At 43.1% G+C, this 113,347-nt stretch carries 132 protein-coding genes and 2 riboswitches (2 of these 134 running past the window's edge); of the genes, 120 read left to right on the top strand and 12 right to left on the bottom strand.

The window, feature by feature from the left end:
* From mleN to lysA, 21 genes are all read left to right on the top strand, one after another.
* Positions 1-418, top strand: the 3' end of a protein-coding gene (gene mleN / locus ACFVP7_RS13310) for a malate-H+/Na+-lactate antiporter MleN (RefSeq protein WP_003230432.1). The gene continues 989 nt to the left of window position 1, outside the view; the window shows 418 of its 1,407 coding nt (coding positions 990-1,407); its start codon lies beyond the left edge, outside the window; it ends in the stop codon at positions 416-418.
* A gap of 17 nt (positions 419-435) precedes the next feature.
* Positions 436-1,755, top strand: a complete 1,320-nt coding sequence (locus ACFVP7_RS13305) for a malic enzyme-like NAD(P)-binding protein (RefSeq protein WP_396582266.1) — start codon at positions 436-438, stop codon at positions 1,753-1,755.
* 99 nt (positions 1,756-1,854) lie between these two features.
* Positions 1,855-2,070, top strand: coding sequence for a hypothetical protein (locus ACFVP7_RS13300; protein ID WP_046381161.1), 216 nt, complete (start codon positions 1,855-1,857; stop codon positions 2,068-2,070).
* Positions 2,071-2,170: 100 nt separating this feature from the next.
* Positions 2,171-2,815 (top strand): stage II sporulation protein M, encoded by a 645-nt coding sequence (spoIIM, locus tag ACFVP7_RS13295; protein WP_087961609.1) that lies wholly within the window; start codon positions 2,171-2,173, stop codon positions 2,813-2,815.
* 112 nt (positions 2,816-2,927) lie between these two features.
* Positions 2,928-3,377 (top strand): ferric iron uptake transcriptional regulator, encoded by a 450-nt coding sequence (gene fur, locus ACFVP7_RS13290; RefSeq protein ID WP_003223972.1) that lies wholly within the window; start codon positions 2,928-2,930, stop codon positions 3,375-3,377.
* A gap of 123 nt (positions 3,378-3,500) precedes the next feature.
* On the top strand, positions 3,501-3,728 hold the full coding sequence (locus tag ACFVP7_RS13285; protein WP_338730545.1) for a YqzK family protein: 228 nt from the start codon (positions 3,501-3,503) through the stop codon (positions 3,726-3,728).
* A gap of 7 nt (positions 3,729-3,735) precedes the next feature.
* Entirely contained in the window at positions 3,736-4,626 is an 891-nt protein-coding gene (gene xerD, locus ACFVP7_RS13280; RefSeq protein ID WP_338730544.1) for a site-specific tyrosine recombinase XerD, read from the top strand.
* A 160-nt stretch (positions 4,627-4,786) separates the two neighbouring features.
* Positions 4,787-5,971 (top strand): phosphopentomutase, encoded by a 1,185-nt coding sequence (gene deoB, locus ACFVP7_RS13275; RefSeq protein ID WP_338730543.1) that lies wholly within the window; start codon positions 4,787-4,789, stop codon positions 5,969-5,971.
* Positions 5,972-5,983: 12 nt separating this feature from the next.
* The gene (locus ACFVP7_RS13270; RefSeq protein WP_003230447.1) at positions 5,984-6,799 is read left to right on the top strand and encodes a purine nucleoside phosphorylase I, inosine and guanosine-specific; all 816 of its coding nucleotides are present in this window, start codon (positions 5,984-5,986) and stop codon (positions 6,797-6,799) included.
* A gap of 154 nt (positions 6,800-6,953) precedes the next feature.
* Positions 6,954-8,123, top strand: a complete 1,170-nt coding sequence (gene dacF, locus ACFVP7_RS13265; RefSeq protein ID WP_038829775.1) for a D-alanyl-D-alanine carboxypeptidase DacF — start codon at positions 6,954-6,956, stop codon at positions 8,121-8,123.
* A 95-nt stretch (positions 8,124-8,218) separates the two neighbouring features.
* On the top strand, positions 8,219-8,572 hold the full coding sequence (gene spoIIAA, locus ACFVP7_RS13260; protein WP_004398633.1) for an anti-sigma F factor antagonist: 354 nt from the start codon (positions 8,219-8,221) through the stop codon (positions 8,570-8,572).
* Positions 8,569-9,009: an anti-sigma F factor gene (gene spoIIAB, locus ACFVP7_RS13255; RefSeq protein WP_014477237.1), complete on the top strand. Its 441-nt coding sequence runs from the start codon at positions 8,569-8,571 to the stop codon at positions 9,007-9,009. The genes spoIIAA and spoIIAB overlap by 4 nt, the downstream gene beginning before the upstream one ends.
* Before the next feature lie 11 nt (positions 9,010-9,020).
* A complete protein-coding gene (gene sigF / locus ACFVP7_RS13250) occupies positions 9,021-9,788 on the top strand; it encodes an RNA polymerase sporulation sigma factor SigF (protein WP_003230458.1) in 768 nt (255 codons plus the stop codon).
* A 126-nt stretch (positions 9,789-9,914) separates the two neighbouring features.
* Positions 9,915-10,535 carry a stage V sporulation protein SpoVAA gene (spoVAA, locus tag ACFVP7_RS13245; protein ID WP_015714205.1) on the top strand — a complete coding sequence of 207 codons (621 nt, stop codon included), beginning with the start codon at positions 9,915-9,917 and terminating at the stop codon, positions 10,533-10,535.
* The gene (gene spoVAB, locus ACFVP7_RS13240; RefSeq protein ID WP_003230463.1) at positions 10,525-10,950 is read left to right on the top strand and encodes a stage V sporulation protein SpoVAB; all 426 of its coding nucleotides are present in this window, start codon (positions 10,525-10,527) and stop codon (positions 10,948-10,950) included. The genes spoVAA and spoVAB overlap by 11 nt, the downstream gene beginning before the upstream one ends.
* Before the next feature lie 12 nt (positions 10,951-10,962).
* Positions 10,963-11,415, top strand: a complete 453-nt coding sequence (gene spoVAC, locus ACFVP7_RS13235) for a stage V sporulation protein AC (protein WP_396582260.1) — start codon at positions 10,963-10,965, stop codon at positions 11,413-11,415.
* Between the two features lie 12 nt (positions 11,416-11,427).
* Positions 11,428-12,444 (top strand): stage V sporulation protein AD, encoded by a 1,017-nt coding sequence (gene spoVAD, locus ACFVP7_RS13230; RefSeq protein WP_124072981.1) that lies wholly within the window; start codon positions 11,428-11,430, stop codon positions 12,442-12,444.
* A 1-nt stretch (position 12,445) separates the two neighbouring features.
* Positions 12,446-12,796 carry a stage V sporulation protein AE gene (gene spoVAE, locus ACFVP7_RS13225; RefSeq protein ID WP_003230467.1) on the top strand — a complete coding sequence of 117 codons (351 nt, stop codon included), beginning with the start codon at positions 12,446-12,448 and terminating at the stop codon, positions 12,794-12,796.
* Positions 12,797-12,803: 7 nt separating this feature from the next.
* Positions 12,804-13,415: a stage V sporulation protein SpoVABEA gene (spoVAEA, locus tag ACFVP7_RS13220; RefSeq protein ID WP_003230469.1), complete on the top strand. Its 612-nt coding sequence runs from the start codon at positions 12,804-12,806 to the stop codon at positions 13,413-13,415.
* Positions 13,366-14,847: a spore germination protein SpoVAF gene (gene spoVAF / locus ACFVP7_RS13215; RefSeq protein ID WP_003230471.1), complete on the top strand. Its 1,482-nt coding sequence runs from the start codon at positions 13,366-13,368 to the stop codon at positions 14,845-14,847. The genes spoVAEA and spoVAF overlap by 50 nt, the downstream gene beginning before the upstream one ends.
* Before the next feature lie 105 nt (positions 14,848-14,952).
* Positions 14,953-16,272, top strand: coding sequence for a diaminopimelate decarboxylase (lysA, locus tag ACFVP7_RS13210; protein ID WP_004398851.1), 1,320 nt, complete (start codon positions 14,953-14,955; stop codon positions 16,270-16,272).
* 29 nt (positions 16,273-16,301) lie between these two features.
* On the opposite strand, the gene ACFVP7_RS13205 is transcribed toward lysA, so the two are convergent.
* Positions 16,302-17,174 (bottom strand): DUF1002 domain-containing protein, encoded by an 873-nt coding sequence (locus ACFVP7_RS13205; protein WP_396582257.1) that lies wholly within the window; start codon positions 17,172-17,174, stop codon positions 16,302-16,304.
* A gap of 256 nt (positions 17,175-17,430) precedes the next feature.
* Between ACFVP7_RS13205 and ACFVP7_RS13200 the strand changes: the two genes are divergently transcribed.
* Positions 17,431-17,862, top strand: coding sequence for a peptidylprolyl isomerase (locus ACFVP7_RS13200; protein ID WP_003223931.1), 432 nt, complete (start codon positions 17,431-17,433; stop codon positions 17,860-17,862).
* A gap of 134 nt (positions 17,863-17,996) precedes the next feature.
* Here ACFVP7_RS13200 and ACFVP7_RS13195 read toward each other — a convergent pair whose 3' ends face one another.
* Positions 17,997-18,209: a spore germination protein gene (locus tag ACFVP7_RS13195; protein WP_003230479.1), complete on the bottom strand. Its 213-nt coding sequence runs from the start codon at positions 18,207-18,209 to the stop codon at positions 17,997-17,999.
* A 169-nt stretch (positions 18,210-18,378) separates the two neighbouring features.
* Between ACFVP7_RS13195 and ACFVP7_RS13190 the strand changes: the two genes are divergently transcribed.
* Positions 18,379-18,585, top strand: coding sequence for a zinc ribbon domain-containing protein (locus ACFVP7_RS13190; RefSeq protein WP_003230483.1), 207 nt, complete (start codon positions 18,379-18,381; stop codon positions 18,583-18,585).
* Here the strand turns inward: ACFVP7_RS13190 and ACFVP7_RS13185 are convergent.
* Positions 18,528-18,767 (bottom strand): hypothetical protein, encoded by a 240-nt coding sequence (locus ACFVP7_RS13185; protein ID WP_015251784.1) that lies wholly within the window; start codon positions 18,765-18,767, stop codon positions 18,528-18,530. The two genes, ACFVP7_RS13190 and ACFVP7_RS13185, sit on opposite strands and share 58 nt — an antisense overlap.
* Positions 18,768-19,006: 239 nt before the next feature.
* On the opposite strand from ACFVP7_RS13185, the gene sipS reads away from it, so the two are divergent.
* The 7 genes from sipS (at position 19,007) to ribT (ending at position 24,470) form a co-directional block, all read left to right on the top strand.
* Entirely contained in the window at positions 19,007-19,558 is a 552-nt protein-coding gene (gene sipS, locus ACFVP7_RS13180) for a signal peptidase I sipS (RefSeq protein WP_396582255.1), read from the top strand.
* Positions 19,559-19,792: 234 nt separating this feature from the next.
* Positions 19,793-20,137 (top strand): hypothetical protein, encoded by a 345-nt coding sequence (locus ACFVP7_RS13175; protein ID WP_003230488.1) that lies wholly within the window; start codon positions 19,793-19,795, stop codon positions 20,135-20,137.
* Positions 20,138-20,257: 120 nt separating this feature from the next.
* Positions 20,258-20,402: riboswitch (FMN riboswitch) on the top strand.
* 129 nt (positions 20,403-20,531) lie between these two features.
* The gene (gene ribD, locus ACFVP7_RS13170; RefSeq protein WP_004398763.1) at positions 20,532-21,617 is read left to right on the top strand and encodes a bifunctional diaminohydroxyphosphoribosylaminopyrimidine deaminase/5-amino-6-(5-phosphoribosylamino)uracil reductase RibD; all 1,086 of its coding nucleotides are present in this window, start codon (positions 20,532-20,534) and stop codon (positions 21,615-21,617) included.
* Positions 21,618-21,627: 10 nt separating this feature from the next.
* On the top strand, positions 21,628-22,275 hold the full coding sequence (ribE, locus tag ACFVP7_RS13165) for a riboflavin synthase subunit alpha (RefSeq protein ID WP_029317961.1): 648 nt from the start codon (positions 21,628-21,630) through the stop codon (positions 22,273-22,275).
* Positions 22,276-22,289: 14 nt separating this feature from the next.
* The gene (locus ACFVP7_RS13160) at positions 22,290-23,486 is read left to right on the top strand and encodes a bifunctional 3,4-dihydroxy-2-butanone-4-phosphate synthase/GTP cyclohydrolase II (protein WP_032726065.1); all 1,197 of its coding nucleotides are present in this window, start codon (positions 22,290-22,292) and stop codon (positions 23,484-23,486) included.
* Positions 23,487-23,518: 32 nt separating this feature from the next.
* The gene (gene ribH, locus ACFVP7_RS13155) at positions 23,519-23,983 is read left to right on the top strand and encodes a 6,7-dimethyl-8-ribityllumazine synthase (RefSeq protein WP_003223915.1); all 465 of its coding nucleotides are present in this window, start codon (positions 23,519-23,521) and stop codon (positions 23,981-23,983) included.
* Positions 23,984-24,095: 112 nt separating this feature from the next.
* A complete protein-coding gene (ribT, locus tag ACFVP7_RS13150; protein WP_003223910.1) occupies positions 24,096-24,470 on the top strand; it encodes a GNAT family N-acetyltransferase RibT in 375 nt (124 codons plus the stop codon).
* A gap of 215 nt (positions 24,471-24,685) precedes the next feature.
* Here the strand turns inward: ribT and ACFVP7_RS13145 are convergent, their stop codons facing one another.
* Positions 24,686-25,210: a DUF309 domain-containing protein gene (locus ACFVP7_RS13145; protein WP_187001796.1), complete on the bottom strand. Its 525-nt coding sequence runs from the start codon at positions 25,208-25,210 to the stop codon at positions 24,686-24,688.
* Between the two features lie 280 nt (positions 25,211-25,490).
* Here ACFVP7_RS13145 and scpA point away from each other — a divergent pair, with 280 nt between their 5' ends.
* The 15 genes from scpA to aroD all read left to right on the top strand — a co-directional run bounded on the left by scpA (position 25,491) and on the right by aroD (position 39,368).
* A complete protein-coding gene (scpA, locus tag ACFVP7_RS13140; RefSeq protein WP_015714192.1) occupies positions 25,491-26,246 on the top strand; it encodes a segregation/condensation protein A in 756 nt (251 codons plus the stop codon).
* Positions 26,236-26,829, top strand: a complete 594-nt coding sequence (scpB, locus tag ACFVP7_RS13135; RefSeq protein ID WP_396582251.1) for an SMC-Scp complex subunit ScpB — start codon at positions 26,236-26,238, stop codon at positions 26,827-26,829. The genes scpA and scpB overlap by 11 nt, the downstream gene beginning before the upstream one ends.
* Before the next feature lie 54 nt (positions 26,830-26,883).
* A complete protein-coding gene (locus ACFVP7_RS13130) occupies positions 26,884-27,423 on the top strand; it encodes a YpuI family protein (RefSeq protein WP_014477219.1) in 540 nt (179 codons plus the stop codon).
* A gap of 122 nt (positions 27,424-27,545) precedes the next feature.
* On the top strand, positions 27,546-28,694 hold the full coding sequence (gene dacB, locus ACFVP7_RS13125; protein ID WP_128993082.1) for a D-alanyl-D-alanine carboxypeptidase DacB: 1,149 nt from the start codon (positions 27,546-27,548) through the stop codon (positions 28,692-28,694).
* A complete protein-coding gene (spmA, locus tag ACFVP7_RS13120) occupies positions 28,682-29,272 on the top strand; it encodes a spore maturation protein SpmA (protein WP_004398980.1) in 591 nt (196 codons plus the stop codon). Before dacB ends, spmA begins: the two co-directional genes overlap by 13 nt.
* Positions 29,273-29,276: 4 nt before the next feature.
* On the top strand, positions 29,277-29,813 hold the full coding sequence (spmB, locus tag ACFVP7_RS13115) for a spore maturation protein SpmB (protein ID WP_003230509.1): 537 nt from the start codon (positions 29,277-29,279) through the stop codon (positions 29,811-29,813).
* Positions 29,814-29,904: 91 nt separating this feature from the next.
* Positions 29,905-30,639 (top strand): 23S rRNA pseudouridine(2605) synthase RluB, encoded by a 735-nt coding sequence (gene rluB / locus ACFVP7_RS13110; protein ID WP_004398815.1) that lies wholly within the window; start codon positions 29,905-29,907, stop codon positions 30,637-30,639.
* 94 nt (positions 30,640-30,733) lie between these two features.
* On the top strand, positions 30,734-31,273 hold the full coding sequence (gene resA, locus ACFVP7_RS13105) for a thiol-disulfide oxidoreductase ResA (protein ID WP_003230513.1): 540 nt from the start codon (positions 30,734-30,736) through the stop codon (positions 31,271-31,273).
* Positions 31,270-32,898: a cytochrome c biogenesis protein ResB gene (gene resB, locus ACFVP7_RS13100; RefSeq protein ID WP_326147640.1), complete on the top strand. Its 1,629-nt coding sequence runs from the start codon at positions 31,270-31,272 to the stop codon at positions 32,896-32,898. The genes resA and resB overlap by 4 nt, the downstream gene beginning before the upstream one ends.
* Positions 32,899-32,917: 19 nt before the next feature.
* Complete coding sequence (gene resC, locus ACFVP7_RS13095) at positions 32,918-34,093, top strand: cytochrome c biogenesis protein ResC (protein ID WP_004398799.1); 1,176 nt, start codon at positions 32,918-32,920, stop codon at positions 34,091-34,093.
* Positions 34,094-34,173: 80 nt separating this feature from the next.
* Positions 34,174-34,896, top strand: a complete 723-nt coding sequence (gene resD / locus ACFVP7_RS13090; RefSeq protein ID WP_032726061.1) for a DNA-binding response regulator ResD — start codon at positions 34,174-34,176, stop codon at positions 34,894-34,896.
* Positions 34,893-36,662, top strand: a complete 1,770-nt coding sequence (gene resE, locus ACFVP7_RS13085) for a sensor histidine kinase ResE (RefSeq protein ID WP_014477214.1) — start codon at positions 34,893-34,895, stop codon at positions 36,660-36,662. Before resD ends, resE begins: the two co-directional genes overlap by 4 nt.
* Before the next feature lie 203 nt (positions 36,663-36,865).
* Positions 36,866-37,450, top strand: coding sequence for an RNA polymerase sigma factor SigX (sigX, locus tag ACFVP7_RS13080; protein WP_003230521.1), 585 nt, complete (start codon positions 36,866-36,868; stop codon positions 37,448-37,450).
* Positions 37,386-38,489, top strand: a complete 1,104-nt coding sequence (locus ACFVP7_RS13075; protein WP_256682857.1) for a GerMN domain-containing protein — start codon at positions 37,386-37,388, stop codon at positions 38,487-38,489. Before sigX ends, ACFVP7_RS13075 begins: the two co-directional genes overlap by 65 nt.
* A 111-nt stretch (positions 38,490-38,600) precedes the next feature.
* Positions 38,601-39,368, top strand: coding sequence for a type I 3-dehydroquinate dehydratase (aroD, locus tag ACFVP7_RS13070; protein ID WP_396582247.1), 768 nt, complete (start codon positions 38,601-38,603; stop codon positions 39,366-39,368).
* Between the two features lie 42 nt (positions 39,369-39,410).
* Here the strand turns inward: aroD and serA are convergent, their stop codons facing one another.
* A complete protein-coding gene (serA, locus tag ACFVP7_RS13065; protein WP_004398713.1) occupies positions 39,411-40,988 on the bottom strand; it encodes a phosphoglycerate dehydrogenase in 1,578 nt (525 codons plus the stop codon).
* Between the two features lie 208 nt (positions 40,989-41,196).
* Positions 41,197-41,331: riboswitch (FMN riboswitch) on the top strand.
* A 154-nt stretch (positions 41,332-41,485) separates the two neighbouring features.
* On the opposite strand from serA, the gene fmnP reads away from it, so the two are divergent.
* On the top strand, positions 41,486-42,058 hold the full coding sequence (gene fmnP, locus ACFVP7_RS13060; protein ID WP_004399159.1) for a riboflavin transporter FmnP: 573 nt from the start codon (positions 41,486-41,488) through the stop codon (positions 42,056-42,058).
* A gap of 39 nt (positions 42,059-42,097) precedes the next feature.
* On the opposite strand, the gene ACFVP7_RS13055 is transcribed toward fmnP, so the two are convergent.
* The gene (locus ACFVP7_RS13055) at positions 42,098-42,346 is read right to left on the bottom strand and encodes a ferredoxin (protein ID WP_003225461.1); all 249 of its coding nucleotides are present in this window, start codon (positions 42,344-42,346) and stop codon (positions 42,098-42,100) included.
* Between the two features lie 265 nt (positions 42,347-42,611).
* On the opposite strand from ACFVP7_RS13055, the gene ACFVP7_RS13050 reads away from it, so the two are divergent.
* From ACFVP7_RS13050 to fni, 17 genes are all read left to right on the top strand, one after another.
* Positions 42,612-43,670: a helix-turn-helix domain-containing protein gene (locus ACFVP7_RS13050; RefSeq protein WP_396583265.1), complete on the top strand. Its 1,059-nt coding sequence runs from the start codon at positions 42,612-42,614 to the stop codon at positions 43,668-43,670.
* Entirely contained in the window at positions 43,663-45,153 is a 1,491-nt protein-coding gene (locus tag ACFVP7_RS13045) for an ATP-dependent DNA helicase RecQ (RefSeq protein ID WP_015251799.1), read from the top strand. Before ACFVP7_RS13050 ends, ACFVP7_RS13045 begins: the two co-directional genes overlap by 8 nt.
* A 26-nt stretch (positions 45,154-45,179) precedes the next feature.
* Complete coding sequence (locus ACFVP7_RS13040) at positions 45,180-45,782, top strand: CPBP family intramembrane glutamic endopeptidase (RefSeq protein ID WP_230488238.1); 603 nt, start codon at positions 45,180-45,182, stop codon at positions 45,780-45,782.
* Positions 45,733-46,464: a LysM peptidoglycan-binding domain-containing protein gene (locus ACFVP7_RS13035; protein ID WP_038429216.1), complete on the top strand. Its 732-nt coding sequence runs from the start codon at positions 45,733-45,735 to the stop codon at positions 46,462-46,464. The genes ACFVP7_RS13040 and ACFVP7_RS13035 overlap by 50 nt, the downstream gene beginning before the upstream one ends.
* Positions 46,465-46,526: 62 nt before the next feature.
* Positions 46,527-46,970, top strand: a complete 444-nt coding sequence (locus ACFVP7_RS13030) for a YpbF family protein (protein ID WP_003230531.1) — start codon at positions 46,527-46,529, stop codon at positions 46,968-46,970.
* An 86-nt stretch (positions 46,971-47,056) separates the two neighbouring features.
* Positions 47,057-47,836 carry a metallophosphoesterase gene (locus tag ACFVP7_RS13025; protein WP_086344023.1) on the top strand — a complete coding sequence of 260 codons (780 nt, stop codon included), beginning with the start codon at positions 47,057-47,059 and terminating at the stop codon, positions 47,834-47,836.
* Between the two features lie 158 nt (positions 47,837-47,994).
* The gene (locus tag ACFVP7_RS13020) at positions 47,995-48,579 is read left to right on the top strand and encodes a genetic competence negative regulator (protein ID WP_003230533.1); all 585 of its coding nucleotides are present in this window, start codon (positions 47,995-47,997) and stop codon (positions 48,577-48,579) included.
* Positions 48,580-48,734: 155 nt separating this feature from the next.
* Complete coding sequence (gudB, locus tag ACFVP7_RS13015; RefSeq protein ID WP_003230536.1) at positions 48,735-50,009, top strand: NAD-specific glutamate dehydrogenase; 1,275 nt, start codon at positions 48,735-48,737, stop codon at positions 50,007-50,009.
* Positions 50,010-50,117: 108 nt separating this feature from the next.
* Positions 50,118-51,092 (top strand): YpdA family putative bacillithiol disulfide reductase, encoded by a 975-nt coding sequence (locus ACFVP7_RS13010; RefSeq protein WP_015714182.1) that lies wholly within the window; start codon positions 50,118-50,120, stop codon positions 51,090-51,092.
* Between the two features lie 119 nt (positions 51,093-51,211).
* Positions 51,212-51,868: a glutamic-type intramembrane protease PrsW gene (gene prsW / locus ACFVP7_RS13005; RefSeq protein ID WP_032722047.1), complete on the top strand. Its 657-nt coding sequence runs from the start codon at positions 51,212-51,214 to the stop codon at positions 51,866-51,868.
* A 138-nt stretch (positions 51,869-52,006) separates the two neighbouring features.
* On the top strand, positions 52,007-52,924 hold the full coding sequence (gene sleB / locus ACFVP7_RS13000) for a spore cortex-lytic enzyme (RefSeq protein WP_004398523.1): 918 nt from the start codon (positions 52,007-52,009) through the stop codon (positions 52,922-52,924).
* A 34-nt stretch (positions 52,925-52,958) separates the two neighbouring features.
* Positions 52,959-54,311 carry a germination protein YpeB gene (ypeB, locus tag ACFVP7_RS12995; protein WP_003230547.1) on the top strand — a complete coding sequence of 451 codons (1,353 nt, stop codon included), beginning with the start codon at positions 52,959-52,961 and terminating at the stop codon, positions 54,309-54,311.
* Positions 54,312-54,404: 93 nt separating this feature from the next.
* Positions 54,405-55,058, top strand: a complete 654-nt coding sequence (gene dgrA / locus ACFVP7_RS12990) for a cyclic di-GMP receptor DgrA (protein ID WP_251233032.1) — start codon at positions 54,405-54,407, stop codon at positions 55,056-55,058.
* Positions 55,059-55,102: 44 nt separating this feature from the next.
* A complete protein-coding gene (locus ACFVP7_RS12985; RefSeq protein ID WP_003230553.1) occupies positions 55,103-55,279 on the top strand; it encodes a YpfB family protein in 177 nt (58 codons plus the stop codon).
* A gap of 78 nt (positions 55,280-55,357) precedes the next feature.
* Positions 55,358-56,032 (top strand): (d)CMP kinase, encoded by a 675-nt coding sequence (cmk, locus tag ACFVP7_RS12980; protein ID WP_024572170.1) that lies wholly within the window; start codon positions 55,358-55,360, stop codon positions 56,030-56,032.
* Positions 56,033-56,264: 232 nt separating this feature from the next.
* Positions 56,265-57,413 (top strand): 30S ribosomal protein S1, encoded by a 1,149-nt coding sequence (rpsA, locus tag ACFVP7_RS12975; protein WP_014477197.1) that lies wholly within the window; start codon positions 56,265-56,267, stop codon positions 57,411-57,413.
* 12 nt (positions 57,414-57,425) lie between these two features.
* Entirely contained in the window at positions 57,426-58,475 is a 1,050-nt protein-coding gene (gene fni / locus ACFVP7_RS12970; RefSeq protein ID WP_338730536.1) for a type 2 isopentenyl-diphosphate Delta-isomerase, read from the top strand.
* A gap of 42 nt (positions 58,476-58,517) precedes the next feature.
* Here the strand turns inward: fni and ACFVP7_RS12965 are convergent, their stop codons facing one another.
* Positions 58,518-58,649 carry a YpzI family protein gene (locus ACFVP7_RS12965; protein ID WP_003225499.1) on the bottom strand — a complete coding sequence of 44 codons (132 nt, stop codon included), beginning with the start codon at positions 58,647-58,649 and terminating at the stop codon, positions 58,518-58,520.
* A gap of 77 nt (positions 58,650-58,726) precedes the next feature.
* Here ACFVP7_RS12965 and ACFVP7_RS12960 point away from each other — a divergent pair, with 77 nt between their 5' ends.
* The 36 genes from ACFVP7_RS12960 to ypjB all read left to right on the top strand — a co-directional run bounded on the left by ACFVP7_RS12960 (position 58,727) and on the right by ypjB (position 90,536).
* Entirely contained in the window at positions 58,727-59,326 is a 600-nt protein-coding gene (locus ACFVP7_RS12960; RefSeq protein ID WP_032726048.1) for a hypothetical protein, read from the top strand.
* Positions 59,323-60,216 (top strand): YIEGIA family protein, encoded by an 894-nt coding sequence (locus ACFVP7_RS12955; RefSeq protein ID WP_338730535.1) that lies wholly within the window; start codon positions 59,323-59,325, stop codon positions 60,214-60,216. Before ACFVP7_RS12960 ends, ACFVP7_RS12955 begins: the two co-directional genes overlap by 4 nt.
* The gene (locus ACFVP7_RS12950; RefSeq protein ID WP_038828580.1) at positions 60,213-60,407 is read left to right on the top strand and encodes a capping complex subunit for YIEGIA; all 195 of its coding nucleotides are present in this window, start codon (positions 60,213-60,215) and stop codon (positions 60,405-60,407) included. Before ACFVP7_RS12955 ends, ACFVP7_RS12950 begins: the two co-directional genes overlap by 4 nt.
* Before the next feature lie 153 nt (positions 60,408-60,560).
* On the top strand, positions 60,561-61,871 hold the full coding sequence (gene engA, locus ACFVP7_RS12945) for a ribosome-associated GTPase EngA (protein ID WP_003230565.1): 1,311 nt from the start codon (positions 60,561-60,563) through the stop codon (positions 61,869-61,871).
* Positions 61,872-61,888: 17 nt separating this feature from the next.
* On the top strand, positions 61,889-62,926 hold the full coding sequence (locus ACFVP7_RS12940) for an NAD(P)H-dependent glycerol-3-phosphate dehydrogenase (RefSeq protein WP_003230566.1): 1,038 nt from the start codon (positions 61,889-61,891) through the stop codon (positions 62,924-62,926).
* Positions 62,927-63,263: 337 nt separating this feature from the next.
* Entirely contained in the window at positions 63,264-63,467 is a 204-nt protein-coding gene (locus tag ACFVP7_RS12935; protein WP_024572571.1) for a DUF2768 domain-containing protein, read from the top strand.
* Between the two features lie 21 nt (positions 63,468-63,488).
* Positions 63,489-64,223 (top strand): hypothetical protein, encoded by a 735-nt coding sequence (locus ACFVP7_RS12930; RefSeq protein WP_262119395.1) that lies wholly within the window; start codon positions 63,489-63,491, stop codon positions 64,221-64,223.
* Positions 64,224-64,403: 180 nt separating this feature from the next.
* Positions 64,404-65,882, top strand: coding sequence for a stage IV sporulation protein A (gene spoIVA / locus ACFVP7_RS12925; protein WP_003230572.1), 1,479 nt, complete (start codon positions 64,404-64,406; stop codon positions 65,880-65,882).
* A 373-nt stretch (positions 65,883-66,255) separates the two neighbouring features.
* Positions 66,256-66,534, top strand: a complete 279-nt coding sequence (hbs, locus tag ACFVP7_RS12920) for a non-specific DNA-binding protein Hbs (protein WP_003153447.1) — start codon at positions 66,256-66,258, stop codon at positions 66,532-66,534.
* A gap of 187 nt (positions 66,535-66,721) precedes the next feature.
* On the top strand, positions 66,722-67,294 hold the full coding sequence (folE, locus tag ACFVP7_RS12915) for a GTP cyclohydrolase I FolE (RefSeq protein WP_003225516.1): 573 nt from the start codon (positions 66,722-66,724) through the stop codon (positions 67,292-67,294).
* Positions 67,295-67,315: 21 nt separating this feature from the next.
* Positions 67,316-67,543, top strand: coding sequence for a trp RNA-binding attenuation protein MtrB (gene mtrB / locus ACFVP7_RS12910; protein WP_003230576.1), 228 nt, complete (start codon positions 67,316-67,318; stop codon positions 67,541-67,543).
* Positions 67,544-67,706: 163 nt separating this feature from the next.
* Complete coding sequence (hepS, locus tag ACFVP7_RS12905) at positions 67,707-68,462, top strand: heptaprenyl diphosphate synthase component 1 (RefSeq protein WP_014664416.1); 756 nt, start codon at positions 67,707-67,709, stop codon at positions 68,460-68,462.
* 6 nt (positions 68,463-68,468) lie between these two features.
* A complete protein-coding gene (gene menG / locus ACFVP7_RS12900) occupies positions 68,469-69,170 on the top strand; it encodes a demethylmenaquinone methyltransferase (RefSeq protein ID WP_071580461.1) in 702 nt (233 codons plus the stop codon).
* A 25-nt stretch (positions 69,171-69,195) separates the two neighbouring features.
* Positions 69,196-70,158 carry a heptaprenyl diphosphate synthase component II gene (gene hepT, locus ACFVP7_RS12895; RefSeq protein WP_003246013.1) on the top strand — a complete coding sequence of 321 codons (963 nt, stop codon included), beginning with the start codon at positions 69,196-69,198 and terminating at the stop codon, positions 70,156-70,158.
* Between the two features lie 115 nt (positions 70,159-70,273).
* A complete protein-coding gene (gene ndk / locus ACFVP7_RS12890; protein ID WP_010886554.1) occupies positions 70,274-70,723 on the top strand; it encodes a nucleoside-diphosphate kinase in 450 nt (149 codons plus the stop codon).
* Positions 70,724-70,959: 236 nt separating this feature from the next.
* On the top strand, positions 70,960-71,730 hold the full coding sequence (cheR, locus tag ACFVP7_RS12885; protein WP_014477188.1) for a protein-glutamate O-methyltransferase CheR: 771 nt from the start codon (positions 70,960-70,962) through the stop codon (positions 71,728-71,730).
* 74 nt (positions 71,731-71,804) lie between these two features.
* Positions 71,805-72,977 (top strand): chorismate synthase, encoded by a 1,173-nt coding sequence (gene aroC / locus ACFVP7_RS12880; RefSeq protein WP_004398727.1) that lies wholly within the window; start codon positions 71,805-71,807, stop codon positions 72,975-72,977.
* On the top strand, positions 72,977-74,065 hold the full coding sequence (gene aroB, locus ACFVP7_RS12875) for a 3-dehydroquinate synthase (RefSeq protein ID WP_021481545.1): 1,089 nt from the start codon (positions 72,977-72,979) through the stop codon (positions 74,063-74,065). Before aroC ends, aroB begins: the two co-directional genes overlap by 1 nt.
* Positions 74,062-74,445, top strand: coding sequence for a chorismate mutase (gene aroH / locus ACFVP7_RS12870; RefSeq protein WP_004398675.1), 384 nt, complete (start codon positions 74,062-74,064; stop codon positions 74,443-74,445). The genes aroB and aroH overlap by 4 nt, the downstream gene beginning before the upstream one ends.
* A 216-nt stretch (positions 74,446-74,661) precedes the next feature.
* Positions 74,662-76,209 (top strand): anthranilate synthase component I, encoded by a 1,548-nt coding sequence (gene trpE / locus ACFVP7_RS12865; RefSeq protein ID WP_338730532.1) that lies wholly within the window; start codon positions 74,662-74,664, stop codon positions 76,207-76,209.
* On the top strand, positions 76,181-77,197 hold the full coding sequence (gene trpD / locus ACFVP7_RS12860) for an anthranilate phosphoribosyltransferase (protein ID WP_338730531.1): 1,017 nt from the start codon (positions 76,181-76,183) through the stop codon (positions 77,195-77,197). Before trpE ends, trpD begins: the two co-directional genes overlap by 29 nt.
* Entirely contained in the window at positions 77,190-77,942 is a 753-nt protein-coding gene (trpC, locus tag ACFVP7_RS12855; protein WP_043857721.1) for an indole-3-glycerol phosphate synthase TrpC, read from the top strand. Before trpD ends, trpC begins: the two co-directional genes overlap by 8 nt.
* Before the next feature lie 4 nt (positions 77,943-77,946).
* On the top strand, positions 77,947-78,594 hold the full coding sequence (locus ACFVP7_RS12850; RefSeq protein WP_338730530.1) for a phosphoribosylanthranilate isomerase: 648 nt from the start codon (positions 77,947-77,949) through the stop codon (positions 78,592-78,594).
* Positions 78,575-79,777: a tryptophan synthase subunit beta gene (gene trpB / locus ACFVP7_RS12845; RefSeq protein WP_014480121.1), complete on the top strand. Its 1,203-nt coding sequence runs from the start codon at positions 78,575-78,577 to the stop codon at positions 79,775-79,777. The genes ACFVP7_RS12850 and trpB overlap by 20 nt, the downstream gene beginning before the upstream one ends.
* Entirely contained in the window at positions 79,770-80,573 is an 804-nt protein-coding gene (trpA, locus tag ACFVP7_RS12840; protein ID WP_003230608.1) for a tryptophan synthase subunit alpha, read from the top strand. The genes trpB and trpA overlap by 8 nt, the downstream gene beginning before the upstream one ends.
* A 10-nt stretch (positions 80,574-80,583) precedes the next feature.
* Positions 80,584-81,666 (top strand): histidinol-phosphate transaminase, encoded by a 1,083-nt coding sequence (gene hisC / locus ACFVP7_RS12835; RefSeq protein WP_338730529.1) that lies wholly within the window; start codon positions 80,584-80,586, stop codon positions 81,664-81,666.
* Positions 81,667-81,714: 48 nt separating this feature from the next.
* Positions 81,715-82,830 (top strand): prephenate dehydrogenase, encoded by a 1,116-nt coding sequence (locus ACFVP7_RS12830; protein ID WP_285298696.1) that lies wholly within the window; start codon positions 81,715-81,717, stop codon positions 82,828-82,830.
* 10 nt (positions 82,831-82,840) lie between these two features.
* Positions 82,841-84,127, top strand: a complete 1,287-nt coding sequence (gene aroA, locus ACFVP7_RS12825; RefSeq protein WP_015251819.1) for a 3-phosphoshikimate 1-carboxyvinyltransferase — start codon at positions 82,841-82,843, stop codon at positions 84,125-84,127.
* Between the two features lie 334 nt (positions 84,128-84,461).
* Complete coding sequence (locus ACFVP7_RS12820) at positions 84,462-85,733, top strand: tetratricopeptide repeat protein (protein WP_338730528.1); 1,272 nt, start codon at positions 84,462-84,464, stop codon at positions 85,731-85,733.
* Between the two features lie 71 nt (positions 85,734-85,804).
* Entirely contained in the window at positions 85,805-86,344 is a 540-nt protein-coding gene (locus ACFVP7_RS12815) for a ReoY family proteolytic degradation factor (RefSeq protein ID WP_004399171.1), read from the top strand.
* 54 nt (positions 86,345-86,398) lie between these two features.
* On the top strand, positions 86,399-86,845 hold the full coding sequence (locus ACFVP7_RS12810; RefSeq protein WP_338730527.1) for a YpiF family protein: 447 nt from the start codon (positions 86,399-86,401) through the stop codon (positions 86,843-86,845).
* Between the two features lie 142 nt (positions 86,846-86,987).
* Positions 86,988-87,491 carry a ubiquinol-cytochrome c reductase iron-sulfur subunit gene (locus ACFVP7_RS12805; RefSeq protein WP_003230627.1) on the top strand — a complete coding sequence of 168 codons (504 nt, stop codon included), beginning with the start codon at positions 86,988-86,990 and terminating at the stop codon, positions 87,489-87,491.
* A gap of 1 nt (position 87,492) precedes the next feature.
* Positions 87,493-88,167 (top strand): menaquinol-cytochrome c reductase cytochrome b subunit, encoded by a 675-nt coding sequence (gene qcrB / locus ACFVP7_RS12800; protein ID WP_003225560.1) that lies wholly within the window; start codon positions 87,493-87,495, stop codon positions 88,165-88,167.
* A 34-nt stretch (positions 88,168-88,201) separates the two neighbouring features.
* Complete coding sequence (locus ACFVP7_RS12795; protein WP_004398051.1) at positions 88,202-88,969, top strand: menaquinol-cytochrome c reductase cytochrome b/c subunit; 768 nt, start codon at positions 88,202-88,204, stop codon at positions 88,967-88,969.
* Positions 88,970-89,079: 110 nt separating this feature from the next.
* Entirely contained in the window at positions 89,080-89,673 is a 594-nt protein-coding gene (locus tag ACFVP7_RS12790; protein ID WP_017696530.1) for a DUF1405 domain-containing protein, read from the top strand.
* Between the two features lie 68 nt (positions 89,674-89,741).
* The gene (gene ypjB, locus ACFVP7_RS12785; protein WP_015251822.1) at positions 89,742-90,536 is read left to right on the top strand and encodes a sporulation protein YpjB; all 795 of its coding nucleotides are present in this window, start codon (positions 89,742-89,744) and stop codon (positions 90,534-90,536) included.
* Positions 90,537-90,577: 41 nt separating this feature from the next.
* Here ypjB and ACFVP7_RS12780 read toward each other — a convergent pair whose 3' ends face one another.
* Entirely contained in the window at positions 90,578-91,450 is an 873-nt protein-coding gene (locus ACFVP7_RS12780) for a YitT family protein (protein WP_003230635.1), read from the bottom strand.
* A gap of 139 nt (positions 91,451-91,589) precedes the next feature.
* Here ACFVP7_RS12780 and ACFVP7_RS12775 point away from each other — a divergent pair, with 139 nt between their 5' ends.
* The 18 genes from ACFVP7_RS12775 (at position 91,590) to ACFVP7_RS12690 (ending at position 107,816) form a co-directional block, all read left to right on the top strand.
* Complete coding sequence (locus ACFVP7_RS12775) at positions 91,590-91,925, top strand: nucleotide pyrophosphohydrolase (protein WP_004398044.1); 336 nt, start codon at positions 91,590-91,592, stop codon at positions 91,923-91,925.
* A gap of 11 nt (positions 91,926-91,936) precedes the next feature.
* The gene (gene dapB, locus ACFVP7_RS12770) at positions 91,937-92,740 is read left to right on the top strand and encodes a 4-hydroxy-tetrahydrodipicolinate reductase (protein WP_003230638.1); all 804 of its coding nucleotides are present in this window, start codon (positions 91,937-91,939) and stop codon (positions 92,738-92,740) included.
* A 15-nt stretch (positions 92,741-92,755) separates the two neighbouring features.
* Complete coding sequence (gene mgsA, locus ACFVP7_RS12765; RefSeq protein ID WP_014477171.1) at positions 92,756-93,169, top strand: methylglyoxal synthase; 414 nt, start codon at positions 92,756-92,758, stop codon at positions 93,167-93,169.
* Positions 93,162-93,872 carry a bacillithiol biosynthesis deacetylase BshB1 gene (gene bshB1 / locus ACFVP7_RS12760; protein WP_217019534.1) on the top strand — a complete coding sequence of 237 codons (711 nt, stop codon included), beginning with the start codon at positions 93,162-93,164 and terminating at the stop codon, positions 93,870-93,872. The genes mgsA and bshB1 overlap by 8 nt, the downstream gene beginning before the upstream one ends.
* Positions 93,869-95,002 carry an N-acetyl-alpha-D-glucosaminyl L-malate synthase BshA gene (bshA, locus tag ACFVP7_RS12755; RefSeq protein ID WP_338730526.1) on the top strand — a complete coding sequence of 378 codons (1,134 nt, stop codon included), beginning with the start codon at positions 93,869-93,871 and terminating at the stop codon, positions 95,000-95,002. The genes bshB1 and bshA overlap by 4 nt, the downstream gene beginning before the upstream one ends.
* Positions 95,003-95,006: 4 nt before the next feature.
* Positions 95,007-96,200, top strand: a complete 1,194-nt coding sequence (locus ACFVP7_RS12750) for a CCA tRNA nucleotidyltransferase (protein WP_338730525.1) — start codon at positions 95,007-95,009, stop codon at positions 96,198-96,200.
* Positions 96,185-97,162, top strand: coding sequence for a biotin--[acetyl-CoA-carboxylase] ligase (locus ACFVP7_RS12745; RefSeq protein ID WP_338730524.1), 978 nt, complete (start codon positions 96,185-96,187; stop codon positions 97,160-97,162). The genes ACFVP7_RS12750 and ACFVP7_RS12745 overlap by 16 nt, the downstream gene beginning before the upstream one ends.
* Before the next feature lie 245 nt (positions 97,163-97,407).
* Complete coding sequence (gene panB, locus ACFVP7_RS12740) at positions 97,408-98,241, top strand: 3-methyl-2-oxobutanoate hydroxymethyltransferase (RefSeq protein WP_095431525.1); 834 nt, start codon at positions 97,408-97,410, stop codon at positions 98,239-98,241.
* A gap of 1 nt (position 98,242) precedes the next feature.
* A complete protein-coding gene (gene panC / locus ACFVP7_RS12735; RefSeq protein WP_024571841.1) occupies positions 98,243-99,103 on the top strand; it encodes a pantoate--beta-alanine ligase in 861 nt (286 codons plus the stop codon).
* Between the two features lies 1 nt (position 99,104).
* Entirely contained in the window at positions 99,105-99,488 is a 384-nt protein-coding gene (panD, locus tag ACFVP7_RS12730; protein WP_003225586.1) for an aspartate 1-decarboxylase, read from the top strand.
* Between the two features lie 125 nt (positions 99,489-99,613).
* Positions 99,614-102,409: an ATP-dependent DNA helicase DinG gene (dinG, locus tag ACFVP7_RS12725; protein ID WP_338730523.1), complete on the top strand. Its 2,796-nt coding sequence runs from the start codon at positions 99,614-99,616 to the stop codon at positions 102,407-102,409.
* A 142-nt stretch (positions 102,410-102,551) separates the two neighbouring features.
* Complete coding sequence (locus ACFVP7_RS12720) at positions 102,552-102,722, top strand: YpmA family protein (protein WP_003225588.1); 171 nt, start codon at positions 102,552-102,554, stop codon at positions 102,720-102,722.
* Between the two features lie 8 nt (positions 102,723-102,730).
* A complete protein-coding gene (gene tseB / locus ACFVP7_RS12715; protein ID WP_014477164.1) occupies positions 102,731-103,216 on the top strand; it encodes a cell wall elongation/penicillin-binding protein regulator TseB in 486 nt (161 codons plus the stop codon).
* A 22-nt stretch (positions 103,217-103,238) separates the two neighbouring features.
* Positions 103,239-104,420, top strand: a complete 1,182-nt coding sequence (aspB, locus tag ACFVP7_RS12710; protein ID WP_003230667.1) for an aspartate transaminase AspB — start codon at positions 103,239-103,241, stop codon at positions 104,418-104,420.
* A 143-nt stretch (positions 104,421-104,563) separates the two neighbouring features.
* Positions 104,564-105,856, top strand: coding sequence for an asparagine--tRNA ligase (gene asnS / locus ACFVP7_RS12705; RefSeq protein WP_004398777.1), 1,293 nt, complete (start codon positions 104,564-104,566; stop codon positions 105,854-105,856).
* Positions 105,857-105,948: 92 nt separating this feature from the next.
* Entirely contained in the window at positions 105,949-106,647 is a 699-nt protein-coding gene (gene dnaD / locus ACFVP7_RS12700; RefSeq protein ID WP_004398499.1) for a DNA replication protein DnaD, read from the top strand.
* An 18-nt stretch (positions 106,648-106,665) separates the two neighbouring features.
* Positions 106,666-107,325 carry an endonuclease III gene (nth, locus tag ACFVP7_RS12695; protein ID WP_009967580.1) on the top strand — a complete coding sequence of 220 codons (660 nt, stop codon included), beginning with the start codon at positions 106,666-106,668 and terminating at the stop codon, positions 107,323-107,325.
* Positions 107,322-107,816, top strand: coding sequence for a YpoC family protein (locus ACFVP7_RS12690; protein ID WP_009967579.1), 495 nt, complete (start codon positions 107,322-107,324; stop codon positions 107,814-107,816). The genes nth and ACFVP7_RS12690 overlap by 4 nt, the downstream gene beginning before the upstream one ends.
* Positions 107,817-107,891: 75 nt before the next feature.
* On the opposite strand, the gene ACFVP7_RS12685 is transcribed toward ACFVP7_RS12690, so the two are convergent.
* Both ACFVP7_RS12685 and recU read right to left on the bottom strand, forming a co-directional pair.
* Positions 107,892-110,645 (bottom strand): PBP1A family penicillin-binding protein, encoded by a 2,754-nt coding sequence (locus ACFVP7_RS12685; protein WP_396582227.1) that lies wholly within the window; start codon positions 110,643-110,645, stop codon positions 107,892-107,894.
* A 21-nt stretch (positions 110,646-110,666) separates the two neighbouring features.
* Positions 110,667-111,287 (bottom strand): Holliday junction resolvase RecU, encoded by a 621-nt coding sequence (gene recU, locus ACFVP7_RS12680; protein ID WP_024571847.1) that lies wholly within the window; start codon positions 111,285-111,287, stop codon positions 110,667-110,669.
* A 40-nt stretch (positions 111,288-111,327) separates the two neighbouring features.
* Here recU and ACFVP7_RS12675 point away from each other — a divergent pair, with 40 nt between their 5' ends.
* A complete protein-coding gene (locus ACFVP7_RS12675) occupies positions 111,328-112,290 on the top strand; it encodes a DUF2515 domain-containing protein (RefSeq protein WP_029878384.1) in 963 nt (320 codons plus the stop codon).
* A gap of 24 nt (positions 112,291-112,314) precedes the next feature.
* Here the strand turns inward: ACFVP7_RS12675 and sspM are convergent, their stop codons facing one another.
* The gene (gene sspM / locus ACFVP7_RS12670; protein WP_003225606.1) at positions 112,315-112,419 is read right to left on the bottom strand and encodes an acid-soluble spore protein SspM; all 105 of its coding nucleotides are present in this window, start codon (positions 112,417-112,419) and stop codon (positions 112,315-112,317) included.
* Positions 112,420-112,617: 198 nt separating this feature from the next.
* Here sspM and ACFVP7_RS12665 point away from each other — a divergent pair, with 198 nt between their 5' ends.
* Together ACFVP7_RS12665 and ACFVP7_RS12660 are read left to right on the top strand one after the other, a co-directional pair.
* A complete protein-coding gene (locus ACFVP7_RS12665; protein ID WP_338730520.1) occupies positions 112,618-112,863 on the top strand; it encodes a YppD family protein in 246 nt (81 codons plus the stop codon).
* 45 nt (positions 112,864-112,908) lie between these two features.
* Positions 112,909-113,280, top strand: a complete 372-nt coding sequence (locus ACFVP7_RS12660; protein WP_338730519.1) for a YppE family protein — start codon at positions 112,909-112,911, stop codon at positions 113,278-113,280.
* 38 nt (positions 113,281-113,318) lie between these two features.
* Here the strand turns inward: ACFVP7_RS12660 and ACFVP7_RS12655 are convergent, their stop codons facing one another.
* Positions 113,319-113,347, bottom strand: partial view of a YppF family protein gene (locus ACFVP7_RS12655; RefSeq protein WP_003230690.1) — the end only. It continues 160 nt past the right edge of the window; only the last 29 of its 189 coding nucleotides appear in the window; its start codon lies off the right edge, out of view — the gene reads right to left on this strand; the stop codon is at positions 113,319-113,321.

Raw genomic sequence — 113,347 nt, 5'->3', positions numbered from 1 at the left:
GAAACTCGGCGTGTTAAAAGTCATTGTTTCAACGTTTGAAAAGAAATTAACTTCAGCCGGCAATGTCACATTGTCTACACTGATCGTAGCGTTTTTAGCAAACATCTTCGGCTGTGCGATGTATGTATCTCTTATTTTGACTCCGAAAATTATGGAAGACAGCTATGATCGCTTACATCTGGACAGAAGAGTGTTATCACGTAACTCAGAGGTCGGGGGAACATTGACTTCGGGGATGGTTCCTTGGTCTGATAATGGGATTTACATGGCTGGTATTTTAGGTGTTTCTACCTTCTCTTATCTGCCGTTTATGTGGCTCAGTTTTGTAGCAATAGGTCTTGCAATTATCTATGGTTATACAGGAAAATTTATATGGTATACGAAAAACAATACAGTTAAAGCCGAAAAACTAGGCTAATAGGGGAGGATCACTGAATGATAGCGAAACACATGATTCGGACACTGATGATCGAAACGCCTTCGGTTCCCGGAAATCTTGGAAGGGTGGCTACGGCAATCGGCCTTCTGGGCGGGGATATTGGTGAAGTGGAGACGGTAAAAGTCGGACCCAATTACACAATGCGGAATATTACCGTTCAAGTGGAGAATGAAGAACAGCTTCAGGAAGTGATCGCGGCTGTACAGGCCCTCGGAGAAGGGATCAAGCTTCACACCGTATCTGATGAAGTCCTGTCCGCACATGAAGGCGGAAAAATCCAAATGAAAAGCAAAATGCCGATCCGTTCACTGGCAGAGCTGGGACGTGTCTACACACCAGGTGTTGCGGACGTGTGCCGACTGATCGAAAAAGAACCTGAAAAAGCTTCTATTTATACAACGATCAGCAATTCTGTTGCAATTGTAACGGATGGAACCGCAATTTTAGGCCTTGGGAATATCGGCTCTGTGGCTGGCATGCCTGTCATGGAAGGAAAGGCTGCTTTATTTGATCAGCTGGCGGGTATTAGCGGCATTCCGATACTGCTTGATACGAGTGATCCTGAAGAAATCATCAAAACAGTAAAACATATTTCTCCGGGCTTTAGCGGCATCCTTCTTGAGGATATCGGTTCGCCGCATTGTTTTGAAATCGAGGATCGCCTAAAAGAGGAGCTGAACATTCCTGTTATGCACGATGACCAGCATGGTACAGCTGTAGTGACGCTGGCAGCTGCCATTTCGGCATGCAGGAGTGCGGGAGTTGACCTGAAGGAAGCGAAAGTGGGGCAAATCGGCCTTGGCGCAGCAGGCGTGGCCATCTGCCGGATGTTCATGGCTTATGGTGTGAATGCTGTGTACGGAACAGACAAATCAGAGTCAGCAATGAACCGTCTCGAACAATACGGCGGACAGGCAGTTTCCAGTATTGAGGAGCTCATGGAAACATGTGATATTGTCATTGCTACAACGGGCGTTCCGGGTTTAATAAAACCGGCATTTGTACGTTCTGGTCAAGTAATTTTGGCTTTATCGAATCCGAAGCCGGAAATTGAACCGGAGGCCGCGCTGCAGGCTGGCGCCGCATATGCAGCTGACGGGCGTTCTGTTAATAATGTACTCGGTTTTCCGGGGATTTTTAGAGGAGCGCTTAACGCAAAAAGCACGGAGATTAATCATGATATGCTTGTCGCAGCAGCAGAGGCCATCGCAGCTTGCACTAAACAAGGTGATGTTGTCCCTCAGCCGCTTGATTCAAAAGTCCATCATGCGGTAGCAGCAGCTGTCGAGCATGCAACTCTTACAGCAGTGAAATAAATGTAGCTAAACAGCACCTGTCGTACTAGGTGCTGTTTTTTTCTTATCTGTGTTCAATTTTGTTATCATTACTATGAAAATAAAAAAGGGAGTGATCACATGGCAAAAAGCCAAGCGAAAAAGAAGCGGGAGCATCGATTGAGAAACGGCGGACGTGACGTCTTATTATCAAGAGGCAGCGCACCATCTTTTAGCACACATGAAAGAATGACAAAAAGCAAAAAAGAGATTTTGAATAAACGGAAGCATAAGAATCCTTATGATCATACAGCAGTTGATGATAAGGATTTTTTTGTGCCCCAAAAAGCCGCCTAGCATTCGTCTCTATCGTTTCTTTTTGAAAAAGGGCATGTTTTTCCGTTTCTTTCATACAATCTATTAAATCAAATCACTAGAACGGGCGGGAGGAAACGGTATGCGAAAAATCTCTTATAAGGACATGTTTCTCAGGCATGTCAAAGATCATCTCTCTCTTTATATATTTGTGTCAGTGCTGTTTTTCATGGGTGTCATCTTTGGCGCGATTATTGTCAACAGTATGACGATCAGCCAGAAAGAAGATTTATACTACTACTTAAGTCAATTTTTTGGACAGCTTTCGGATGGAAAACAGGCAAGTTCAGCTGATATGTTTGGGCAAAGTATCTTTCATAATGCAAAGTATTTAGGCCTGATGTGGATACTGGGAATTTCCGTCATTGGAATGCCGATTATTTTCATCATGATCTTTCTGAAAGGGATCGTCGTCGGCTTTACTGTCGGGTTTTTAGTCAATCAGATGGGAGTAAGCGGGTTTTTCCTATCTTTTGTCTCCGTTTTGCCGCAAAATGTGCTGCTGATTCCGGCTTATCTCATTATGGGCACATGTGCAATTGCGTTTTCTTTAAAGTTAATCAGACAGCTGTTCGTGAAAAGAAGCCTGCATGACGCGCCGATTCAATGGTTCGGGCAGTATGCCTTTGTGCTGCTGGTCATTCTGTTTTTAGCGCTGATCTCATCTCTCTTTGAAGCATACTTATCTCCTGTTTTAATGGAAAAGCTTACATCTAGACTTTTTTAAAATCATTATTAAAAGAAAACCGTTTTATTTATCAGTTTATAATAATTATAGTTGGAACTCTGCGCGTATTTTGTTATAATGAGTCATGGAATGCGGCGTAGGAGGGAAAGACATGGAAAACCGTATTGATCGAATTAAGAAACAACTGCACTCATCCAGCTATAAACTTACGCCACAGCGTGAAGCGACAGTAAGAGTGCTGCTTGAAAACGAAGAAGACCATTTAAGCGCAGAAGATGTATACCTCCTCGTAAAAGAGAAATCTCCTGAGATCGGTCTCGCTACAGTATACCGTACGCTTGAATTATTAACTGAATTAAAAGTCGTAGATAAAATTAACTTTGGAGACGGCGTGTCCCGTTACGACCTTCGGAAAGAGGGCGCAGCTCACTTTCATCACCACTTGGTGTGCATGGAGTGCGGAGCCGTTGATGAAATTGAAGAAGATTTGCTTGAAGACGTGGAAGAAATCATTGAACGTGATTGGAAATTTAAGATTAAAGATCATAGATTGACGTTTCACGGCATTTGCCACCGCTGTAACGGAAAAGAAACTGAATAGACGGTGCCGAGCGCGAACCTTTTCTCATGGGGAAAGGGTTTTTTGCTGTTTCTATGTATAAAACCTTTCTGATTTGGCATATGGTTTATATAACTGGAACCATAGGAAAGGATCGATTAGGACATGGGAAGATTCCTGAAAACAGCTGTCGATGCATTGAAAGTTTTCATCCTGTTTACCGGTTTTACCGCTTTGTTCTATTATGCTATGATATGGGTGAATCAAGAGTATGAAAACTATCATCGGTATGATAAACCGGACGGCTCCGCTGTAAAAGTTGTTGAAATGGATCAGGATGAAAAAGGCGGATGGCTCGACCGGTTGATCTTTTTTTACCAAAACGGGGAGTAGATCAAGAGTGAAAGATCAAATAAAGGATTTCATCCACTACGTCATGGTAGAGAGAGGGCTCTCTCAAAATACGATCGTATCCTATGAGCGTGACTTGAAAAGCTATTCTCTCTACTTAACAGAAACCCTTCATGTGACGGATTGGAATCACGTTACCCGCATACATATTATCCAATACTTAAAGCATTTGAAGGACTCGGGGAAATCCGGCAAGACATCGGCGCGGCATTTGGCATCCATTCGCTCTTTTCATCAATTTCTGCTCAGGGAAAAAGTAACGGATAAGGACCCTTCCGTTCATATCGAAACACAAAAGACGGAACGGGCGCTTCCGAAGGTGCTCGCACTCAATGAAGTCGAGCGATTATTGGACACGCCTAAGCTGACGAGCCCATTCGGCTATCGGGATAAAGCAATGCTGGAGCTGCTTTATGCGACAGGCATACGAGTCAGTGAAATGATTGAGTTGAAAACGGCAGATGTTCATTTATCTATGGGGTTTATCCGATGCTTCGGCAAAGGAAGAAAAGAACGGATTGTACCAATTGGTGAAGCCGCCGCTTCCGCCATTGAGGAATATATGACAAAAGCCAGGGGAAAACTGTTAAAGAACAATGTGTCTGACGCCCTCTTTTTAAATCATCACGGCAAACAGATCAGCCGCCAGGGATTTTGGAAGAACCTGAAAAAAATCGCGTTTGAAGCCGGCATTAAGAAAGAGCTGACTCCGCATACGCTCAGGCATTCCTTTGCGACGCATCTGCTTGAGAACGGGGCAGATTTAAGAGCGGTGCAGGAAATGCTCGGTCATGCGGATATATCCACGACGCAAATTTATACGCATGTGACGAAAACAAGGCTGAAGGATGTGTACAAGCAGTTTCATCCGCGAGCATAGCCGCAGGTGGCTGCGGCTTTTTTGTTTAGAGCGACAGAAAATATTGAAGTTTCTCATTATTTCCAAATACATTGTCAACGGGAATGAAAACGGTTTATACTTGAGTTGTCAGACCTCTTAGCGATACAATAGACGTATAGAAAAAAAGGAGGCTTTCAAGATGCCTGCATACAAATATAATCGTGTGTTTTTAATTGTGATGGACTCAGTCGGAATCGGCGAAGCGCCGGATGCCGCTGACTTTAATGACGAAGGCGCTCATACGCTCGGTCATATTGCCGAGCATATGAACGGATTACATATGCCGAATATGGCAAAGCTCGGCCTTGGTCTTATCGAAGATATCAAAGGTGTAGAAAAAACAGAACATCCGCTTGCCTATTATGGAAAAATGCAAGAAGCATCAAACGGCAAAGATACGATGACCGGCCATTGGGAGATTATGGGTTTATACATTGATAAACCATTTAAAGTGTTCCCGGAAGGCTTTCCTGATGAATTGCTTCAAGAGCTGGAAAAGAGATCTGGCCGCAAAATTATTGGAAACAAGCCGGCTTCCGGCACAGCCATTTTGGATGAGCTTGGCCAGGAGCACATGGAGACAGGGGCTATAATTGTTTACACGTCTGCTGACTCTGTTTTGCAAATTGCCGCTCACGAAGAGGTTGTGCCGCTTGAGGAGCTGTATCGCATTTGCGAAACGGCGAGAGAACTGACGCTTGATCCGAAATATATGGTTGGCCGCATTATTGCACGGCCGTTCGTCGGAGAGCCGGGTCAATTCAAACGGACGCCAAACCGCCATGATTATGCGCTGAAGCCGTTTGACCGTACTGTCATGAATGAATTGAAGGACAGCGGCTTAGATGTGATCTCAATCGGTAAAATCTCTGATATTTACGACGGAGAAGGCATTACTTCTTCACGCAGAACGGTTTCTAATATGGACGGAATGGACAAGGTGATCGATACGCTGGGAGAAGACTTTACGGGTCTGAGCTTTGCGAACCTTGTTGATTTTGACGCGTTATTCGGACACCGCCGTGACCCTGAAGGCTACGGACGCGCGCTTGAAGAATTTGATGCGCGGCTTCCGGAAGTGTTTGAAAAAATGAGAGAAGACGATCTGTTAATTATTACAGCCGACCACGGCAATGATCCGATTCATCATGGGACTGACCATACACGCGAGTATGTGCCGATTCTCGCTTACAGCAAAAAACATAAGAAAGCGCAAATGCTGCCGCTTGCAGATACATTTGCTGATATCGGTGCAACGATCGCTGATAATTTCCAAACAAATAAACCGAAATACGGGAAAAGCTTTTTATCTTTATTACAATAGGGGGACTGTTTCTTGAAGGACAGAATTGAACGCGCAGCCGCTTTTATTAAACAAAACCTGCCTGAATCTCCGAAGATCGGCCTTATTTTAGGCTCAGGTCTTGGCATTTTGGCGGACGAAATTGAAAATCCAGTCAAGCTGAAATATGAAGATATACCTGAATTCCCGGTATCTACTGTTGAAGGGCATGCCGGACAGCTTGTGCTTGGCACTCTTGAAGGAGTTTCCGTCATTGCAATGCAGGGCCGCTTTCATTTTTATGAAGGCTACTCAATGGAGAAAGTCACATTCCCTGTACGCGTGATGAAAGCGCTCGGTGTGGAAGCGTTGATCGTGACAAATGCCGCAGGCGGTGTCAACACTGAATTCCGTGCGGGAGACTTAATGATTATTACCGATCATATCAACTTTATGGGAACAAACCCGTTAATCGGGCCAAACGAAGCAGATTTCGGCGCCAGATTTCCAGATATGTCTTCAGCCTATGACAAAGATCTGTCCAGCCTGGCTGAAAAGATTGCGAAAGACCTTAATATCCCAATTCAAAAAGGCGTGTACACTGCTGTGACAGGACCTTCTTACGAAACACCGGCAGAAGTCCGTTTCTTAAGAACGATGGGCTCTGATGCAGTCGGCATGTCTACTGTTCCGGAAGTCATTGTAGCGAATCATGCGGGAATGCGGGTTCTTGGCATTTCCTGCATCTCTAACGCGGCAGCCGGAATTCTGGATCAGCCTTTAAGTCACGATGAAGTTATGGAAGTGACCGAAAAAGTAAAAGCTGGATTCTTAAAGCTTGTTAAAGCGATCGTCGCTCAGTACGAATAAATATGAATCAATGCAGGACCAAAAGACAGCTGTGTCTGATATCACACAGCTGTCTTTTTTTATGCCCAAAATTCGAAACATTTTCCATCAGTGGCGTATAAAACCATCCCGCTTGGAAAAAATAAAAAGGATTATGAAATGGAGGGCTTTTGAGATGAAACGTCTTTTATCCACTTTGTTGATTGGTATAATGCTGCTTACATTTGCACCGTCTGCATTTGCAAAACAAGACGGAAAACGTACATCGGAGCTTGCTCATGAAGCGAAGTCTGCGGTGCTGATAGAACGTGACACGGGAAAAGTGCTTTACAACAAGAACAGCAATGAGAGACTGGCGCCTGCAAGCATGACGAAAATTATGACGATGCTTTTGATTATGGAAGCTTTAGATAAAGGCAAAATCAAAATGAGTGATAAAGTCCGTACAAGCGAGCATGCGGCGTCAATGGGCGGCTCACAGATCTTCCTTGAGCCCGGCGAAGAAATGACTGTCAAAGAAATGCTGAAAGGCATCGCAATCGCTTCGGGAAATGACGCTTCCGTCGCCATGGCTGAATTTATTTCCGGCTCTGAAGAAGAATTTGTGAAGAAAATGAATAAAAAAGCAAAAGAGCTGGGATTGAAAAATACATCCTTTAAAAACCCAACAGGACTGACCGAGGAAGGACACTACAGCTCTGCTTATGACATGGCAATCATGGCTAAGGAATTATTGAAATACGAATCAATTACGAAGTTTACCGGCACGTATGAAGATTATCTGCGTGAAAATACAGATAAAAAGTTTTGGCTTGTAAATACAAATCGCCTTATCAAATTTTATCCTGGTGTAGACGGCGTAAAAACAGGCTATACAGGCGAAGCGAAATATTGTCTGACTGCTTCGGCTAAAAAAGGAAACATGCGGGCCATAGCGGTTGTATTCGGAGCGAGCACGCCTAAAGAAAGAAACGCGCAAGTGACAAAAATGCTTGACTTCGCCTTTAGCCAATATGAAACGCATCCTTTATATAAACGAAATGAAACAGTAGCAAAAGTAAAGGTCAAAAAAGGGAAACAAAAATTGATCGAACTCACTACATCTGAGCCGATTTCAATATTGACGAAAAAAGGCGAGGATATGAACGATGTGAAAAAAGAAATCAAGATGAAGGACAATATTAGTGCTCCGATTCAAAAAGGCCAAGAGCTTGGCACTCTTGTTCTGAAAAAGGATGGAGAAGTACTCGCTGAAAGTCCTGTTGCTGCAAAAGAAGATATGAAGAAAGCCGGGTTTATCACATTCTTGAAGCGGACGATGGGAGACTGGACAAAATTTAAGTAATTATGCCGAATGACCACTAGTTTTGTCACGGTGAAGGAATTCATTCCGTCGAAATCGAAACACTCATTATCCGATCATATCAAGGAGGAATGAGCATGAGCCTTGGAATTGACATGAATGTCAAAGAATCTGTGCTTTGTATTCGATTAACAGGCGAACTCGATCACCATACGGCTGAAACCCTGAAGCAAAAAGTGACTCAATCATTGGAGAAGGATGATATTCGCCATATCGTGCTGAACTTGGAGGACCTTTCCTTTATGGACAGCTCGGGGCTTGGCGTTATTTTAGGAAGATACAAGCAAATTAAGCAAATTGGCGGAGAAATGGTTGTTTGCGCTATCTCTCCTGCGGTGAAGCGATTGTTTGATATGTCGGGTCTGTTTAAAATTATCCGATTTGAACAATCTGAACAGCAGGCGCTCCTGACACTGGGGGTGGCATCATGAAAAATGAAATGCACATTGAGTTTTCTGCCCTCAGTCAGAATGAATCGTTCGCCCGTGTGACAGTTGCTTCATTTATAGCTCAGCTGGACCCGACAATGGATGAACTGACTGAAATCAAAACAGTCGTGTCAGAGGCTGTCACAAATGCAATTATCCATGGATATGAAGAGAACTGTGAAGGGAAAGTTTACATTTCAGTGACGCTGGAAGATCATGTCGTATATATGACCATTCGTGATGAAGGCTTAGGCATTACAGATCTTGAAGAAGCCCGTCAGCCTCTATTTACGACTAAGCCTGAGCTTGAGCGCTCTGGAATGGGCTTTACCATTATGGAAAATTTCATGGATGATGTCAGTATCGATTCATCGCCTGAAATGGGAACAACGATTCGCTTAACAAAGCACTTATCAAAAAGCAAAGCGCTTTGTAATTAAGGAGATTTGTTATGGATGTGGAGGTTAAGAAAAACGGCAAAAACGCTCAGCTGAAGGATCATGAAGTAAAGGAATTAATCAAACAAAGCCAAAATGGCGACCAGCAGGCAAGAGACCTCCTCATAGAAAAAAACATGCGTCTTGTTTGGTCTGTCGTACAGCGGTTTTTAAACAGAGGATATGAGCCTGACGATCTCTTCCAGATCGGCTGCATCGGGCTGTTAAAATCTGTTGACAAATTTGATTTAACCTATGATGTGCGTTTTTCAACGTATGCAGTGCCGATGATTATCGGAGAAATCCAACGATTTATCCGTGATGACGGAACCGTAAAGGTATCACGGTCATTAAAAGAGCTTGGAAACAAAATCCGGCGCGCAAAGGATGAGCTTTCGAAAACACTGGGCAGAGTGCCGACGGTGCAGGAGATCGCTGACCATTTGGAGATTGAAGCTGAGGATGTTGTACTGGCCCAAGAGGCGGTAAGGGCTCCATCTTCGATTCACGAAACCGTTTATGAAAATGACGGAGATCCGATTACCCTGCTTGATCAAATCGCTGACAACTCAGAAGAAAAATGGTTTGACAAAATTGCGCTGAAAGAAGCAATCAGCGATTTGGAGGAAAGGGAAAAACTAATCGTCTATCTCAGATATTATAAAGACCAGACACAGTCCGAGGTGGCTGAGCGGCTCGGGATCTCTCAGGTGCAAGTTTCCAGGCTTGAAAAGAAAATATTAAAACAGATCAAGGTTCAAATGGATCATACGGATGGCTAGTCTGCAGTGCAGGCTAGCTTTTTTGTGTGCAAAAGCGTGGTAATTTATGGTCTTTTCGAGCGGATGAATGAGAACAAAATCGAACCACATACTACATATATAACCACCGAAAGATGGTGATCAATGATGGAACGACGAATATTTATCCGGCTTCGCCACCGGGTGCTGGCACATCCAGGGGATATTATTACCGTTGGAGATGCCGCGCAAATAGAAGGGCAGCTTCAGCTGAAAAAGAAACTTTCGGCTATGCCGCTTTATCAGGTGAGCGAAAAAGATAAAAATATCGTAATTCTGGATATCATACAAGTCCTCAGAGCCATTCATTTACAAGATCCGACACTTGATGTTCAAACCGTAGGCGGAGCAGAAACCATTGTTGAAATTCAATATCGAAAGCGAAATTTATCAACGGTTCTATTTATCGGTGTCTGGCTGCTTCTGTTTATTGGATCGTGTCTTGCCATCATGAACTTTCATGAGGATGTAAGCATGAGAGATGTTCATATCGCACTATATGAAATCATAACCGGAGAGAGGAATGACTATCCATATTTGCTTCAAATCCCATACAGCATCGGTTTGGGACTGGGGATGATCGTGTTTTTTAACCACATATTTAAAAAGCGCCTAAATGAAGAGCCCAGCCCGCTGGAGGTTGAGATGTTTAACTATCAGCTTGATCTCGATCAATATGTGGCCATGCATGAGAATCAAGAAACCATAAAGGATCTGCATGATCGTTAGTGTATTGTTCATTATTTTTGTAGGGCTCGGCGGAGGCATAACGGTGGGGGCGGGTTTCGTTGCTTTTTTAACCGTAATGGGAATCATTCCGCGGCTGATGCAGCTCACCAAAACAATGAGATTTGTTCAGGCTTATGAAGCGGCTGTCATTCTTGGCGCGGTTTGCGGGGGATGGGAGACGCTTCATATGAATCATCTTTATCTAACAAAATGGATAGCTGTGCCGGTCGGGCTTCTGGCAGGTTTGTTCGTCGGGATGCTAGCGGCTGCTCTTACAGAAGTTTTAAATGTCCTGCCGATTTTGGCGAAACGAATCGGGCTCAGAAGTAAAATCATTATTTTATTAATGGCCATCGTGATTGGGAAAATCGCGGGATCTTTATTTCACTGGCTGTACTTTATTGACCATTCATAAGGAGGTTTCAAGATGACAAACATAAAAGAAAATTACAAATCAAAAGTGAAAACATATCAGCCTAAGCCGCCTTACGTCTGGAACTGTGTAAAAGCCTTTTTAGTGGGCGGACTGATTTGTGCAATCGGGCAAGGTCTGCAAAATTTTTATATCCATTTTTTTGATTTCAATGAAAAAACTGCGGGGAATCCAACAGCTGCAACGCTGATATTAATTTCTGCCCTGCTTACAGGGGTTGGCATCTATGACAGAATCGGACAATTCGCAGGCGCAGGTTCAGCCGTACCTGTCACAGGTTTTGCCAACAGTATGGCAAGCGCGGCTCTTGAATATAAAAGCGAAGGATTAGTGCTTGGAGTAGCGACAAATATGTTTAAACTGGCAGGAAATGTTATTGTTTTCGGAGTTGTAGCTGCATACATCGTTGGAATGATTCGGTTTGCTTTTGAGAAACTGATGTCATAGGAGGAGAAGAAAATGAAATTAACAGGAAAGCAAACCTGGATATTTGAACATCCCATATTTGTCAACTCAGCGGGAACGGCAGCAGGACCAAAGGAAAAAGACGGACCGCTCGGCTCTTTATTTGATAAAACCTATGACGAAATGCATTGTAATCAAAAAAGCTGGGAAATGGCGGAACGGCAGCTGATGGAAGACGCTGTTAATGTTGCACTTCAAAAAAACAATCTGACAAAAGATGATATTGACCTATTGCTGGCAGGCGACTTGCTGAACCAAAACGTGACGGCTAACTATGTGGCAAGACACTTGAAAATCCCATTTCTTTGTATGTTTGGCGCCTGTTCAACATCAATGGAAACAGTGGCTGTCGCATCAGCCTTAGTTGATGGCGGGTTTGCCAAAAGGGCACTCGCTGCCACTAGCAGTCACAATGCAACTGCGGAAAGACAGTTTCGCTATCCGACAGAATACGGAGGCCAAAAACCGGACACTGCTACCTCCACTGTAACCGGAAGCGGTGCAGTTGTCATCAGTCAGACACCGGGTGATATCCAAATCACAAGTGCGACTGTCGGAAAGGTTTCTGATTTAGGAATTACAGACCCTTTTGATATGGGATCGGCTATGGCTCCGGCTGCAGCTGATACGATTAAGCAGCACTTTAAAGATCTCAACCGGACAGCGGATGATTATGATCTAATCCTGACAGGTGACCTGTCAGGCGTCGGTTCTCCAATCGTAAAAGACATCTTAAAAGAAGATGGATATCCAGTCGGCACAAAGCATGATGATTGCGGGCTTCTGATTTACACTCCGGATCAGCAGGTCTTTGCCGGGGGGAGCGGCTGTGCTTGTTCAGCGGTTGTCACCTACTCTCATATTTTTAAGCAGCTGAGAGAAGGAAAATTAAACCGTGTATTTGTCGTAGCGACCGGGGCACTATTAAGCCCGACGATGATCCAGCAAAAAGAAACCATCCCGACTATCGCCCACGGGGTTGTATTTGAGCGTGCAGGAGGTGCATCTTAACATGGACTACCTTTTGGCTTTTGTCTGCGGCGGGGCCATTTGTATCGTCGGCCAGCTGCTCTTGGATATTTTTAAATTGACGCCAGCTCATGTCATGACATCATTTGTTGTAATCGGTGCAATATTAGATGGTTTCGGCATTTACGATAAATTTATTGAATTTGCCGGAGGAGGCGCCACCGTTCCGATCGTCAGCTTCGGTCACAGTCTTCTGCACGGCGCCATGCATCAGGCGCATATACACGGATTTATCGGAATCGGCATGGGGATTTTTGAGCTGACCTCGGCCGGTATCTCAGCCGCTATTCTTTTCGCCTTTATCGTAGCTGTTATTTTCAAACCGAAAGGATAATGCCGACATGACGACAAAACGCAAGGTCATACTGGTAACAGACGGGGATGTTTATGCCGCTAAAACAATTGAATACGCCGCAAGCAAAGTGGGAGGTCGATGCATTTCACAATCAAAAGGGAATCCTTCCACCCGCAGCGGCGCCGAGCTTGTCAAGCTGATCGCCTCAGCACCGTATGATCCTGTATTTGTCATGTTTGACGACTCCGGCCTTCAAGGAGAGGGTCCGGGAGAAGCCGCTCTAACCTATGTCGCAACCCATCCGTCTATTGAAGTGCTCGGTGTAATTGCGGTCGCGTCAAAAACACATCAGGCTGAATGGACCAGGGTCGATGTAAGCATTGACCGCAATGGAGAAATAACTGAATACGGCGTTGATAAAGTCGGGGAAAGAGAATTTGATGACCACAGAATGAGTGGAGATACAGTCTATTGCCTTGATAAACTTGATCTCCCGCTTATTGTCGGTATCGGGGATATCGGCAAAATGGGCAGAAAAGACGATATCTCAAAAGGGTCGCCAATCACCATGAAAGCGGTCGAGTTTATTTTAGAAAGGAGCGGGTATCATGCCGGACCACAAGGAAGAGAAAATTCGGGTTTATCGGAATCCAGCTAAAAATGAAGAGTATTTCAAAAACCGTGTTGGGATGGGGACGAGCTATGATGTAGGTGTTCGCAAGCTCACGATTTTAGATAAAGAGATCCAGCTTTACTATCTAAATGGATTATGCGATACAGCCTATATTATTCATTTAATGAGAGAGCTTGTTGCCATTAACAATCGGAAAGAAGACCCTGATGAGCTGGTCGACATCGTCGAAAACAGGCTGCTTAACGCCCAGGTCGAAAAAGTAAAAACCTTGGATGAAACCACCGACCAAGTGCTGTCCGGGCTCGTCGCTGTCATTGTTGAAGGTGCAGGCTTCGCATTTATAATTGACGTCAGAAGCTATCCGGGCAGAAACCCGGAAGAACCTGATACGGAAAAGGTGGTCAGGGGAGCCAGAGACGGATTTGTTGAAAATATCGTCGTCAATACGGCCCTTCTCAGAAGGCGGATCAGAGACGAGCGCCTTCGAGTCAAGATGACTAAAGTTGGCGAGCGGTCAAAGACGGATTTAAGCATTTGTTATATAGAAGATATAGCTGATCCGGATCTGGTTGAGATCGTAGAAAAAGAAATTGCATCCATTGATGTCGATGGATTAACAATGGCAGACAAAACTGTCGAGGAATTCATTGTTAATCAAAGCTATAATCCTTTTCCGCTCGTGCGCTATACAGAAAGACCGGATGTGGCCGCAAATCATGTTCTAGAAGGCCATGTTATCATTATAGTGGACACATCGCCGAGTGTGATCATTACCCCGACGACTTTATTTCACCATGTGCAGCATGCTGAAGAATATAGGCAGGCGCCTTCAGTCGGGACCTTTTTAAGATGGGTAAGATTTTTCGGTATTCTTGCTTCTACTTTATTTCTTCCGATCTGGTTTCTCTTTGTGCTTCAGCCTGATCTGCTCCCGGACAATATGAAATTTATCGGTTTAAATAAAGATACGCATATCCCGATCATCCTGCAGATATTTTTAGCTGACTTAGGAATCGAGTTTCTCAGAATGGCTGCCATTCACACCCCGACGGCTTTATCGACAGCAATGGGTTTAATTGCCGCTGTTCTGATCGGGCAGATTGCGATTGAAGTCGGCCTTTTTTCGCCTGAGGTGATTCTGTACGTCTCACTTGCGGCGATTGGAACCTTTACGACGCCTAGTTATGAATTAAGCTTGGCAAACAAAATGAGCCGTCTTGTCCTCATGATACTCGTTGCCTTATTTCATATAAAAGGGCTCGTCATCGGATTTACAGTGCTAATTATTGCCATGGCAAGCATCAAATCCCTTCAGACACCGTACTTATGGCCGCTGATTCCCTTTAATGGAAAGGCGCTGTGGCAGGTTCTTGTCCGCACAGCGAAACCTGGCGCAAAAGTAAGACCCAGTATCGTTCACCCCAAAAATCGCTTAAGACAGCCTACCAATTCATAATCGCATTGAAACTGACTGAAGAGTATGATAATGTATGTCTTAATTATGAAGGGACAGTCCATAAAACTGTCCTTTCATCCATAAGCGGAGAAAGAGGGAATGACATTGTTCTTACACGGCACAAGCAGACAAAATCAACATGGTCATTTAGAAATCGGAGGTGTGGATGCTCTCTATTTAGCGGAGAAATATGGTACACCTCTTTACGTATATGATGTGGCTTTAATACGTGAGCGTGCTAAAAGCTTTAAACAGGCGTTTATTTCTGCAGGGCTGAAAGCACAGGTGGCATATGCGAGCAAAGCATTCTCATCAGTCGCAATGATTCAGCTCGCTGAGGAAGAGGGACTTTCTTTAGATGTCGTATCCGGAGGAGAGCTTTATACGGCTGTTGCGGCAGGCTTTCCGGCAGAACGCATCCACTTTCATGGAAACAATAAGAGCAGGGAAGAACTGCGCATGGCGCTTGAGCACCGCATCGGCTGCATTGTGGTGGATAATTTCTATGAAATTGCGCTTCTTGAAGACCTATGTAAAGAAACGGGTCACTCCATCGATGTTCTTCTTCGGATCACGCCCGGAGTAGAAGCGCATACGCATGACTACATTACAACGGGCCAGGAAGATTCAAAGTTTGGTTTCGATCTTCATAACGGACAAACTGAACGGGCCATTGAACAAGTATTACAATCGGAACACATTCAGCTGCTGGGTGTCCATTGCCATATCGGCTCGCAAATCTTTGATACGGCCGGTTTTGTGTTAGCAGCGGAAAAAATCTTCAAAAAACTAGACGAGTGGAGAGATTCATATTCATTTGTATCCAAGGTGCTGAATCTTGGAGGAGGTTTCGGCATTCGTTATACGGAAGATGATGAACCGCTTCATGCCACTGAATACGTTGAAAAAATTATCGAAGCTGTGAAAGAAAATGCTTCCCGTTACGGTTTTGACATCCCGGAAATTTGGATCGAACCGGGCCGTTCTCTCGTGGGAGACGCAGGCACAACTCTTTATACGGTTGGCTCTCAAAAAGAAGTGCCGGGTGTCCGCCAATATGTGGCTGTAGACGGAGGCATGAACGACAATATTCGTCCTGCGCTTTACCAAGCTAAATATGAAGCTGCGGCAGCCAACAGGATCGGAGAAGCGCATGACAAAACGGTATCGATTGCCGGAAAGTGCTGTGAAAGCGGAGATATGCTGATTTGGGATATTGACCTGCCGGAAGTAAAAGAAGGCGATCTTCTTGCCGTTTTTTGTACAGGCGCTTATGGATACAGCATGGCCAACAATTATAACCGTATTCCGAGGCCCGCCGTTGTATTTGTCGAAAACGGTGAAGCTCATTTAGTCGTGAAGCGAGAAACATACGAAGATATTGTAAAACTTGATCTGCCATTTAAAACGGGTGTAAAGCAATAAAAGAAAGCGCCGATTTTTCGGCGCTTTTCCTATTTGAATATAGATACAATCGCATTCCAGATAGATACGAAGAAATCAATGACTTTCTGGATGAAGTTTTTGCCTTCATCTGATTCTATGAATTTCGTAATCTTATCTTTCGCTTTATCTAGCTGGTCACTGACCTGTCCCCAGTCAATGTCAGCGTTTTTCATCTTATTGAATAGGGAGACAAGCTGATTCTTTTGGCTGTCTGTAAGTGTGACGTTTAAATCAGAAGCTGCGTCATCCACTTGTTTTTCGATGTCAGCTTTATTATCAGGCACCCCGTTTTTAGCAAACTCTTCTTTGATTTTTGCAATCAGGGCTGCCGCATTTTCGTTACCGATTTTGTCTCCAAGCTCTGATGTCGTGACAAGCTCTTGGTTGGCGACTTGCTTAACATCCTCCGAGATCGCTTCGTCAGAAGAAACTTCATAAGCCTTAATCAATCCAGTTAAAGCGGCAGTCCCGGATACTTCAAACGGTGCTGTAACATACACCTTCGCATCTTTAACACCGGCTGTCATCAGTGCATTCAGGTACATTTCATCTGTGATGCCGCTGATATTATGAGTCTCAACATTCAATCCGGAGCCTTTTTTGGCAATGGTGATTGACGATGAAGAAATCGCTCTCGATCCGATTTGCGCGTTCGATATATATTTTCCTAAATATTCATGTTCTTCCTTATTGGTCACGGTTACCGTTGTGGCATTATCAGGGACATTCATTTCATCAAGCACTTTTTGTTTGTCGGATTCTGACAAATCAGCACCCAGTGTTACAATGACATCTCCAACTGCGGCATCCGCGAGACTGACCTTCGGAACCATCAGCAGCAAAACGGCCGATGCCAGCATTCCAATCCAAATTTTCTTCAAAGCAGTTTGACCTCCTTCAATTTCACAAGCAGCTGGATAGTGCTGCTTTGTGAGGACCTGAATCATGAAAAATACAGTTCCGTTAGGTTAGACGGAGATAAAGAGATTCAGGTTTCATTTTTATTTTTTAGTAAAGCCCGGGAGATTCGTTTTCCCCCGAAAGGTGTGGTATAATAGCCGCGACAAGGAGAGACAGGCTATAACCTATCATACATAATCTCCTTTGAAAATTAAAATAAAGAAAGTAGGCATACAATTGAAAACAGGTTACTTTTTATTAGAAGACGGGAACAAAATTGAATTTGAACTTTATCCTGAAGCTGCACCTGGAACTGTTGCAAACTTTGAAAAGCTTGCGAACGAAGGCTTTTATGACGGGCTTACATTCCACCGAGTGATTCCTGGCTTCGTCAGCCAAGGCGGCTGCCCGCACGGAACTGGTACTGGCGGTCCGGGATACACAATCAAATGTGAAACAGAAGGCAACCCGCATACACATGAGGCGGGCGCACTTTCTATGGCACATGCCGGAAAAGACACTGGCGGCAGCCAATTTTTCATCGTTCATGAGCCACAGCCTCATTTGAACGGTGTTCACACTGTGTTCGGTAAAGTAACAAGCGGATTAGAATTCGCAAAAAACATGTCTAACGGCGACGTCATGAAAGAAGTTCGCGTTGAAGGCTAATTGGCAGGCAAAAGGCTTCCTCATATAGAGGGGGCTTTTTTATTGGGTAAAAATGTTCAATAAAAAACCGCCGAGTGCTGATGGCGGTTGGTAAAACCAGGTGTTTAGTTAGTGACCCCCGTGTATTGAATACATTAAAAAGTTTTGGTGACGTTCTGATCAGTAAATTGATGATTAATCATTTTAGCCTTGCTTACAAAGTTATTTTCAAAGACAATTCCTGTGTTTAAACCTCCGGAGCCAAACACAGATTTGGACAAAGTTAAAGGCCTGATCATAAAAGCGCCGCCTACGTTAATTACACTGTTCCCGGAAACGTTGTTTATATTAATAGGATAATCAATCATACTATCAAGTCTCCTTTCATATCATTCTATTTTTTATATGTATTAGTGCTAGAGTTGATTAGCGTAAACTTAATGGCAAAAATATTTAGGAGATGCCTGTTCATTGGGATTGATATTTTGTAGTAAAATAAATCAAACAAACGTGATGTAATGAAAAGGAGATCGCGATATGGACAACAAAGGCTGTATAAAATGCGGCAGTACAGAAGCCGGACAAAAAGAAATAGCCACAACCGGCACGGGATTATCAAAGCTGTTTGACGTGCAGCATAACCGATTTCTAGTGGTTTACTGTAAGAACTGCGGATATTCAGAGTTTTATAATAAAGAGTCTTCAACTGCCGGGAATATATTGGATTTATTTTTTGGAGGCTGATCCATGTTTTCGAGCTTGAATGATTTTAAACATATTATGAAAGCAAAAAACGGGGTGCGGTTATCACCTGTGAAATAGATTGCCGCAAACATTCCAGTAACCTTCTTGATGTGAATTGTTTTGTCAAGTGCCATGGATATCATGGACTGGGAGATAAATGAACAAACTGTTCGTAACCTCATGCCTTATATACGATCTAAAGATTTAGCATATGAGAACTCTCTTTCTTCTGAGTCCATCGCTTCTGAATTATGCGATTCATTTCTTTCAATATTTGCAGGCTTAGTTATGATCGACAAGAAAAATAGGCATGATGTGGGTAGAAGATGTGTTTGTAAAATCACTTCAATGGTCCTAATGGGATTTTTTTTCGATTCGTGATAACATAAATTGAAGACCGTTGTTTATTGGAGGAAATCAGTTGAAATCAGAAAATGTTTCGAAGAAAAAATCAATATTAGAATGGGCAAAAGCAATTGTGATTGCTGTCGTTCTTGCTTTGCTCATCCGCAACTTTATTTTTGCGCCGTATGTCGTTGACGGTGAATCCATGGAACCTACACTTCACGATCGTGAAAGGGTCTTTGTTAATATGACAGTCAAATACATCGGCGAGTTTGATAGAGGAGACATCGTCGTGTTAAACGGAGATGATGTTCACTATGTCAAACGTATTATCGGCCTTCCCGGCGATACGGTTGAGATGAAAAATGACCAGCTCTATATTAACGGGAAAAAGGTGGACGAACCTTATTTGGCAGCTAATAAAAAGATAGCGAAACAGGACGGTAAACATTTGACCGATGATTTCGGCCCGGTTAAAGTGCCTGATAACAAGTATTTTGTGATGGGTGACAATCGTCGGAATTCCACGGACAGCCGTAACGGACTTGGCCTCTTCACGAAAAAACAAATTGCGGGTACATCAAAGTTTGTTTTCTACCCGTTTAACGAAATGCGCAAAACAAATTAGGATCAAGCAGTTTCCCATTGGGGCTGCTTTTTTTATATCTTTTTTACGGTCATCCCCTAAAAACAGAACATAAATTCGTATATCTATAGAAAAGAAATTTTTGCAGAAATGTGAAACATATTCCCGTTATGCATCGTTATATTAATAATTTACGAGAATTTACGGTTTTTTATTCATGAAAAAAAGGAATAACTCATATGAATGAATAGATTCATATTGGCTGGAGGTTTAGAAATGGGAAGAATAAAAACCAAGATTACCATTCTGTTAGTGCTTTTGCTTTTACTTGCAGGCGGTTATATGTACATAAATGATGTTGAGCTGAAGGATGTTCCGACAGCAATTGGACAAACCTTGTCCTCGGAAGAAGAGGAATACACCATCCAGGAATATAAAGTGACGAAAATTGACGGCTCAGAGTATCATGGAGTAGCAGAAAACGGAACGAAAATCATCTTCAACGGAAAAAAATTAAATCAGGATTTATCTGATATAAAAGAAGGTGACAAGATTAAGGCTTACTTCAGCAAATCAAAGCGGATCGACGGATTAATCAAGGTTGCAAAAGTGAATGATTAACAAAACATCACCTTTCGGATCGAAGGGTGATGTTTTGTTTTTCTCAAATTGTAAGTTTATTTCATTGCGTACTTTAAAAAGGATCGCTATAATAGCCAATAAGGACAAATGAATAAAGATTGTATCCTTCGGGGCAGGGTGGAAATCCCGACCGGCGGTAGTAAAGCACATTTGCTTTAGAGCCCGTGACCCGTGTGCATGAGCACGCGGTGGATTCAGTTTAAGCTGAAGCCGACAGTGAAAGTCTGGATGGGAGAAGGATGATGAACCGCTATGCAAATGGTTCAAAAATGCATAGTGTTATTTCCTATTGCGTAAAATACCTAAAGCCCCGGATTTTTTATAAATTCGGGGCTTTTTTGACGGTAAATAACAAAAGAGGGGAGGGAACCAAATGGAAGAGTATTATATGAAGCTGGCATTAGATCTTGCGAAGCAGGGCGAAGGACAGACCGAATCCAATCCGCTCGTCGGCGCTGTTGTCGTAAAGGACGGACAAATTGTCGGAATGGGCGCCCATTTAAAATATGGTGAAGCTCATGCAGAAGTTCATGCCATCCATATGGCTGGAGCACATGCAGAGGGTGCCGACATTTACGTTACACTCGAACCGTGCAGCCATTACGGAAAAACACCGCCATGTGCAGAATTGATTATCAACTCTGGCATCAAAAGAGTGTTCGTAGCGATGAGAGATCCTAATCCGCTTGTGGCTGGAAGAGGGATCAGCATGATGAAAGAAGCCGGCATTGAGGTAAGGGAAGGCATCCTGGCAGACCAGGCGGAGAGGCTGAATGAAAAATTTCTGCACTTTATGAGGACAGGCCTTCCGTACGTCACGCTAAAAGCGGCTGCCAGCCTTGACGGCAAGATAGCTACCAGCACGGGTGACAGCAAATGGATCACGTCAGAGGCTGCAAGACAGGATGCTCAGCAATACAGGAAAACACACCAAAGCATTTTAGTCGGAGTTGGCACAGTGAAAGCCGACAATCCGAGCTTAACCTGCAGACTGCCGAATGTAACAAAACAGCCGGTTCGGGTCATACTTGATACCGTACTCTCGATTCCTGAGGACGCTAAAGTGATTTGCGATCAAATAGCGCCGACATGGATTTTTACGACGGCACGCGCAGACGAGGAAAAGAAAAAACGGCTTTCAGCTTTCGGAGTGAACATATTTACACTTGAAACCGAGCGCATTCAAATTCCTGATGTTTTGAAGATCCTAGCGGAAGAAGGCATCATGTCGGTGTATGTGGAAGGCGGTTCAGCTGTTCACGGAAGCTTTGTCAAAGAAGGCTGTTTTCAAGAAATCATCTTCTATTTTGCCCCTAAACTAATCGGAGGAACGCATGCTCCCAGCTTAATCTCCGGTGAAGGTTTTCAATCAATGAAAGATGTCCCCTTATTACAATTCACTGATATAACCCAAATCGGCCGTGATATCAAACTGACGGCAAAACCGACAAAGGAATAGGATGGTGACCATGTTTACAGGAATTATCGAAGAAACAGGCACAATCGAATCCATGAAAAAAGCAGGGCATTCAATGGCCTTAACAATTAAATGCTCAAAGATTTTAGAGGATGTTCATCTTGGCGACAGCATTGCAGTGAACGGCATTTGTCTGACTGTCACTGATTTTACAAAAAATCAATTCACAGTGGATGTTATGCCTGAAACAGTCAAAGCTACGTCACTGAATGATTTAACAAAAGGAAGCAAAGTAAATCTGGAAAGAGCAATGGCGGCAAACGGCCGTTTCGGAGGCCATTTCGTCTCAGGCCATGTCGACGGAACTGCGGAAATCACACGAATTGAAGAGAAAAGCAACGCAGTTTACTATGATTTAAAACTGGACCCGTCATTAACAAAAACATTGGTTTTAAAGGGATCAATTACTGTGGATGGCGTGAGCTTAACCATATTCGGCCTGACAGAAGACACAGTGACGATCTCCTTAATACCGCATACAATCAGCGAAACGATCTTTTCAGAAAAAACGATCGGCTCTAAAGTGAATATCGAATGCGATATGATCGGAAAATATATGTATCGATTTTTGCATAAAGCCAATGAAAATAAGACCCAACAAACCATTACAAAAGCCTTCTTAAGCGAAAACGGCTTTTAGAGAGGAAGATTTGCATGTTTCATCCGATAGAAGAAGCACTGGACGCTTTAAAAAAAGGCGAAGTCATCATCGTTGTAGATGATGAAGACAGAGAAAATGAAGGAGACTTTGTGGCTCTTGCCGAGCATGCAACGCCGGAAGTCATTAACTTTATGGCGACACATGGGAGAGGACTGATCTGCACGCCGCTCAGTGAGGAAATCGCAGACAGGCTTGATCTTCACCCTATGGTGGAGCATAATACAGATTCTCACCACACTGCATTTACTGTAAGCATAGACCATCGTGAAACGAAAACAGGTATCAGCGCTCAAGAAAGATCTTTTACCGTTCAAGCATTGCTGGACAGCACATCCGTGCCATCTGATTTTCAGCGTCCGGGGCACATTTTTCCGCTGATTGCGAAAAAAGGAGGTGTCCTGAAAAGAGCGGGCCATACAGAAGCTGCTGTTGATCTTGCTGAAGCCTGCGGATCTCCAGGAGCCGGCGTCATTTGTGAAATTATGAATGAAGACGGAACGATGGCGAGAGTGCCTGAGCTCATTGAAATTGCGAAAAAGCATCAATTAAAAATGATCACCATTAAGGATTTGATTCAATACCGTTACAATCTGACAACACTTGTCGAGCGTGAAGTTGACATTACGCTGCCTACTGATTTTGGGACATTTAAGGTTTATGGATACACAAATGAGGTAGATGGAAAAGAGCATGTCGCATTTGTGATGGGAGATGTGCCGTTCGGAGAAGAACCGGTATTGGTCCGGGTGCATTCAGAATGTCTCACAGGTGACGTGTTTGGCTCTCATCGCTGTGACTGCGGACCGCAGCTGCACGCCGCGCTGAACCAAATTGCCGCAGAAGGCCGTGGAGTGCTTCTGTACTTGCGCCAAGAAGGACGAGGCATCGGTTTAATCAATAAATTAAAAGCTTATAAGCTTCAGGAACAAGGTTATGACACCGTAGAAGCCAATGAGGCGCTTGGATTCTTGCCGGATCTTCGCAACTATGGCATCGGAGCACAAATTTTACGCGACCTCGGTGTCCGGAATATGAAGCTTTTGACGAATAATCCGCGAAAAATCGCAGGCCTTGAAGGCTACGGACTCAGTATTTCAGAAAGAGTGCCGCTTCAAATGGAGGCGAAAGAGCACAATAAAAAATATTTGCAAACCAAAATGAACAAGCTAGGTCATTTACTTCATTTCTAATCACAAATATCACAAAAAAGGATGGGAATCATATGAATATCATACAAGGAAATTTAGTTGGTACAGGTCTTAAAATCGGAATCGTAGTAGGAAGATTTAATGATTTTATTACGAGCAAGCTGCTGAGCGGAGCAGAAGATGCGCTGCTCAGACATGGCGTAGACACAAATGACATTGATGTGGCTTGGGTTCCAGGCGCATTTGAAATACCGTTTGCTGCGAAAAAAATGGCGGAAACAAAAAAATATGATGCTATTATCACATTGGGCACTGTCATCAGAGGCGCGACGACACATTACGATTATGTCTGCAATGAAGCTGCAAAAGGCATCGCGCAAGCAGCAAACACTACTGGTGTACCTGTCATCTTTGGAATTGTAACAACTGAAAACATCGAACAGGCTATCGAGCGTGCCGGCACAAAAGCGGGCAACAAAGGTGTAGATTGTGCTGTTTCTGCCATTGAAATGGCAAATTTAAACCGCTCATTTGAATAATTTGCTGAAAACAGTTTAAAAATATGGCGAAAATGATATAATGTGAGAAAACGGATCACCTATTCGTATCCGTTAATAGCAGACTGGACATTTTGGATATAGAGGGGTTTTTATGTTAATTCGTTATAAAAAATCGTTTGAAAAGATTGCGATGGGGCTTCTTTCGTTTATGCCGAATGAAAAAGACCTTAAGCAGCTTCAGCAGACAATTAAGGACTACGAAACGGATACAGACCGCCAGCTCTTTCTTTGGAAAGAGGACGAGGATATCGTCGGAGCAATCGGAGTCGAAAAAAAGGATTCTGAGGTTGAGATCCGGCATATCAGTGTGAATCCTTCTCATCGCCATCAAGGAATCGGAAAACAGATGATGGATGCTTTAAAGCATTTATTCAAAACGCAAGTACTGGTTCCAAATGAATTAACGCAGAGCTTTTTCGAACGTTGTCAAGGTCAGCAGGATCAAGACATTTCATACAATAATTAAGCAGAGGCTGTCATCAGCCTCTGCTTTAGTTTGATGACAAAATCCGAAAACAGTTTTGTTTTAGGTTTTTGTCATCCTTTCAGCGCGATTGAAAACCCTTGAAGTCTAGGAAAGCTGAGCATTGGATCGGAGCGAATGTTTTCATTCGTGAGCACCAACGCACAGGCTTGACAACGAATGCGAGGGTTTGTCGACACGCTGAGCAGAGGCTGTGATCAGTCTCTGCTTTTTTTTCTGCGTTCTATTTCTTTTTCACGTTCACGGATGACGTCAGTCCGATCCCGCAAACGGTGTTTGTCGATAAGAAATATGTTCCTGAGTGCACTGGGCTGCCCCCATGTATACTTTTTTTTCCTGCATTCGATCCTGCATGCTTCCTCCAGTTTCTCATCTTTGATTGGCAGCATAATGCTTTTATAGGCAGAGCCCGTCTCGATTTGTTCGTAAACCGATTGCATAAGTTCGAGCAAACGGCCATGATCAAGCCCTAAGTCTTCGACTGCCCGGTGTTCTGCTTGAAGAATCCGGATGCTGTTCGCCATCAGTCTTTTTGCCCCGGCTGTATTCTGCCTTCTGTGATGATATAAAGCCACTGCAAGCTGAATAAAGCCCACCCAATAGCGTTTTCGTTTCTTTGGCGGATCTTCCTTCCAATATTCTTCTAATATTTCATGGCATTCAAAATAATCCCGTGTCGCGTGAAACTCAACGAGATAATCTATATAAGCTTTCGGATACAAGGTGTTTCCTCCTTTAATGTGCTTTTAGTGTACCATAGAAGGGATAAAAGGAAAAAAGAACGCTCTGCCTCTATTGCTTCTTAGAAAGGAAAACCAGAAGCTAAGGCTTTTTCTCCCGCTTCAGCGCTCCGAGCAAACACCTCTCGTGTTTTGAATATTCTGCACAAACTTGTTCAAAACAGGAAATGAAATAGTATTGGACGAGAGCTTTTTGGTGGCTTATACTATAGGGTAGCCAGTTTTTACGGCAATGAGAGTGATACTTGAAAATGGTGAGATGATGGAAGAATATCAAGTGAAAATTGATACGTTTGAGGGCCCATTGGACCTGCTGCTTCATTTAATCAATCGTCTTGAAATTGACATATATGATATACCTGTGGCGAAGATCACTGAACAATATTTATTATATGTACATACGATGCGTGTGCTTGAGCTCGATATGGCCAGCGAGTATTTGGTTATGGCTGCCACGCTGCTCAGCATTAAAAGCAGAATGCTGCTCCCGAAGCAAGAGGAGGAGCTTTTTGAAGATGAATTGCTTGAAGAAGAAGATCCGCGGGAGGAACTGATTGAAAAGCTGATTGAGTATCGAAAATATAAAGATGCGGCGAAAGAATTAAAAGAACGGGAAGAAGAAAGACAAAAATCGTTCACGAAACCGCCGAGTGATTTGAGTGAATATGCAAAAGAAGTAAAACAGTCTGAGCAAAAGCTCTCTGTCACGGTCTATGATATGATCGGAGCTTTTCAAAAAGTGCTGAAACGCAAAAAAATAAACAGGCCGATGGAAACAACAATTACAAGACAGGACATACCAATCGAAGCCAGAATGAACGAAATCGTGCACAGCTTGAAATCTAGAGGAACGAGAATCAACTTTATGGATCTGTTTCCATATGAGCAAAAAGAACATTTAGTAGTGACCTTTCTAGCTGTTCTCGAGCTGATGAAAAATCAGCTGGTCCTCATTGAACAGGAGCACAATTTTTCAGATATTTACATTACGGGGAGTGAATCCATTCATGGGGCTTAATATCGTGAATTGGAAAGCTATTGTGGAAGCCCTTCTTTATGCAGCAGGCGATGAAGGGCTTACAAAAAAGCAGCTGTTAACAGTGCTTGAAATCGAAGAGCCTGAACTGAACACGATCATGGCGGATGTGGCGGACGAATACCGCGGAGATACACGAGGGATTGAACTTATTGAGTATGCAGATACGTACATGCTCTCTACCAAAAAAGACTTTGCGCCTTACTTGAAAAAACTGATTGAAGTGCCGTCAAAGGGCCTTTCTCAAGCATCTTTAGAAGTGCTGGCCATTGTTTCATACAAACAGCCAATTACGAGAGCAGAAATTGAAGAAATCAGAGGAGTAAAATCAGAGCGGATATTACACAGTCTTGTCGCGAAGGCGCTATTGTGTGAAGTAGGGCGTGCCGATGGTCCGGGGCGGGCCATTTTATACGGTACTACGCCGACTTTTCTTGAACAATTCGGTCTGAAAACGCTGGACGAGCTTCCGCCGCTGCCTGAAAATGCGGAAGAAGACGTTCTTCAAGAAGAAGCAGATTTATTTTTTGAAAACTTTAACCAAACCTTCGAAGATATAAAATAGAAGTTTAATGAATCGCGCTTTTTCATCATCATAAGATATAAGGAAGAAGCTATCATGAAAGAAGCAAAATGTGAGAGACAAAGACATGAGGGGAAGATACCAAACGAAATGGGACATTCGATTGTGCGAGCGCAGACTCAAAAAACAGGCGAATTCTTATCAATGGTTGTCAATACCGTGAACGATTACCTAAATCAAACGACGCTTGAGTCCTTACAGGCTGAATTGCCTATTGAAAAAGGATACTGCTGTGATGTGCTGAGCACTCTGAGAAGAATGGCAGTATTTTGTGAAGGAGGCGCAGAAGCGTGCCGCCGTCTCCTGATGCAGGAGCCTTTTCAGGAAGCCAGAGCGGAAAAAACACTTTATAATGTGTATCACCAATGCATTGAAGAGTTCTTTATGCCGAAAAAAGACACGTGGTGTGAAAATAGCCGGGCGTCTTATACCGGGGTCAGCGCAATTGAGTTTTATCATGCTGTTCCTGCGTCGCTTGAGCAATTATTATTGCCGTTGAGCGCTGCCTTTCTGAAGATGAGGGAAGAGCTGGCTCATTACGAAGCGTCCGGATCAAGCATGGCGCCAATCAGATAACGGTTACTCTCCCTTTTTCAGGGAGAGTTTTTTTATGTTTGCTTCCAGAAATATAATTGTTATTCATAACTGATGGACATGCGCATAAACTTGTACAAACCACCACAAGGACGTGAGCAAACATGCGCATTTTCAAAAAAGCAGTATTCGTGATCATGATTTCTTTTCTTATTGCAACCGTAAATGTGAATACAGCACATGCTGCTATAGATGTCAGTGCAAAAAGCGCGATCATTATTGACGGTGCGTCAGGCAGAGTGTTATATGCCAAGGATGAGCATCAAAAAAGGCGGATCGCGAGCATCACAAAAATTATGACCGCCGTCCTCGCCATCGAATCCGGCAAAATGGATCAAACGGTGACGGTTTCGGCAAATGCTGTCAGAACAGAAGGCTCCGCCATTTATTTAACAGAAGGTCAAAAAGTGAAGCTAAAAGATCTTGTGTATGGCCTGATGCTAAGATCAGGAAACGACGCCGCTGTCGCGATTGCTGAGCATGTCGGTGGGAGCCTCGATGGGTTTGTTTATATGATGAATCAAAAAGCCGAGCAGCTTGGTATGAAAAACACCCGTTTTCAAAACCCGCACGGATTGGACGACCATGAAAATCATTATTCAACAGCCTATGACATGGCCATTTTAACTAAGTATGCTATGAAGCTGAAAGACTATCAAAAGATTTCAGGCACAAAAATATACAAAGCGGAAACGATGGAAAGCGTATGGAAAAACAAAAATAAACTGCTGACCATGCTATATCCGTACAGCACAGGAGGAAAAACAGGCTATACAAAACTTGCAAAACGGACACTGGTCTCTACGGCTTCAAAGGACGGCATTGACCTGATAGCCGTCACCATTAATGACCCTAATGATTGGGATGACCATATGAAGATGTTTAACTATGTGTTTGAGCATTATCAAACCTATTTAATTGCAAAAAAAGGGGATATTCCAAAGCTGAAAGGCACATTTTATGAATCGAAGGCTTTTATCAAACGTGATATCACCTATTTGCTGACTGAAGAGGAAAAAGAAGATGTGAAAATTAATACCACACTGCTCAAGCCGAAAAAAGCATGGGAAAAAGATGCCTCGAAAATCCCTGACATCGTAGGGCACATGGAGATCATGTTCAACAATGCAACCATCGCAAAAGTGCCGATCTATTATGAAAATGAGCGGCATCAAAAACCGAAGAAACAATTTTTTGAAACGTTTAAATCAATCTTTCTGAATGCGGCAGGCGGAGCAAAATGGTCAATATAATTTGGGTCAGTTTAACCGTGATCGGACTCGTTTTTGCGATGTGCAACGGAACTCTGCAAGATGTAAATGAAGCCGTGTTTAAGGGTGCGAAAGAAGCGATTACGATTTCATTTGGATTGATGAGCGTGCTTGTTTTCTGGCTTGGCTTAATGAAAATCGCCGAGCAGTCAGGTCTTTTGGATATTTTCAGCCGGATGTGCAGGCCTTTTATATCTAAACTGTTCCCTGATATACCGCCGGATCACCCGGCGATGGGCTATATTTTATCTAATCTTATGGCGAATTTCTTCGGCCTCGGAAATGCAGCAACTCCGCTTGGCATTAAAGCAATGGAACAAATGAAAAAGCTGAATGGAAACCGATCGGAAGCAAGCCGGTCAATGATTACTTTTTTAGCTGTTAATACGTCCTGCATCACACTCATCCCGACAACGGTGATCGCTGTCCGAATGGCTTATTCCTCCAAAACGCCGACAGATATCGTCGGGCCAAGCATTTTGGCAACGCTTATTTCCGGAATCGGTGCCATTATCATTGATCGGTATTTTTATTACCGCCGCAAAAAGAAGGGAAGGTGAGCGGATGGAAATCATCAACTGGCTGTCTTTAGCCATGATTCCAATCATTATTGCCGGAATTCTTCTTTATGGAACGATCAAAAAGGTTCCGACATATGAATCGTTTGTCGAAGGCGGAAAAGAGGGGATAGAAATCGCCTTTTCCATTATCCCCTATTTAGTCGGAATGCTTGTCGCTATAACTGTTTTTAGATCATCAGGCGCGCTTGATTTTATAATGGATCTTTTAAAACCGGCTTTCTCCGCTATCGGCATCCCTGCTGAAGTAGTGCCGCTTGCTCTGATCCGCCCGATCTCCGGTACGGCCGCTCTCGGAATGACGACCGATTTAATTGCAGTATACGGGCCCGATTCCTTTATCGGCAGGCTGGCTTCCGTCATGCAGGGATCTACAGATACAACGCTTTACGTACTGACTGTGTATTTCGGAGCAGTCGGCATTAAAAAAATGGGTGATGCATTAAAGGTGGGACTTCTTGCAGATTTAATCGGCGTAGTTGCATCTATCATCATCGTTACGTTATTATTTGGGAGCGCCTGAAAACGGCGTTTTTTTTAGATTTGGCATAGGAATTTGAAAAAGCTTGTTTGTTAAGGTTGAAAAAAGTAAGATAATACTTGAGGTGAAAGACATGGAAAGACTGCAAAAAGTGATTGCTCATGCCGGAGTTGCGTCGCGCAGAAAGGCAGAAGAGCTGATTAAAGAAGGAAAAGTAAAGGTGAATGGCAAAGTAGTAACAGAGCTAGGTGTTAAGGTCACCGGTTCTGATCAGATTGAGGTAAACGGGTTAAAGGTTGAACGCGAAGAGCCGGTTTACTTTCTCTTATATAAACCAAGAGGCGTTATTTCCGCAGCGCAAGATGATAAAGGACGCAAAGTGGTGACGGACTTTTTTAAAAATATTCCGCAGCGCATTTATCCGATTGGGCGTCTGGACTATGATACGAGCGGTCTTTTGCTTTTAACCAATGACGGCGAATTCGCCAATAAGCTGATGCACCCTAAGTATGAAATAGACAAAACATACGTGGCGAAGGTGAAAGGAATCCCGCCTAAAGAGCTGCTCAGAAAGCTGGAGCGCGGAATTAGGCTGGAAGAAGGCAAAACAGCGCCTGCTAAAGCGAAGCTGCTGTCCTTGGATAAGAAAAAGCAGACAAGCATTATTCAGCTGACGATCCATGAGGGACGCAACAGACAGGTGCGCCGCATGTTTGAAGCGATCGGACATGAGGTAATCAAGCTGAAGCGTGAGGAATACGCGTTTTTAAACCTGCGAGGCCTGCACACGGGCGATGCCAGAGAGCTTACGCCTCACGAAGTAAAAAGGCTCAGAGCACTGGCGGATCACGGTAAAAACGCTTTCTAAATTTCACATAACCTTCAAAAAGTAAGAAATGTGAAATGAACGTGCAATGATATAATTGAATGGATCTGCAATAGGGGGAAGGGGGCAGTGGACAATGAAGAAAAAAAGGCGTTTATTCATTCGGACCGGCATCCTTCTCGTTTTAATCTGCGCACTCGGCTATACCATTTACAATGCTGTATTTGCCGGCAAAGAGAGTATATCCGAAGGGTCCGACGCACCGAATTTTGTCCTTGAGGATACGAATGGGAAACGTATCGAGCTCAGTGACTTAAAAGGGAAAGGTGTTTTTTTGAATTTCTGGGGTACATGGTGTGAACCGTGCAAAAAAGAGTTTCCTTATATGGCAAACCAATATAAGCATTTTAAAAGCCAAGGTGTTGAAATTGTCGCTGTAAATGTTGGGGAGTCAAAGATAGCAGTACATAATTTTATGAAATCCTACGGAGTCAATTTCCCGGTTGTTCTGGATACAGATCGCCAAGTGCTTGATGCCTATGACGTATCTCCGCTTCCGACAACCTTTTTGATCAATCCGGAAGGAAAAGTTGTCAAGGTGGTGACCGGCACTATGACAGAAAGCATGATACACGATTATATGAATCTCATAAAACCCGGAGAGACTTCGGGATGAAGCAAGTCAAATGTGAATGCGGACATATAAACCCGGTCGGAACCGTTTTATGCGAATCGTGCGGAAGAGCTCTTCAGGAAACTCAACCTCCGCTCGCTGATATGAGATATGACGGAAGCGCAAGACGTTCGCAAACCTATAACAAAACGATCATCGATAAAATTTGGAATTTCTTTTCCTCGGTTAAGGTGGGAATATGGCTTATCGTCATAACCCTTGCCGCATCAGCGTTCGGCACCATTTTTCCCCAGGAAGCCTATCTGCCTCCGGGCGCACAGGCTGATACTTATTACAAGGAGCAGTACGGCACGTTCGGCCAGCTTTATTATTTGCTCGGGTTTCATCACTTATATGGTTCTTGGTGGTATTTGCTGCTCATTGCCTCGATCGGCATTTCACTCGTGATTTGCAGCCTTGATCGGGTCATTCCGTTGTACAGAGCGTTAAAAAACCAAGGCGTCAGAAGGAGCCCGGCTTTTTTAAAAAGGCAGCGCTTGTTCAGTGAAACGGTTACTGTACTGAACGGGGAATCGAAAGAAAAGATAGTTGCTCTATTAAAGAAAAAACATTATAGAATCAGAGAAAAAGAGGGCAGCATTCTTGCTGAAAAAGGACGCTTTTCCCGCTGGGGCCCGTATGTCAACCATATTGGATTGATCATCTTTTTGATTGGTGCGATGCTGAGATTTGTGCCTGGCATGTACGTCGATGAGACGCTTTGGGTCAGAGAAGGCGAAACCGCAGCAATTCCGGGTACAGACGGAAAATATTATTTGAAAAACAATCAATTCAGCGTAGAGACCTATAACAGCAAAACAGAAAAAAAGGTATTTGCAGATGCCATTGACAGAGTCGGGGACGGTAGAGTGGCAAAGAACTTTCAAACCGATGCCGTACTCTACAAGAGAGAAGGAAAAATTGTTTATGGCGAGAAGCCGAAGCTGAAAAAAGTAACAGAAGAAGACATCCGTGTCAATCAGCCGCTGCGTTTTGATTCTTTTTCCGTTTACCAGGTGGATTATAAAGAGAATCAGCTTGACCAAATGGTGTTCCAGCTGATTGATAAAAAAACAAAAAAATCCTTTGGGAGCCTGAAGATCAACCTTCTGGATCCAGATTCGGTCTATGATCTTGGCAACGGTTACAAAGTGGAAATCGCCAGCTACCTGCCAGACTTCTATTTTAATCAGGACGGAGAGCCGAGCACAAAAACAAAGATCCCTAACAATCCGGCTTTTGTCTTTAATATTATAACGCCGGACAAACCGAAAGGCGAAAAGAGCTTTGTCGCCATCCAAGAAACCATCGAAGGATCAGGCAATAATAAATACAAGCTGAAATTTGACCATGTCGAAACGAAAAACATTACTGGACTTACAGTCAGAAAGGATCTGACACTCTGGGTGCTTGCTGTCGGCGGAGCCATTTTTATGATCGGTGTTATTCAAGGTATGTACTGGCAGCACCGAAGAATTTGGCTGCACTCACAGGACGGTGCAGTTATGGTAGCGGGGCATACCAATAAAAACTGGTTTGGCCTGAAGAGGGATTTAGCATTTATATTGGCTGATTCCGGACTGACTGAACCGGCGGACCAAAAAGAATTAATCAAAACACAGAAATAGGCGAAAAGGGAGTGATGTCATGGCAGAGCTGAGCGGAAATTTTCTTTATGCGGCCTTTCTTGTGTATTTAATCGCTGTCCCAATTTTCGGCGGGGCCATACGCGGGAATAAAGATAAAAAGGGCAGGCCAAACCGATGGGCCAACATTGGAATCACCCTTTCTATTGTCGGTTTTTTCTGCCACCTAGGATATTTCATCACAAGGTGGGCTGCCAGCGGCCATGCGCCTGTCAGCAATATGTTTGAATTCACCACCGCTTTTGGCATGATGCTTGTTTTGGCGTTTATCATTCTTTATTTTCTCTATAGATTGCCTTCATTAGGCCTGTTTACGCTGTCAATTGCTTTATTGCTGATTGCCTACGCCAGCATGTTTCCGACAGATATCTCGCCTTTAATTCCTTCGCTCCAAAGTAACTGGCTGTATATTCACGTAACAACGGCCGCGCTTGGGCAAGCTATACTTGCCATCAGCTTTGTCGCTGGTGTCATCTTTCTTTTGAAGCATGTAGACCAGACAAAGCCAAGCAAAAAGACCTTCTGGCTTGAAGCGATTATGTTTATCCTGGTCACAACCGTCGCCTTTATTGCAATCACATCAGCATTTCGTCTTGCAGGCTATGAAGCGGAGTTTAACTGGGTGGACAAAAGTAAAGAAAAAAGCGTGATGGTGTACGAAATGCCCGCGCTTGTCGGTCCGCATCAGGGAGAGCTTTTGACCGAAGGAAGAATGGAACCGCTTGTTGATCTTCCCGCGCTTTTCTCAGGCAGAAAAGTGAACACTGTCATTTGGTCATTTGGAGCAGGTCTTGTGTTGTATGGGGCTCTCCGTCTGATCATCAGAAAAAGAATCAGCGCTCTATTACATCCGCTGGTGAAAAACGTCAATCTTGATCTGGTGGATGAGGTTGGGTACAGGGCCGTATCAATCGGATTTCCGATCTTTACACTCGGCGCGCTGATCTTTGCAATGATTTGGGCTCAGCTCGCCTGGACCAGATTTTGGGGCTGGGACCCTAAGGAAGTATGGGCGCTGATCACGTTTTTGTTCTATGCCGCTTACTTGCACTTAAGACTGTCAAGAGGCTGGCACGGTGAGAAGTCAGCATGGCTGGCCGTAATCGGTTTTGCTATTATTATGTTTAATTTAATATTCGTAAATCTTGTGCTTGCCGGACTTCATTCTTATGCATAGTCCTTTGAAAGCGACACAGTTCTCAAACTTTCTCACGATTTGATAAAATGAAAGTAACAGAAGGAAAGCAGGGGGAAAACATGGACCAAACGAACGAAACAAAAATATTAGTAGTTGATGACGAAGCCAGAATTCGCCGCCTTTTAAGAATGTATCTTGAACGTGAAAATTATGCTATAGATGAAGCTGAAAATGGTGATGAAGCCATTACTAAAGGGCTTGAAGCCAATTATGACTTAATTTTGCTTGATCTGATGATGCCGGGGACTGATGGAATTGAAGTGTGCCGGCAAATTCGTGAAAAAAAAGCGACACCCATTATTATGCTGACCGCAAAAGGAGAAGAAGCAAACCGGGTGCAGGGGTTTGAAGCGGGAACAGATGATTATATTGTTAAGCCGTTCAGCCCGAGAGAAGTCGTGCTGCGTGTAAAGGCCCTTTTGAGAAGAGCATCCCAAACCTCTTATTTCAATGCCAATACACCGACGAAAAATGTGCTCGTGTTTTCACATCTGTCAATAGACCATGATGCTCACCGCGTAACAGCTGATGGAACAGAAGTGAGCCTGACGCCAAAAGAGTATGAGCTTCTATATTTCTTAGCGAAAACGCCTGACAAGGTGTATGATCGGGAAAAGCTTCTGAAAGAAGTGTGGCAATATGAGTTTTTTGGTGATTTACGGACAGTGGACACTCACGTCAAACGCTTGAGAGAGAAGCTGAACAAGGTATCTCCGGAAGCTGCGAAAAAAATTGTCACCGTATGGGGTGTAGGTTATAAATTTGAGGTCGGCGCTGAATGAAATTTTGGAAAAGCGTAGTAGGCAAGCTGTGGTTTACGATCCTTTCACTCGTCTTGATCGTATTGTTCATATTAACGGTTCTTTTGCTGGAGTTTATTGAAAACTACCATGTGGAAGAAGCTGAGAATGATTTAACACAGCTTGCGAATAAAGTTGCTGTCATCCTAGAAAATCACGAGGACCAGGCACTGGCAAGGTCAATCACTTGGGAGCTCGCTGATAACTTAACAAGCATTGCCATCATCCAGGATGAGAAGAACCACTGGTATTCTCCGAATGATAAAAATCGCCTGTCGTCTATTACGGTTGAGCAAATACAGCATGACAAAGACTTAAATAAAGCTCTCCAAGACCATAAAAAAGTAAGCAAACGGACGGGGCTGAGCGATACAGACACGGATAATGAACGCCTGATTGTAGGTGTCCCGTATGAAAAAGACGGAAAGAAAGGCATGGTCTTTTTATCCCAGTCTTTGCTTGCCGTTAAAGATACAACAAAACATACGACCCGCTATATTTTTCTTGCCGCTGGAATTGCGATTGTGCTGACCACATTTTTCGCATTCTTTTTATCAAGCAGGGTCACGTACCCTCTCCGAAAAATGAGAGAAGGCGCGCAGGATTTGGCGAAGGGCAAGTTCGATACAAAAATCCCGATTTTAACTCAGGATGAAATCGGTGAACTGGCGACCGCTTTTAATCAAATGGGCCGGCAGCTTAACTTTCATATCAATGCGCTCAATCAAGAAAAAGAGCAGCTTTCTAACATTTTGAGCAGTATGGCTGACGGGGTTATTACCATTAATATTGACGGTACGATTCTTGTGACCAACCCGCCGGCTGAACGTTTTCTTCAGGCTTGGTATTATGAACAGAACATGAATATCAAAGAAGGCGACAACCTTCCGCCTGAAGCAAAAGAGCTGTTTCAAAACGCTGTCAGCACTGAAAAAGAACAAATGATTGAGATGACGCTGCAAGGCAGATCATGGGTGCTTTTGATGTCGCCGCTTTATGCGGAATCGCACGTCAGAGGAGCGGTTGCCGTACTGCGTGACATGACAGAAGAACGCCGCCTTGATAAGCTGAGGGAAGATTTTATCGCAAATGTCAGTCATGAGCTGAGAACACCGATCTCCATGCTTCAGGGATACAGTGAAGCAATTGTCGATGACATTGCAAGCTCTGAAGAAGACCGGAAAGAAATTGCCCAAATCATTTATGACGAATCGCTCCGAATGGGCCGTTTAGTTAATGATTTGCTTGATTTAGCCCGAATGGAATCAGGCCATACAGGCTTACATTATGAAAAAATCAATGTGAATGAGTTTTTAGAAAAGATCATTCGGAAGTTTTCCGGTGTTGCGAAAGAAAAAAATATTGCTTTACATCATGACATTTCCCTCACAGAAGAGGAATTTATGTTTGATGAAGACAAGATGGAGCAGGTATTTACCAATTTGATCGATAACGCGTTGCGGCATACTTCATCCGGCGGCAGTGTCTCCATTTCAGTCCATTCTGTGAAGGATGGATTGAAAATTGATATCAAAGACTCCGGGTCCGGCATACCGGAAGAAGATCTGCCATTTATCTTTGAGCGGTTTTATAAGGCAGATAAAGCGCGGACAAGGGGCAGAGCAGGAACCGGGTTAGGGCTGGCTATCGTTAAAAATATCGTGGAAGCCCACAACGGATCAATTACTGTGCACAGCCGAATAGATAAAGGAACAACATTTACTTTTTATATTCCGACAAAACGGTAAAATCGAGTCTGAATTTGCCGAAGAATCTTGTTCCATAAGAAACACCCGCTGACTTAGCGGGTGTTTTTTTAATAGCCAACATTAATAAAATTTAAGGATATGTTAATATAAATTCCCTTCCAAATTCCAGTTACTCGTAATATAGTTGTAATGTAACTTTTCAAGCTATTCATACGACAAAAAAGTGAACGGAGGGGTTTCAAATGGAAGAAACCTTTCAATTATTATATGATACATATCATCAAGATTTGTACCAATTTTTATTTTATATGGTAAAGGATAAAAACCAGACAGAAGACCTTCTTCAAGAGGTTTATATCCGGGTATTAAATTCTTATCATACGTTTGAAGGAAGAAGCAGTGAAAAAACATGGCTTTTGTCTATCGCACGCCATGTTGCGATAGACTGGTTCCGTAAACAGCAAACAATCAGACAGCGTATACTCGGTACATTTGACTGGGATACACAGGATGTCAGGGATCAGCAATTGCTGCCGGACGAACTTGCGGTTCAACATGAAAATGTCCGGGAAATTTATGCTGCGCTTGATCAATGTACAATCGATCAAAGAGCTGTGATTATCTTGCGGTTTATTCAGGGATATTCAATACAGGAAACAGCCAAGGCTCTGCGCTTCTCGGAAAGCAAAGTAAAAACGACCCAACACAGAGGGCTCAAAGTACTTCGGAAACATATGGAGCTTTTGAGGGAGGAGCTAATGGATGATGAAGTCAGAATGGAACGAAGAACAGATAAAGGAGTTGTTAAGTCAACTTCCGGCAGTTAAAGACCATCGTTCGCCTCAGGATATTTACAAGCGGCTGACGATGGCAAAGCGTAAAAATAAGCCCGCTGTCAGGTGGATTGGCCCCGCGTGTGCCGCTGCAATTGCGGTTTATATCGCCTTCATTATTACTCCTCATTTCTTTGATCAGGCACAGCCTCAACAAAAAGAAGCGTCCCAAGAGAACGCAGTAACGAAAACTGAGACAGAAGACAGCCCAAAAGCTGCATCGTCCTTGGATCATACATCGTTTGTTGTACCTGAAAAGGAACAAGACAATTACATCACTGTAGCAGTTGCTGATGCCGATACATCTGCAATTATACCCGTCAGCATTCAAAAAACAAATGCATACCAAACGATCCAGGACATGCTGACTGTAAGTAGTGAATTGGATATCTTGGATCATGCCATTACAATTCCATCCTTCATAGATGAAGTAGAAATAAAGGAAAAACCAAAGCAGAAGGAATTAAGTATACGAGTCCATCAGCCAGCTACGGCATTTTCTGTAAAAGATGATACACTGTTAAAAAAATTGCTTAAAGAATCCTTAAAATGGAGTCCTTATGAAAAAGTCAAATTTTTATCGGATCAAAATGAGACTGGGGTTCGGATTGGCTCATATGGCACTTTTACGGAAATTTCGATTCCAAAACAGTCAAAAAGAGCTTACTACTTGTACAAAAATAAACAAGGGAACTTTCTCATTCCGTCAGAAAAAACATTTGATACGGTAAAAGAAGCGATTAATGAAATGGAATCGAGCAGTCAAAAAGATACAACACCGCTTATTCAAGCTGGTACTGTCCAATCTGTAACGAAGAAACAGAAGCACTTATATATCCGTTTCTCAAAGGACTCAGAAGTTGAGGATTCTATTGCCAGTATTTTAATGATTGAGGGACTTCTTTTAACCGCAAAAGAGTTTGGCTTCACAGAAGTGACCTTTACCGAAACCAGAACAAACAAAATCGGCAAATATGACGTATCAGATGCAATTCCGGTACCGGCTGCTCCAAATCCGATTTTCTTAAACTAAAATGGGCCCTTTGAGGCTCTTTTTTAGTTGCTATTCATATAATAGAAATTTTCAAAAAAAAGTTGTACGTGTATAATAAAACAAGGTAACGATTGAAAGGATTTGAGATGAGTGAACGTGTTAACAATTAAAGGAGTTTCCATCGGGGAAGGAACGCCGAAAATCATCGTTCCGCTGATGGGAAAGACGGAAAAACAAATTCTGAATGAAGCAGAGGCAGTAAAATTACTGAATCCGGACATTGTTGAATGGAGAGTCGACGTATTTGAAAAAGCTAATGACAGAGAAGCGGTCACAAAGCTCATTTCTAAGCTTCGTAATTCTTTAGAAGACAAGCTATTTCTATTTACATTCAGAACCCACAAAGAGGGCGGGAGCATGGAGATGGACGAAAGCTCCTATCTTGCTTTGCTGGAATCGGCAATCCAAACAAAAGACATCGATCTGATAGATATCGAATTATTTTCAGGAGATGCAAATGTAAAGGCGTTAGTATCGCTGGCGGAAAAAAACAACGTCTATGTGGTGATGTCAAATCACGACTTTGAAAAAACACCTGTAAAAGATGAAATTATTTCCAGACTTCGAAAAATGCAGGACTTAGGCGCGCATATTCCAAAAATGGCTGTCATGCCGAATGATACTGGAGATCTCCTAACGCTGCTTGATGCGACGTATACAATGAAAACAAAATATGCAGACCGTCCCATTATTACAATGTCAATGGCTGCAACAGGGCTTATCAGCAGGCTGAGCGGTGAGGTTTTTGGATCGGCTTGTACTTTTGGAGCTGGAGAAGAGGCGTCCGCACCAGGCCAAATTCCTGTTTCTGAGCTAAGGAGTGTCTTAGATATTTTGCATAAAAACACACGGGGATAGAACAATAAAAAAACTCAAGCTATATAGCTTGAGTTTTTTTGATTATGGCAGATCAATGAGTTTCACAGACACAATATCAGGGACATTTGTTAGTTCTTTCACAATTTTATCTTCCAGATGTCTGTCAAAGGAAAGCATCATGATGGCTTCTCCGCCTTTTTCCTTACGGCCAACCTGCATAGTTGCAATGTTAATATCATTATCTCCGAGAATACGTCCTACTCTGCCGATGACACCTGTTGTATCTTGATGCTGGATATACACCAAGTGACCTGTCGGATAAAAATCAATATTAAATCCATTGATCTCGACAATTCGTTCTCCGAAATGAGGAATATACGTAGCCGTTACAGTAAAGGTGCTGCGGTCTCCTGTCACTTTTACGCTGATGCAGTTATCGTATCCAGATTCAGAAGAGGAAATTTTTTCACTGAAGCTGATGCCGCGTTCTTTTGCGACACCCCCGGCATTGACCTCATTAACAGTAGAGTCAACGCGCGGTTTTAAAAAGCCTGACAGAAGGGCTTTTGTAATGAACGATGTTTCAAGTTTAGCAATTGTCCCTTCATATTGAATGGCAACATCCTGTACTGGTTCTTTCATGCACTGTGATACAAGGCTGCCAATTTTTCCTGCAATTTGATGGTAGGGCTTAATTTTAGCAAATTCATCTTTTGTCATGGCAGGCAGGTTGATAGCTGACATGACAGGCAGGCCTTTTGCGAACTGCAGAACTTCTTCTGACACTTGGGCGGCGACATTGAGCTGTGCTTCTTTCGTTGATGCTCCCAAGTGAGGAGTGGCAATGACTAATGGATGATCAACAAGTTTGTTGTCAACTGGCGGTTCAACTTCGAAAACGTCAAGCGCTGCTCCCGCAACATGCCCGTTTTCCAAAGCTTCGAGAAGTGCTGCTTCATCGATAATTCCGCCTCGCGCACAGTTAATTAAGCGAACGCCTTTTTTCGTTTTTGCAATCGTTTCTTTATTCAATAAGCCTTTTGTTTCTTTTGTTAAAGGCGTGTGAACGGTAATGATATCCGCACTTTCAAGTACTTCTTCAAATGTACGGCTGTTTACGCCGATTTTTTTCGCTCTTTCTTCCGTTAAGAAAGGATCAAAAACGTGCACTGTCATACCGAACGCTCTCGCACGCTGTGCAATTTCACTTCCGATTCGGCCTAATCCTACAATACCAAGCGTTTTTCCATAAAGCTCTGAACCGACATAAGCTGTGCGGTTCCACTCTCTGGATTTCACTGAGATATTAGCCTGCGGAATGTGTCTCATTAAAGAAGAGATCATTGCAAATGTATGCTCAGCTGTCGAAATGGTGTTGCCGTTCGGAGCATTGATCACGATTACCCCGTGTTTCGTAGCCTCATCAATATCGATATTATCGACACCGACACCGGCTCTTCCGACAATTTTTAAAGAAGTCATTTTGTTGAAAAGGTCTTCTGTTACTTTTGTCGCGCTTCGCACCAAAAGAGCATCAAAAGTATGTAATTCATCTTCTGCATCTGCTACGTTTTTTTGAACGATTTCAATAAAGTCTGATTCAATAAGTGGCTGTAAACCGTCGTTGCTCATTTTGTCTGAGACCAATACTCGAAACATCGTTAGATTTCCTCCTAAATTGACAAACTAAATATCTGATAATTTAACATATTCTCAAAAGAGTGTCAACGTGTATTGACGCAGTAAAGGATAAAAGTAAAGCCTAATAAATCAATGATCTGACAGCTTGCAGGTAATATATTTAATTTGAAGCAATTCTCTATACAGCCAACCAGTTATCGTTTATAATGTAATTAAATTTTATATGATCAATCTTCGGGGCAGGGTGAAATTCCCTACCGGCGGTGATGAGCCAATGGCTCTAAGCCCGCGAGCTGTCTTTACAGCAGGATTCGGTGAGATTCCGGAGCCGACAGTACAGTCTGGATGGGAGAAGATGGAGGTTCATAAGCGTTTTGAAATTGAAATTTTTCAAACGTTTCTTTGCCTAGCCTAATTTTCGAAACCCCGCTTTTATATATGAAGCGGTTTTTTTATTGGCTGGAAAAGAACCTTTCCGTTTTCGAGTAAGATGTGATCGAAAAGGAGAGAATGAAGTGAAAGTAAAAAAATTAGTTGTGGTCAGCATGCTGAGCAGCATTGCATTTGTTTTGATGCTGTTAAATTTCCCGTTTCCGGGTCTTCCGGATTATTTAAAAATCGATTTTAGCGACGTTCCCGCTATTATTGCCATTCTGATTTACGGACCTTTGGCGGGTATTGCCGTAGAAGCGATAAAAAATGTTCTTCAGTATATCATTCAGGGAAGCATGGCCGGAGTTCCTGTAGGGCAAGTTGCGAATTTTATTGCAGGAACACTCTTTATATTACCGACTGCTTTCTTATTTAAAAAACTCAACTCAGCAAAGGGCTTGGCTGTCAGCCTGCTTTTGGGAACTGCAGCGATGACCATTTTAATGAGTATTTTAAATTATGTTCTGATTCTTCCGGCATACACGTGGTTTTTACATTCACCGGCATTATCCGACAGCGCGCTAAAAACAGCAGTCGTCGCAGGTATCCTGCCGTTTAACATGATAAAAGGTATTGTAATTACGGTTGTATTCTCACTAATTTTTATCAAGCTTAAGCCATGGATTGAGCAGCAGCGAAGTGCACATATCCATTAAATAAAAAAGCTCCCGTTCGGGAGCTTTTTTTAGTTACTTCTATTCAAATTTAAGCGGGTCGCCTTCAAATGGCTCATCCGCCACTTTGATGGAATCAGTAGGGCATCCTTCAAATGCGTCAATCATATCTTCTTCCAGTACCTCAGGAACTTCGACAACACCTTTGTTTTCATCAAGCGTTACGAACGCGATGCCTTCATCATCGTAATCGTAAATGTCTGGTGCAGCAGCTCCGCAAGCGCCGCATGCAATACATGTATCTTTGTCTACGATTGTGTACTTTGCCATGAATAAAACCTCCCAGATTGTTCTTGGTGGAACAAATGGATCAATCTTTATATTTAATCAATTTAACACCTATTCCTCTTACTTATTGTAATGATGTTGCTGCCACATTTCAACAGAAAAATGATTGAGAATGCTTATCACATAAGGGGTTATCTACATAACATCCCCCTTAATGATGACTTTAAACGTCGATTTCTGTTTGAAATCTGTTAAAATAAAAAGAGCAAATCAACGATTTTTGTCAGGAAGAATGTAGGTGGATAGGTTGTCATTAAATTACTTCGATATTATGGTTCTCGATTGTCTTTGCAAAATAAACGGGGAACGGTCGGGAAGCGCTGTTTTTCACCTATTCAAAGGCAAGAGATCGTCACAGACCATTCAAGATGCCGGCTTATTTCAGACTGCAAAATACTTTGGAATGGCGGCAAAATGTTCGAGAAGCGATATTTCTGCGTCGATTGACAAGCTTGAAAAGCATTCATATCTCGCGCCAATGTCTGAATCAGATACATACAAAGTGACAGCCAGCGGCGCAGCAGTTTTGAGACATGCCCTTAGCGAGCGGCCTTGGCCCGTTCATTGTCACGGCGCTCATTATCAGCAGGCTGCCGGCGTGCTTTGGAAAAGGCTTTCGCTGCTTGTGCAGGTCCTATCCCATAAACAGCAAGGGAGCAGGCAGTATATCCCTGTCACAAAGGATCATAAGACACTTCACTGGGTAAAGAAATACCTGTCCCGGCATACGGATCATATAGAGATGGCAAAAAGCCTTTTTGCCATGCTTGAGGCGCATTTGAAAAAGATTGAAAACAAAGCAGCGCAAATTTTTGTCTACTCCTTAACCTCGCACCATCGGATCGGTTATACGAGCAGGCAGCTTGCTGATACGCTGAAAGAAGACGAATGGTATGTCTATATCATGTTTTGGGCTTCGGTACATTATTTTATTCATTCTCTTCCGGAGTGTGAAGATGCTTTGTTAAAGGATCTCCTTTCTGATGTGCATTTAGATAATGCCCTGACAGAGTCGACGAGGAAAACATGGCAGATGGTCAAACAAGGGTTTCCGATACATCGAATTGCTGAAATCAGAAAGCTGAAAACAGCGACGATCGAAGACCACATTGTCGAGATTTCTCTCCATGAGCCTGCGTTTATGATTAATGACTATGTATCAGCAGAAGACCAGCTTCAAATCGCAGAGTTTGCCAAACGGATGCGGACGAATAAAATCAAACAAATTCGCGACGGGCTGGAACAGCGGTTCAGCTACTTTCAAATCAGACTGGCATTGACAAAGCAGGTGCAGCAATATGACTAAATTACAGCAAACGTTATATCAGTTTTTTGGTTTTACTTCCTTTAAAAAAGGGCAGCAGGACATTATTGAAAGCATACTCAGCGGGAAGGATACCATTGCAATGCTCCCGACTGGGGGAGGGAAATCGCTTTGCTACCAGCTGCCTGGTTATATGCTTGACGGCATGGTATTAATCGTTTCTCCACTGCTTTCTTTAATGGAGGATCAGGTGCAGCAGCTCAAAGCCCGGGGGGAAAAGCGTGCTGCAGCTTTGAACAGCATGCTTAACAGGCAGGAAAGACAATTTGTTTTAGAACATATTCATCGATATAAATTTTTGTACTTGTCTCCTGAAGCTTTACAGTCTCCATATGTATTGGAAAAATTGAAAAGTGTCCCGATCAGCCTATTTGTTATTGACGAAGCGCATTGTATTTCTGAATGGGGACACGACTTCAGGCCTGATTATTCAAAGCTCGGGCAGCTGAGAAAAAAACTTGGTCACCCGCCCGTTCTGGCATTGACCGCCACGGCTACAAAGGAAACGCTGCAAGATGTCATGAACCTGCTGGAGCTGCAGCATGCTGTACGCCATCTCAACTCAGTCAACCGCCCAAACATCGCACTGAGGGTTGAAAATGCGGCGGATACTGCCGAAAAAATAGATAGGGTCATTCAGCTGGTTGAAAACCTGCAAGGTCCGGGAATTGTTTATTGTCCGACACGGAAATGGGCTGAGGAATTAGCGGGTGAAATTAAAAGCAAAACGAGCAGCAGAGCCGACTTTTACCATGGCGGTTTGGAGTCAGGGGACAGGATTTTAATTCAGCAGCAGTTTATTCATAACCAGCTTGATGTGATATGTTGTACGAATGCGTTTGGAATGGGTGTCGATAAACCCGATATCAGATATGTGATTCATTTTCACCTCCCGCAGACGGCAGAAGCTTTTATGCAGGAAATCGGCAGAGCGGGACGCGACGGAAAGCCGAGTGTCAGCATTTTGCTGCGGGCGCCAGGGGATTTTGAATTGCAGGAACAGATTATCCAGATGGAGAGTGTCACAGCTGAAGAAATCGCCGACGTGATCCGTGTGCTAGAGAAGACGGAGGAGCGGGATGAGAGAAGGCTTCGTGACGTATTACTTCAGTATGGAGTCGGAGAGACACAGGCCCGTATGATGATTCATCTCTTTATGCAGGGAAAAACATCAGTTGAACTGATGAAGAAAGAAATTTCATATCGCATGGAGCTGAAGCTGGAAAAAATGCACCGTGTATCATTTTTGCTTCAGCGTGACGGCTGTTTAAGGCAGGCACTGTTAACCTACTTTGATGAATCATACGAGCCTGATGACGGAAACCTCCCGTGCTGTTCACATTGCGGTTTTGATTTATCCTTGTATGAACAAAAAGGGGAACGGAGTAAAATGGCGCCATTAGACAGCTGGAGTTCGGAATTGCACCGGATATTCAGCTTGCAGACTGTAGGTGAGCTGAACTGAAACAGCAAAAAGATTATATTCAGCATATGTCTGACCGTGATATGCTGAAGCAGTTATACTTGACGCAGCTACTCATCATCTTTGCCGCTGCTGCAGCAGGACTATTCTTTTTTGAGGATGTACGGGACGTATTAAAGCACTGGGACATTCGCGATATGCGAATCATCTGGTATGGTGTTTCTATAGCTGTTATTGTTATTTTAGCCGATATGGCAGTAATGAAATGGTTTCCGTCTCATTTATATGATGATGGCGGAATCAATAAAAAAATATTCAGTAAGAGGTCAATCCCTCATATTATATTTTTAACGCTTCTGATTGCTTTCGCGGAAGAAATGTTATTCAGGGGAGTGCTGCAGACTCATATCGGTTTATGGGCGGCCAGCCTTATATTTGCCGCTCTGCACTTTCGGTATTTGTCAAAATGGCTGTTATTTATTATGGTGACAGCAATCAGCTTTTTGCTCGGTCTGATGTATGAATGGACCGGCAACTTATTTGTTCCGATGACGGCGCATTTTATCATTGATGCCGTGTTTGCCTGTCAGATTCGTTTTGAACATGTGAGGAGGGATAAACATGACGAACATGTCGAGAGTAGAGAGAAGAAAAGCCCAGAATCTTTATGAAGATCAAAACGCCGCATTGGCGGACGATTATGTCGATGATGGAGAAAGCCTTCCGACAAGACAATCTGTAAAAAATCAAAGAGAACAGAAAAAAAAGCAAGGCAAAACAAAAACGCCATTATTCACAGTACTTGCAGTAATATTTGTATTTGTGCCGGTTATCGTTTTAGTCACCTTATTTTATCTAAAGAGCCACCCGGATAATCATGACGATTATGAAGATGTTTTTATTGACAGCAGCCAAAGCAAATATGAGGTTGTCCCGAAATCAGAGGATAAAAACGATACCGCAGACACTAAAGAAACCGCACTGCAGAAGGAGTCAAAAAAAGAGCCAGAAGATTCCAAGCCAAAAGAGCAAACAGCTGCTGATAAGAAACAGACTGCTGTAGCGGAAAAAGAAGACTCGGCAAATAAGGAGGAAGCAACCGCCGCGGCTGCTTCCTCTTCCCAATCAACAGTACAACAGCAAGAACAGCAACAGCAGCCGGCTGAGCCAGTTCAAAATGTGCCGAATCGCGTTGTCAAGCACACCGTCCAAAAGAAAGAAACGCTATACCGCATTTCCATGAAGTATTATAAAAGCCGGACAGGAGAAGAAAAAATTCGAGCGTATAATCATCTGAATGGAAATGATGTTTACACCGGACAAGTTTTGGACATCCCTTTAATGGATGAATAGGGTATTATTTTTATTTTACGTTCATATATTGTAGCAATGAAAATGGACAAGGTGTGAAGCGTATGGAATCCTTATGGAATCAGCTGGATCAGTTTACAGACGCGCCGACCAAACAGATGCTCCAAGCGCTGGTAAAACGAAAACAAAAATTCGAAAATTATGCAGCACAATGCCGCAGATGGCGATGGGCTTCACTTATCTGCCTAGGCTTATTATGTGTTATGATCATGATCAAAAGCCCGGAGCCTCAGCTTATACTTCAAGAAATACTTAGCCATACCTTTTATTTATTTTGGATGCTGGCAACCGCTTTTGCCTACTGCACTTCATATTATTTCAAGAAAAAGGAAGAAAAATCCGAGACTGATTTCCATAAACTGAGATGTGAAATTATTCAGAAAAGCACTGATCTCTGGCCGCAGCCCGATAAATGGAAGGCGAGAGAGTCTGTTTTTCATATGATGAAGCACAAATATGACATTAATCTATATTTTGAAAGTAAATAAAATGGGGCGTTTTCTCAAACGATAGAAACGTCTTTTTTTTATTGTCCGTCTTATTGATAAGTTCTAAAAAGAATGGAGAGTTTTTTATGAAGCTATCAGTGAAAATTGCCGGTGTACTAACTGTTGCGGCAGCGGCAATGACGGCAAAAATGTATGCAACAGCAAAAGGCAATCATTTGAAGACACATACGTTTCCTTTATCAAAGATGAAGGGCAAGCCGCCTCTGACAATCTTTTTTATTTCAGACATTCACAAACGTCTCATCGATCAAGACCTTTTAGAAAAAGCACGAAGCCATGCCCCCCACTTGGTTATAATCGGCGGTGATTTAGCTGAGGGCGGGGTGCCCAGTGCGAGAATCGAGGAAAACATCAAAAGGCTCGTACATTTCGGGGTCCCTATCGTGTTTGTGTGGGGGAATAATGATTATGAAGTCAGGCAGCATAAGCTGTATTCCATATTTAAAGCGCACGGCGTCATCACTCTGAGAAATGAGTCAGTCCCGTTTTCATACAATGGGCATACGATTGCAATTGCGGGGGTTGATGATATCAGGATGGAGATGGATCATTATGAGGAAGCCATCAAAGAACTTGATGAAAGCCAGCTGAATATTCTGGTTTGCCATAATCCGGAGATTCATGAACAAATCAATGAAGATGACGGTATTGATGTGATATTCAGCGGACATACCCATGGAGGCCAGATCAGGTTTGGAAAATTCGGCCCTTATGAACTGGGGAAAACAGGTATTGTTAAAAACGCGGCATATCTGATCAGCAACGGCTACGGCACGACAAAAGTGCCTCTTCGTTTAGGTGCTGAGCCTGAAACTCACATTGTGACTCTTTGCGGGCCAGAATAACTTCTAAAAAGCAAAAATCCGTATGGCAATAAAAACTGCATTGTGCTTGTCTTACTAGTGAACTCAGTGTAAACTGATAACAATTAAGAACCTATGACTCATCATCTCATATAATGTGTTATATGATTTGTGTGCAAGTAGAGGCAGGAGGGAACGTTATGCGGCTTGAGCGTCTGAATTATAATAAGATCAAAATCTTTTTAACCCTCGATGATTTAACAGACCGGGGATTGACAAAAGAAGACCTCTGGAAGGACTCATTCAAAGTCCACCAGTTATTTAAAGATATGATGAATGAAGCAAATACAGAGCTCGGCTTTGAAGCGAATGGACCGATTGCAGTGGAAGTGTATTCTCTCCAAGCACAAGGGATGGTCGTGATTGTAACAAAGAACCAAGACGCCGATTCAGAAGACGATGAGTATGATGATGATTACATCGAAATGCAAGTCAAGCTTGATGAAAGCGCGGACATCATATATCAATTCCATTCCTTTGAAGATATCATTCAGCTTTCAGAAAGCTTACAGCGAATCGGTATCACAGGGGGAACTGTCTACCACTATGACGGGCAGTACTTTTTAAGCCTTGAAGATCTAGGGTCACATACGGCTGAAGGGGTTGTGGCGGTTCTGGCTGAATACGGCAATCCGACAACTTTAACGATTTATCGCCTGCAAGAGTATGGTAAGCTCATTATGGACGGTAATGCTGTAGAGACGATACAAACTCATTTTTCATAAGAATGCAACGGAAAACTGCTGATTTCAGCAGTTTTTTTTCGTTAAAAAACATGGAAAAACATAACGTTTATTCTATGCACAGATCATATGAAGGTGTATACTATTCTCTGAAAGGGAGCATGTGAGAAACAGAAGATTCTAGGAGGTTAACTCAAATGGCAGCCGATCGAAACACCGGTCATACAGAAGAGGACAAACTTGATGTATTAAAATCAACCCAAACCGTAATACATAAGGCTCTGGAAAAATTGGGATATCCCGAAGAGGTATACGAATTGTTAAAAGAGCCGATGAGATTATTAACGGTAAAAATACCTGTTCGTATGGACGACGGTTCAGTAAAGATTTTCACAGGATATCGTGCGCAGCACAATGACTCTGTCGGTCCAACGAAAGGCGGGATACGTTTTCACCCGAACGTAACAGAAAAAGAGGTGAAGGCGCTTTCAATTTGGATGAGTTTAAAATGCGGCATAATTGATCTTCCATATGGCGGTGGTAAAGGCGGAATTGTTTGTGATCCAAGGGATATGTCGTTTAGAGAGCTGGAGCGTCTGAGCAGAGGGTATGTCAGAGCGATCAGCCAAATTGTCGGCCCGACAAAAGACGTGCCGGCACCGGATGTATTTACAAACTCACAAATCATGGCTTGGATGATGGATGAGTATTCAAGAATTGATGAATTTAATTCGCCTGGATTTATTACAGGCAAACCGCTTGTGCTTGGCGGATCTCACGGGAGAGAATCTGCGACAGCAAAAGGTGTTACCATCTGTATTAAAGAAGCGGCTAAGAAGAGAGGCATCGATATTAAAGGTGCGCGTGTCGTTGTCCAAGGCTTCGGAAACGCGGGAAGCTATTTGGCAAAATTTATGCATGATGCGGGGGCAAAAGTTGTCGGCATCTCAGATGCGTATGGCGGACTTTATGATCCGGAAGGCCTTGATATCGATTATTTACTCGACCGACGCGACAGCTTCGGTACCGTAACAAAGCTTTTCAACGATACCATTACCAACCAAGAGCTGCTGGAGCTGGATTGTGATATTCTCGTTCCTGCTGCGATTGAAAATCAAATTACAGAAGAAAATGCCCATAATATCCGGGCTAAAATTGTCGTTGAAGCAGCGAATGGGCCAACAACGCTTGAAGGAACAAAAATTCTTTCAGACCGGGACATTCTGCTTGTACCAGACGTGCTGGCAAGTGCCGGTGGCGTAACAGTTTCTTATTTTGAATGGGTTCAGAATAACCAAGGCTTCTACTGGAGTGAAGAAGAGGTAGAAGAAAAATTAGAAAAAATGATGGTCAAATCATTTAACAATATTTATGAAATGGCTAACAACCGAAGAATTGACATGAGGCTCGCTGCATATATGGTCGGCGTTCGCAAAATGGCTGAAGCTTCGCGTTTTAGAGGCTGGATATAAGTTGATGATTTGCATAAAAATAAAAAATCTCCTATGATAAAATAGGAGATTTTTTTATTCGGAAATAGAAAATATGAAGTGAAATGCCAATCGCAGGAGTTGACAGAAATGATTCAAGAAAAAGCAATTATTATAGGCGGAGGACCTTGTGGACTATCTGCTGCCATTCACCTAAAACAAATTGGCATTGATGCCCTCGTCATCGAAAAAGGCAATGTCGTTAACAGTATTTACAATTATCCGACGCATCAAACCTTTTTCAGCTCAAGTGAAAAGCTCGAAATCGGAGATGTGGCATTTATTACAGAGAACAGGAAGCCTGTCAGAATTCAGGCTTTATCGTATTACCGTGAAGTCGTCAAACGGAAAAACATCCGTGTTAATGCGTTTGAAATGGTGCGTAAAGTGACGAAAACGCAAAATAACACATTCGTTATTGAGACGTCAAAAGAGACCTACACGACGCCATATTGTATCATCGCCACAGGCTATTATGATCATCCAAACTATATGGGCGTACCCGGTGAGGATTTGCCGAAAGTATTTCATTATTTTAAAGAAGGCCACCCGTATTTTGATAAAGATGTTGTTGTCATCGGCGGGAAAAATTCAAGCGTGGACGCCGCCCTTGAACTCGTGAAATCTGGGGCGCGTGTCACAGTTTTATATAGGGGCAATGAGTATTCTCCAAGCATTAAGCCGTGGATTCTGCCAGAATTTGAAGCCCTCGTCAGAAACGGTACAATCCGTATGGAATTTGGCGCTTGTGTCGAAAAAATCACCGAGGATGAAGTTGTGTTTCGCTCCGGAGAGAAAGAACTCATTACCATTAAAAATGATTTTGTATTTGCCATGACAGGCTATCATCCCGATCATCAATTTCTTGAAAAAATTGGTGTTGAAATTGATAAAGAAACAGGGCGTCCATATTTCAACGAAGAAACGATGGAAACGAACGTTGAAGGTGTCTTTATTGCCGGGGTTATTGCTGCGGGAAATAATGCAAATGAAATATTTATTGAAAACGGCAGGTTTCACGGGGGGCATATCGCAGCGGAAATCGCCAAAAGAGAAAACCATTAAAGATGAGGAGCATATGATGCATTCGTATGCTCTTTTTGTTTTTTTAAGTGCAGACAGATGTAAAATTTTAAACAACATGGTAGGATAGACGTAGGAATATAAAGGAAAGAGGTTGCCTGATGTTTGCAATCATCTCTGCAGGAATTGCCCCCGGCATCGCGTTATTAAGTTATTTTTATTTAAAAGATCAGTATGATAATGAACCTGTACATATGGTGCTACGGTCGTTTTTTCTCGGGGTTGTTCTTGTATTTCCCATCATGTTTATCCAGTATGTACTTGAAAAAGAGAATGTAGGAGACGGAAGCTTTTTCGTTTCTTTTTTATCTTCGGGGTTTTTGGAGGAATCATTAAAATGGTTTATACTGATGATCAGTGTCTACCCGCACGCCCACTTTGATGAGCATTATGACGGGATTGTGTACGGTACAAGTGTATCACTCGGTTTTGCAACCCTCGAAAATATTCTTTATTTAATTGGCCACGGCGTGGAGCATGCGTTTGTCAGGGCGCTGCTGCCTGTTTCATGCCATGCCTTGATTGGCGTTATAATGGGATTTTACCTTGGAAAAGCCCGTTTTTCCGCTGATAAGGCGCGTGTAAAGTGGCTTACTCTTTCTTTAGTTGTCCCATCCCTTTTGCATGGATCATATGATTTTATCCTAACAGCGCTTAGCAATTGGATTTATTATATGCTTCCATTTATGGTATTTTTATGGTGGTTTGGTTTGCGTAAAGCGAAAAAAGCCCGTTCCGTTAATATGATGCAAGTATAGAAGCCGCACAGCAACCGTGCGGCTTTTTTGTGTGCAGTTTTTATGTTCTGAGGGATAACAAGGAAAGAGTGTATAAAAATAACCTCGTTACAGAAAATACGATTACACTTAAAAATTTGCAGTAGGAGGCTTGAAAAGATGAAGTCCAAAGGATCGATTATGGCATGTCTCATCCTTTTTTCCTTTACAATAACGACGTTTATTAATACTGAAACGATCTCTGCCTTTTCGAATCAGGTCATTCAAAGAGGGGCAACAGGGGATGATGTGGTCGAGCTTCAGGCGCGTCTTCAATACAACGGATATTATAACGGAAAAATTGACGGGGTTTATGGATGGGGGACGTACTGGGCAGTTCGAAATTTTCAGGATCAATTCGGGTTAAAAGAGGTTGACGGCCTTGTAGGAGCTAAAACAAAGCAAACCTTAATTTGTAAATCAAAATACTATCGTGAATATGTCATGGAACAGCTCAATAAAGGGAATACATTCACGCATTACGGAAAAATTCCGCTAAAGTATCAGACGAAACCATCAAAAGCAGCAACACAAAAGGCAAGACAACAAGCAGAAGCACGGCAGAAACAGCCTGCGGAAAAAACAACGCAGAAGCCTAAAGCGAATGCGAATAAACAGCAAAACAATACACCAGCAAAAGCAAGAAAACAGGATGCGGTAGCAGCGAACATGCCTGGTGGATTTTCCAACAACGATATCAGGCTGCTTGCTCAAGCGGTTTATGGCGAAGCCCGGGGCGAGCCGTACGAGGGGCAGGTTGCTATTGCAGCAGTCATTTTAAACCGTTTGAACAGCCCGTTATTTCCAAATTCAGTAGCGGGGGTTATTTTTGAGCCGCTTGCCTTCACAGCAGTAGCCGACGGACAAATTTACATGCAGCCGAATGAAACGGCACGAGAAGCAGTGCTGGATGCCATCAATGGCTGGGACCCATCAGAGGAAGCACTTTACTACTTTAATCCGGATACGGCTACAAGTCCGTGGATTTGGGGGCGTCCGCAGATTAAAAGAATCGGTAAACACATTTTCTGTGAGTAGCAGATATGAGAAAGCATAAAAAGAGGTGTGATAAATGATCAGAGGAATTTTAATCGCCGTGCTTGGTATTGCAATAGTCGGTACAGGCTACTGGGGATACAAAGAACACCAGGAAAAAGACGCAGTTCTTCTTCATGCTGAAAATAACTATCAGCGGGCGTTTCATGAGCTTACCTATCAGGTGGATCAGCTTCATGATAAAATCGGAACAACACTTGCCATGAACAGCCAAAAATCACTGTCGCCTGCATTGATCGATGTGTGGAGGATTACATCAGAAGCTCATAACAGCGTCAGTCAGCTGCCGCTTACATTAATGCCGTTTAATAAAACTGAAGAGCTATTATCAAAGATCGGCGATTTCAGCTATAAAACGTCAGTCAGAGATTTGGACCAAAAGCCGCTTGATAAAAACGAGTATACATCACTAAATAAGCTATATCAGCAGTCCGAAGATATACAAAATGAATTGCGTCATGTTCAGCACCTTGTCATGAGCAAAAACCTTCGCTGGATGGACGTAGAAATGGCTCTGGCTTCTGACGAAAAACAAAGTGATAATACGATTATCAACAGCTTTAAAACAGTCGAAAAAAATGTTGGTGCATTCTCCACTGGCACTGATCTTGGCCCGAGTTTCACCAGTACGAAAAAAGAAGAGAAAGGCTTCAGCCATCTGAAGGGAAAACAAATTTCCGAACAGGAAGCAAAACAAATTGCTGAGCGCTTTGCCCCAGATGACAATTATTCAATTAAAGTGGTAAAGAGCGGAAAAAAAACAAATCGCGATGTATATAGCATCAGCATGAAAGACCCAGACCATAAAGCAGTGATTTATATGGATATTACGAAGAAGGGCGGGCATCCGGTATACTTGATCCAAAACAGGGAAGTGAAAGATCAGAAAATCAGTTTAAATGACGGATCGAACCGAGCGCTTGCATTTTTAAAGAAAAACGGATTTGAAACAGATGATTTGGAAATTGATGAAAGTGCCCAATATGATAAAATCGGTGTATTTTCATATGTTCCTGTTGAAAATAAAGTCCGGATGTACCCGGAGGCAATTCGTATGAAAGTGGCCTTGGATGACGGTGAGGTTGTCGGCTTTTCAGCAAGAGACTTCCTCACATCTCATAGAAAAAGAACCATACCTAAGCCTGCAATTACTGAAGCAGAGGCAAAGTCTAAATTAAATAAAAATGTACAAGTGAGAGAAACAAGGCTCGCTTTGATTACAAATGAACTAGGTCAAGAAGTGTTATGTTACGAAATGCTTGGAACAATTGAAAATGACACATTCAGAATGTATATCAATGCCAAAGACGGATCGGAAGAAAAGGTTGAAAAACTAAAAAATGCAGAACCTATATATAAAGACCTATAAAAAACAGGAGGAAAGGACTAAATGTCTTTTCCTTTTTTTCATTACGTGCTTTAATAAAAACGTGAGTATATTGAATGCGAAAGAGTGAAGTCAATGATAGAGATTGGAGAAACTGTACTTTTAGAATATATAGAAGAAAATGAATTGAAAAAGGCAAAAAGCAAGGCGGTCAGCATCGAAAACAATGAACTTTTGATCGCGTATCCTGTTGATGTAGTTACAGGGCGAACTGTGATTTTACATAACGATATGGAAGTAACGGTAGAGTTTGTGGGAAAAGACGAAGTTCCTTATCGCTTTATAAGCCGTATAAAAGGTAAAGTGAAGGACAAACTTCAAATGATCTGTCTTGAAGTGCCTCCACGTGAAAAAATGAAAAGAATCCAGCGCCGCCAATATGTAAGAACTGATGCGGTATTAGATGTGCAAATTCAGCTGGGGAATGAAGAAGAGATCCGCACACTATCTTATAACATCAGTGCAGGCGGCATCGCCGTGGTTTTAGCTGATGGCCTTTCTTTTCAATCGGGGGAATCATTGCGCCTGATCATCCGTCTTCCTGAAGAGGAGCACACACGTCAAATAGAAACAGAAGCAGTTGTCAGACGAATCTTTAATGACACCAAGTCAGAAAAACGAAAAATGACTTTAGAGTATTCAGAAATTGCAGCAGGTGACCAGCAGGCTTTGCTTCAATACTGCATCCGGCGCCAGTTAAATAAGAGAAGAAAGGCCCGAATGGAATAAACATCGGCAAACACTTCCATACTATTTGTAATGGAGGTGCTCCAATGAAAACATTTGAACGGCTGCTGATCAAATTATTGTTCATTCAGGCCATCATTTTACTTGGTGTCCAATTTCTTTTTCACTATCAGCATATTGAACCATACGTATCAAAAGTGATTCAATATGAAGGGGTGGATAAAATGGAGGAAAACAATAGGATTGAAACCTTCAAACATTAATTATTCATCAATTTTTCACCCTTTTTCATAAAGTTCGTGATACAATCCATAGAGGAGAAAAGAGCAAGGAGAGGAATTATGGAAAAGAAATTATCGATTGCAATCGACGGCCCGGCAGCTGCGGGGAAAAGCACCGTTGCCAAAATTGTGGCTGAGAAAAAATCGTACATATATATTGATACAGGAGCGATGTATCGGGCGATTACGTACGCGGCTTTACAGGAAAACGTTGATCTGACAGATGAAGAAAAACTGGCTGAGCTGCTAAAGCGGACAGACATTGAGCTGATTACAACAAAAGATGGACAAAAAGTGCTTGTAAACGGCACCGATGTAACTGAGGCGATCAGAACAGATGAAGTCAGCAACCAAGTTTCAATTGCGGCCAAGCACAGAAGTGTCAGAGAAGAAATGGTGAAACGCCAGCAGCAGCTTGGGGAAAAAGGCGGCGTCGTCATGGATGGTCGTGACATCGGGACGCATGTGCTGCCAAATGCAGAAGTGAAAATCTTTCTTTTGGCATCTGTTGAAGAGAGAGCGAAACGTCGTTATGAAGAAAATGTGAAAAAAGGCTTTGATGTCAACTTCGAAACATTAATTGAGGAAATTGCAAGAAGAGACAAGCTTGATTCAGAGCGCGAAGTATCTCCGCTGCGTAAAGCAGAAGACGCTCTTGAAATCGACACGACATCGCTTTCCATTCAAGAGGTAGCTGATAAAATCCTCGAGGCTGTGGAGCAAAAGTCCCGCTGAGGATGGCAAATGCCACTTTTTTTGAATTTTTCAACGAAGATAGAATGTTATTGCTTGACAAACCTGTCCTTTTATTAGAAGTTAATACTAATAAAACTTTTTATTGATCATTCAAAAAACTTTTTTGGATGATTCTTTAATACATATTCGGCTAAAAGCGGGCATGTTATATGTTCAGCTTTCAAACCGTTTTAATTAAGCTGTGTAGGTTTGGACCAAGGAGGTTATTCAAATGACAGAGGAAATGAATCAAATTGATGTTCAAGTGCCAGAGGTTGGAGATGTAGTTAAAGGGATTGTGACAAAGGTAGAAGACAAACATGTAGATGTAGAAATTATCAATGTCAAACAATCCGGTATTATTCCAATCAGTGAATTATCAAGTCTTCATGTAGAGAAAGCATCGGATGTTGTTAAAGTAGACGACGAGCTTGACCTGAAAGTAACAAAAGTGGAAGACGATGCTTTGATTTTATCTAAACGTGCTGTTGATGCAGACCGCGCTTGGGAAGACCTTGAGAAAAAATTTGAAACAAAAGAAGTGTTTGAAGCTGAAGTGAAAGATGTCGTGAAAGGCGGCCTTGTCGTTGATATCGGCGTTCGCGGTTTTATTCCGGCATCACTTGTTGAAGCACATTTCGTTGAAGACTTCACTGACTATAAAGGAAAAACACTGTCACTGCTCGTTGTAGAGCTTGACCGTGATAAAAACCGCGTGATCCTTTCACACCGTGCTGTTGTTGAAAGTGAACAAGCGAATAAAAAACAAGAACTTCTTCAGTCTCTTGAAGTTGGAAGTGTACTTGATGGCAAAGTACAGCGCCTGACTGACTTTGGCGCATTTGTTGATATCGGCGGCATCGACGGACTTGTACACATTTCACAGCTTTCCCACTCTCATGTAGAGAAGCCGTCTGACGTTGTTGAAGAGGGACAAGAAGTAAAAGTGAAAGTGTTATCGGTTGACCGTGACAATGAACGTATTTCTTTATCGATCAAAGATACACTGCCTGGACCTTGGAGCCAAATCGGCGAAAAAGTGAAGCCTGGCGATGTGCTTGAAGGAACTGTACAGCGTCTTGTAAGCTTCGGTGCCTTTGTTGAAATCCTTCCAGGTGTTGAAGGTCTCGTTCATATTTCTCAAATTTCCAATAAACACATCGGCACGCCGCATGAAGTCCTTGAAGAAGGACAGACTGTAAAAGTGAAAGTACTTGATGTGAATGAAAATGAGGAGCGCATTTCATTAAGCATGCGTGAACTTGAAGAAACGCCTAAAGCTGATCAGGAAGATTACCGTCAATATCAAGCGAAGGAAGAAACAAGCACTGGCTTCCAGCTTGGAGATCTGATCGGAGATAAGCTGAATAAACTAAAATAATTGGTGATAAACGTGACTCGAGCAGAACGAAAAAGACAACACATCAATCATGCCTTGTCCACCGGCCAGAAGCGGGAAACAGGTCTTGATGATATTACGTTTGTTCACGTCAGTCTGCCCGATCTTGCATTAGAACAAGTAGATATTTCCACAAAAATCGGCGAACTTTCAAGCAGTTCGCCGATTTTTATCAATGCAATGACTGGCGGCGGCGGAAAACTTACATATGAAATTAATAAATCGCTTGCGCGAGCGGCTTCTCAGGCTGGAATTCCCCTTGCTGTGGGATCGCAAATGTCAGCATTAAAAGATCCATCAGAGCGTCTTTCCTATGAAATTGTTCGAAAGGAAAACCCAAACGGGCTGATTTTTGCCAACCTGGGAAGCGAGGCAACGGCTGCCCAGGCAAAGGAAGCCGTTGAGATGATTGGAGCAAACGCACTGCAGATCCACCTCAATGTGATTCAGGAAATTGTGATGCCTGAAGGAGACAGAAGTTTTAGCGGCGCACTGGAACGTATTGAACAAATTTGCAGTCATGTCAGTGTACCAGTCATTGTGAAAGAAGTCGGATTCGGTATGAGCAAAGAATCAGCAGGAAAGCTGTATGAAGCTGGTGCTGCAGCTGTTGACATTGGCGGTTACGGGGGAACAAATTTCTCGAAAATCGAAAATCTCCGAAGACAGCGGCAAATCTCCTTTTTTAACTCGTGGGGCATTTCGACAGCTGCAAGTTTGGCGGAAATCCGCTCTGAGTTTCCTGCAAGCACCATGATCGCCTCTGGCGGTCTGCAGGATGCACTTGACGTGGCAAAGGCAATTGCGCTGGGGGCCTCTTGCACCGGAATGGCAGGGCATTTTTTAAAAGCGCTGACTGACAGCGGTGAGGAAGGACTGCTTGAGGAGATTCAGCTGATCCTTGAGGAATTAAAGATGATTATGACCGTGCTGGGCGCCAGAACGATTGCCGATTTACAAAAGGCGCCCCTTGTGATCAAAGGTGCAACCCATCATTGGCTTACAGAGAGAGGGGTCAATACATCAAGTTATAGTGTGCGATAAATGATAAAAGCCCAAAACCATATATGGTTTGGGCTTTTTGTATTATGATTTTCGTTTTTTGAATCTTCCGTTTTGTTCAAGGCTTGTCGCTCCGTCATAGTGAATGGATTGGTCGCGGTCTGATTCAACTCTGCCTGAAGCTTTGAGTTTTTTCTCTTGTCTGTCTTTTCCCATGATCATACTCCTTAATGTGAGATCGATTGTTTAAAAAATGTGCTTGAACTCCATACTGGGAATATGGAGGAAGTAAAATGGAACAATTTTATTACTATTGGTCAATGTGGTTTCTGTGGGTTTTGACAACATTTATTTTTGAAAAGACGAAAAGACGAATTGCCGTCTCTGTCTTTATTTTAACTAATATTATTCTAAGCATACATGACATCGCTTTATATTTTTCCCTGAATGCTGCATATATGATGTTTTTCGTTTGCGGATGTGTCTATGCCGGGTATTTGGGAATGTATCGTTTTCGTTACATTATGGTCTATTTGACGCTTGTTGCCGCGTATGCGTTTGTTTATCTTTTTGCATTATATGACCCGGTTTGGTTCATCATAAAACCTGAGTGGGCTGCTGTTATATTAATAGTGCTTTTAACAGCTTCTGTTGAAAGGAATTTTGAGAAGCAGCTTGTCTTATTTGTCCTAGGGATGTGCCAAGGCGAACTGGTGTATTCATTTGTGATCCAGAAGTTGGCCGGGGCTATGGCTGTCGGCGGCTTTCAATGGCTGAATGCGTGTTCTGCGGGGATGATATTGCTGTTTGGCATATCTAAATACGAACACCTCGCAAGCCAGATTGGTCAGAAAAGCAAAAGATCAAACAAAGGAGCTACCAAAATGTCATGAGTGATTACATCTATCCGATTATTGCTGGGGTCATTGCCGGAATTGCGACAAGGCTTTATATGCTGAAAACAGATTACCGCCAGTATCCCACCTATGTTCATGGGAAAGTGATTCACATCGCACTGGGGTTGATAGCGGCTGGTTTAGGTGCAATTATTATGCCGGCGCTTTTGCAGGAGGAATTTACGGCCATCACATTTTTAACATTGGCAGCGACGCAATTTAGAGATGTCCGAAACATGGAGCGGAACACATTGACGCAAATGGATTCGTATGAGCTTGTCTCAAGAGGAAGCACATATATTGAGGGGATTGCCATTGCGTTTGAAAGCAGAAATTATATTGTGATCTTTACAGCGCTTTTGACAACCTCTGCGTATGTGTTTTTATCCATCTGGGCTGCAGTCATAGCGGCTGTCGTTTGTTTTTTACTGGCCATGAAGTTTATGTCGGGCAGTGTGTTGAAGGATATTGTAGACGTCGAGTACATAAAGCCGCGCTTTGACGGTCCGGGACTGTTTGTTGATAATATTTATATGATGAATATCGGGCTTCCAGAGAAACAGGAACTGATTTTAAAGCATGGCATGGGCTTTATCTTAACGCCAAAAAACTTTAATTCAGCAGCGACGATAGCAAATTTAGGGCAGCGTCAGGCCATTTTATTTGATGTTTCCAATGTGCTCGGGGTTTACCGGGATTCAGGAGAGCCATCTTTGACACCAATTGCAAAACGGGATTTAAATGATGGGAGAGTGGCAGTATTTGTTCTCCCGCAAATTCACCATCCCGAAACGGCTGTTCAAATTATTAGCAATGTTCCAACCTTGGAAAATGCGATTAGAATGCCGACTGAATTTATCAAGAATCAGGATAAAGTGATAGGATGAGTGAATCTCTTACGAAAGTGATTTTGTCTGTAATCACGACAAATCCAAACCGGGCTGCAGGGGGAGCACCTGTCTTTTTTTGCAATGACCAAAAGGAGATGGAGCTTTTCGCTAAAAATCTTGAGGCGATCCTTGATGGAATAGCACACAGAATCGGAGATGACGTGTATTTGATCGTGAAACATTTTTAAGAATAGTTGTGATCCCAGTAAAAACTGATATAATAAATGAGTTAAGCCCTTCCTCTGAAGGGTTTCTTTTCATAAAAGTGAATGAAATGATTTTAATAACCGGTTGAAAATTTATGTAAAAATGAAAGCGGCTGGATTGAAAGGAAGGGTACTATGGGTAAACCTGTCGTAGCCATTGTCGGGAGACCAAATGTAGGAAAATCCACAATCTTTAACCGGATTGCGGGAGAAAGAATTTCAATAGTAGAAGATACCCCTGGCGTGACAAGGGATCGGATATACAGCTCGGCTGAATGGCTGAATTATGATTTTAATTTGATTGATACGGGCGGTATTGATATCGGTGATGAGCCGTTTTTAGCACAGATTCGCCAGCAAGCTGAAATCGCCATGGATGAAGCGGACGTGATTATTTTTATGGTGAACGGCCGTGAAGGCGTGACAGCTGCTGATGAAGAAGTGGCGAAAATTTTGTACCGCACAAAAAAGCCTGTTGTTTTAGCGGTTAATAAACTGGATAACACAGAAATGAGAGCGAATATTTATGATTTTTATTCGCTAGGCTTTGGCGAGCCATATCCAATTTCGGGAACACATGGACTCGGACTGGGTGATTTACTGGATGCCGTTGCAGAGCATTTTAAAAACATTCCTGAAACGAAATACAATGAAGAAGTTATTCAATTCTGTCTGATCGGACGTCCAAATGTCGGAAAGTCCTCACTTGTGAACGCAATGCTCGGCGAAGAACGCGTTATTGTCAGCAACGTGGCTGGAACGACAAGAGATGCTGTTGATACGTCGTTTACTTACAACCAGCAGGAGTTTGTCATTGTCGATACTGCAGGTATGCGAAAAAAAGGGAAAGTCTATGAAACGACTGAGAAGTATAGTGTACTGCGGGCGCTGAAAGCGATTGACCGCTCAGAAGTCGTGGCGGTTGTGCTGGATGGCGAAGAAGGCATTATTGAACAGGACAAGCGTATCGCCGGTTATGCACACGAAGCGGGCAAGGCCGTCGTAATCGTCGTAAACAAATGGGATGCTGTTGACAAAGATGAGAGCACGATGAAAGAATTTGAAGAAAATATTCGCGATCATTTTCAATTTCTGGATTATGCGCCAATCCTATTTATGTCTGCCTTAACGAAAAAACGGATCCATACGCTGATGCCTGCGATTATCAAAGCGAGTGAAAATCATTCACTTCGAGTTCAAACAAACGTCTTAAATGATGTCATCATGGACGCTGTGGCAATGAATCCGACACCGACTCATAACGGTTCTCGTTTGAAAATTTACTATGCGACTCAAGTGTCGGTAAAGCCGCCAAGCTTCGTTGTGTTTGTAAACGATCCGGAATTGATGCATTTTTCATACGAACGGTTTTTAGAAAACCGAATCAGAGACGCGTTCGGTTTTGAGGGGACACCAATCAAAATATTTGCAAGAGCTAGAAAATAAAAAGGTGTGAATCAAACATGAAAAAAGTCACAATGCTTGGAGCGGGGAGTTGGGGAACAGCACTGGCTTTAGTTCTAACTGATAATGGAAATGAAGTGTGTGTGTGGGCTCACCGTGCAGATTTAATTCATCAAATTAATGAGTTGCATGAAAACAAAGATTATTTGCCGAATGTTAAGCTGTCTACATCCATTAAAGGAACAACAGATATGAAAGAGGCTGTTTCAGACGCAGATGTTATTATCGTTGCGGTCCCGACAAAAGCAATTCGGGAAGTGCTGAGACAGGCTGTCCCTTTTATAACGAAAAAGGCAGTCTTTGTTCATGTCAGCAAGGGTATTGAGCCAGATTCACTTCTGCGCATTTCTGAAATTATGGAAATTGAGCTCCCGAGTGATGTCAGAAAAGATATCGTTGTCCTTTCCGGCCCGAGTCATGCGGAAGAAGTAGGGCTGCGGCACCCCACAACTGTTACTGCATCTTCAAAGAGCATGAGGGCAGCAGAAGAGGTGCAGGATCTATTTATTAATCACAATTTTCGGGTGTACACAAATCCTGACATTATCGGAGTTGAAATCGGAGGGGCTTTAAAAAATATTATTGCCCTTGCTGCAGGAATTACAGATGGTTTAGGGTACGGCGACAATGCCAAAGCTGCTTTGATTACACGCGGACTTGCCGAAATCGCGAGACTCGGAACGAAAATGGGCGGAAATCCCTTGACGTTCTCTGGATTGACAGGAGTAGGCGATCTGATTGTGACGTGCACAAGTGTTCATTCCAGAAACTGGCGTGCGGGCAATTTGCTCGGAAAAGGGTACAAGCTTGAAGATGTTCTTGAAGAGATGGGAATGGTAGTCGAAGGCGTCCGCACGACGAAAGCGGCTTACCAGCTTTCGAAGAAATATGATGTTAAAATGCCGATTACAGAAGCTCTCCATCAGGTCCTATTCAACGGACAAAAAGTGGAAACCGCTGTTGAATCTTTAATGGCGAGAGGGAAAACCCACGAGATGGAGGATTTGGTAAATACGTTTGAAAATCAAGTGAAGTAAAAGTATCAATCGTATGGTGAAACGCATATCTTAATTGAACGAAAGCCCGAAAAACAGAAGAACACCCAAGTCTTGGGATCTCCTGAAACATTTTGCCGATTTAGGCAATAGAGGATGCATCTGTATGCCAAGTCGCATACTATAGCATCGAAGTCCAAGAGAGTGTTTCTTAAACGTGCAGGTGAATATAGTCAAGTTGACTGAAGCGAAGGTCCCCCTCTTTGCTTCAGTTTTTTTGTTCTATCAAAGGATGGAAAATCTGGTTGATCTTTTCCGGCGCTGTATATTAAAATATAATATAACGCTTACATCATACATATCGGGGAGGCGCACGTCATTGAATCTGGCATTGATGAAAATGTGGTTTGCTCTAGGGTCCATGGGTCTGATGTTTCTGGCTGTAGCTTCCATCTATTTAAGCCGCTTTAAGTGCCGAAACCGTTTTTTGAAGATTGCGATTTCATCATTCGCATACATGTGTATGCTCATATCTGGAATTATTGTGTTTGTCGTGGTTTTTAGCGGCCCTGTCAATGAATAAAGCTGTAAAAGGAAGTGCTGTATGGGTAAACTGAAGTGCGCAATCATTTTTGCGGCAGTCGTGTTTTTATCCGGATGTTTATATCCAAATGAACGGAAAAGCAGTGTGCATGCCATTCCTTATCAAGACCAGCTAAAGCAGGTTCAATCTGCTGTTGATGAATTTCAAAAGGCAAATGGAGGGCTGCTTCCCATTCAAACCAAAGATATGTCGACACCGCTATATCAAAAATATCCGATAGACTTTAACCGGTTAGCGCCAAGATACATAGCTGAACCTCCAAGTACGGCATTTGAAAGCGGGGGAGACTATCAATACGTGCTTGTTGACGTAGAGAACGATCCGACTGTTAAATTAATTGATCTAAAGATGGCAGAAAAAATTCGCGATGTGAAATTGCGCATCCAAATGTACCGTCAGGAGCATCAATATCCGCCTTACAAGGATGTGCTATCTCGTGATTTATTTACACTCGATGAGAAGAAGCTTGGGGATGGAAGCTCTCTTACAGTGACAAGCCCAATCTCAGGGAATTCCTTGCCGCTTATGATTGACGGAGACGGAGAAATATATGCCGATTACCGGACTGAACTGGCTGCTTGCCTCAAAAAGAGCAAGAAAACGTTTAAACCCGGGACTGAAATCCAGGATATGATTTGGCAGGAAACCCCCTTTGTCCCCGCGTTTTCTGTAAAATATACGGTAAATGACAAACAGGAACCTGTTTTTTTAGAAAATGATATGAAAAAGGAATGAACCTTTCTCCCTTGCATACAAATAGGGAGAAAGGTTTTTTTATATTAATAGATTGAGGATGAGAAATTTTCTAAAGATGTCATATTCAAATAGGACAACGTCATACACATATAGTGTCCTGTGTTTGATTGAAAGAGCTTAATAAAATTGAAAAGGATAGGAAGTCCGGGAGGGGATCACTTGGAAAAGGTCGATATTTTCAAGGATATCGCTGAACGAACAGGAGGCGATATATACTTAGGAGTCGTAGGTGCTGTCCGTACAGGAAAATCCACGTTCATTAAAAAATTTATGGAGCTTGTGGTGCTCCCGAATATCAGTAACGAAGCAGACCGGGCCCGAGCGCAGGATGAACTGCCGCAGAGCGCAGCCGGCAAAACCATTATGACTACAGAGCCTAAATTTGTTCCGAATCAGGCGATGTCTGTTCATGTGTCAGACGGACTCGATGTGAATATAAGATTAGTAGATTGTGTAGGTTACACAGTGCCCGGCGCTAAAGGATATGAAGATGAAAACGGGCCGCGGATGATCAATACGCCTTGGTACGAAGAACCGATCCCATTTCATGAGGCTGCTGAAATCGGCACTCGAAAAGTCATTCAAGAACACTCGACCATCGGAGTTGTCATTACGACAGACGGCACCATTGGAGATATCGCCAGAAGTGACTATATAGAGGCTGAAGAAAGAGTCATTGAAGAGCTGAAAGAGGTTGGCAAACCTTTTATTATGGTCATCAACTCAGTCAGGCCGTATCACCCGGAAACGGAAGCCATGCGCCAGGATTTAAGCGAAAAATATGATATCCCGGTATTGGCAATGAGTGTAGAGAGCATGCGGGAATCAGATGTGCTGAGTGTGCTCAGAGAGGCCCTCTACGAGTTTCCGGTGCTAGAAGTGAATGTCAATCTCCCAAGCTGGGTAATGGTGCTGAAAGAAAACCATTGGCTGCGTGAAAGCTATCAGGAGTCCGTGAAGGAAACGGTTAAGGATATTAAACGGCTCCGGGACGTAGACAGGGTTGTCGGCCAATTCAGCGAGTTTGAATTCATTGAAAGTGCCGGATTAGCCGGAATTGAGCTGGGCCAAGGGGTGGCAGAAATTGATTTGTACGCGCCTGATCATCTATATGATCAAATCTTAAAAGAAGTTGTGGGCGTCGAAATCAGAGGAAGAGACCATCTGCTTGAGCTCATGCAAGACTTCGCCCATGCGAAAACAGAATATGATCAAGTGTCTGATGCCTTAAAAATGGTCAAACAGACGGGATACGGTATTGCAGCGCCTGCTTTAGCTGATATGAGTCTCGATGAGCCGGAAATTATAAGGCAGGGCTCGCGATTCGGTGTGAGGCTGAAAGCTGTCGCTCCGTCGATCCATATGATCAAAGTCGATGTCGAAAGCGAATTCGCCCCGATTATCGGAACGGAAAAACAAAGTGAAGAGCTTGTACGCTATTTAATGCAGGACTTTGAGGATGATCCGCTCTCCATCTGGAATTCCGATATCTTCGGAAGGTCGCTGAGCTCAATTGTGAGAGAAGGGATTCAGGCAAAGCTGTCATTAATGCCTGAAAACGCACGGTATAAATTAAAAGAAACATTAGAAAGAATCATAAACGAAGGCTCTGGCGGCTTAATCGCCATCATCCTGTAATACCGGTAGACCTCTTTATAGAATGGGAGGTCTTTTTTCTTTGCTCTTAATAATGGAAAAGGATCAAGGAATAGGATGAAAAAAGGAAAAAAAGGAATATTTGTTCGGTAAATCACCTTAAATCCTTGACGAGCAAGGGATTGACGCTTTAAAATGCTTGATATGGTTTTTTATATGTGTTACTCTACATACAGAAATTCTTCACTTTGTTGGACAAACATTCCTCAGAGTGCAGTTTTTCTTAAAAAGCCGTTTAATTGTCTTTCTCTTACTTGCTCTCATTTTTTTCTGAGACAGGTTTAGAATCAGACTGAACTGTGAAGAAATGATAATAAACGAACTGAATGTATCCTTTTGGGAGGAGGTGAAAGGCATGAACAAAACAGAACTTATCAATGCGGTTGCTGAAGCAAGCGAATTGTCTAAAAAAGACGCTACAAAAGCAGTTGACTCTGTTTTTGATACGATCTTAGATGCACTTAAAAACGGTGATAAAATCCAACTGATCGGTTTTGGTAACTTCGAGGTGCGTGAACGTTCTGCACGTAAAGGACGCAACCCTCAAACAGGTGAAGAAATCGAAATTCCAGCAAGCAAAGTACCTGCTTTCAAACCAGGTAAAGCGCTTAAAGACGCAGTTGCCGGAAAATAATTGTGAATATAGATCGTGTATGCATCTAGCTTACATACACTTTATTTCTTCACAGAAAAGCCCCTTTCTAAGGGGCTTTTCATATTTCAAGAGCATGGGCTTCCTGACAGGGCATTCACTTTGCTTTTAGCGGGACATATGTGCTAGAATCGAAATTAAATGTATTCATTGGTGGAGGACATAGAACATGAAAGAAGTTAATAAAGAGCAAATCGAACAAGCTGTTCGTCAAATTTTAGAAGCGATCGGAGAAGACCCGAATAGAGAAGGGCTTCTTGATACTCCGAAAAGAGTCGCAAAGATGTATGCCGAAGTATTCTCCGGCTTGAATGAAGATCCAAAAGAACATTTCCAGACTATCTTCGGTGAAAACCATGAGGAGCTTGTTCTTGTAAAAGATATCGCGTTTCATTCTATGTGTGAGCATCACCTTGTTCCCTTTTATGGAAAAGCACATGTTGCATATATCCCGCGAGGCGGAAAGGTCACAGGACTCAGCAAACTGGCACGTGCCGTTGAAGCCGTTGCAAAGCGTCCGCAGCTTCAGGAACGCATCACTTCTACAATTGCAGAAAGCATCGTAGAAACGCTTGATCCGCATGGCGTAATGGTAGTGGTTGAAGCGGAACACATGTGCATGACGATGCGCGGTGTAAGAAAACCGGGTGCGAAAACTGTGACTTCAGCAGTCAGAGGCGTTTTTAAAGATGATGCCGCTGCCCGTGCAGAAGTATTGGAACATATTAAACGCCAGGACTAATAAAGATAGAGGGTGCTATAAATGAACCAAAAGCATTCAAGTGATTTTGTCGTCATTAAAGCCGTTGAGGACGGAGTGAATGTGATCGGCCTGACAAGAGGAACAGACACAAAGTTTCACCATTCCGAAAAACTCGACAAGGGAGAAGTGATCATCGCTCAGTTTACAGAGCATACTTCTGCCATTAAAGTCAGAGGAGAGGCACTGATTCAAACCGCGTACGGAGAAATGAAAAGCGAAAAAAAATAAGCTGGCTGTCCCCGCTGTTAAAAGCAAATGCTCGCAAACAGCGGGAGGATACAGCCAATTTCTTTTTTTTATGCTATAATGATACCTGCGTAAGCGAATGAAAAGATAAAACTCATACATAGATTAAGAAATAAATGTGAATTTGGGGACAAGGGTGATATTTTTGCAAGACATCTACGGAACTTTAGCCAATCTGAACACGAAATTAAAACAAAAGCTGTCTCATCCTTATTTAGCGAAGCATATTTCTGCGCCGAAAATTGATGAGGATAAGCTTCTTCTTTTTCATGCTTTATTTGAAGAAGCTGACATAAAAAACAACGACAGAGAAAATTATATTGTAACAGCGATGCTTGTACAAAGCGCCCTTGATACCCATGATGAAGTGACGACAGCTAGAGTCATAAAACGAGACGAAAACAAAAACCGCCAATTGACTGTTCTCGCGGGCGATTATTTCAGCGGGCTGTACTACTCTTTACTATCTGAAATGAAGGATATCTACATGATTCGGACGCTTGCTACAGCTATCAAAGAAATCAATGAACATAAAATTCGCCTATATGACCGTTCTTTCAAGGACGAAAACGATTTTTTCGAAAGTGTCGGCATCGTTGAATCAGCTTTATTCCATCGTGTGGCAGAACACTTCAACCTTCCGCGCTGGAAAAAGCTGTCGAGTGATTTTTTTGTATTTAAGCGGCTTATGAACGGGAATGATACATTTCTGGATGTGATCGGCAGTTTTATACAGCTTGGAAAAACAAAAGAAGAGATATTAGAAGATTGTTTTAAAAAAGCGAAAAACAGCGTTGAGTCACTTTTGCCTCTAAATTCTCCTATTCAGAACATTTTATTAAACCGTCTGAAGACAATCAGCCAAGATCAAACCTATCATCAGAAAGTGGAAGAAGGGTAAACCATTATGCAGGACTCAAAAGAACAGCGCGTACACGGAGTATTTGAAAAAATATATAAAAACTATGACCAAATGAACTCTGTCATCAGTTTTCAGCAGCATAAAAAATGGCGCGATAAAACGATGCGCATCATGGATGTAAAAGAAGGCGCCAAAGCACTCGATGTATGCTGCGGAACGGCTGACTGGACGATCGCTCTTGCGAAAGCGGCCGGCAAAAGCGGCGAGATCAAGGGCTTGGATTTCAGTGAAAATATGCTGAGTGTCGGCCAGCAGAAAGTAAAAGACGGCGGATTCAGCCAAATCGAACTGCTGCATGGAAATGCGATGGAGCTTCCTTTTGATGATGATACATTTGATTATGTCACCATTGGCTTCGGACTCCGCAACGTCCCTGATTACTTAACTGTATTGAAAGAGATGAGACGTGTAGTGAAGCCGGGCGGCCAGGTTGTATGTCTGGAAACGTCTCAACCGGAAATGTTCGGATTCAGACAGGCTTACTTTATGTACTTTAAGTACATTATGCCGTTTTTCGGAAAACTGTTTGCGAAGAGCTATAAAGAATATTCTTGGCTTCAAGAATCAGCCAGAGAATTCCCTGGAATGAAGGAATTGGCAGGCCTGTTTGAAGAGGCGGGCCTAAAAAATGTTAAATATCATTCGTTTACTGGCGGAGTCGCTGCCACGCATATCGGATGGAAATGAAAACACAGATGTTTGGGTGAATGATATGAAATTTAAAATGGCCTACTCTTTTTTAAATGACGATATTGATGTAATCGAAAGAGAACTTGAACAAACCGTACGTTCGGACTATCCGCTTTTAAGCGAGGCGGGGCTTCACCTGCTGCAGGCCGGAGGGAAACGTATTCGGCCTGTTTTCGTACTGCTTTCAGGCATGTTTGGCGATTACGATATTAATAAGATTAAATATGTGGCTGTCACTCTGGAAATGATTCACATGGCATCTTTGGTTCATGATGATGTCATTGATGATGCGGAGCTTCGCCGAGGGAAACCGACAATCAAAGCAAAGTGGGACAATCGTATTGCGATGTACACAGGCGATTATATGCTTGCGGGATCTCTTGAAATGATGACGAGAATTAACGAACCGAAAGCCCATAGGATTTTGTCGCAGACGATCGTTGAAGTTTGTCTAGGAGAGATCGAGCAGATCAAAGACAAATACAACATGGAACAAAACCTCAGAACATATCTCCGCCGTATTAAAAGAAAAACGGCTCTCTTGATCGCGGTCAGCTGCCAGCTCGGTGCCATTGCGTCTGGCGCTGATGAGAAGATTCATAAGGCGCTGTACTGGTTTGGATATTACGTCGGTATGTCTTACCAAATTATTGATGATATTCTTGATTTCACTTCAACTGAAGAAGAGCTGGGCAAACCCGTTGGAGGAGATTTGCTTCAAGGGAACGTCACATTGCCAGTGCTGTATGCCCTGAAAAATCCAGCATTAAAGAACCAGCTTAAATTGATTAACAGTGAGACAACGCAGGAACAGCTTGAACCAATCATTGAAGAAATCAAAAAAACGGATGCCATTGAAGCATCTATGGCAGTAAGCGAAATGTATTTGCAGAAAGCTTTCCAGAAATTAAATACGCTTCCCAGAGGGCGCGCGCGCTCGTCTCTTGCAGCCATCGCAAAATATATCGGTAAAAGAAAATTTTAATTTTTGTAGATATTAAGAAATTTCTCCGCCCCGGATTGATTAATTATCAGAAAGATGTTACGATTTCGGTGTGCAGTGTGAAAGCCTATACATACATAATGATGGGGTGGAGAATATGATGGAAAAGACTTTTATCATGGTGAAACCAGACGGTGTCCAACGTCAGCTCATTGGGGACATTTTATCTAGATTCGAACGTAAGGGCTTACAATTAGCTGGTGCCAAGTTAATGAGAGTGACTGAACAAATGGCTGAGAAACACTACGCCGAACATCAAGGGAAGCCTTTCTTCGGAGAGCTCGTTGAGTTTATTACTTCAGGACCTGTATTCGCAATGGTGTGGGAAGGCGAAAATGTCATTGAAGTGACGAGACAGCTGATCGGAAAGACAAATCCTAAAGAAGCTTTACCTGGTACGATTCGGGGAGATTATGGCATGTTTGTCGGGAAAAACATCATCCACGGCTCTGATTCTCTCGAAAGTGCAGAACGCGAGATTAACATTTTCTTTAAGAATGAAGAATTAGTATCATATCAGCAGCTTATGGCAGGCTGGATCTATTAATCATTGTGAAAATAAGTAACAGAGCCGGCATCATATAACGCCGCCGGTTTTTGATCTGTTTTGTAAAGGTTTACATTAAAGTGAATAAAGGGTTGAATGGCAGTGTGCATCAGACCTCTGCCTTTCCCAACGATCTAAAATCAGCTGAAAAGCTGATTTTTTTATTGAAACAATACAATTTCCTGATAAAACAAGCTATACTAGGACAAAAAGACAGCGAGACTGGGAGAGTAGAGATGGATACATACAGCGTATTTACAACGAAATGGAAACAATTAACCGGAGTCGATTTGACACTATATAAAGAAGCACAAATGAAGAGAAGGCTAACGTCACTTTATGAGAAAAAGGGGTTCCAAAGCTTTAAGGACTTTGCGGCGGCATTGGAAAAGGATCAAGCTCTCTTAAATGAAACATTGGACAGAATGACGATCAATGTTTCAGAATTTTATCGTAATTATAAAAGGTGGGAAGTTCTTGAGACTGCAATTCTGCCGTTAATCAAGACCTCTAGGCCTTTAAAGATTTGGAGTGCCGCCTGCTCAACGGGGGAGGAGCCATACACGCTTGCCATGCTTTTGGACCAGCAAAAAGGTCTTCCGGGCTATCAGATTTTGGCGACGGATATTGATGAAAAAGCATTGGAAAAAGCGAAAAAAGGCGTTTATCAGGAGCGGTCTTTACAGGAAGTGCCGCTATCTGTGAAAGATCGTTATTTTACGCAAAACGCAAATAGAAGTTATGAAGTAAAACCGGAAATCAAAAAGAATATTACATTCAAAAAGCACAATTTGCTGGCGGATCGTTATGAACAAGACTTTGACTTAATCGTGTGCCGTAATGTATTTATTTATTTTACAGAAAGCGCGAAGGAAGAGCTGTATTTAAAAATGGCACATAGCTTGAAGAAGAATGGAGTTCTTTTTGTCGGCAGCACCGAGCAAATCTTCAACCCCGAGAAATTTGGCCTAGTCCCAGCCGATACATTCTTTTATCAAAAAAGATAGACTGACTTTTTGCTGAAAAATATGTTATAGTAGTCTTACTTAAAAGCGTTAATGCGATGAAGGGAGAAGAAGTCATGAGATATTTAACAGCCGGAGAATCACACGGCCCCCAACTGACAACCATTATTGAGGGTGTACCTGCCGGGCTTTACATAACGGAGGAAGATATCAATTTTGAGCTTGCCAGACGCCAAAAAGGACACGGCCGCGGCCGCCGCATGCAGATCGAAAAAGACCAGGCCAAAATTATGAGCGGGGTGCGCCATGCACGTACACTCGGTTCACCAATTGCTCTCGTAGTTGAAAATAACGATTGGAAGCATTGGACAAAAATCATGGGCGCCGCTCCAATTACAGAAGATGAAGAAAAGGAAATGAAGCGCCAGATTTCCAGACCGAGACCTGGGCACGCTGACTTAAACGGTGCAATTAAATATAATCATCGTGATATGAGAAATGTGCTTGAGCGTTCTTCAGCAAGGGAAACAACTGTCAGAGTGGCGGCAGGGGCTGTAGCTAAAAAGATTCTTTCTGAGCTTGGCATTAAGGTGGCGGGCCACGTGTTGCAAATTGGCGCTGTTAAAGCTGAAAAAACAGAATATACGTCAATTGAAGACCTGCAGCGCGTAACGGAAGAGTCTCCTGTCAGATGCTACGATGAAGAGGCAGGCAAAAAAATGATGGCTGCCATTGATGAAGCAAAGGCAAACGGAGATTCCATCGGCGGAATAGTAGAAGTCATTGTCGAGGGAATGCCCGTAGGCGTGGGCAGCTATGTCCATTATGACCGCAAGCTGGACAGCAAGCTTGCTGCCGCTGTACTGTCAATTAATGCATTTAAAGGTGTGGAATTCGGGATCGGATTTGAGGCGGCAGGCCGAAATGGAAGCGAAGTCCATGACGAGATCATTTGGGACGAGGAAAAAGGATACACCCGTGCTACTAACAGACTTGGCGGACTGGAAGGCGGCATGACGACAGGGATGCCGATTGTTGTCCGCGGAGTCATGAAGCCGATTCCGACTTTGTATAAACCGCTGAAAAGTGTTGATATTGAAACGAAAGAACCGTTTTCTGCCAGCATTGAACGTTCAGACAGCTGTGCTGTTCCTGCGGCAAGTGTAGTCGCTGAAGCGGCTGTCGCTTGGGAAATTGCGAACGCAGTCGTTGAACAATTCGGATTAGATCAAATTGACCGCATTAGAGAAAATGTGGAGAATATGAGAAAACTGTCGAGGGAATTTTAATGAAGACACTGCATGTTCAAACTGCTTCCTCGTCATATCCTGTTTTTATCGGACAAGGTATCAGAAAAAAGGCTTGCGAACTATTAACCTCTTTAAACAGGCCTTTAACAAGGATTATGCTTGTCACGGATGAAGAAGTGGACCGCCTGTATGGTGATGAAATGCTCCATTTGCTGCAAGAAAAATGGCCTGTGAAAAAAGTGACGGTACCGAGTGGAGAGCAGGCAAAATCCATGGACATGTACACAAAGCTGCAGAGTGAAGCGATTCGATTTCATATGGATCGCTCCTCATGCATCATCGCTTTTGGAGGCGGTGTTGTAGGAGATCTTGCCGGTTTTGTGGCTGCCACTTTTATGCGCGGCATTGATTTCATCCAAATGCCTACGACGCTCTTGGCGCATGACAGTGCAGTCGGAGGAAAAGTAGCCGTGAACCATCCGCTTGGAAAAAATCTAATCGGTGCGTTTTATCAGCCGAAAGCCGTGCTCTATGATACAGATTTCCTGCGTTCTCTGCCTGAAAAAGAGCTTCGGTCCGGAATGGCAGAAGTGATAAAACACGCTTTTATCTATGACAGAGCGTTTCTGGAGGAGCTGCTGAATATCCACTCACTCCGTGATATCACCAATGATCAGCTGAATGACATGATTTTTAAAGGCATTTCAATTAAAGCGTCTGTCGTTCAGCAGGATGAAAAAGAAGAGGGGATAAGAGCTTACTTAAACTTCGGGCATACGCTCGGTCATGCCGTTGAGGCGGAATATGGATACGGGCAGATCACTCACGGTGATGCCGTAGCCCTCGGAATGCAGTTTGCTTTATATATAAGCGAAAAGACTGTAGGCTGTGAAATGGACAGAAAACGTTTGGTCAGCTGGCTAAAAAGCCTGGGTTATCCAAGTCAAATCAGAAAAGAGACGGAAACTTCGGTTCTCTTGGACCGTATGATGAATGATAAGAAAACCCGTGGCGGGAAGATTCAGTTTATTGTGCTCAACGAATTAGGGAAAGTTGCTGATCATACATTTTCCAGAAATGAACTTGAGAGCTGGCTGAACAAATGGCGATTGGAGGAGACATCATGATGATTCGCGGAATTCGCGGAGCAACTACAGTTGAACGGGATACTGAAGAAGAAATTTTACAAAAAACAAAACAGCTGTTAGAGAAAATCATAGAAGAAAATCATACAAAACCGGAAGATGTTGTTCAAATGCTTCTTTCGGCTACACCTGATTTGCACGCTGTTTTCCCGGCAAAAGCTGTTCGCGAGCTTTCAGGATGGCAGTATGTACCGGTAACATGTATGCAGGAAATGGACGTAACAGGCGGTCTGAAAAAGTGCATAAGAGTCATGATGACCGTCCAGACAGATGTCCCTCAGGATCAGATCAGACATGTATATTTAGAAAAAGCCGTCGTATTGAGGCCCGATTTATCATTGACAAAAAATACTGAATTGTAATACGATAAGAATAGCTTAGAAATACACAAGAGTGTGTATAAAGCGATTAGAATGAGTTGAGTTAGAGAATAGGGTAGCAGAGAATGAGTTTAGTTGAGCTGAGACATGTATGTTTATTCTACCCAAAAGAAGTCTTTCTTTTGGGTTTATTTGTTATATAGTATTTTATCCTCTCATGCCATCTTCTCATTCTCCTTGCCATAAGGAGTGAGAGCAATGAATTTCCAATCAAACATTTCCGCATTTTTAGAGGACAGCTTGTCCCACCACACGATACCGATTGTGGAGACCTTCACAGTCGATACACTGACACCCATTCAAATGATAGAGAAGCTTGACAGGGAGATTACGTATCTTCTTGAAAGCAAGGACGATACTTCCACTTGGTCCAGATATTCGTTTATCGGCCTGAATCCATTTCTCACAATTAAAGAAGAGCAGGGCCGTTTTTCGGCCGCTGATCAGGACAGCAAATCTCTTTACACAGGAAATGAACTAAAAGAAGTGCTGAACTGGATGAATACCACATACAAAATCAAAACACCTGAGCTTGGCATTCCTTTTGTCGGCGGAGCTGTTGGGTACTTAAGCTATGATATGATCCCGCTGATTGAGCCTTCTGTTCCTTCGCATACCAAAGAAACAGACATGGAAAAGTGTATGCTGTTTGTTTGCCGGACATTAATTGCGTATGATCATGAAACCAAAAACGTTCACTTTATCCAATATGCAAGGCTCACTGGAGAGGAAACAGAAAACGAAAAAATGGATGTATTCCATCAAAATCATTTGGAGCTCCAAAATCTCATCGAAAAAATGATGGACCAAAAAAACATAAAAGAGCTGTTTCTCTCTGCTGATTCATACAAGACACCCAGCTTTGAGACGGTATCTTCTAATTATGAAAAATCGGCTTTTATGGCTGATGTAGAAAAAATCAAGGGCTATATAAAAGCAGGCGATATCTTCCAGGGTGTTTTATCACAAAAATTTGAGGTGCCGATAAAAGCAGATGCTTTTGAGTTATACCGAGTGCTTAGGATCGTCAATCCTTCTCCGTATATGTATTATATGAAACTGCAAGACAGAGAAATAGTCGGCAGCTCTCCGGAACGGTTAATCCACGTTCAGGACGGGCACTTGGAAATCCATCCGATTGCCGGTACGAGAAAACGCGGTGCAGACAAAGCCGAAGATGAGAGACTGAAAGTTGAGCTGATGAAGGATGAAAAAGAAAAAGCGGAGCATTACATGCTCGTTGATCTTGCACGAAACGATATCGGCAGAGTAGCAGAGTATGGGTCTGTTTCTGTGCCGGAGTTCACAAAAATTGTCTCCTTTTCACATGTCATGCATATTATCTCGGTGGTTACAGGCCAACTGAAAAAAGGGGTTCATCCCGTTGATGCACTGATGTCTGCTTTCCCGGCGGGGACTTTAACAGGCGCACCTAAAATCCGTGCCATGCAGCTTTTGCAAGAGCTCGAACCAACACCGAGAGAGACATACGGAGGGTGTATTGCCTACATTGGGTTTGATGGGAATATCGACTCTTGTATTACGATTCGCACGATGAGTGTAAAGAACGGTGTTGCATCGATACAGGCAGGTGCTGGCATTGTTGCTGATTCAGTTCCGGAAGCCGAATACGAAGAAAGCTGTAATAAAGCCGGTGCGCTGCTGAAAACGATTCATATTGCAGAAGACATGTTTCATAGCAAGGAGGATAAAGCTGATGAACAGATTTCTACAATTGTGCGTTGACGGAAAAACCCTTACTGCAAGTGAGGCTGAAACGTTGATGAATATGATGATGGCAGCGGAAATGACTCCTTCGGAAATGGGTGGTATATTGTCTATTCTTGCTCATCGGGGGGAGACGCCAGATGAGCTTGCGGGTTTTGTGAAGGCAATGCGGGCACACGCTCTTACAGTTGATGGACTTCCTGATATTGTTGATACATGCGGAACCGGGGGAGACGGTATTTCCACTTTTAATATTTCAACGGCCTCGGCAATTGTTGCCTCGGCAGCTGGCGCGAAAATCGCTAAGCATGGCAATCGCTCTGTCTCTTCTAAAAGCGGAAGCGCTGATGTTTTAGAGGAGCTAGAGGTTTCTATTCAAACCACTCCCGAAAAGGTCAAAAGCAGCATTGAAACAAACAACATGGGATTTCTTTTTGCGCCGCTTTACCATTCGTCTATGAAACATGTAGCAGGTACTAGAAAAGAGCTAGGTTTCAGAACGGTATTTAATCTGCTTGGGCCGCTCAGCAATCCTTTACAGGCGAAGCGTCAGGTGATTGGGGTCTATTCTGTTGAAAAAGCTGGACTGATGGCAAGCGCACTGGAGACATTTCAGCCGAAGCACGTCATGTTTGTATCAAGCCGTGACGGTTTAGATGAGCTTTCAATTACAGCACCGACCGACGTGATTGAATTAAAGGACGGAGAGCGCCGGGAATATACCGTTTCACCCGAAGATTTCGGTTTCACAAATGGCAGACTTGAAGATTTACAGGTGCAGTCACCGAAAGAGAGCGCCTATCTCATTCAGAATATTTTTGAAAATAAAAGCAGCAGTTCCGCTTTATCTATTACGGCTTTTAATGCGGGAGCTGCGATTTACACGGCGGGAATTACCGCCTCACTGAAGGAAGGAACGGAGCTGGCGTTAGAGACGATTACAAGCGGAGGCGCTGCTGCGCAGCTTGAACGACTAAAGCAGAAAGAGGAAGAGATCTATGCTTGAAAAAATCATCAAACAAAAGAAAGAAGAAGTGAAAACACTGGTTCTGCCGGTAGAGCAGCCTTTCGAGAAACGTTCATTTAAGGAGGCGCTGGCAAGCCCGAATCGGTTTATCGGGTTGATTGCCGAAGTGAAGAAAGCATCGCCGTCAAAAGGTCTTATTAAAGAGGATTTTGTGCCTGTGCAGATTGCAAAAGACTATGAGGCTGCGAAGGCAGATGCGATTTCCGTTTTAACAGACACCCCGTTTTTTCAAGGGGAAAACAGCTATTTATCAGACGTAAAGCGTGCTGTTTCGATTCCTGTACTTAGAAAAGATTTTATTATTGATTCTCTTCAAGTAGAGGAATCAAGAAGAATCGGAGCGGATGCCATATTGTTAATCGGCGAGGTGCTTGATCCCTTACACCTTCATGAATTATATCTTGAAGCAGGTGAAAAGGGGATGGACGTGTTAGTGGAGGTTCATGATGCATCAACGCTAGAACAAATATTGAAAGTGTTCACACCCGACATTCTCGGTGTAAATAATCGAAACCTAAAAACGTTTAAAACATCTGTAAAGCAGACAGAACAAATCGCATCTCTCGTTCCGAAAGAATCCTTGCTTGTCAGCGAAAGCGGAATTGGTTCTTTAGAACATTTAACATTTGTCAATGAACATGGGGCGCGAGCTGTACTTATCGGTGAATCATTGATGAGACAAACTTCTCAGCGTAAAGCAATCCATGCTTTGTTTGGGGAGTGAGGTTGTGAAGAAACCGGCATTAAAATATTGCGGTATTCGGTCACTAAAGGATTTGCAGCTTGCGGCGGAATCACAGGCTGATTACCTAGGATTTATTTTTGCTGAAAGCAAACGAAAAGTATCTCCGCAAGATGTGAAAAAATGGCTGAACCAAGCTCGTGTCGAAAAACAGGTTGCAGGTGTTTTTGTTAATGAATCAATAGAGACGATGTCACGTATTGCCAAGAGCTTGAAGCTCGACGTCATTCAGCTTCACGGTGATGAAAAACCGGCGGATGCTGATGCTCTTCGCAAGCTGACAGGCTGTGAAATATGGAAGGCGCTTCACCATCAAGGTAACACAACTCAAGAAATAGCCCGCTTTAAAGATAATGTTGACGGCTTTGTGATTGATTCATCTGTAAAAGGGTCTAGAGGCGGAACTGGTGTTGCATTTTCTTGGGAATGTGTGCCGGAATATCAGCATGCGGCTATTGGTAAACGCTGCTTTATCGCTGGCGGCGTGAATCCGGATAGCATCACAGGCCTATTGAAATGGCAGCCAGAAGGAATTGACCTTGCCAGCGGAATTGAAAAAAACGGACAAAAAGATCAGAATCTGATGAGGCTTTTAGAAGAAAGGATGAACCGATATGTATCCATATCCGAATGAAATAGGCAGATACGGTGATTTTGGCGGAAAGTTTGTTCCGGAAACACTCATGCAGCCGTTAGATGAAATAGAAACAGCATTTAAACAAATCAAGGATGATCCCGCTTTTCGTGAAGAGTATTATAAGCTGTTAAAGGACTATTCCGGACGGCCGACTGCATTAACATACGCTGATCGAGTCACTGAATACTTAGGCGGCGCGAAAATCTATTTGAAACGAGAAGATTTAAACCATACAGGTTCTCATAAAATCAATAATGCGCTAGGTCAAGCGCTGCTTGCTAAAAAAATGGGCAAAACGAAAATCATTGCTGAAACCGGTGCCGGCCAGCATGGTGTTGCCGCTGCAACAGTTGCAGCCAAATTCGGCTTTTCCTGTACTGTGTTTATGGGTGAAGAGGATGTTGCCCGCCAGTCTCTGAACGTTTTCCGCATGAAGCTTCTTGGAGCGGAGGTAGTGCCTGTAACAAGCGGAAACGGAACATTGAAGGATGCCACAAATGAGGCGATCCGGTACTGGGTTCAACATTGTGAGGATCACTTTTATATGATTGGATCAGTTGTCGGCCCGCATCCTTATCCGCAAGTGGTCCGTGAATTTCAAAAAATGATCGGAGAGGAAGCGAAGGATCAGTTGAAACGTATTGAAGGCACTCTGCCTGATAAAGTAGTGGCATGTGTAGGCGGAGGAAGCAATGCGATGGGTATGTTTCAGGCATTTTTAAATGAAGATGTTGAACTGATCGGCGCTGAAGCAGCAGGAAAAGGAATTGATACGCCTCTTCATGCTGCCACTATTTCGAAAGGAACCGTAGGGGTTATTCACGGTTCATTGACTTATCTCATTCAGGATGAGTTCGGGCAAATTATTGAGCCCTACTCTATTTCAGCCGGTCTCGACTATCCTGGAATCGGTCCGGAGCACGCATACTTGCATAAGAGCGGCCGTGTCACTTATGACAGTATCACCGATGAAGAAGCGGTGGATGCATTAAAGCTTTTGTCAGAAAAAGAGGGGATTTTGCCGGCAATCGAATCTGCCCATGCGTTAGCGAAAGCATTCAAACTCGCCAAAGGAATGGATCGCGGTCAACTCATTCTCGTCTGTTTATCAGGACGGGGAGACAAGGATGTCAACACATTAATGAATGTATTGGAAGAAGAGGTGAAAGCCCATGTTTAAATTGGATCTTCAACCATCAGAAAAATTGTTTATCCCGTTTATTACGGCGGGCGATCCAGTTCCTGAGGTTTCGATTGAACTGGCGAAGTCACTCCAAAAAGCAGGCGCCACAGCATTGGAGCTTGGTGTTGCATACTCTGACCCGCTTGCAGACGGTCCGGTGATCCAGCGGGCTTCAAAGCGGGCACTTGATCAAGGAATGAATATCGTAAAGGCAATCGAATTAGGCGGAGAAATGAAAAAAAACGGAGTGAATATTCCGATTATCCTCTTTACGTATTATAATCCTGTGTTACAATTGAACAAAGAATACTTTTTCGCTTTACTGCGGGAAAATCATATTGACGGTCTGCTTGTTCCGGATCTGCCATTAGAAGAAAGCAACAGCCTTCAAGAGGAATGTAAAAGCCATGAGGTGACGTATATTTCTTTGGTTGCGCCGACAAGCGAAAGCCGTTTGAAAACCATTATTGAACAAGCCGAGGGGTTCGTCTACTGTGTATCTTCTCTGGGTGTGACCGGTGTCCGCAATGAGTTCAATTCATCCGTGTACCCGTTCATTCGGACTGTGAAGAATCTCAGCACTGTTCCGGTTGCTGTAGGGTTCGGTATATCAAACCGTGAACAGGTCATAAAGATGAATGAAATTAGTGACGGTGTCGTAGTGGGAAGTGCGCTCGTCAGAAAAATAGAAGAATTAAAGGACCGGCTCATCAGCGCTGAAACGAGAAATCAGGCACTGCAGGAGTTTGAGGATTATGCAATGGCGTTTAGCGGCTTGTACAGTTTAAAATGAGGTGACTGATTTGCGTATCAAAGAACATTTAAAACAGCTGAAGCCTTATCAGCCTGGAAAGCCGATTGAAGCAGTGAAATCAGAATATGGCTTGGATAAAGTGGTGAAGCTTGCTTCAAACGAGAATCCTTACGGCTGTTCAGAGGCTGCAAAAGAGGCGCTTCATCATGAGATTCAACAGCTTGCCCTTTACCCGGACGGGTATAGCGCCGCTTTGCGGACAAGGCTCAGTAAGCACCTCAATGTCAGCGAAACATCACTTATTTTCGGCAACGGTTCTGATGAAATCATACAGATCATCTGCCGGGCATTTTTAAACGATAAAACAAACACGGTTACTGCTGCCTCCACTTTTCCGCAATATAAACATAATGCGGTCATTGAAGGTGCTGAAGTACGTGAAATTGCACTTCGTCCCGACGGCTCACATGATTTAGACGCCATGTTAGAAGCCATCGACGAACAGACACAAGTCGTTTGGATATGCAGCCCGAATAATCCGACTGGCACTTATACATCTGAAGGAGAATTACTCGCATTTCTGGAGCGCGTTCCTTCACGTGTCCTTGTTGTTCTTGACGAAGCATATTATGAATATGTAACAGCAGAGGATTACCCGGAAACCGTGCCGCTCTTAAGCAAGTATTCCAATTTGATGATTTTGCGCACATTTTCAAAGGCATACGGTCTGGCAGCGCTCAGAGTCGGATACGGAATTGCTGACGAGAACCTGATTCGCCAGATTGAGCCGGCGAGAGAGCCGTTTAATACGAGCCGTCTGGGCCAGGCTGCGGCGATTGCCGCTCTTGATGATCAAGCGTTTATTGCTTCCTGTATCGAGCAAAATAATGCAGGCCTTCAGCAGTATTATGATTTTGCGAAAACTCATGGTTTAAAGTGCTACCCTTCACAGACAAATTTTGTGTTAATTGACTTTAAACGTCCTGCTGATGAACTGTTTCAGGCTCTGCTGGAAAAAGGCTATATCGTCCGGTCAGGAAATGCATTAGGTTTCCCGACATCACTCCGGATTACGATCGGAACAAAAGAGCAAAATGAAGAAATACTTGCAATTTTAGATGAAATTTTATAAGAGGTGATCAAATATCACCTCTTTAGTCTATAAACCAGGTGATGACGTATGAATCAAATGAAAGATACAATATTGCTCGCCGGTCTCGGATTGATAGGCGGTTCGATTGCCCTAGCCATCAAAAAAAATCATCCCGGCAAACGGATTATCGGAATCGACATCTCTGATGAACAGGCGGTAGCGGCATTAAAATTAGGCGTGATAGACGATCGTGCTGATTCGTTTATTAGCGGTGCGAAAGAGGCAGCTACAGTAATCATTGCGACACCTGTCGAACAAACACTGGTTATGCTTGAAGAGCTGGCTCATTCAGGAATTGAACATGAGCTTTTGATTACGGATGTAGGAAGCACAAAGCAAAAAGTGGTTGATTACGCTGATCAAGTGCTGCCTAGCCGCTATCAATTTGTCGGAGGGCATCCGATGGCGGGTTCACATAAATCAGGAGTGGCCGCTGCGAAGGAGTTCCTGTTTGAAAATGCATTTTATATTTTAACGCCAAGCCAGAAAACAGACAAACAAGCTGTGGAACAGTTAAAAAAACTGCTGAAGGGGACAAATGCCCATTTTGTGGAAATGTCGCCTGAGGAGCATGATGGCGTTACAAGCGTAATCAGTCATTTTCCGCATATTGTAGCAGCTAGCCTTGTTCACCAAACCCATCATTCGGAAAACCTTTATCCGCTTGTTAAGCGTTTTGCTGCCGGCGGGTTCAGAGATATTACAAGGATTGCATCAAGCAGCCCGGCAATGTGGCGGGATATTTTATTACATAATAAAGATAAAATCTTAGACCGTTTTGATGAGTGGATTCGTGAAATTGACAAGATCCGTACATATGTAGAACAAGAAGATGCGGAAAATCTATTTCGTTATTTTAAAACCGCCAAGGATTATCGCGACGGGCTGCCGCTTCGGCAGAAGGGAGCGATACCTGCATTTTATGATTTATATGTGGATGTACCCGATCATCCGGGTGTGATATCCGAGATAACAGCGATTTTAGCTGCGGAACGCATCAGTATCACGAATATCCGCATTATCGAAACACGAGAAGATATTAACGGGATTTTAAGGATCAGTTTTCAGTCTGATGACGACCGCAAAAGGGCAGAACAATGCATTGAAGCCCGGGCGGAATATGAAACTTTTTATGCTGATTGAGGTGGAAAAAATGAAACGAGAAAAGGTGCAGACCTTACATGGAGAAATACATATTCCCGGTGATAAATCCATTTCTCACCGCTCTGTTATGTTTGGCGCGCTAGCGGCAGGCACAACAACAGTTAAAAACTTTCTGCCGGGAGCAGATTGTCTGAGCACGATTGATTGCTTTAGAAAAATGGGTGTTCACATTGAGCAAAGCGGCAGCGATGTCGTGATTCACGGAAAAGGAATCGATGCCCTGAAAGAGCCAGAAAGCCTTTTAGATGTCGGAAATTCAGGTACAACGATTCGCCTGATGCTCGGAATATTAGCGGGCCGTCCTTTTTACAGCGCGGTAGCCGGAGATGAGAGCATTGCGAAGCGCCCAATGAAGCGTGTGACTGAGCCTTTGAAAAAAATGGGGGCTAAAATCGACGGCAGAGCCGGCGGAGAATTTACACCGCTGTCAGTGAGCGGCGCTTCATTAAAAGGCATTGAATATGTATCACCTGTTGCAAGCGCGCAAATTAAATCTGCTGTTTTGCTGGCCGGATTACAGGCTGAGGGCACAACAACTGTCACAGAGCCCCATAAATCTCGGGACCACACTGAGCGGATGCTTTCTGCTTTTGGCGTTAAGCTTTCTGAAGATCAAACGAGTGTTTCCATTGCTGGTGGCCAGAAACTGACAGCTGCTGATATTTTTGTTCCTGGAGACATTTCTTCAGCCGCGTTTTTCCTTGCTGCTGGCGCGATGGTTCCAAACAGCAGAATTGTATTGAAAAACGTAGGTTTAAATCCGACTAGGACAGGTATTATTGATGTCCTTCAAAACATGGGGGCAAAACTTGAAATCAAACCATCTGCTGATAGCGGTGCAGAGCCTTATGGAGATTTGATTATAGAAACGTCATCTCTAAAGGCAGTTGAAATCGGAGGAGATATCATTCCGCGTTTAATTGATGAGATCCCTATCATCGCGCTTCTTGCGACTCAGGCGGAAGGAACCACCGTTATTAAGGACGCGGCAGAGCTAAAAGTGAAAGAAACAAACCGTATTGATACTGTTGTTTCTGAGCTTCGCAAGCTGGGTGCTGAAATTGAACCGACAGCAGATGGAATGAAGGTTTATGGCAAACAAACGTTGAAAGGCGGCGCTGCAGTGTCCAGCCACGGAGATCATCGAATCGGAATGATGCTTGGTATTGCTTCCTGTATAACGGAGGAGCCGATTGAAATCGAGCACACGGATGCCATTCACGTTTCTTATCCAACCTTCTTCGAGCATTTAAATAAGCTTTCGAAAAAATCCTGAAGTTTTACTTCAGGATTTTTTATGTAGATCATAATTTGAGGCAAAAAAACATAGCTTGTCTTATAGAGGGGATAGAAAAACGAAAAGGGGGGATGTGCTTTACTTACAAGCCGGCAGGTCAAAGAGCTGCTTTACTGTACAGAGGGCGATCTTCCTTTTTTCATTTTCTATCTCAAGATCTTTTGGTAAACTAATAAGACTCAATAATTCCCTTCCGTACAGAAGCATCTTATTTGCCGGGGGCATTCGTCTGAATTATGATAAGATTAACCCGAACAAATAAAGCTTTTTTGTATGGTTGATGTTGTATAGGAAAAGAAAGGACCGGTCCGATTTGAATACATTGATTCAAGAAGCCATAAAATTAGTTGAAGCAGGTGAAACAGAAAAAGGCCTCAACACGCTCTCGAAGGCTGAAAAACAGTTGCATGATGAAGATAAAGCCATTGCAGCCCAGCTTTATTACGAGTGGGGCGATGTAGAAAAAGCAATTTCACTGATTAGTGATCTACATGATTTATATCCAAATGAAACAGAACTGACGAATTTCTACGCTGAACTTTTAATAGATATTGACGAAGAAGAAAAAGCCCTCGCTGTGCTGGAGACTATTCCGGAAACAGATCCATCATATCCGGAAAGTTTGCTGCTTATGGCGGATCTTTATCAGATGCAGGGGTTATTCGAAGTCAGTGAACAAAAGCTTTTCCAAGCAAAGTCCATTCTGGACAATGAACCTGTTATTGATTTTGCACTGGGAGAACTTTACTTTGCTCAGGGAGCCTATGCAAAAGCGGTTCAATATTTTAAAACAACGGCTGAGGAGCAGGGGGAGATCGGAGGCGTTAATGTCCATCAAAGACTGGCAGAATCGTTAAGTGCCTCAGGTGAATTTGAGGATGCCATTCCATGGTACGAGAAAGCTGTCGATGAGAATCCTGATCCTAATACGATTTTCGGCTATGGTTTTACAGCCTTACAGGCGGGGCTTGTGAAAACAGCTATTAAGCAGCTGTCTGATTTAAAGGAGCTTGATCCATCTTATACTTCACTTTATATGCCGCTCTCGAAAAGCTATGAAGCTGAAGGAATGTATGAAGAGGCATTAAAAACGGCAAAAGAGGGTATCAGATATGATGAATATAACAAAGAACTTTTCCTTTATGCCGCCAAAATGGCCTTAAAAATCGGGAAGTCAGAAGAGGGGAAAAAGCTGCTTCAGGAGGCGCTTGCGCTTGATCCGGGCTTTGTCGAGGCGCTTCATACACTTCTTGCCGTGTATCACAAAGAAGAGGATTATGATCAGATCATTGATCTTATTCAAGAGGTTCGAAGCTACGGTGAAGAAGATCCGAAATACAATTGGTATCTTGCAAGCGCATATACTGAATTAGAGCAATACGAGGAAGCAAAACAATCCTTTGAGGCTGCCTATCTTCATTACCAGGAGGATAGAGATTTCTTATATGAATACGCAAGCTTCCTATTAGAAGAAGGCCTTCAAAAAGAAGCGCTGCCGCTTTTGAAAAAGGTTCTTGAAATGGACGGAGCCAATGAAGAGCTGGAAGAAACGATTTTGCGAATCGAGGATGAATTTTCTAGATAAGCAGGAATATTAACCATTCATGTGGAACATATAAGTATATAGATTATACGAACGATAGAGGAGGGAATTACATGCAGACCCCTGTTTCTGTCAATGAGAAAAAAGATTTTATCCGTTGGTTTTTAAACCATTATCAGTTAAAGCGCCGAGAGTGCGTTTGGATCTTGAACTACTTAATGAGCCATGATTCTCTCATGGAGAAGGTTCATTTTGTGGAGCAGGCTGAATTTTGCCCGAGAGGCATTATAATGTCAACACATTGTGTTGAAGAAGTTCCGTTCCGGTTCTATAAAGAGAATGTCATGACTACCGACGCGGAAAAATCTTTTCATGATATTAGATTAAATAAACAGCAGGATTTGTTTATCCAGCTTAATTTCCGTTCGGCTTACAGCTCACCTGAATATGCGGCGGTGCTGGAGTCCAACCCGCATATTCCGAAAAACCTTTTTGAGAATAAAAAAGATCAGGGATTGGCGGAACAGATTTTAGAGCACGCTATTTCCACATTCCAAAGAGAAAAATTATTAAAAGACATTGACGACGCGTTAGATCGTCATGATAAAGAGGCATTTGAACAATTATCGCGCCAATTAAATCAGCTCACATAATATGACCAGCCTTGCAGTGAATTGCAAGGCTTGTTGCCGTAAAGGGGGAGAACGATGAGGTGGAGAATCACTGATGCCAAGGACTATTTACAAGCTAAGGATTACATTGATACCGCTGTCATACCATTAATTAACATAAGGGTTAATAACCATTTTGAAATGGCGGCGGAGAAAGGCGAGTTTACGCAGCTTCTCTCAGAAGAACTTGAAAGGCAGTTAAAGGGACGGGTATATTTACTTCCGCCTTATACATATGTTGATAGAAATGAAATAACCGTTCAAGGGCTTAAGGATTTGCGGGAAGAGCTGATAACGGAATTTCCGCATGTTGTCCTGCTCACATCTGACGAAAGTTGGAGAGCTGAGGATGCGTTAGGCAAAATGATTGTTACACCGTCTGTTCCATTAGAGCATTTAAATGACTCTTTAAAAAGAAAAATATTGGATGAACGCACTGCTGAAATTTTGAACGTTTTGTTACAGTTATGGAGCACTTCATAAAAACACTTACATTTCCTTATAAACAATATTTTGGCTATATTGACCTTGCTAAGAGATTCATATATTATGAGGGTGTCTAGAGTTATTGCAATATTTTCTATTTTAGTCAGTTTGCAGGGGTGACCTAGAGGGGGGAGAAGAGATGGGCGGAAAACATGATATATCCAGACGTCAATTTTTGAATTACACGCTCACAGGCGTAGGAGGTTTTATGGCGGCTAGTATGCTCATGCCTATGGTTCGCTTCGCACTCGACCCGGTATTAAAATCGACAGGGAAGCAGGATATGGTTCAGGTTGTCAGCGTTGATGAGTTGACAAAAGAGCCGCAGCGCTTTGATTTTAAAATTAATCAAGTCGATGCCTGGTATGAGTCAGAAGAGTCAAGATCAGCCTGGGTCTTCAAAAACGGGGATGAAATTGTAGCACTTTCGCCAATTTGTAAACATTTAGGGTGTACGGTGAACTGGAATAGTGATCCTAAAAACCCGAATAAATTCTTTTGTCCATGCCATTACGGACTCTATGAAAAGGACGGCACCAATGTCCCTGGCACGCCGCCGCTTGCGCCTCTTGATCATTATGAGCAAGAAGTAAAAGACGGCTTCCTGTATCTTGGAAAAGCAAAGCCTAAGGGGGAAGGGTGACATGCTGAACAAAATTTATGACTGGGTAGACGAGCGGCTTGATATTACACCGATGTGGAGGGATATTGCCGATCACGAAGTACCGGAACATGTGAATCCCGCCCATCATTTCTCTGCGTTTGTGTATTGCTTTGGGGGACTGACGTTTTTTGTAACCGTTATCCAAGTATTATCTGGAATGTTTTTAACGATGTATTATGTGCCTGATATCAAAAATGCCTGGGAATCGGTATATTATTTGCAAAATGAAGTGGCATTCGGCCAGATTGTCAGGGGGATGCACCACTGGGGTGCGAGCCTGGTCATTGTGATGATGTTTTTACATACGCTGAGGGTCTTTTTCCAAGGCGCGTATAAAAAACCGCGCGAGCTGAACTGGATTGTCGGTGTGCTGATCTTTTTTGTTATGCTCGGTCTTGGCTTTACAGGCTACTTGCTTCCTTGGGATATGAAGGCTCTGTTTGCAACAAAAGTCGGGCTGCAGATCGCCGAAGCCACGCCTTTGATCGGAACGCAGGTTAAAACGCTCCTTGCAGGGCATCCGGATATTGTAGGCGCCCAAACGCTGACTAGGTTTTTTGCGATCCATGTATTTTTTCTTCCTGCCGCATTGTTCGGGCTGATGGCTGCACATTTTATTATGATCCGGAAGCAGGGAATTTCAGGACCGCTTTAAACTCTTGATCTGCGAATAAAAGGGAGGGGATGACATGCACCGGGGCAAAGGGATGAAATTTGTAGGCGACTCAAGGATACCGGCTGAAAAAAAGCCGAATATACCGAAGGATTATTCGGAGTATCCCGGTAAAACAGAGGCTTTCTGGCCAAATTTCTTGTTAAAGGAATGGATGGTTGGAGCTGTCTTTCTCATCGGTTTTCTCGTTTTGACGATTGTGCATCAGCCGCCTTTGGAGCGGATGGCGGACCCGACTGATACTGGTTATATTCCGCTGCCGGATTGGTATTTTCTTTTCTTATACCAGCTGTTGAAGTATGAATACGCCGCTGGAAGCTTTACAGTGGTCGGCGCCATGATTATGCCAGGTCTCGCTTTTGGGGCCCTGCTTTTGGCTCCATTCCTAGACAGAGGGACAGAAAGAAGGCCGTGGAAGCGTCCGGTCGCTGTCGGTATGATGCTTCTGGCCATTTCCGCTGCTGTATTTTTGACGTGGCAGTCAGTTGCTACTCATGACTGGGCCAAGGCAGAAGAACAGGGGAAAATCACAAAAGAAGCCGACATTGACACCAATGCAGAAGGATATAAGGTCTTTAAGGAACAGGGCTGTATTTCTTGCCATGGGGATAACCTTCAGGGAGGAGCGGCTGGGCCTTCATTGGTTGACAGCGGGCTGAAACCGGAAGAAATCAAAAAAATCGCTGTAGAAGGAAAAGGCAAAATGCCGGCGGGTGTGTTCAAAGGAAATGATAAGCAGCTCGAAGAACTTGCAAAATTTATTTCTGAAACAACCGCAAAATAACGTATTGTGAATTGTCAAATGGAAGGATATACTTTTATTATCAAAAGCTGACCCGGCGTCAGCTTTTTTATATGGACATATTATTTTTACAGACTGAGAGTTGATTCGATGTGAAATGGTTTCAATATGTATTAGGGCAGCGGCCGATGCTTATTCTTGTCTTAGCCATTAATTTTCTGGGAACGGTTTACGGCTACTATTGGTACTTGCCGCAGCTTTTGGAGACACCGGCACGTTTCCTGATTTTTGTTCCGGACAGTCCGACAGCAACGTTTTTCTTTCTGTTTGTGCTGCTTGCTTTTCTCATGAAACGGAATGCTCCGCTCTTTGAGGCGCTTGCGCTAGTTACCCTTGTAAAGTATGGCCTATGGGCGGTGGCTATGAATTTTCTTGTGCTTGCAGTAACTGGTGACTTGCCGTGGGAGGGCTACATGCTAATTGCTTCGCATTTTGCAATGGCAGTTCAAGGCGTATTATACAGTCCGTATTTTCGTTTTTCATTTTGGCATCTTGCAATTGCTGCAGTCTGGACACTGCATAACGATGTCATTGACTACTTGTTTGATATGATGCCGCAATACTCTATGCTTTCTGATTATATGACTGAAATAGGATACGGAACATTTTGGCTAAGCATCTTTTCAATCGGGCTTGCTTACTTTCTTGTGGTCTCGAAAAAGCAAACGAAGCTTGAGCTGATGTAAAGACAATGTTGGTCTATCCTTGTCCCTTTCTTCATATTCTGTAAGGAGAGAGAGTGGGAGGGACCTGCATGAAACGAAAGCTGACGATCTGTTTGTTGATTGCACTTATTTTTTATAATGGAAATGCCAAGGCTGCAGAGCGGGGAAGCCTCGAGGAATTGAATGATTTATCCGATACAGTCTTTCAAATGACCCGACAGGCGAAATATGAAGAGGCGCTTCAAGTCTTGGAGTATTTTGAAAAAACATTAAAATCCGCTGAGAAAAAACAGCAAGACCCCATGCTAACGGGAGCCCAAATCCGTCAAATCACATTGGGCTATAATGATATGGTTCGGAGTTTAAAGCAAGCTGATACATCAGACACACAAAAACTCAGAGCAGCCGCGCAGTTCAGAATGCTAATGGATGCGGTTGACAATCGGTCTGACCCGCTTTGGGGTTCACTGGAAAAACCGATTATGGAAGCTTTTACTGAGCTGAAGCGAGATGTCCAAAAGAATGGAAGCACAAGCTTTCATGAAAAATGGAATGAATTTATCAGTTTATATGACTTGATTTACCCTAGTCTTACAATCGATGTATCAGAGGATCAGCTTGAAACAGTCGGAAAACATATAGATGTTATTGAGCAAGAGGAATTTCAGCAAATGACAGAGAGCACGAAGCTTGAACGGCTTTCCCTTCTTCAGCATGACCTGAAAAATGTGTTTGACAGGGTGGAGGAGGATGATGCCGATCCGTCTTTACTCTGGGTGATGATTACAACCGGCAGTATCATCATTACTGCTCTCACCTATGTCGGTTACAGAAAGTACAAGGCGGAAAAAAACAAGCTGAAAAAAAGGGACTACCCTAAATAAGGATGAGGGGCGGCGGTCAGCCGCCTTTTTTCTATTACATGTCAGCGCGGAAGCGGATTTTTATTTTCATCAAGCGTAAATCCTTCTCCGAGCACATCGTGAACATCGCTTACCGCTACAAAGGCATGGGGATCAATGGAGTTAATCACGCTTTTCAGCATCACCAATTCGTTTTTCGGCACCACACAATAAAGTACATCTATATCCTCTTTTGTGTAGGAACCTTGTCCTTTCAAAATGGTGACGCCCCGTTCCATTTCTTCAAGAATCTTTTTCTGAATCAGGTCGTTTTTCGAAGAGATGATCGTAGCGCCTTTAGCAGCGTATCCGCCTTCCTGAATAAAATCAATTAATCTTGCAGCTACAAATACAGCTACCAGCGTATACATCGCTTCTTTATAGGAGAGATAAGTAAGCAAAGACAAAATGATGACGCAGGCATCGAAAGCAAACATCGTTCTGCCCATCGGGATCCCAAAATACTTATTCACTAAACGTGCGATGATATCAACACCGCCTGTCGTACCGCCGAACTTAAAAATAATTCCCAATCCGGCTCCGATGAATACGCCGGCAAATAAAGCGGCGAGCGCTAAGTCGTGCTGAAGGGGCATATGTATTTCATATCGCTGAAAGATGCTGAGGAACAAAGACAAGGCTACAGTGCCGACAAGGGTATAAACAAACATTGTCCTGCCGAGCAAACGCCAGCCAATAAAAAAAATCGGAATGTTCAACACCAGGTTCGAGATAGAGGGGCTGATGTGGAAAAGGGCATAAAGCAAAAGTGTAATACCTGTAAAACCGCCCTCAGCCAGATTGTTCTGCATATTGAAATGAACCAAGCCAAATGAAAAAATTGCCGCTCCGATTAAAATAAAAAATATGTTTTTTAATCTAATTTCTCCAAGCATCACACAAAACCCCTTTTCCTTCCATTAGATAGCGTTTATATTATAGTGGATGAAAAAGAAAACAGCAAACGTGCTTAAACATTTGTCAAACGTATCTGAATTAGCTAACATGTAAGAGGATGATAGGAGGTTTCGTTCAGTGAGTGATAAAACAATGAAAGACATACAGGCTGAAGTAGACCGTTACATCGGCCAATTTAAAGAAGGATATTTTAGCCCGCTGGCCATGATGGCGAGGCTGACTGAAGAACTGGGCGAGCTTGCCAGAGAAGTGAATCACCGTTATGGAGAAAAACCAAAAAAAGCGACTGAAGATGATAAAAGCATGGAAGAGGAAATGGGCGATGTGCTATTTGTATTGGTTTGTTTAGCCAACTCTCTTGATATCTCTTTAGAGGAAGCTCACGACCGAGTCATGCATAAATTTAATACAAGAGATAAAGATCGCTGGACCAGAAAAGAAGAAGGAAAGTAGAGGAGATCAAGATGTCAAACGAAACAATTAAAGTAGTCATTGCGGGACCGCGCGGAAGAATGGGGCAGGAAGCTGTTAAATTGGCAGAACGAACACCTCATTTTGACCTTGTCGGGGCCATAGACCATACATACGATCAGCAAAAATTATCTGATGTGATGCCTGTTGAGTCAGATGCTTTCATTTACACAGATATCCATGCCTGCTTTACAGAAACACAACCGGATGTCTTGATTGATTTAACAACGCCCGAAATCGGAAAAGTACATACAAAAATTGCATTAGAGCACGGAGTCCGTCCAGTTGTCGGAACAACCGGTTTCTCAGAAGCTGATTTAAAAGAGCTCACGTCTTTAACAGAAGAAAAAGGGATCGGAGCCATCATCGCGCCAAATTTTGCGCTCGGTGCGATACTGATGATGAAATTTTCAAAAATGGCTGCCAACTATTTTGAGGATGTTGAGATTATTGAGCTTCATCATGACCAGAAGCTTGACGCACCAAGCGGAACTGCGCTTAAAACAGCGGAAATGATTTCAGAAGTCCGTAAAGAAAAGCAGCAAGGACATCCGGATGAAAAAGAAATTCTCCCAGGAGCAAGAGGAGCGGAGCAAAACGGCATTCGCTTGCACAGCGTCCGTCTTCCGGGACTGATCGCGCATCAGGAGGTCATGTTCGGCATGGATGGCCAAACGCTTCAGATACGCCATGATTCTTATAACCGCGCTTCTTTCATGTCAGGCGTTAAACTGTCAGTCGAACAAGTCATGAAGATTGATCAGCTTGTGTACGGTTTAGAAAATATCATTGATTAGACGGGGGGATAAACAATGAAAATTGCTTTGATCGCGCATGACAAGAAAAAACAGGACATGGTTCAATTTACGACTGCCTATCGGGATATTTTAAAGAATCATGATCTATACGCAACCGGAACCACAGGGTTGAAAATTCAAGAGGCGACAGGTCTTCAAATTGAACGTTTTCAATCCGGCCCTTTAGGGGGAGACCAGCAAATCGGTGCACTGATCGCTGCCAATGCACTCGATCTTGTCATTTTTTTGCGCGACCCGCTGACCGCGCAGCCGCATGAACCGGATGTCTCGGCATTAATCCGGTTATGTGATGTGTATTCCATTCCGCTCGCCACAAATATGGGTACTGCGGAAATTCTTGTCCGCACACTTGATGAAGGTGTTTTCGAATTCCGTGACCTTCTTCGGGGAGAAGAGCCGAATGTATAATGCTGACGTTCTTGCTTTTGGCGCCCACAGTGATGATGTCGAGATCGGAATGGGCGGCACAATAGCGAAGTTTGTCAAACAGGGAAAAAAAGTAATGATATGCGACTTGACAGAAGCGGAACTCTCTTCTAACGGTACGGTCAGTTTACGTAAAGAAGAAGCAGCTGAAGCAGCCCGCATATTAGGCGCAGATAAAAGAATTCAGCTGACGCTTCCAGACCGCGGCCTAATAATGAGTGATCAGGCAATTCGGTCGATTGTCACTGTCATCAGAACCTGCCGCCCAAAAGCGGTTTTTATGCCGTATAAAAAGGATCGCCATCCGGATCACGGCAATGCGGCTGCACTGGTGGAAGAAGCGATCTTTTCCGCCGGAATCCATAAATATAAAGACGAAAAAAGCCTTCCGGCGCATAAAGTCAGCAAGGTTTACTATTATATGATAAATGGTTTTCATCAGCCGGATTTTGTTATTGATATCTCGGATACAATAGAGGCAAAGAAACTAAGCCTCAACGCCTACAAAAGCCAGTTTATCCCGTCAAAGGATTCAGTTTCTACTCCTCTGACGAATGGGTATATTGAGATCGTTGAAGCGAGAGAAAAGCTTTACGGTAAAGAAGCGGGCGTGGAGTATGCCGAAGGTTTCTTTTCCAAACGGATGCTGATGCTTGATCATGATGTGCTTGGGGGCGAACAATGAGAAAACTAAAAATAGGAATCACATGCTATCCGAGCGTTGGAGGCTCAGGTATCATTGCGACAGAACTGGGGAAGCAGCTTGCTGAAAAGGGACATGAAATCCATTTCATCACATCAAGCATTCCGTTTAGACTGAATACATATCATCCCAATATTCATTTTCATGAAGTTGAGGTTAATCAATATGCTGTTTTTAAATATCCTCCGTATGACTTGACATTGGCAAGCAAAATCGCAGAGGTGGCGGAACGGGAGAATTTAGACATTATCCATGCTCACTATGCTCTCCCGCATGCCGTTTGCGCCTATCTTGCAAAACAAATGCTGAAACGCAATATCGGCATTGTTACAACTTTGCATGGCACGGATATCACGGTGTTAGGTTATGATCCGTCTCTAAAAGATCTGATCCGTTTTGCTATTGAGTCATCAGACAGGGTGACTGCCGTCTCCTCAGCGCTTGCGGCTGAAACGTACGATTTAATTAAACCGGAGAAAAAAATTGAAACGATTTATAACTTTATAGACGAGCGCGTGTATCTGAAGAAAAACACAGCGGTGATTAAAGAGAAACATGGAATTTTACCAGATGAAAAAGTCGTCATCCATGTGTCCAACTTTAGAAAGGTTAAACGCGTGCAGGATGTCATCCGTGTGTTCCGCAATATCGCTGGCAAAACGAAAGCGAAGCTGCTTTTAGTCGGAGACGGTCCGGAGAAATCGACAGCCTGCGAGCTTATCAGAAAATATGGCTTGGAAGACCAAGTCTTAATGCTTGGAAATCAAGACCGTGTTGAAGAGCTTTATTCTATTAGCGATTTGAAGCTGCTGCTATCTGAAAAAGAAAGCTTCGGCCTTGTCCTGCTTGAAGCGATGGCTTGCGAAGTGCCTTGTATCGGAACAAACATTGGCGGTATCCCTGAGGTTATTAAAAACAATGTGAGCGGATTTTTGGTGGATGTCGGTGATGTTGCGGCCGCAACAGCCCGCGCGATGAGCATTTTAGAAGATGAACAGCTAAGCAATCGTTTTACAAAGGCGGCAATAGAGATGCTTGAAAATGAATTTTCTTCCCAAAAAATTGTCAGCCAGTATGAACAGATTTATGCCGATTTAGCAGAACCGGAGTGATCACATGGAAAAAGTTTTTATCAAAGCACTTCCCGTGCTCCGCATCTTAATCGAAGCGGGCCATCAGGCTTATTTTGTCGGGGGCGCAGTTCGTGACAGCTATATGAAACGAACGATCGGAGATGTCGATATCGCGACAGATGCGGCACCTGATCAAGTAGAACGGCTGTTTCAGCGAACTGTTGATGTAGGCAAAGAGCACGGGACCATTATTGTGCTCTGGGAGGATGAAACCTATGAAGTCACGACATTCCGGACTGAATCTGATTATGTTGATTTCAGAAGACCGTCAGAAGTGCAATTTATCTCATCATTAGAAGAGGATCTAAAACGAAGAGATTTAACGATCAATGCGATGGCCATGACAGCGGAGGGGAAGGTGCTTGATTATTTTGGCGGCAAGAAAGATATTGATCAGAAAGTGATTCGAACCGTTGGAAAGCCTGAGGATAGATTTCAAGAGGATGCGCTTCGTATGCTGAGAGCCGTACGTTTTATGAGCCAGCTTGGCTTTACGCTTTCACCGGAAACAGAAGAAGCCATTGCGAAAGAAAAATCACTCCTCTCCCATGTTTCAGTCGAACGAAAAACTATAGAGTTCGAGAAATTGCTGCAGGGAAGAGCTTCTCGCCAGGCGCTTCAAACGCTCATTCAAACGAGATTGTATGAAGAGCTTCCTGGTTTTTATCATAAACGAGAAAACCTGATTTCAACGAGTGAGTTTCCATTCTTCTCTTTAACATCCCGTGAGGAGCTTTGGGCTGCTCTTTTAATTAACCTTGGCATAGTCTTGAAAGACGCGCCCCTTTTCCTGAAAGCCTGGAAGCTCCCGGGAAAAGTGATCAAGGAAGCCATTCACATTGCTGATACGTTTGGCCAGAGCCTTGACGTAATGACAATGTACAGAGCTGGGGAAAAAGCACTGCTCTCTGCGGCCAAAATATCGCAGCTTCGGCAAAACGAAAAACTGGATGAAAAGAAACTGAAGGATATTCAGTACGCTTATCAAAACCTGCCGATCAAAAGCCTTAAGGATCTTGATATCACGGGTAAGGACTTGCTTGCGCTTCGAAACCGACCGGCCGGAAAATGGGTGTCGGAAGAATTACAGCGGATCGAGCAGGCTGTTGTGACAGGGAAGCTCTCCAATCAAAAGAAACACATAGAGGAGTGGCTGAAGACATGCGGTCAACATTAAGAAAAGACCTTATTGAATTATTTTCTCAGGCCGGCAATGAATTTATTTCCGGCCAAAAAATCAGTGATGCTCTCGGCTGTTCAAGAACTGCTGTGTGGAAGCATATTAAAGAGCTTCGGAAAGAGGGTTATGAAGTAGAAGCCGTTAGAAGAAAAGGATATCGGCTCATCAAAAAACCCGGAAAACTCAGTGAAAGCGAAATTCGTTTTGGATTAAAAACGGAAGTGATGGGCCAGCATCTTATTTACCATGACGTTCTTTCAAGCACGCAAAAAACGGCTCATGAGCTCGCGAATAATAACGCACCGGAAGGCACCCTCGTGGTGGCTGACAAACAAACAGCCGGAAGGGGCCGAATGTCTAGGGTATGGCATTCTCAAGAAGGAAACGGTGTTTGGATGAGCCTGATTTTGCGGCCTGACATTCCGCTCCAAAAAACACCGCAGCTGACTCTGCTTGCTGCAGTAGCTGTTGTGCAGGGAATAGAAGAGGCAGCAGGCATCCAAACGGATATTAAATGGCCAAATGATATTTTGATTAACGGAAAAAAAACAGTCGGCATCCTAACGGAAATGCAGGCTGAAGAAGACCGCGTACGTTCAGTGATCATTGGGATCGGCATTAACGTTAACCAGCAGCCTAATGATTTTCCAGATGAATTGAAGGACATCGCGACAAGCCTCAGCCAAGCTGCTGGGGAAAAAATTGATCGGGCCGGCGTCATCCAGCATATTTTACTATGCTTTGAGAAACGGTACCGGGATTATATGACGCACGGATTTACGCCGATTAAGCTTTTATGGGAAAGCTATGCGCTCGGTATTGGCACTAATATGAGAGCCAGAACGTTAAACGGAACCTTTTACGGTAAGGCGTTAGGTATAGATGATGAAGGCGTTCTGCTTTTAGAAACGAACGAAGGCATTAAAAAAATCTATTCTGCCGATATCGAATTGGGCTAATGTGTTGGTACAAGCCCGTTGATTTTGGTATACTTCCATTGGGCAGTATCGCCTGCGAACTGCACCTATTATTAAAATAGATAGACATTGCAGCAGTCTGCCTTGATCCAAAAAAGGACTGGGACAGAGGGATGAAACTCGCCGAACTTTAGAAAGTGAAGAATCCTTCTCGTTGTAACGGAAGGTTTTTTGGCTTGCAGAAGAACACGGCAGATCATCTCCTCTAAACATGAGGAGGAGAAAACATGAAAACAAAACTGGATTTTCTAAAAATGAAGGAGTCTGAAGAACCGATTGTCATGCTGACCGCTTATGATTATCCGGCAGCTAAACTTGCTGAACAAGCGGGAGTTGACATGATTTTAGTCGGTGATTCACTTGGAATGGTCGTCCTCGGCCTTGATTCAACTGTCGGTGTGACAGTTGCGGACATGATCCATCATACAAAAGCCGTTAAAAGGGGTGCGCCGAATACCTTTATTGTGACAGATATGCCGTTTATGTCTTATCACCTGTCTAAGGAAGATACGCTGAAAAATGCAGCGGCTATCGTTCAGGAAAGCGGAGCTGACGCACTGAAGCTTGAGGGCGGAGAAGGCGTGTTTGAATCCATTCGCGCATTGACGCTTGGAGGCATTCCAGTAGTCAGTCACTTAGGTTTGACACCGCAGTCAGTCGGCGTACTGGGCGGCTATAAAGTACAGGGCAAAGACGAACAAAGCGCCAAAAAATTAATAGAAGACAGTATAAAATGCGAAGAAGCAGGAGCTATGATGCTTGTGCTGGAATGTGTGCCGGCAGAACTCACAGCCAAAATTGCCGAAACGCTAAGCATACCGGTCATTGGAATCGGTGCTGGTGTGAAAGCGGACGGACAAGTTCTCGTTTATCATGATATTATTGGCCACGGTGTTGAGAGAACACCTAAATTTGTAAAGCAATATACGCGCATTGATGAAAACATCGAAACAGCAATCAGCGGATATGTTCAGGATGTAAGACATCGTGCTTTCCCTGAACAAAAGCATTCCTTTCAAATGAACCAGACAGTGCTGGACGGCTTGTACGGGGGAAAATAAGATGAGACAGATTACTGATATTTCACAGCTGAAAGAAGCCATAAAACAATATCATTCTGAGGGCAAGTCAATTGGATTTGTTCCGACGATGGGGTTTCTGCATGAGGGCCATCTAACCTTAGCAGACAAAGCAAGACAAGAAAACGATGCCGTTATTATGAGTATTTTTGTGAATCCTGCACAATTCGGCCCTAATGAAGATTTTGAAGCATATCCGCGCGATATTGAGCGGGATGCAGCTCTTGCAGAAAACGCCGGAGTCGATATTTTATTTACGCCAGATGCTCATGATATGTATCCCGGTGAAAAGAATGTCACGATTCATGTAGAAAGACGCACAGACGTGTTATGCGGGCGCTCAAGAGAAGGACATTTTGACGGGGTCGCGATCGTACTGACGAAGCTTTTCAACCTAGTCAAGCCGACTCGTGCCTATTTCGGTTTAAAAGATGCGCAGCAGGTAGCTGTTGTTGATGGGTTAATCAGTGACTTCTTCATGGATATTGAATTGGTTCCTGTCGATACGGTCAGAGAGGAAGACGGCTTAGCCAAAAGCTCTCGCAATGTATACTTAACAGCTGAAGAAAGAAAAGAAGCGCCTAAGCTGTATCGGGCCCTTCAAACAAGTGCGGAGCTGATCCAAGCCGGTGAAAGAGATCCTGAAGCGGTGATAAAAGCTGCAAAAGAAATCATTGAAACGACAAGCGGAACCATAGACTATGTGGAGCTTTATTCCTATCCGGAACTCGAGCCTGTGAATGAAATTGCTGGAAAGATGATTCTCGCTGTTGCAGTTGCTTTTTCAAAAGCGCGTTTAATAGATAATATCATTATTGATATTCGAGAAATGGAGAGAATATAATATGTATCGAACAATGATGAGCGGCAAGCTTCACAGGGCAACTGTTACGGAAGCAAACCTGAACTATGTGGGAAGCATTACAATTGATGAAGATCTCATTGATGCTGTGGGAATGCTCCCTAATGAAAAAGTACAAATTGTGAATAATAATAATGGAGCACGTCTTGAAACGTATATTATTCCTGGTAAACGGGGAAGCGGCGTCATATGCTTAAACGGTGCAGCCGCACGCCTTGTGCAGGAAGGAGATAAGGTCATTATTATTTCCTACAAAATGATGTCTGATCAAGAAGCGGCAAGCCACGAGCCGAAAGTGGCTGTTCTGAATGATCAAAACAAAATTGAACAAATGCTGGGAAACGAACCAGCCCGTACAATTTTGTAGAAGAAAAGCCCCCTTTATCGGGGGTTTTCTTTTAAGATTTTGAGAGTAAAACGGTTTTGCCGCTCCATTTCCGTACAAAACGTGTTACACTTTTGTCGTATGCAAGAATTGAGGTGTCCATTTTAATGAATAAGCAACGGTTCGTTGTTATAGATGTAGAGACAACAGGGAATTCGCCGAAGAAAGGCGATAAAATCATACAAATCGCAGCGGTTGTAATCGAAAATGGACAAATTACTGAGCGGTTTTCAAAATACATTAATCCAAATAAATCAATCCCTGCTTTTATTGAGCAGCTTACTGGAATCTCTAATCAAATGGTAGAAAATGAACAGCCATTTGAAGCAGTTGCTGAAGAAGTATTCCAATTGCTTGATGGCGCTTATTTTGTCGCCCACAATATCCATTTTGACCTTGGATTTGTCAAGTATGAGCTGCATAAGGCGGGCTTTCAGCTCCCAGATTGTGAAGTGCTTGATACTGTCGAGCTCTCACGCATTGTTTTTCCGGGATTTGAAGGGTATAAGCTGACGGAATTAAGCGAGGAGCTTCAGCTGCGGCATGATCAGCCGCACCGGGCTGACAGCGATGCTGAAGTGACAGGGCTTATTTTTTTGGAAATCCTTGAAAAGCTGCGGCAGCTTCCTTATCCGACATTAAAGCAGTTAAGAAGGCTTTCGCAGCATTTCATCAGTGATCTGACGCATTTGTTGGATATGTTCATTAATGAAAACAGACATACCGAGATACCGGGCTATACGCGCTTTTCTTCGTTTTCTGTCAGAGAACCTGAAGCTATCGATGCTCGTATAAATGAGGACGAGAACTTCTCATTTGAGATCGAAAGCTGGGAAGCGGGAAATGAAAAAGCGCTGTCAGAGTTAATGCCTGGGTATGAAAAAAGAGACGGCCAAATGATGATGATGAGAGAGGTGGCTGATGCGTTTGCCAATCGTGAGCATGCGCTGATTGAAGCTCCTCCGGGAATCGGAAAAACGATTGGCTATCTTATTCCGGCTGCGCTTTTTGCCAAGAAATCAAAAAAGCCAGTCATTATCAGCACGTATTCGACGCTTTTACAGCAGCAGATTCTCACAAAGGATTTGCCGATTGTCCAAGATCTGTTTCCATTTCCGGTAACAGCGGCGATTTTAAAAGGGCAATCGCATTATTTATGCCTGTATAAATTTGAGCAGGTCCTTCATGAAGAAGATGATAATTATGATGCCGTACTGACAAAGGCACAGCTTCTCGTTTGGCTGACAGAGACAGATACAGGAGATGTAGCGGAACTGAATTTGCCTTCAGGCGGAAAATTGCTGTGGGACAGATTGGCTTATGACGATGACTCCTATAAAAGAAGTCGCAGTGAGCATGTGATCGGTTTTTACGAGCGAGCCAAACAGATTGCTATGCGCTCCGATTTGGTGATCACCAATCATTCCCTTTTGCTGACCGATGAAGCCAGCCAGAAAAAAAGGCTTCCCGAAAGCGGCACATTTATTATTGATGAAGCACACCATTTTGAACGTGCGGCAAGCGAACATTTAGGGAAAAGAGCCACGTACATAGAATTGCATACGAAATTGAGCAGAATCGGCACTCTGAAGGAGCAGGGACTTCTAAAAAAGATGAGACAGCTATTCCAGCGAAACAGCCTGCCGGTTGATTCATTTTTCGAATTGGAAGAGTGGCTTCAGCACGTTCAAGCAGAAAGTGATGCTTTCTTCAGCTCTGTACATTCTTTTGTCAAACGAAGAAAACCTAAAGAAGACTTAAACCGTCTAGTGTTTAAGGTGAACAAAGAAAGCCAGGATAAAAGCTGGTCGATCTTAACGGATGGTGCGGAGAGGCTTTGTTCCATGCTGACACATTTGCAACAGCTTTTTGAGGCGCAGTCATCCCTGATGGAAAAACATTTGAAGGGCATGAAGAGCAAAAACGTCTTTTTAGCCGATGAATACCAAAGAAGCATGAAAGGCTTGCAGCATTACTGTCAGACGTTGCAGAAGCTCTTCTTTGGATCTGATGACGATGAAGCGGTTTGGATTGAAATAGATGCAAAGGGTGCGAAAAATGCAGTGGCCATTTACGCACAGCCTCTTGAACCTGGTGAACTTCTGGCTGATCAGTTTTTCGCGCGCAAAAATAGTGTGGTGCTGACATCTGCAACCCTTACAGTCGAAGGTTCTTTTCAATTTATGATTGAACGACTGGGACTGAGTGACTTTTTCCCGCGGACAATGAGAATTGAGTCACCCTTTTCTTACGATGAGCGTATGCAGGTGATGATTCCAAAAGAAATGAAATCAATTCAGGATACAGGGCAACCTGAATTTATACAGGATACAGCCCGTTATATCGAACTGATGGCAAAGGAAAAACAGCCTAAAATTCTTGTGCTGTTTACATCCCATGATATGCTGAAAAAGGTTCACCAGGAGCTTAAGCATAACATGAGTGCTTCCGGCATTCAGCTCTTGGCACAAGGGATTACAGGCGGAAGTCCCGGCAAACTGATGAAGACTTTTAAAACATCCAATCAGGCGATCCTGCTCGGAACAAATCATTTTTGGGAAGGCGTTGATTTCCCTGGTGATGAGCTGACGACAGTAATGATCGTGAGGCTCCCATTCCGGTCCCCTGATCACCCGCTTCATGCTGCAAAATGTGAGCTTGCCCGCAAAAAAGGAAAGAATCCGTTTCAAACAGTGTCATTACCGGAAGCTGTGCTGACCTTCAGGCAAGGAATCGGACGCTTGCTGCGTTCTGCGGGAGACAAGGGAACGATTATTATATTGGACAGACGGATTAAAACCGCTGGTTACGGCCGGCTGTTTCTTGATGCCTTGCCGACAACCTCAGTATCCGAAATGACTGACAGCGAGCTTGAAGCTTATGTTGCAGGGGAAAAAGAATAAAAGCCGCATAAAGCGGCTTTTGCGGTGTGGGAGTAGGATGGTGTTTTATTTAAAAGCGGATTTCCCGCTCTGTGATACTAGTATGGCGTGTCCTGAAATGGAGTATGACTAACAATATTTGTTCAAACTGGAGGATGAAAAAATGGAAAGTAAAATCGAAATTCTTTCAACAATTAATGTAGAGCATTCTGATGATCTGTATAAAATTGTGGACACATTGAATCGTACACTGAAAAGAGACAATCTGATGTTCGGCCTTGCGCTGGATGAAGAAAACAAAAACCAAGCCGTTTTTACCATTTATCGTACGTAGGTGAGAAGATGAGAAAAAAAGCATTAATATTTACCGTCATTTTTGGTATTATTTTTTTAGCAGTACTTCTTGTCTCGGCAAGCATTTATAAATCAGCCATGGCACAAAAGGAAGAGGGGCACGAAGCAGCAGCTGCTGAAGCTAAAAAAGAAACCGATCTCGCCAATGTTGATCAAGTCGAAACATTTGTCGGAAAAGAAAAATATTATGTTGTAAAGGGAACGGATAAAAAAGGCACTGCATTATATGTCTGGGTTCCTGCTGATAAAAAAGCAAAAATTCTCTCAAAAGAAGCGAAAGAGGGAATCTCTGAAGACAAAGCGGCGAAAATCATAAAGGATGAAGGGCTGGTTTCAAAGCAAAAAGAGGTTCATCTGGCAAGAGAAGGAAACGTCCTGCTTTGGGAAGTGACGTACTTAGACAAAGAAGGGCAATACAGTTTAAGTTATGTGGACTTTACAACTGGAAAGATTCTCAAAAATATCACGCCTTAAGACGAATTAGGGGGAGTTCAAGTTGAAACTGGCAAAAAGAGTATCCGCATTAACACCATCAACCACTCTGGCAATCACAGCGAAAGCGAAAGAACTGAAAGCCGCAGGCCATGATGTCATCGGCTTAGGAGCAGGCGAACCTGACTTCAATACACCGCAGCATATTATTGATGCCGCTGTGCGTTCGATGAACGAGGGCCATACGAAATACACGCCTTCCGGTGGTTTGGCTGAACTGAAAAACAGCATTGCAGAGAAATTTAAACGCGACCAGAATATTGAATACAAACCGTCTCAAATTATTGTCTGCACTGGTGCCAAACATGCTCTGTATACCCTTTTCCAAGTGATTTTGGATGAAGAAGATGAAGTTATTATTCCAACGCCTTACTGGGTAAGCTATCCGGAGCAGGTGAAACTCGCTGGCGGAAAGCCTGTTTATGTAGAAGGGCTTGAGGAAAATCACTTCAAAATTTCGCCTGAGCAGCTGAAAAATGCAATTACGGAAAAAACAAAAGCAATCGTTATTAACTCTCCAAGCAACCCGACTGGTGTCATGTATACGGAAGAAGAACTATCTGCACTCGGTGAAGTGTGCCTTGAACATGATATCTTGATTGTGTCAGATGAAATTTATGAAAAACTTACATACGGCGGAAAGAAACATGTTTCCATTGCACAGCTGTCAGACAGACTGAAAGAACAAACGGTCATTATAAACGGCGTATCGAAGTCCCACAGCATGACAGGCTGGAGAATCGGTTATGCGGCAGGCTCTGAAGACATTATTAAAGCGATGACGAACCTTGCAAGCCACAGTACGTCAAACCCGACATCAATCGCACAGTACGGAGCGATTGCTGCTTATAACGGGCCTTCTGAGCCATTGGAAGAAATGAGAGAAGCATTTGAACATAGATTAAATACGATCTATGCAAAGCTTATAGAAATCCCAGGGTTCAGCTGTGTGAAGCCGGAAGGTGCTTTTTACTTGTTCCCGAATGCAAAAGAGGCAGCTCAATCTTGCGGTTTCAAAGATGTAGATGAATTTGTTAAAGCACTTCTCGAGGAGGAAAAAGTTGCGATTGTTCCAGGATCCGGATTTGGCTCTCCTGAGAATGTCCGTCTTTCTTATGCAACATCGTTAGATCTTCTTGAAAAAGCCATTGAAAGAATCAAGCGTTTTGTAGAAAAACATAGCTAACAGATCAAAAAGCGGCTGACAGAAAAGCCGCTTTTTATCTGCATTGACCCGGTTAGTTAAGAGCGGGTATAATAAAGTGATGATAAAAGAGTTCGCGGGGCAATGAGCTTCCGAATGTCTTTCTTGTTTTGGAGGGAAATATGTTGAAAACAACAATCAACCAAGTGTACAAGCACGTAGGTGAGGAAGTAACGATCGGAGCTTGGGTCGCTAATAAGCGTTCAAGCGGGAAAATTGCGTTTTTACAGCTTCGGGACGGTACCGGTTTTATTCAGGGTGTCGTAGTAAAAGCGGAAGTGGAAGAAAGCATTTTCCAAACAGCTAAATCAGTGACGCAGGAAACGTCGCTCTATATAAAAGGGATTGTCAAAGAGGACGAGCGTTCTCCGCTTGGATATGAACTTGCTGTGACAGATATTGAAGTCATTCACGAAGCGACCGATTATCCAATTACACCAAAAGAACACGGAACGGAATTTTTGATGGATCACAGACATTTATGGCTGCGTTCAAAGCGCCAGCATGCGATCATGAAAATCCGTAATGAAATCATTCGCGCGACTTACGAATTCTTTAATAACGAAGGCTTCGTAAAAGTGGATCCGCCGATTCTGACTGGAAGTGCACCTGAAGGAACAACAGAACTCTTTGCGACAAAGTACTTTGATGAAGATGCATATCTGTCTCAAAGCGGCCAGCTCTACATGGAAGCTGCGGCAATGGCTTTAGGAAAAGTATTCTCTTTCGGACCGACATTCAGAGCGGAAAAGTCTAAAACAAAGCGTCACTTAATCGAATTCTGGATGATCGAACCGGAAATGGCGTTTGTAGAATTTGAAGAAAACCTTCAAGTACAGGAAAATTACGTTTCTTTCATCGTGCAATCAGTTCTTAAGAATTGCAAAATTGAATTAAACACATTGGGAAGAGACACGTCAAAACTTGAGCAAATCAAAGCTCCATTCCCAAGAATCACGTATGATGAAGCGATTGAATTTCTGAAAGAAAAAGGCTTTGACGATATCGAGTGGGGAGATGATTTCGGAGCGCCTCATGAAACAGCGATTGCTGAACACTATGACAAACCGGTATTCATCACTCGCTATCCGACGTCCTTAAAACCGTTCTATATGCAGCCGGCTTCTGACCGTGAGGACGTTGTGCTTTGCGCTGACTTGATTGCGCCGGAAGGCTATGGAGAAATCATCGGCGGATCTGAACGGATTCACGATATGGAACTTCTGGAATCTCGTCTTAAAGAACATGGACTGGATTCTGACGCATATAAATGGTATGCTGAACTTAGAAAATATGGATCAGTTCCTCATTCCGGCTTCGGCCTTGGATTAGAGCGGACAGTAGCTTGGATCAGCGGAGCGCCTCACGTTCGTGAAACGATTCCGTTCCCAAGACTGTTAAACCGTCTGTATCCGTAATACATTCAAATGAAACAAAAAAGAGTCTCCTGCAAGGGAGACTTTTTACAGTAAAGGGGCAATCACAATCCTTTACAGTAAGAGGTGTGACGATGAAAAAACAGCAATTTATTGATATGCAGGAGCAGGGAACATCAACCATCCCCAATCTTCTGCTTACGCATTATAAACAGCTTGGGCTTAATGAAACAGAACTTATTCTGCTGTTAAAAATTAAAATGCATTTAGAAAAAGGATCATATTTTCCTACACCGAATCAGCTGCAGGAAGGTATGTCAATTTCTGTTGAAGAATGCACAAACAGATTGCGGATGTTTATTCAAAAAGGCTTTCTGTTTATTGAAGAATGCGAGGATCAAAACGGCATCAAATTTGAGAAATATTCTCTTCAGCCTTTATGGGGCAAGCTGTACGAGTATATTCAGCTTGCACAGAATCAAACACAGGAAAGAAAAGCAGAAGGGGAACAAAAAAGCCTTTATACCATTTTTGAGGAAGAGTTCGCAAGGCCGTTATCGCCTTTGGAGTGTGAAACGCTGGCGATCTGGCAGGACCAGGATCAGCATGACGCACAACTGATCAAACACGCGTTAAAAGAGGCTGTACTATCAGGAAAACTCAGTTTCCGCTACATTGACCGGATTTTGTTTGAATGGAAGAAAAACGGGCTTAAAACTGTGGAGCAAGCAAAAATACACAGCCAAAAATTCCGGCGTGTACAAGCAAAGCAGAATGAACCGCAAAAAGAGTATAAAAGGCAGGTTCCTTTTTACAATTGGCTTGAACAATAAAGTGAAAAGGTGACAATCGTGTTAAATCTAAAACAAATTGAATTCTGTTTAGACAAGATAGGTGACATGTTTCCTCATGCGGAGTGTGAACTGGTTCATTCCAATCCTTTTGAATTAGTGGTGGCTGTAGCTTTATCTGCGCAATGTACAGATGCACTTGTAAACAGAGTGACCAAAACATTATTCCAAAAATATAAACGGCCGGAAGACTATTTGGCTGTTCCGCTGGAAGAGCTTCAGCAGGATATTAAATCAATCGGTTTATATCGTAATAAAGCGAAAAATATTCAAAAGCTGAGTAAAATGATTATTGAAGATTACGGCGGAGAAGTGCCGAGAGACCGCGATGAGCTTGTCAAACTGCCAGGGGTCGGGAGAAAGACCGCAAACGTAGTGGTATCCGTTGCGTTTGGCGTGCCGGCCATTGCCGTAGATACCCATGTGGAGAGAGTCAGCAAACGATTGGGCATTTGCCGGTGGAAGGACTCGGTTCTGGAAGTTGAAAAGACGCTGATGCGCAAGGTTCCCAAAGAAGACTGGTCCGTTACGCATCACCGGCTTATTTTCTTCGGCAGATATCACTGTAAAGCCCAATCTCCGCGCTGTGCGGAGTGTCCGCTGCTTTCTTTATGCAGAGAAGGGCAGAAGAGGGATAAAAAAGGACTGGTGAAACGATGACGCAAGCAAAAGAAGTGTTGGCTTCCTATGAGCAATACTTGCGCAGTCTTGGCCAGAAGAGTTCCTCGGATATGAAGAAAACCTTGCAGACCAATCCCGTGTATTTTGATTTCTGCACGGAATTACAAGGCGATTTGCCATGGGAGGACAGCGGGAAATACGTTCCGCTTTTATTTGAAGTGTGGGATGACATCAAAGCATCACTTCTCCCAGTCTTTCAAACACGAAAATCGAGATGTGACCAAAACGAAATGTTAAAGGGCATTGTGTGTTTGCTGGCTTCGTTACATTGGACAGCAGGTGAGCCGGTGAAATCGCTCGATTGGCAAGAACTGAGGGAGAAATCATATCCCGCAAAGCCGATTAATTGGGCTGAACGAGTGGAATTTATTCTTCTTAAGCCGACCCAATACCATTGCTTTATTCAGCTTGATGAGCTGATTACCGAAATGAAAAAGCATTTTTATAAATATCATGCGATGAATCGATAAAACCTCCTGTTAAAACGGGAGGTTTTTTATTGTGTACCAAAAAAGCCATCACCCCAAAGGTGACGGCTTTTTTGTTTAATTTGTTTTTTCAATTGATGATGAGTTTGTTTGTGTTTTATTAGATGTGTCTGTTTTATTTTTATTCGTGTCAGAACCTGTTGAATCATTCTTACCAGAGTTCGAATCACCATCCGACGTATCCTGGTTGTTACTGTTGTCGTTATCGTTATCGTTATCGTTTGATTGGTCTTGGTTATTGTTGTCGGACGGATTGGTGTTCGTATTGTCTTGTTTTTTGTCTTGATCGTTTGTTGAATCATCTGTCTGATCTTGATCCGTCTGACCGTCATCTTTTTGAGAATCATCAGTTTGTGTATCATCCTGAGTCTTCTCATCATCTTGTTTTTCATCATCAGTTTGCTGCTGGTCTTTTTTATCTTCATCGTCTTCAGCTTTTGGCACCTCATAGGATGTGGAAGCTGTACTTTTGCCATCATCACTGACGGCTGTTACTTCGAATTTGTACATAGATCCTGGCTGCACACCCGAAATGACTGCTTCTTTTGCAGAGCTGTTTTGAATTTCCGAGTAGCTGCCGCCGTCAACAGATTGCTTAACAGCAAAGGTCGCATCTCCGTCGTAATTCCAGCTTAACGTTAAAGATTGATTGTCTTTATCGTATTTCACGTTTAAACCAGACAGTTTAGCTGTTTCCTCTTTTTCTTCTTTCTCATATGTTTTAGAAACAGTAGAAGGAGCTGTGCCTTTAACAAAGTACTCTGTGAGCTTCTTATCGCTTGGCGTATTTGGCCCTGCCAGTTTTGCAGGGTTTGAGCCTTTTTCTACAGAGGCTTCCACTACGCTGTCAGGCTTCTCAAATGATCCGCTTCCGTCATCGACATCGGCGATGAGCTGGGCGAAGATGCGCTTTGCAACTTTTTGCTCTTCAGTTGAAAGAGATTTCTTTCCAGCTTCGTTTTCTTCCATACCAGTCCAGACGGCTGCTGTATATTGCGGTGTGTAACCGACAAACCAAGAATCTCGGGCACCGTCGCTTGCGATATTGTACCTTTGGATTTCACTTTCTTCAAAGTTGGTCGTTCCTGTTTTTCCTGCTACTTCTACACCGGGTACTTGTGCAAGCTGTCCAGTACCTGTTTTAACAGCTGTTTTCAGCATATCTGTAATCATAAACGCAGTATAATCGCTCATTGCTGACTTTGATTTTGGTGTTAAATCAAGCTTTGTGCCATCGTTAAATTCAATAGACTTTACAAAATGCGGTTCATTATATGTTCCGTTATTTCCAAACGCGCTGTATGCTCCTGCCATTGTCAGTGAAGAGACACCGACATTCCCTTTTCCGAATCCTCCAATAGAGTAAGATTCATATACAGTATCTTTATCTAATCCCAGCCCAAGTCCATTGGCAAAGTCTACCGCCGCATCTTTTCCGACTGCTTGGAATGCTTTTAAAGCCGGAATATTACGAGATTGTGCCAGTGCTTCACGCATAGACATTGGTCCTTTATATCTGCGGTCAAAGTCTCGTATAGGTGTTCCATCTGAATACGTGTAAGCTGAGTCATCAATTTGCTCGTAAGTTGACCATTTTTTATTTTCAATAACTGGACCGTAGTCGAGAATAGGTTTAATGGTAGATCCAGGCTGTCGCTTAGCTTGGGTCGCGTAATTGTAGCCACCAACCGTAGAATCTCTTCCAGCGCCAATCGCCCGCACTTCTCCGGTTTTCGTATCGAGAAGGGTGACACCGCCCTGCATGCCTTCAGTAAATCCGACAGTGTCTCCGTCCATTAATTCATCTAGTTTGTCTTGTGCTTTTGTATCTAATGTTGTATAAATCTTTAATCCGTCAGTACCTGGATTGACATCAGATTTTTCTTCAATTTCTTTCATGACTTCTTCAACAAACGCGCTGTATTTGTTTGAATTGTTTTTTTCATATTCCTTTTGTGAAACAACGCCTTCGTCTTTCACTGCCACTTTTTTCGCTTTGTTGTATTGAGAATCAGAAATAAATCCTTGCTTTTTCATCAGACTGAGTACGATGTTCCGTCTTTTTTCCGCTTTATCCGGGTTTTTAACGGGGTTGTACGCTGTCGGGCTTTGCGGCATACCCGCGAGTGTCGCAGCTTGTTCCACAGTCAATTTGCTTAAATCTGTGACGCCGAAAAATTCTTCCGCCGCTTTTCCGATTCCGTATGCTCTGGGAGAAAAATAAATCCGGTTTAAATACATTTCTAAAATTTCATCTTTAGAGTAATTGCGCTCCAGCTGAATTGAAAGCCACACTTCCTGTACCTTCCGTTTCAGCGTCTTTTGATGGGACAGAAGGGAATTCTTAACGACCTGCTGGGTGATCGTACTTCCGCCTTCAGCTCCGAAGCCGTCTTTAAAGTTGGCGACAAGGGCACCTCCGATACGGACAGGGTCAATCCCGTGGTGTTCGTAAAAACGTGCGTCCTCTGTCGCGATAAAGGCTTCTTTTACGACATCAGGTATTTCATCTATTGAGACGTAGGACCGCTTTTCGGAACCGTATTCAGCAATTTCTTTTCCGTTTTTATCATAAATCGTTGATGAATAAGGCGTCTTCAATTTGCTTTCATCAAGGGACGGCGCATCAGAAACCATGACGGCAAATGTAACAGCACCGCCGACTACGCCTAAAACAAACAGAATGAGTAAAGTGAAAAGGGTCTTTTTAAACAATCCGCCCTTTTTTCGTTTCTTGCCTTTTTTCGGTGAAGGACTCGACTTGCTGTTCGCTTTTCGTCGAGCTTCACGGCTGTTAAATTGATCTGACATAACATCTCAACCTTTCGTTAATCAACCTTTCGCACCAGATGATGGCGAAAAATAAAGCTGTTCAATAATACTAATATAATCAATTCTGGGTGCGTATCCAAGAGAAATCGGATAAGCTGTTTCTTCCAACTCATCTTTTCGAATTGATTTTCTGCCGTTTTTTTCTTTTCTGTCCCAGAAATAAAACAGCTTATCGGCTTCCAAAAAATAAACCTGGTCGAAAGCGGATATAATAACAAAACAAATACCGTCTTGAGCCTTTACCTGCTTCATATGCTCGATTTGATGGTCATGAAAATTCTGCAGGGGGAAAGAGGTCTTGTTTTTCGTTTCTTTCGCCTCAAAATCAATATACCGCCCTTTGTAAATCCCATTGTAGTCTGTTGTCGATGATTGTTTAAAGTAAGCTTCTTTAATCACTGCGGCACTTCTTTTTGGATAATGGACATTTACAATTTGAACAGGTGTCGGCTTTTTGTGTATAACGGCAATTTGGTTTGTCAGATAATACTTATTCGTTTCGTTTAAGTCATCTTCGAGGGTCATTCCGCGATTACTGTAAGACGGGGACCTTTTCTGACTGTTTTGGGATGAAACCGAATGTTTCGGCTGAAATGTTTTTCCGTTAGGATACCGAATCACTTTCTCATCCTCCTTATTAAACTAATCATGACGGAAGTGAATGAACGTGCAAGAACAACAGACCATTAGAAAGCTTCTGAGCCGGATTGAGCGGCAGACAAAAATAAAAAACGCGGATAACATTTCAAGAACAAATGCTTATAAAGCATTTTACGACCGTCACCCGGAAATCAAATGGTCGCTTTTGGCTTCTTTCGTTTCTCGTAATGCCGGCTGGTCAATGACTGACTTAAAAGGCAGTCTGTTTCAGCTTGGACTCCGTGAGAGACAGCAAGAATGGTTCTTTTTAGCCTATGAAAGAGCGAACTGGCTTATTTTTTCGGATGCCTATCCGCAGCTTCTACTATACCACTGGTCAAAAAGAGTTGGGAAACCGCTGTTTCATCTGCTGCATGTGTTTGGCGTCTCACAATTTATGTCGGAAGAATGGACCCGTTTTTGGCATGAGCGAAATACGGAGCGGCTAATGTATGCCCTCATTATAAATGAACAAAACACTATCCAAACACCTATTATACAAAATCCTTCGTTTAAAAAGAATGTTTTTGACACGATTCCTTTTTATTTAAGTGACTGGTTTCATTTTAACACCGTTATTTTTCCTTCCTCAAATGGGTTTCTTTACGGCATTTCAGTGAAACGCTTTTCAAAGGCGGAGGAAAGGATAAGGCTGGGAAAGCAGCTGTCTCAATTGCTGTTCAAGCCAGAATTGTTCTCCTCTTTTTATCACTTTTTGCACACAGTGCCGCACACAGGTTCCCGTTTTGATATGGAAAAGATGATCGGGATTACAAAAAGAACATCTCCTATGCTAAGGACATGCTACCCTGAGTTAATCCACTCATTAGACGGAACGAAAACAGATTGGTTTCATGGAAAGATAAAGAAAACGTTCTTTAGGCGCGAGGAATTGCCGAAGCAGATTGAATTGACAGACTGGTATTTACATAAAAAGCGCCAGCTTCATGCGCTTTTTGCGGTGGAGCAGTGGCTGAAAAAATAAAGAAGCAAGGAAATTCCTTGCTTCTTACGTAGAAGGGCGGTTCGGGCCGCCTAATTTTTTATCTAAAGAATCGATTGCCTTTGATTCAGTCTTTTTTTGCTGGCCGGCTTTTTTCGGTCTTGTTTTCATACGGCACCTCCTCACAAGTATCGTTTGCATTAAGGAGGAGGATCATACAATTTTTGCGGGTGTTTTTGTCGAAAACTTCAGCTTTTCGTGGAATACCTGTTTGTTTGGCGATTTGCTTCTAGTTTTGTCATGAGGAAGGAAAGAGCCTTGAGAGCAAAGAATTTTAACCGGGAGAGACAAGGAAAGGGAGGTACACGAATGTCCGGTTATGTATGCAAGACAGATATTCTCCGTATGCTTTCTGATATAGAAGATGAATTAACGCGAGCTGAGCAAAGCCTGAATCATTCTGTAAATGCATTAGAGGCTGAGATGTGGGAAACGGAAAACGATCGCCTAAGTATGCTTGAAGAAGAAATCATAGATCTTCATATTTGTATAAATGAGCTGTATCAATCGCCTGAACACAGGTATGCGTTTGAGAAGGTATACCGCATCGGCTGAATTTGTGAGTGAAATTTGGTACGATAGGCATTGAGGTGAAAGGTATTGCTATCACAAACATTGCTGGAAATGACCGAGCAAATGATTGGAGTTGCTGAAAAAGGCGCTGATCGGTATCAGGAAGGAAAAAACAGTAATCATTCTTATGATTTTTTTGAGACGATAAAGCCTGCAGTTGAAGAGAATGATGAACTGGCGGCCCGCTGGGCAGAGGGTGCTCTTGAATTGATAAAAGCCCACCGGCCAAAATATGTGCATAAAGAGCAAATTGAGACCGTAAAAGATAATTTCCTGGAATTGGTCCTTCAATCATATGTTCATCATATTCATAAAAAACGATTCAAGGACATCACTGAGTCAGTCCTTTATACATTGCACGCAGTAAAGGATGAAATTGCAAGAGAAGACAGCCGGTAAAAGGCTGTCTTCTTTTCGTTTTTATAGGGGGCCGGACGTTAATTCATCTCATATGCCGGGCTTTCTG

Origin of the sequence: Bacillus sp. SG20033 (genome assembly GCF_044570195.1) — a bacterium.
Lineage (GTDB): Bacteria > Bacillota > Bacilli > Bacillales > Bacillaceae > Bacillus > Bacillus subtilis.
Note: the sequence above shows the minus strand (reverse complement) of the source record. Positions and strands in the feature narration are given on the sequence as shown.

Bases quoted from the DNA above. Each gene is read 5' to 3' on its own strand.
- ACFVP7_RS13305 (WP_396582266.1), top strand. From the start codon at position 436: ATGATAGCGAAACACATGATTCGGACACTGATGATCGAAACGCCTTCG.
- ACFVP7_RS13300 (WP_046381161.1), top strand. From the start codon at position 1,855: ATGGCAAAAAGCCAAGCGAAAAAGAAGCGGGAGCATCGATTGAGAAAC.
- spoIIM (WP_087961609.1), top strand. From the start codon at position 2,171: ATGCGAAAAATCTCTTATAAGGACATGTTTCTCAGGCATGTCAAAGAT.
- fur (WP_003223972.1), top strand. From the start codon at position 2,928: ATGGAAAACCGTATTGATCGAATTAAGAAACAACTGCACTCATCCAGC.
- ACFVP7_RS13285 (WP_338730545.1), top strand. From the start codon at position 3,501: ATGGGAAGATTCCTGAAAACAGCTGTCGATGCATTGAAAGTTTTCATC.
- deoB (WP_338730543.1), top strand. From the start codon at position 4,787: ATGCCTGCATACAAATATAATCGTGTGTTTTTAATTGTGATGGACTCA.
- dacF (WP_038829775.1), top strand. From the start codon at position 6,954: ATGAAACGTCTTTTATCCACTTTGTTGATTGGTATAATGCTGCTTACA.
- spoIIAA (WP_004398633.1), top strand. From the start codon at position 8,219: ATGAGCCTTGGAATTGACATGAATGTCAAAGAATCTGTGCTTTGTATT.
- spoIIAB (WP_014477237.1), top strand. From the start codon at position 8,569: ATGAAAAATGAAATGCACATTGAGTTTTCTGCCCTCAGTCAGAATGAA.
- sigF (WP_003230458.1), top strand. From the start codon at position 9,021: ATGGATGTGGAGGTTAAGAAAAACGGCAAAAACGCTCAGCTGAAGGAT.
- spoVAA (WP_015714205.1), top strand. From the start codon at position 9,915: ATGGAACGACGAATATTTATCCGGCTTCGCCACCGGGTGCTGGCACAT.
- spoVAB (WP_003230463.1), top strand. From the start codon at position 10,525: ATGATCGTTAGTGTATTGTTCATTATTTTTGTAGGGCTCGGCGGAGGC.
- spoVAC (WP_396582260.1), top strand. From the start codon at position 10,963: ATGACAAACATAAAAGAAAATTACAAATCAAAAGTGAAAACATATCAG.
- spoVAD (WP_124072981.1), top strand. From the start codon at position 11,428: ATGAAATTAACAGGAAAGCAAACCTGGATATTTGAACATCCCATATTT.
- spoVAE (WP_003230467.1), top strand. From the start codon at position 12,446: ATGGACTACCTTTTGGCTTTTGTCTGCGGCGGGGCCATTTGTATCGTC.
- spoVAEA (WP_003230469.1), top strand. From the start codon at position 12,804: ATGACGACAAAACGCAAGGTCATACTGGTAACAGACGGGGATGTTTAT.
- spoVAF (WP_003230471.1), top strand. From the start codon at position 13,366: ATGCCGGACCACAAGGAAGAGAAAATTCGGGTTTATCGGAATCCAGCT.
- ACFVP7_RS13195 (WP_003230479.1), bottom strand. From the start codon at position 18,209: ATGATTGATTATCCTATTAATATAAACAACGTTTCCGGGAACAGTGTA.
- ACFVP7_RS13190 (WP_003230483.1), top strand. From the start codon at position 18,379: ATGGACAACAAAGGCTGTATAAAATGCGGCAGTACAGAAGCCGGACAA.
- ACFVP7_RS13185 (WP_015251784.1), bottom strand. From the start codon at position 18,767: ATGAGGTTACGAACAGTTTGTTCATTTATCTCCCAGTCCATGATATCC.
- ACFVP7_RS13175 (WP_003230488.1), top strand. From the start codon at position 19,793: ATGGGAAGAATAAAAACCAAGATTACCATTCTGTTAGTGCTTTTGCTT.
- ribD (WP_004398763.1), top strand. From the start codon at position 20,532: ATGGAAGAGTATTATATGAAGCTGGCATTAGATCTTGCGAAGCAGGGC.
- ribE (WP_029317961.1), top strand. From the start codon at position 21,628: ATGTTTACAGGAATTATCGAAGAAACAGGCACAATCGAATCCATGAAA.
- ACFVP7_RS13160 (WP_032726065.1), top strand. From the start codon at position 22,290: ATGTTTCATCCGATAGAAGAAGCACTGGACGCTTTAAAAAAAGGCGAA.
- ribH (WP_003223915.1), top strand. From the start codon at position 23,519: ATGAATATCATACAAGGAAATTTAGTTGGTACAGGTCTTAAAATCGGA.
- ribT (WP_003223910.1), top strand. From the start codon at position 24,096: ATGTTAATTCGTTATAAAAAATCGTTTGAAAAGATTGCGATGGGGCTT.
- scpA (WP_015714192.1), top strand. From the start codon at position 25,491: ATGGAAGAATATCAAGTGAAAATTGATACGTTTGAGGGCCCATTGGAC.
- scpB (WP_396582251.1), top strand. From the start codon at position 26,236: ATGGGGCTTAATATCGTGAATTGGAAAGCTATTGTGGAAGCCCTTCTT.
- ACFVP7_RS13130 (WP_014477219.1), top strand. From the start codon at position 26,884: ATGAAAGAAGCAAAATGTGAGAGACAAAGACATGAGGGGAAGATACCA.
- dacB (WP_128993082.1), top strand. From the start codon at position 27,546: ATGCGCATTTTCAAAAAAGCAGTATTCGTGATCATGATTTCTTTTCTT.
- spmA (WP_004398980.1), top strand. From the start codon at position 28,682: ATGGTCAATATAATTTGGGTCAGTTTAACCGTGATCGGACTCGTTTTT.
- spmB (WP_003230509.1), top strand. From the start codon at position 29,277: ATGGAAATCATCAACTGGCTGTCTTTAGCCATGATTCCAATCATTATT.
- rluB (WP_004398815.1), top strand. From the start codon at position 29,905: ATGGAAAGACTGCAAAAAGTGATTGCTCATGCCGGAGTTGCGTCGCGC.
- resA (WP_003230513.1), top strand. From the start codon at position 30,734: ATGAAGAAAAAAAGGCGTTTATTCATTCGGACCGGCATCCTTCTCGTT.
- resB (WP_326147640.1), top strand. From the start codon at position 31,270: ATGAAGCAAGTCAAATGTGAATGCGGACATATAAACCCGGTCGGAACC.
- resC (WP_004398799.1), top strand. From the start codon at position 32,918: ATGGCAGAGCTGAGCGGAAATTTTCTTTATGCGGCCTTTCTTGTGTAT.
- resD (WP_032726061.1), top strand. From the start codon at position 34,174: ATGGACCAAACGAACGAAACAAAAATATTAGTAGTTGATGACGAAGCC.
- resE (WP_014477214.1), top strand. From the start codon at position 34,893: ATGAAATTTTGGAAAAGCGTAGTAGGCAAGCTGTGGTTTACGATCCTT.
- sigX (WP_003230521.1), top strand. From the start codon at position 36,866: ATGGAAGAAACCTTTCAATTATTATATGATACATATCATCAAGATTTG.
- ACFVP7_RS13075 (WP_256682857.1), top strand. From the start codon at position 37,386: ATGATGAAGTCAGAATGGAACGAAGAACAGATAAAGGAGTTGTTAAGT.
- serA (WP_004398713.1), bottom strand. From the start codon at position 40,988: ATGTTTCGAGTATTGGTCTCAGACAAAATGAGCAACGACGGTTTACAG.
- ACFVP7_RS13055 (WP_003225461.1), bottom strand. From the start codon at position 42,346: ATGGCAAAGTACACAATCGTAGACAAAGATACATGTATTGCATGCGGC.
- ACFVP7_RS13045 (WP_015251799.1), top strand. From the start codon at position 43,663: ATGACTAAATTACAGCAAACGTTATATCAGTTTTTTGGTTTTACTTCC.
- ACFVP7_RS13040 (WP_230488238.1), top strand. From the start codon at position 45,180: ATGTCTGACCGTGATATGCTGAAGCAGTTATACTTGACGCAGCTACTC.
- ACFVP7_RS13035 (WP_038429216.1), top strand. From the start codon at position 45,733: ATGACGAACATGTCGAGAGTAGAGAGAAGAAAAGCCCAGAATCTTTAT.
- ACFVP7_RS13030 (WP_003230531.1), top strand. From the start codon at position 46,527: ATGGAATCCTTATGGAATCAGCTGGATCAGTTTACAGACGCGCCGACC.
- ACFVP7_RS13025 (WP_086344023.1), top strand. From the start codon at position 47,057: ATGAAGCTATCAGTGAAAATTGCCGGTGTACTAACTGTTGCGGCAGCG.
- ACFVP7_RS13020 (WP_003230533.1), top strand. From the start codon at position 47,995: ATGCGGCTTGAGCGTCTGAATTATAATAAGATCAAAATCTTTTTAACC.
- gudB (WP_003230536.1), top strand. From the start codon at position 48,735: ATGGCAGCCGATCGAAACACCGGTCATACAGAAGAGGACAAACTTGAT.
- ACFVP7_RS13010 (WP_015714182.1), top strand. From the start codon at position 50,118: ATGATTCAAGAAAAAGCAATTATTATAGGCGGAGGACCTTGTGGACTA.
- prsW (WP_032722047.1), top strand. From the start codon at position 51,212: ATGTTTGCAATCATCTCTGCAGGAATTGCCCCCGGCATCGCGTTATTA.
- sleB (WP_004398523.1), top strand. From the start codon at position 52,007: ATGAAGTCCAAAGGATCGATTATGGCATGTCTCATCCTTTTTTCCTTT.
- ypeB (WP_003230547.1), top strand. From the start codon at position 52,959: ATGATCAGAGGAATTTTAATCGCCGTGCTTGGTATTGCAATAGTCGGT.
- dgrA (WP_251233032.1), top strand. From the start codon at position 54,405: ATGATAGAGATTGGAGAAACTGTACTTTTAGAATATATAGAAGAAAAT.
- ACFVP7_RS12985 (WP_003230553.1), top strand. From the start codon at position 55,103: ATGAAAACATTTGAACGGCTGCTGATCAAATTATTGTTCATTCAGGCC.
- cmk (WP_024572170.1), top strand. From the start codon at position 55,358: ATGGAAAAGAAATTATCGATTGCAATCGACGGCCCGGCAGCTGCGGGG.
- rpsA (WP_014477197.1), top strand. From the start codon at position 56,265: ATGACAGAGGAAATGAATCAAATTGATGTTCAAGTGCCAGAGGTTGGA.
- ACFVP7_RS12965 (WP_003225499.1), bottom strand. From the start codon at position 58,649: ATGGGAAAAGACAGACAAGAGAAAAAACTCAAAGCTTCAGGCAGAGTT.
- ACFVP7_RS12960 (WP_032726048.1), top strand. From the start codon at position 58,727: ATGGAACAATTTTATTACTATTGGTCAATGTGGTTTCTGTGGGTTTTG.
- ACFVP7_RS12955 (WP_338730535.1), top strand. From the start codon at position 59,323: ATGAGTGATTACATCTATCCGATTATTGCTGGGGTCATTGCCGGAATT.
- ACFVP7_RS12950 (WP_038828580.1), top strand. From the start codon at position 60,213: ATGAGTGAATCTCTTACGAAAGTGATTTTGTCTGTAATCACGACAAAT.
- engA (WP_003230565.1), top strand. From the start codon at position 60,561: ATGGGTAAACCTGTCGTAGCCATTGTCGGGAGACCAAATGTAGGAAAA.
- ACFVP7_RS12940 (WP_003230566.1), top strand. From the start codon at position 61,889: ATGAAAAAAGTCACAATGCTTGGAGCGGGGAGTTGGGGAACAGCACTG.
- ACFVP7_RS12930 (WP_262119395.1), top strand. From the start codon at position 63,489: ATGGGTAAACTGAAGTGCGCAATCATTTTTGCGGCAGTCGTGTTTTTA.
- hbs (WP_003153447.1), top strand. From the start codon at position 66,256: ATGAACAAAACAGAACTTATCAATGCGGTTGCTGAAGCAAGCGAATTG.
- folE (WP_003225516.1), top strand. From the start codon at position 66,722: ATGAAAGAAGTTAATAAAGAGCAAATCGAACAAGCTGTTCGTCAAATT.
- mtrB (WP_003230576.1), top strand. From the start codon at position 67,316: ATGAACCAAAAGCATTCAAGTGATTTTGTCGTCATTAAAGCCGTTGAG.
- menG (WP_071580461.1), top strand. From the start codon at position 68,469: ATGCAGGACTCAAAAGAACAGCGCGTACACGGAGTATTTGAAAAAATA.
- hepT (WP_003246013.1), top strand. From the start codon at position 69,196: ATGAAATTTAAAATGGCCTACTCTTTTTTAAATGACGATATTGATGTA.
- ndk (WP_010886554.1), top strand. From the start codon at position 70,274: ATGATGGAAAAGACTTTTATCATGGTGAAACCAGACGGTGTCCAACGT.
- cheR (WP_014477188.1), top strand. From the start codon at position 70,960: ATGGATACATACAGCGTATTTACAACGAAATGGAAACAATTAACCGGA.
- aroC (WP_004398727.1), top strand. From the start codon at position 71,805: ATGAGATATTTAACAGCCGGAGAATCACACGGCCCCCAACTGACAACC.
- aroB (WP_021481545.1), top strand. From the start codon at position 72,977: ATGAAGACACTGCATGTTCAAACTGCTTCCTCGTCATATCCTGTTTTT.
- aroH (WP_004398675.1), top strand. From the start codon at position 74,062: ATGATGATTCGCGGAATTCGCGGAGCAACTACAGTTGAACGGGATACT.
- trpE (WP_338730532.1), top strand. From the start codon at position 74,662: ATGAATTTCCAATCAAACATTTCCGCATTTTTAGAGGACAGCTTGTCC.
- trpD (WP_338730531.1), top strand. From the start codon at position 76,181: ATGAACAGATTTCTACAATTGTGCGTTGACGGAAAAACCCTTACTGCA.
- trpC (WP_043857721.1), top strand. From the start codon at position 77,190: ATGCTTGAAAAAATCATCAAACAAAAGAAAGAAGAAGTGAAAACACTG.
- trpB (WP_014480121.1), top strand. From the start codon at position 78,575: ATGTATCCATATCCGAATGAAATAGGCAGATACGGTGATTTTGGCGGA.
- trpA (WP_003230608.1), top strand. From the start codon at position 79,770: ATGTTTAAATTGGATCTTCAACCATCAGAAAAATTGTTTATCCCGTTT.
- ACFVP7_RS12830 (WP_285298696.1), top strand. From the start codon at position 81,715: ATGAATCAAATGAAAGATACAATATTGCTCGCCGGTCTCGGATTGATA.
- aroA (WP_015251819.1), top strand. From the start codon at position 82,841: ATGAAACGAGAAAAGGTGCAGACCTTACATGGAGAAATACATATTCCC.
- ACFVP7_RS12815 (WP_004399171.1), top strand. From the start codon at position 85,805: ATGCAGACCCCTGTTTCTGTCAATGAGAAAAAAGATTTTATCCGTTGG.
- ACFVP7_RS12810 (WP_338730527.1), top strand. From the start codon at position 86,399: ATGAGGTGGAGAATCACTGATGCCAAGGACTATTTACAAGCTAAGGAT.
- ACFVP7_RS12805 (WP_003230627.1), top strand. From the start codon at position 86,988: ATGGGCGGAAAACATGATATATCCAGACGTCAATTTTTGAATTACACG.
- qcrB (WP_003225560.1), top strand. From the start codon at position 87,493: ATGCTGAACAAAATTTATGACTGGGTAGACGAGCGGCTTGATATTACA.
- ACFVP7_RS12795 (WP_004398051.1), top strand. From the start codon at position 88,202: ATGCACCGGGGCAAAGGGATGAAATTTGTAGGCGACTCAAGGATACCG.
- ypjB (WP_015251822.1), top strand. From the start codon at position 89,742: ATGAAACGAAAGCTGACGATCTGTTTGTTGATTGCACTTATTTTTTAT.
- ACFVP7_RS12780 (WP_003230635.1), bottom strand. From the start codon at position 91,450: ATGCTTGGAGAAATTAGATTAAAAAACATATTTTTTATTTTAATCGGA.
- dapB (WP_003230638.1), top strand. From the start codon at position 91,937: ATGTCAAACGAAACAATTAAAGTAGTCATTGCGGGACCGCGCGGAAGA.
- mgsA (WP_014477171.1), top strand. From the start codon at position 92,756: ATGAAAATTGCTTTGATCGCGCATGACAAGAAAAAACAGGACATGGTT.
- bshB1 (WP_217019534.1), top strand. From the start codon at position 93,162: ATGTATAATGCTGACGTTCTTGCTTTTGGCGCCCACAGTGATGATGTC.
- bshA (WP_338730526.1), top strand. From the start codon at position 93,869: ATGAGAAAACTAAAAATAGGAATCACATGCTATCCGAGCGTTGGAGGC.
- ACFVP7_RS12750 (WP_338730525.1), top strand. From the start codon at position 95,007: ATGGAAAAAGTTTTTATCAAAGCACTTCCCGTGCTCCGCATCTTAATC.
- ACFVP7_RS12745 (WP_338730524.1), top strand. From the start codon at position 96,185: ATGCGGTCAACATTAAGAAAAGACCTTATTGAATTATTTTCTCAGGCC.
- panB (WP_095431525.1), top strand. From the start codon at position 97,408: ATGAAAACAAAACTGGATTTTCTAAAAATGAAGGAGTCTGAAGAACCG.
- panC (WP_024571841.1), top strand. From the start codon at position 98,243: ATGAGACAGATTACTGATATTTCACAGCTGAAAGAAGCCATAAAACAA.
- panD (WP_003225586.1), top strand. From the start codon at position 99,105: ATGTATCGAACAATGATGAGCGGCAAGCTTCACAGGGCAACTGTTACG.
- dinG (WP_338730523.1), top strand. From the start codon at position 99,614: ATGAATAAGCAACGGTTCGTTGTTATAGATGTAGAGACAACAGGGAAT.
- ACFVP7_RS12720 (WP_003225588.1), top strand. From the start codon at position 102,552: ATGGAAAGTAAAATCGAAATTCTTTCAACAATTAATGTAGAGCATTCT.
- tseB (WP_014477164.1), top strand. From the start codon at position 102,731: ATGAGAAAAAAAGCATTAATATTTACCGTCATTTTTGGTATTATTTTT.
- dnaD (WP_004398499.1), top strand. From the start codon at position 105,949: ATGAAAAAACAGCAATTTATTGATATGCAGGAGCAGGGAACATCAACC.
- ACFVP7_RS12690 (WP_009967579.1), top strand. From the start codon at position 107,322: ATGACGCAAGCAAAAGAAGTGTTGGCTTCCTATGAGCAATACTTGCGC.
- ACFVP7_RS12685 (WP_396582227.1), bottom strand. From the start codon at position 110,645: ATGTCAGATCAATTTAACAGCCGTGAAGCTCGACGAAAAGCGAACAGC.
- ACFVP7_RS12675 (WP_029878384.1), top strand. From the start codon at position 111,328: ATGAACGTGCAAGAACAACAGACCATTAGAAAGCTTCTGAGCCGGATT.
- sspM (WP_003225606.1), bottom strand. From the start codon at position 112,419: ATGAAAACAAGACCGAAAAAAGCCGGCCAGCAAAAAAAGACTGAATCA.
- ACFVP7_RS12665 (WP_338730520.1), top strand. From the start codon at position 112,618: ATGTCCGGTTATGTATGCAAGACAGATATTCTCCGTATGCTTTCTGAT.